We start from the raw sequence: 115,343 nt of genomic DNA, 5'->3' as shown, positions 1-115,343 counted from the left end.
TCTACGTTGGCGACATCCCGTTTTAGGCGATATATCCAATGAAACCCTGATACACATGGCCGAACAAAACGGCCTGATTTTCGAAGTGGGCAGTTTTGTTCTTCGCAATGCGATTGAAAAAGCCAAAGAGTGGTCTGAATATGTTGAAGACTTCAAAATGGCGGTCAATGTTTCTGCAGTACAACTCAAAAATGCGGATTTTGCAGAGCAAGTGATTCACCTATTAGAAACCTATCACCTCGAGCCCCACTTCTTAGAGCTTGAAGTCACCGAAAGCGGCTTAATCGCCGATGAAGTCGTGGCCAAGAACACGTTGGAATCTTTACATGATATGGGCGTTACATTGTCACTGGATGACTTCGGAACTGGCTACGCCTCTTTCAGTTACCTAAAGAAATTCCCATTCGACACGATTAAGATTGATAAGAGTTTTATTGATCAAATGCTCAACTCAGACGGAGACTCGGAAATTGTTCGTTCGATTGTCCAAATCGCGAAAAAACTCGACCTTAAAGTTGCGATTGAAGGCATTGAATCGGAAATTCAAGAGAAGTTTATTATCGATGAAGGCTGTGATGTTGGCCAAGGTTACCTCTATGGTAGACCGATGCCGAGCCAAGAATTCGAACACAGCTTAATCAATCAAAACTATTTAGGGACAACTCGTTACGCTTAAAGCGAAAAAGAGCAGTTAGTTTTGGATTTAGGCCTACTTTCTCTTTACTCTAAAGGTGGTGATTTTTATAATCGCCGCCTTTCTGTTTTTATCTTTCCCCTTATATAGGCATTCCTCGTTATGGATCAGTTGACTGCAAAGCTTAAAAAGCTCGAAAAACAAAACTACCGTGCATATCAACAAATTAAAGGTCAATACGACTTTGCTGATTTTGAATTACACATCGACCATATCCAAGGTGACCCATACGCGTCAGCTTCTCGTTTTCGCGCAACACGCGCGTGGTCGTTAACTGGGTTAGATTGGCTGAAAGAAAAGTCTTATGAATACCAAGTTGCTGCCCGTGATTTTATTGCGCGTAGCTTTTCTGAATTCGCTAAGCAAGAATCGACTGTTTCAATCGCTCTTACTGGTCAAACGGTTTTAGACAGCACATCGGTTGTGTTCACTGAGCACGGTATCGAGCTTCGTTTCCGTATCAACCTACCTGCTGATGGCCGCAGCATCCTTGCTAAGAAAGCAATTAACATCATCACTTTCTATCTACCGAAGTTTATTCGTCGTGCAACGCTTGAACGCGAACTGGACATCGATGCGATGATCAAACATTGTGAAACGATTGAAGACCAAGCAGCGCTTCGTGCTCAATTAGACGAGCACAACCTAGCTTCATTCGTTGCTAACGGAAGCGTGCTACCGCGTATCGCAGGTAACTGTGACCTTCCAATGAAAGATGCAGTGCCTTTTGCTGCGCCAGAATCATTGAGCGTAACATTAAACACACCAAACCAAGGTGATGTGACTGGCCTAGGTATTCCTAAAGGCATCACACTGATCGTTGGTGGTGGTTTCCATGGTAAATCGACGCTGTTGAACGCTATTGAACGCTCTATCTACAACCATATCCCTGGTGATGGTCGTGAAGGTATTGTGACTGCGATCGATACGATGAAGATTCGCGCGGAAGATGGCCGATGTGTGCACAGCTTGAACCTGTCAAACTACATCAACCATTTACCAATGAAGAAAGATACCTCTGATTTCAGTACTCAAGATGCTTCAGGTTCTACGTCACAAGCAGCTTGGTTACAAGAGTCGATTGAAGCCGGTGTGCAAACGCTCCTTATCGATGAAGATACGTCAGCGACCAACTTCATGATTCGTGACGAACGTATGCAGGCACTTGTGTCTAAAGGTGACGAGCCAATCACACCGCTTGTTGACCGTATCGGCCAGCTACGTGAAGAGATGGACATCTCAACCATCGTGGTTATGGGCGGTTCTGGTGATTACTTAGACGTAGCAAACACTGTGATTCAAATGCACGATTACCAAGCGGTAGACGTGACTGAAAAAGCAAAAGAAGTGATTGCTCAACACCCTACTCAACGTACGAACGAATGTGAAACGGCGTTAGAGATGTTTGTACCACGTTCATTGAACCGCGCATCACTGATGAACATCCTTATGGATGGCAAGTTCCGTGTTAGCGCAAAAGGTAAAGAATCATTGCGCTTTGGTAAAGAGTTCGCTGACCTTTCTGCATTAGAGCAACTTGAGTCAACATCAGAGGTCAATGCGATTGGCTGGGCTTGGTTCCAGTTTGCACAAACTCCAGGTTGGTCAAACAACCCAGCGAAAGAGTTCAACACTATTTTAGACAACGAATGGCACGCTAACATGCCGAAATATGGTGACCTAGCGAAACCAAGAACGTTGGATATCATGGCTGCGTTGAACCGTATGCGTAAATCTCAATTCAGACCTTCGAACTGAGATTTAATTAAACATCAGTAATTGCTATCTACGGCTCTCATTTTTGAGGGCCGTTTTTTCTTCATTTATCTAGTAGTCCCATTTGCTTAGTATCCACCATTTACCTTCTATCCCTTCTGAAGTGCTTATCTCATAAACCAATTCACAACTTGTTATCCAGAATCCTTCCAATTGGTACGTGATTAATTTTCACTCCTAGTCTGGCTCCAGCGTTACTTATCTTGGAAATACCAAGAATCATGACACAGCTTTTACAAAGCCATGGTGATATTCGGATAAAGTCCCGAGTCTACAAATGTAACTAAATGTAAAAGCCTGAGGTTTTGATGAACCACCAACGCGTCAAAATGCGTGACCATAAAAGCGAAGTTAACCTGTTTCGAAACCGAGTAATCGTCGCGTTTGCGGGGATTTTAGTCTTCACCCTCGTTCTGATTGGAAACCTTTACAGGCTCCAAGTACAAGATTTCAAAAGTTACCAAACTCGAGCTGACGGAAACCGAATTAAGGTTCTTCCCATCGCCCCTACGCGTGGTTTGATCTACGATCGCAATGGCGTGTTATTAGCCGAGAACCAACTCGTCTTCGATTTAACCATGATCCCAGAAAAGACTGATGATGTTGATGTCATGCTGAGCAAGCTCAACAAGTTCATCCCTCTCAATGATGAACAAATCGAGCGATTCAAACAGCGTTATCACAACACCCGTCGCTTCAAACCCGTCACGATATTAGAAGGTCTTAACGAAGAAGAGATCGCTAAGTTCTCTGTTCAGCAATATCAATTCCCCGGCTTATCGATCGATACTAGCCTTAAACGCTTCTACCCAAATGGTGAAATACTCACCCATGTTTTAGGATATGTGGCACACATCAACGACAGCGATTTAAGAAAGCTTGATGAGCAAGGTAAAGAATCCAATTACCAAGCAACAACCGTTATCGGCAAGCTAGGTGTAGAGCGATACTATGAAGATCTACTGCATGGCACCAAGGGGTATCAAGAAGTTGAAGTGAACAGTCGTGGACGCGTTGTTAGAACGATTCAGTATGTTCCTCCGGTCGCAGGTAAAGACATAGTCCTTAACATCGACATCGAGCTACAAAAGTACGTGTTCGACCAACTCGATAACCGAACTGGCAGTGCTGTGATTCTAGACCCGAAAGACAATAGCGTATTGGCAATGGCGTCGAGCCCGAGTTATGACCCAAACCTGTTCGTGGACGGCATTTCAAGCAAAAACTACCGAACACTGCTTAACGACCCTGCACACCCATTGGTGAATCGCACAACATTAGGTGTTTACCCACCTGCTTCGACCGTGAAACCTTTTATGGCCGTTGCCGGTTTGCAAGAGCATGTTATCTCGGAACACACCATTCGTGATGACCACGGTTCATGGCGTATCCCTGGCTCTAAACCTAACTCAAAAGCGTGGCGAGATTGGAAACGTTGGGGTCATGGCCCGGTTGATGTGACACAAGCAATTGAGGAGTCAGTGGATTCATTCTTCTACCAAACGGCCTTTGATTTGGGTATCGATCGTATTTCAACGTGGATGAATCGGTTCGGATTTGGTAAACCGACAGGTATCGACATCTATGAAGAAAGTACTGCAAACATGCCGACTCGCGATTGGAAGATGATGCGCTATCGTACGCCTTGGTATCAAGGTGATACTGTGCCGATTGGTATCGGGCAAGGTTATTGGACTTCTACTCCACTGCAACTCGCTAAAGCCACATCTGTGCTCGTGAATCACGGTAAGGTAATGCCTCCGCACATTCTAAGAGCGACGTTAGATCATGGTGAAAACTTTGATACGCAAACGCCAGTTGTGCCAAAACAGATGGCATCAATTGACGAAGTTCCCGACGAAATTTGGGACGTACCCATTAATGCAATGAGACTGGTAAACAATGGCAGTCGAGGCAGTGGTCGGAGAGCCTTTAAGGGCGCAGACTACGTCAGTGGTGGTAAATCTGGTACTGCACAAGTTTTCGACTTGGCAAAGGATCAGGTTTATAACTCGAAGAAGTTAGCCCGTCACCTACTCGACCACGCGCTTTATACTGCGTTTGCACCCTATGATAATCCTGAATACGTAGCGACAGTGGTTATCGAGCATGGTAACGGTGGTTCAAAAGTTGGCGCACCGTACATTCGTAAGGTACTCGATTACGCATTTGAGCATAAAAGTGGAGTGAGCAAAGACCACTCATAGTTCATTACTCATCACTTATTACTTATTAGTAGTAAACACAAAACCCCACTTATCGCATGTGGGGCTTTCTTCTGTCTTCTGGTTTTGGGGTCTTAGTAAATCAGTCGGCTAAGTTGAACTTTCTAACCGCGCAATACATTCCACGCTTCGCATAACGTTTGAAACTTAGCCGTGTTTCCTTCGTCCCTATCGGGATGCCAACGTAGCGCTAGGCGTCTCCATCGCTTTCGAATATCGTGTTGAGTCGCGTCCAGAGGTAACTCGAATAGATTGAGTGCACGGGTTCTGTCCATGTCCGTTTCACTGCCACCGACAAACTTCTTGTAGCGCGTCCAAAACTCGTTCAACAGCCGCTTTACTTCACCTTCATCAGCTTCATAGTTGAGCCAATTGATATAGTAATCACGCAGTGGGTCTTCAAGATCGATTGTATGGGTGCTGCCATGATAACGCCCGTTCATCAATTCAATGTCCATGGCTTGAACCTGAAGCCAGCTGTCTGGGTATAAGGTCTCTTGTAGCTGATAGAGCGCATTCATGATTAAGAAATTCTTCTTAAACAGTTCTTTCTCAGGCACGAGATCTAATACAGGAACCAAACCAAGTTCGTTGAGGTTCGCCGCCAAAGTATGCACTTTCCATCCACTCGGCTTTTGTTTAAGCACTTCCATGATCGGCCAAAGCAACGGGTTTTCCATATGTGTCTGAAACTGAAGGCTAATATTTTGATGACTCGATGATTCGGCGTTGTCTAACATGATTAATTGAGTCCATTGGCATATGCATTTGTGTATCTTCTTAATTGAAAGCGATCTGTTGCTGTTTGTCGAGTTTCAAACTAAATAAATTTCAATCAGTTATGCGCTTATAAAACAAAAAGGCCAGCATTATGCTGGCCTTTAGAGTATGAAATCTGACTAATTAGATAACGCCAAGCTCTCTTAGACGTTCCATTAGGTATTCATTTGCTGTGTACTTCTCAGACAGAACCACTTCTGGTTTCGGGTGCAGGAATAGAGGTAAAGAAATACGAGATTTCTCTTGGCGAGCACCAGATGGATTGATTACACGGTGAGTCGTTGATGGGAAGTAACCACCAGACGCTTCTTGCAGCATGTCACCAATGTTGATGATCATGTTACCGAAATCACATGGAACATCTAACCACTCGTCATTTTGTGCTTTAACCTGAAGGCCAGGTTCGTTTGCTGCAGGAAGAACAGTTAAAAGGTTGATGTCTTCGTGTGCAGCAGCACGGATTGCGCCCGGCTCTTCATCACCCTGCATTGGTGGGTAGTGAAGTACGCGAAGCAGAGTTTGCTCGCTGCCATTAATCATTTCAGAAAGTGCGATTGAGAACTTCTCTTGTACTTCTTGAGGCGCGTGCGCTTCAACCCAGCCTAATAGCTCTTGAGCAAAAGCATTAGCGCGTTGGTAGTAATCTAGAATCTGTTCTTTCAGCTGTTCAGGAATCTGACCCCAAGGGTATACATGAAAGTACTCTTTAATATCTTTTACAGTGTGGCCCTTTGCAACTTCCGACACTGAAGGTGGAAAATATCCATCTTGTGTTTCAACATTAAAGTGGAAGTTCTCTTTTTCTTCAGAAATGAAGAATTGGTACCAGTTTTCGTAAATTGACTCAACAAGCTCTTTCGGGATTGGGTGGTTTTTTAATACGCCAAATCCAGTTTCACGTAGAGAGCGAACAAATTGTTCAGCTGCGTCGTCAGCAAGATAATCGACAGTTTCCAGTTTCATGACTTTCTTTCTTGTTATGTAGTGATAAACGGATTTTATGGTTCGCCTTGTTGTAAATCAAACTTTTGTGAAACTCTCGCAACCGTTTGTCTAGATACTGGGCGATACCGCTGCTTTTCAACAAATTTGGTGATAAACCACAATTGAACGGTGTGCATTATTGTGTAACTCTACATGAAACTTATATAGGATTTGATGATGACAATTACGCCACTTGCTCAAAATAGACCTCTACTCTCACTAACTGCTGTCTATCTTGTTATCTTTCTTTTTTCAGCGTTTGCACCCTCATCGAGGGCGGTCTGGATTGCTGAGATCGTTCCTGCGCTCGGTATTCTTGTTGGGATATGGTGGCTCTCTACCAAGCTCACCTTTTCAAAGACGGCTTACGTTTTGATGTTTATCTGGTTGGTTCTGCATACGATCGGCGCTAAGTACACCTTCGCTGAAGTGCCCTTTGATTGGTTTAATAACCTGATTGGATCTGAACGTAATAACTTTGACCGTGTGGCGCACTTTTCGATTGGTCTTTACGCTTACCCGCTCGCTGAATATTTGATTCGTAAGAAATTGGCTCAACCAGTTTTGGCGTGTTTCTTTGCTCTGTTTGCCATCATGAGTGTTGCAGCAGGTTATGAGATTATTGAGTGGTGGTATGCGGAGATTGCAGGTGGCGATGAAGGTATCGCATTCTTGGGCTCACAAGGTGATATTTGGGATGCTCAGAAAGACATGCTTTGCGATACAACCGGAGCGATAGTCTCGTTGTTACTTCTCAAGCTTCAAGGGCGAGTTAGAGTTCATTAATACTCGCCTCTGATTGTTAGGCAATTCTTAACTTCAATAGCAGCTCGGAAATGCCACACACAACCTGTGCTGTGGCATATTTATTTCATCGTTACTTTACCGCCAACAAACTTGTAGGCTGGCATGCCTCGAACTAAGGTATCACGTGCGAACTCTATACCGCATTCAGGGCAAATGCAGGGCTCTGTCGTGAAATCTTCAACAATGCGTTCTTTAAAACACTTAACGAGAGCACCTTTGCCACCTTTCCGATATTTGAAAAGTTGTGTCTTGCATTTCGCACAGAAAATCTGAACCGTCTTGGTCGGTTGCTTCTTGTTTGGTTTAGCCATAGTAGTTAGGGCGTGTTGACCTTTCGTGGTTAAAGTTTGTTCGAGATAAAAGCGTTTTAATCGCGGCGAGGGAGAAGTAGCCTAGTCATTCTAAGCAAATCTCCCTCAACAAAGAGTAAAACGCTTTTTGCGGGGGCGCCCAGCTCGAACCCTTCGGGCAGCGTTTGCTGGTCATTTCTACTACGTTATCGACTTCTCATGTAGGCTAGCTACACATCGACGCCTCTGCCTTGTATAAATACCCAGCAACTCGCTGCAAAAATCAGCTCGAAAGATCAACACGCCCTAGTGATTGAACTCTTTATTTCTTAAGTTTAGGGGCGACAAGAACCAAGCTTATCCCCAGTAAAATGACAGTCGAAGAGATAACAAATTGCATGGTGACCGGCTCAGATAACAGTAGGACACCACCAAGTGTAGCGATAACCGGAACAGAGAGCTGTGCAATGGATGCAACCACTGTGTTTAGTTTCTTCACAACGTAATACCACAAGCTATAACCCACGCCAGAAGCCACGGCTCCCGATAATACTGCGTAGATCAAACCTTGCTCGGTTATGGATATTTGTGCCGTGACGCTCGGAATGAAAGCTAGAAGACTTAACAACGCAAGAATGACTAACGAACCAAAACCAAAATTGGCCGTCGTCGATTGAAGTGCGTTTGTCGATTTCTTGCCTGACAATGTATAAATACCCCACCCAACTCCAGCCAATACCATTAATATGATGGAGATTAGATCTGGCGAGTTTGTCGCGTCTGTCGGCATGAGCAAATAAGCAAGCCCCGCAACAGACAATAGACAGCCCCCCCATTCTAGCGACGACATTCTGTTGCCAGCGAATAGGTGCGCAGCAATCATGGTGAATTGAACAGCGACAAACAGTACCAGAGCTCCAAGCCCTGCACCTAATGTTAGGTAAGCAAACGAGAAGCCGAACATGTAAACCAATAGCGCCAATATCGCGGTTAAATCAAGCTCAGAGCGAATCTTGATATACATCGAAGCGTTGCTTGCACCTCTATCTTGTTTTCGTTTAGCGTTTGAAGATAAGGTAAATAAAATCAACAATGTAAGTGCACCCGATAAGATACGTACGACCGAAAAACTCAAAGGATCAATCGTTTGATCCATTAAAGCCCAACGACACAATACTGAATTGGCAGCAAATGCCACCAGAGTAATGAGTGTGATAATTACGGTTTGCATTGTGTTGTCCTAATCGAGTTATCTTTAGTTTCAATCAACTTCTGGTTTTACCCAAACTTGGCTAAAATCGAACCATCCGAGTGCATTACACTTAGCGTTTTGCAGCGTACCGCATTGGTCTTTGTTTACGCCTAGCCAGCAGTGGAACATTGGAATCAATTGGTTGCTTTGTACCAGTTGCTTACCAAGTTGTCTCGCTGGAAATTGCTCAAACTCGCCAGAACGCCAACGATCTATCATGTGACACCATTGATCGAAGTCCTCTGCCGGGCTCGATTCATCCAGAAAGCTGTAATCCATCAACCAACCAGCCAATGCATCGTCTCTGTTGTTGGCAATCCCCATTGGGTTGATCCAAATATCGACATCATCAGCGTGTGGTGGGTCGGTTTCGTAACCAAATAGCTCAACATCGACATTGTACTGCTTCAACACAGTGACAATCGCTTTGGCAAGGGTTGGAAACATCGGGTGCTGGCATTGATACGCCAATTTGATACTTGGTTTAACACTTGCTGGTGGACAAACCGGAACCTTTAACTTGATGTCATACCAACCGGGTTTGATTCCGTAGGCATGCAGCACACCCAAGTCGATAACGGTCTCTTTAGGAATATGCACAAACAAATCAGACGCATTTAACGTGTTCGATAGAAACTCAGCCCAAGCTGGATCTTGTGCGATACCCTTCTTTCTATTCAATAGTAAATATGTACAGCCCGGATCAAGTTCTACTTCATCATCACTATCACCACGGTCTGCCATTATCGGCTTAGAAAGGCTTGGGTAAACCATCGACGAATAGGCTTCATCAACCACCCAAACTTCCACACGATCGATCAACGGCCTAAAACCAAAGTATCCATTGAAAGCTGTTAACACGAGCTGTTTTTCGTCATTCTTTTCAATGCGATAAGGGCCTGTACCAATTGGGCGAATATCGTAATCTTCACCACGTAAAATCATCGGCAGAGTCACTTTTGCGACGGATTCAGTTAACGCGAGTGGGAAGTATTTATCTGGACGCGTTAAAAAAACATCGACCACACAATTTGCCGGTGAAGATACGTCTTTAATATGCGAGAACATGTTAAGCGGCTCGAGCAAAAGCAGCGTATCCACAACGTGGCTTGTTAACAATGGTTCACCATTATGGAAACGGACGCCCGGTCTTAAGAAAAATCGCCATTGATGGTCGTTTATCTTTTGCCATGAATGAGCGAGATCAGGCTGCAGTTGATCGTTCTCATCCAAGCGAGTTAACCCACTGAATACCTGACAAGCGATGTGTTGTTCAGAACGTCGCATCGATTTAGTTGGATTAAGCATGGAGAGCGGACGGTAGTAAGGTAAACGAATAACCTGTTCACCCTCTTGATACTGCACGCCCAAGTAGTTTTGAATAACTTGAGTAAGTTTGGCCGCATTTTGGTCAAGTACCGACAGGGCTTGACCAATTTTACCTTCTTCTAAGTAGCGGCGTGCTAGGTTCTCACTAACATCGCAACGATTCTGTTTAAAGATGAGTTGAGATAACTTGCCGCGACCCGCTGCAGGTAACCACTCTACCCAGCCTTCTTCTTCGAGCTTGTTCAGTACCATTCTGGCATTACGACGTGTACAACAGAGCACATCTGTTATGTCATCAAGCTGAACATCAGAATCTTTGCCATCGAAGTATTCAAACAGGGTTTCAAATTGAACGCGAAGTCTTGGGCTACTCATAAAGAGGAAAACTTATTCAAAGGATATTGAATTCAGTTTCCCTATTTTATGAGTCAAAATCAATCGAACTTAATACTATTTTACGAAGGGATTACGAATGTGGGGCGATTTAATGACTCTAATCGAGAGTTTAAAGCTGAAATAAACGCAGTGATAACCGCTAATTACATCACATCGCAGCCTATTTCATTGGCAATGTCACGAAGCTGTTGTTCGTTGTCTAATTTAATCGACCATTTGCACTCAGATCCATTTACAGAAATGACGTTTGCCCCTTTTCCGATCAGCTGAACTGCATCAACTTGAGCTTGTAATGTGACTCTATGCTCTCCATCCAAACGAACAACCAATTCGTGCGCGGTTGCTATGACTTTTCCACTTTTAAACGTTATGACCATGGATTTCTCTAACTAAAATAAACAGCGTGTAAATGAGGTGTGGCTAGGATGACTACTGCACTTCACCTTGATTAATGAACTAACGTTTGTGCTTCTTCACAGCAATGGTTAAACGGCTTGTGCAAACCAAGCGTTGACGCTCATCAGTGATGTTTATCTGCCATACTTGAGTAGATACACCTAGGTGAATAGGCTCAGCGGTGCCAATAACGTGCCCTTCACGCATTGAACGAACGTGGTTAGCGTTAATGTCTAGCCCTACGCAATAGTATCCATCGGGTACGCAGAAGTTTGCGGCGAGTGAGCCAAGAGTTTCTGCTAAAACCACGGATGCACCGCCGTGAAGCATGCCCAATGGTTGGTGCGTGAAATGACAAACTGGCATGGTTGCCACCAAGGAATTATCGTTAACCTCGGTGTAAACAATGTTGAGGTGCTCAATTAAGGTATTTTTTGAGGTCGCGTTGAAAGTGTCTAGGTCAACGGGCTTTTTCCAAATACTCATGTGGGTTCCTTAATTATTGATCTTGTTATCGCGTGCATAGCTTTTTCTATATTACTGGCTGTTAGTTATCTTACAGCCCTTAGTTATTACGCAAGTTGATGTTAACATGCATAAAAACCGAATACACAGAGGATATTGTATGACGTCATGGACGAAGTTTGCCTCGCTTCTCACTCTTGCAGGCCTAACCGCGTGTAGCGCTTCCCCAACAGGAAGAAACCAACTGCTGCTTTTTTCAGATCAAGACATGTCTCAGCTTGGGGCACAGTCTTTCGAACAAATGAAGAAAGAGCAACCCATCAGTAAAGATGCAAAAACCAACGCTTATGTTCAGTGCGTAGCGAACAGTATTACTCAACACATTCCTAAGCAAGGCTTTAGTGAATGGGAAGTTGTGGTTTTTGATAGCGACCAAGTGAATGCGTTCGCTCTACCAGGCGGAAAAATTGGCGTTTACACGGGTTTACTCAATGTCGCGGTAAACCAAGACCAACTGGCAACGGTTATCGGACATGAAGTAGCGCACGTTCTTGCTGACCACAGTAACGAACGCCTATCACAATCACAACTCGCCAATACAGGTTTATCGATCACTAGTGTTGCTCTAGGTTCATCAGAATACAAACAGTATCAAGGCATGACCATGGCCGCATTAGGCTTGGGTGTTCAATATGGTGTGATTCTGCCTTATGGTCGAACTCAAGAATCTGAAGCTGATATTGTAGGCCTAGAGTACATGGCTAAAGCTGGGTTTGATCCAAACCAGAGTGTTGATTTATGGAAGAATATGGCGAGAACATCAGGCGGCAGTCAATCACCAGAATTGCTTTCTACGCACCCTTCTCACAGTACCCGAATTAAAGATCTGCAAACCAAGATCACGATACTGCCTCAATCGAACGTTGCTAAACCAAATTGCAAAGTTTGATTTGACGAATGTACAAGTTAGAACCGCAGATATTAAAACGCCCTATCCAAATGGTTAGGGCGTTTTTCATTTTGTTTGTATTGGCTGACCCTGCGCTTTATGAACAAGTCACTCAGTTATAGATATGCGTTAAGTGCCTAGAATCTGTAACGGTAGGCTCAATAATTGGTCGCCAGTTGAAGCGAAGTACCAAATAACACCAATTAAACCCGTTACTAAGCCCACATACCAAAGGAAGGATACGATTTGGCCGTATCTGTCTAATGGCAACAAATGGCTATGGTGACGGCCTCTCCATTCGAACAGAATCTCGACACTACCCATGATCAATAAGAAACCAAACAGCGTTAAGTTCAATTGGTAACTCAACACGACACCGGCAACGGCTGCTGCGACACACAGTACAATACCCAATACGCTGTTCATCGAAAAGCTGATACTTTTCAACACGTGGCCACCATCGAGTGGCAAAATCGGCAGCAAATTGAATAGGTTCAGTAAAGCGTTAAACACGGCAAGACCAGCGAAGAACATCTCACCAGTTGCCCAGTACAAAACCGTAAATATCAACGACAGTATCAGACCAAACAGTGGTCCCATGATCGAGATAACCACATCTTGCCATCGAGTATTAATCTTTTCGTCTGAAAGCGCTAATCCGCCAAGGAATGGGATTAAGTAGATCCCTTTTGTCTTCATCCCAAAGTACTTCATCGCTCTGATATGGCCGTACTCATGGAACATAAGACAAGCAATCAGGGCCAGTGCGAACTGAATAGAAAACAGCCATGAATATGCCGCTAAACTGGCAGAAGCAAGCACAACTTTAATCAACTTGGCACTCTTCAGCGCTTTCATTCCGAGTGACACCAAACCAATCAAACTAAAACGTTTTTCAGGCTTAGGTGCGACAACCGGAGTTTGTTGTTCGATATCTTTGGTGCTGCGATTTCCTTCAGTAATGGTTTGCCCATTAACCGATGCTTTATACGTCATCTCAAAGGGTTGCCATTGAACTGAAGACTCAACGTGACACTGCAACGTTTCTTCACCAGAACGAAGCATAAATGTGTGTGTTCGCATATCACCATCTTCCGAAGTCGCATCCAGTTGAGACACTAACGTGTTGTCCCAAAACAACTGCTGCCACCCTGCCATTGATCCTTCTAAACGAAGCGGTTTACCAAGAAACTCTATCGCGAGTAATTCCAAACTAAAAATTCCAATTTAATGACTATCAAAATGAGTCAATATTATGCCGATTTAGCGAATGACGGTAAACAGAAACAAAGTTGTTACAAATTGAACTATTGAACACTATTTATACCGCAACGATGCATAAACACTCTGGTCACACCTCCAATCACAAATAAATCATTGATTATGTTTATATTATTGATGTTAAAGTGCCGCCCCTTTAAAACATAACCTCACAAAATAACAACTCTTTCTTTGACTTTATATAAAACATGAATTTAACATGCCATTTACATTAGAGCTTCAACACCAAAAATGCTCAGTGTGTTTTCAAACCATAATAACGAAATTCGATGCCCTAGGAGGGTCAAGGATGAAAACAATACAACGCTCTCTCGTTTCACTTTCAGTACTATTTGCATGTAACTCACTTGCGGCTGGTTTCCAAGTTGCTGAGCATTCTGCTTCAGGTCTTGGTCGTGCCTTTTCAGGTGAAGGTGCAGTAGCTGATAACGCGAGTGTACTAGCGAGAAACCCCGCCGCAATGACCCTATTTGATACAGCACAGTTTTCAGGCGCGGTTTCTATCGTTGATCCCGAGGTTGACGTTTATGACGTTGATGCTAAAGAGCATTCTAAAGATGTTGCTCCATTGCAAGTAGTGCCAGCCGCATATTACATCAGCCCAATTAACGAAAAATGGGCTTGGGGTATCGGTATGTTCACCAATTATGGTGTTGCCACAGATTACCCTAATGATATAGCAGCTGGAGATATGGCTGGTGATACGTCATTACTATCTGTCAATTTAAACCCAAATATCGCTTACCGAATCAATAACTCATTCAGTATCGGGGGCGGTCTTAATCTCGTGTATGCGGAAGCAGAGCTCACACGTCACAAAGGGGAGCTAAACAACTTTGTCGGCGGCAATGCATCTGACAACCTTATTGGTATGACAGGCGAAACTTTTGGCTACGGCTGGAACGTTGCAGCGATGTATGAGCTAAACGAAAACAACCGTTTCAGCATTGGTTACAGCTCTAAAGTCGACCTTGATTTTGATGACGGGGAGTTCACAAGTTATGACTCAGGTAGAGCAACTGCCCCAAAAGTAGATGGTCGCTTGCAAATTGAGCTACCTGCAATCATTGAGCTATCGGCGTTCCACAAACTTAATGAACAGTGGGCTATCCATTATGGCTGGCAACAAACGGACTGGAGCACTTTTAAAGAGCTAAAAGCGACAAGCCCAGATTGTAATGATAATGGCGTAGCTGGACAGTGTTTCTACAAACCAGAAAAGTATGACGACAATAATAGATATTCAGTAGGTGCAACTTATCAGCTAAACACTCAGTGGACATTGAGAGCTGGCTACGCATATGACGAGCAAGCTGGCGAAGCAACGCTGAGTATCCCGGACAGTGATCGTATGTGGTACAGCGCTGGTTTTACTTACGTTTGGAGTGAAAACATGACAGTAGATGCTGGTTTTGCTCTTGTAGTGAGTGACGACGGCGAATTCACGGAAACAAATGGCGCCCAACAAGAAAGAACCTTTGAAGCTGAAGGTACAGCCTACCTTTCTTCAGTTCAGCTTAACTACACATTTAACTAATTCGGGATTTACTATGAAACGTAACTTTAAGATTTCTCTATTGTGTTCCGCAATTCTGTTAACAGGTTGTGGTGACAACACTGAGAGTTCAGGAACAAGTAATCAACAACTTGAAGCTTACCTAGAAACATCTTTAGCAAGAGCAACAACACAAAAAATGTTATTGCAAGGTAGCAATGCGTCTGTACCTTTAAACAATAACCTGTTGTTTGACTCCACAGATGGTACTTTAGCTATTCCAACTGGTGGGGACGGTAGCATTTCGAATCCAAAAGCTGCACTCAATTATGCTGACGGCTTCTCGACAAGTATGCCTATTTATATCGAGTTTGAAGGTGATGGCTTCGGTGATGCCACTGGTATCGTTACTTCCGGTGTTACACTGCTAAAGCTTTCTAAAAAGTTAACCGATACATCTTCAGCTGCTCAAATACCAACACCTGTATCTACTTCGGATTACATAGTTTACAAAACGGGTTCAAACTTAGCTATCGCACCGAATACTCCGTTTGACGAAAAGTCTGAGTACTTACTTGTTATTACTGATGACGTGACAGATGTAAATGGAAACCCAGTAGGTACGTCCCAAAGCTATGCCGCACTAAAAACTGATACAAAAACGTACTCAACAGGTGATTTAGCCAGTGCTCAAACCCTGATCAAAGGCCAAGAAGCTATAGCTGCTGCCGTTGGGGTAGATGCTAAGAAAATCGTCTATTCAGCTTGGTTCACCACTACCTCAGTAGGTGATGTACTTGCCTCTACTGCGTCATTAATCGGTGGAATGGTAGATGCAGGCGCGCCACTTTCTACATACTGGAATGGTAGTGCTAATCCAAATAATGTTGATTTAACGAGCGCTTATAGTCTTGTTTTAGATTCATCATCAACGCAACTATTTGACGCAGCAATTGCAGCTGATGCCAATTTTATAAAATATCTCGGAGATAATGATGCTGCGGAAACTGCGGCTTTAATCGGTGGGATCAACCTCCTTTACTCAAATGGCGGTATCAGCACTTCATCAGTAAATGTGACTAAAGGTACAGTCCAACTCCCATATTTCCTTGAAACAGATCCGTCTAAATTTTCTACCACACCATTTGCATCAGCATTGGACAGTTTAGCGATCATAAAAAGTGCATTAACAGACAGCTCTACAAACTCCTTTGTGGGTGGGGAATTGGTTAAACTAGGTTTAGATCCAACCAATCTTAGTGCTGCTGATGTGACTACATTGATGGGGAAAACCCTTACCAAGGACGCAAGCGGCACTCCACTAGATAGTGAGCGCATTGTCACTCAGTATTCACCAATACCACAAATTAAATCACTCGAAGCTGTTGATGTGCTTTTGTTTACCCCTACGACTGACCCAATAACCGATGTTGTAATCTACCAACACGGTATTACCACTGTAAAAGAAAATGCATATGCCTTCGCTGCTAATTTAACAGCACAGGGTCTTGCAGTTATAGCCATTGATCACCCTATTCATGGCTCGCGCTCACTTGCTGGCGGTGCTATATCAACGAATGATAATGCTCTTTACTATCTGAATCTAAGTGCTTTACCTGTTGCCCGTGACAATATCCGCCAAAGTGCACTGGATGTAATTGGCCTTCGTATGGCCCTTGAAAAAGTGGGCAATGATTTTTCCGGCACACCATTGGCAGGAGTTGATGTAAAAGACGAAACCGTTAAGTTTATGGGGCATTCTTTAGGGGGGATTACCGGTTTTACTTCGGTAGCGACCGCCGAATTTGCTGGTACACATAAGTTTAGCTCTGCGGTATATGCTAATTCAGGTGGTCACATTGCTGAACTCTTGTTTGCATCAAAAACCTTTGGTCCTGAAATTAAACACAATCTCGCGAAAGAGCTGAATGAAACTTATAAAAATTCAGTTGCAACGGTGTGTGCAGCCAACAACATTAAAGATAGTGACTGTTATAGTGCTTTTGCACAAAGTAACCCAGCTAGTGCAGCAGCAATTGAAACTGAACTAGTTGCATTTAAAGTCGCCGCTCAAACCCTTATTGACACGGTCGATCCACATTCACTGTCCAATACTGAAGATTTGTCATCATTTAGCTCAAGCTATCCAACGTTGTTGATCCAGTCACAAAATGATGAAACTGTACCAAACAATGGTAATGATGATGACGATAAGCCATTATCTTACACAGCTTCATTTGTTGGTTCAGAAGGATTAGATGCAACTTTAGCGTTGGATGACTCTACACAAGCTAGCCCTTCAACTGGAAACCGCGTGTTTGTTCAGTATAACGAAACGGCTAAGCACTCTACGATTATTGGGCCAAAAGCAGACCTTTCTGATGCCGCTCATACTCTATCAATGAGAGCCCAAGTAACCGATTTCTTAAAGTCGGATAGCCTTGGTGCAGCAGCGCCGAGTGCACTATTAGAGTAACTAAAGCTTAAGTAGCTTCCAATTAAACCAAATGCCAGCCTAACCGCTGGCATTTTTGTATCTGTCGTTCGAACACGTCCCCTAGTTAACCGTTTGCATAAAACTTTAAAACACAAATGGTTGGTCTCAGCTAAAATTAATCAAGACAGAATACCGTACGACCTCTTTCTTTATTGTAAATAAAGTGGATAATAGCCCCGTAAATTTAATACCTAATAAATGTGAGTCCATTATGTCTTCTGAAGCTACTATGCTAGAACGCTGCCAATCTAAATGTGAACTATGTGGTTCTGATTCTTCTCTTACTGCATACGCAGTGCCGCCACACAGCCACGTAACAGTGGATCACGGCATCATGGTATGTGACAAATGTCTTGGTGAGATCGACGATCCTAAAGATATCAACCACTGGCGTTGTCTAACTGACAGCATGTGGAGTCAAGAAGCGCCAGTTCAAGTAACGGCATGGCGTCAACTTACTCGTCTGAACACAGAAAGCTGGGCTCAAGACGCGCTAGACATGATGTACCTTGAAGAAGAAACGTCAGTTTGGGCACAAATCGGTATGTCTGCTGATGACAAACCTCTTGATGTGAACGGCGTTGAACTTAAGAAAGGTGACGACGTAACAGTAATCAAAGACCTGCCAATCAAAGGTACTAACCAAGTGATTAAGCAAGGTACTGTTATCCGTGGTATCAGCGTTGGTGACGATCCTAAGCTTGTTTCTGGTAAAACAAACGGCGGTCAATCAATGTACGTAATCGCTGAGTTCTGCCGTAAGAAGTAATCTTACTTTAGCAAGTGATAAGAAATTAAAAAGGCGCTGACTAGCGCCTTTTTTCTTGGGAAAATTCAACGGATGAGTCGTTCTAGAAGCCGCTCCCCATATTAAAGTAGATAGCACGTTCTTCATGGCTTTGCGCATAATCCATACCAAGGTGTAAACCGTAACGTCTAGCGATTTGGTATCTAAAACCGACACCTCCTGCATTCACCTTGTTACTTTGATCTGCTCGCTCCGTTGCTTTTCCTGAACCATAGAAGCCTGATACTTTCCAACGATGACTAATACTGTAGGTCAGCTGCCCTTGGAGGGTTTCAATTTCATCCCCTTGATAGCGAAATGAGGAGACACCTCTTAACTCAACATATGGCTTAGCTGTTGGAGACACAAATCCATCACCTTGCTCATAATTTTGATAGTTACCCGCTAAACCAAGTGTCCACTTTTCTGACACTGGAATGTAACCTTCCGCCTCAACATTGAGATTTCTGTAATTTGAATCACTGCCAATTGCATCATCAAAGACCATGTAGTCTGCAGAAAATCGGTATCCTTTTGTTGGGTAAAACAAGTTGTTTCTTGTATCAAATTCAGCTTCAATACCTAAGCCCGATGTCACTGATTCAGTGCCTAGCGTAAGCTCCATTAACTTATCGACCAAACGATTATCAGCTTCGATCTTAGATTTAGCCAAAAGCTGTTTTACACCAATCATCCATGGCGTATCCCCAATTCTAAATTGTACCTTTTGTGAAAGCACTGCAATAGACGTTGTGGTACCAAACTTAAGGTCCAGCTCTTTCCCACCCAAAGAAAGTTGCTTATACAAATCAATATTCGCAACACCAAAACCGCCGCCACCAATATAACGAATTGAATCATTCATCCATGAACGTCTGTGGCCACCAAAAACAAACCAGGTTTCATTTTCAGTTCCCAAAGCACCAACAACACTCATCGCAGATGGAACAAGTTGCGCACCACCATCAATAGCCTTTAACGCTGCTTCTTTACGAATTCGTTTTTCTTCTTCGCTCTCGTGTAAAAACAATCCAGCAACACCACCACCGTAGCCCACCGCAGGCTCGGTAATTAGTATAGGTATAGGTAAAAACCCCGTTGCGTTTTCTGCAATGTGATGGCCCATATCAAACTGACCATCCACAGGGTCGTAAAAGGATGCCATAGAAGTTAAAGGGATTAATAAGGAGCTTGAGAATAGTGCAAGCACACCACAACGGTTCATATAAATTGCCTCAAAAAAAACCGAGGCGCGAGCCTCGGTTGAAAGTTTGCTTCCGTGCAATAAACATTGAAATTAAGAACTTTTACTGCCAAGAGAGTTCCTCGCCAGCACAAGTAGAATAGTTCTATTTATACGTTTTCCCTACTCTCATATAGAGGGTGCCATCCTACAACTGAAATTAATATGCAGATAATAGATATAAAAAAGACTCATACAAAATGAGCCTTTATCGAAAAGCTAACTATGTACTCTTTTTCGCTAATCTCTTTTTAACGCTTGAGTGGCGTGTTCTTTGATAATAGACAAGATCGATAACTTCACTTCACTTGTTTGTTTAGAATGATTGCACCAAAGAGCAAAGCCAAACTTAAAACCATGTTCCATTTCAGATGATTGTATAGCTTCAACGTCATAATGCGAAAATTCAGAATAAGCAAATGTTTTTGGTAGCAATGCCCACCCTAAACCAGCTTCAACCATTTTGATAACTAACGCTAATTGGTCGACTTCTTCATTGTCAGAACTCACGGTTATTTTTTCGGACATTCCTTCTTCAATGAAGGATTTTAAGACAAATTGCTTCGCATTTCTTAGCGCTAAAAGTACATCTTCTTTTGCCAAAGACGAAAACTCGCCATTTTTTTGAACGAAAGGGAAAAATTCTATATGGCCTAAAAAAGTGGCATCAAAACTGTGTATTCCACGACTTTCATGCACATTGACCAGTCCAAAATGATACTCGCCACTTTCAAGGCCTTGCTTAATGTCTTTTTTATTTCGGACTAGAAAATTTACTCGCATCATCGGAAAATCACGACGTAACTTCTTTCGAATATCCACAAGTATTTGGTGAGGTATTACACTTGAATAAGCAAAAGTAATACTTTCCAATCCGCCATAAGACAAGCTCAAAGCGACCTTGTCGAAAGTTCGTGCTTGTTCAATCGTTTGCTTAGCATAATGATAAAGGTGATGACCATCCTCTGTCGGCGTAACCGATCGCCCTACTCTTTCAAAAAGGTTTACTGCGAGTTGGTCTTCAAGGTTTGTAATCACCTGTCCGATTGTCGTTCTGTGCTTATTAAGCTTAACGGCAGCCTTGCTAAAAGACAGTTGGTCATAAACGGTAACGAACGCGAGAAGTTGTTCAATGCTAAAATTCATTTTGTTGTGCTTACTTTTAGATGTTATGTATTTAAATTATCACAGGTTGACGAAATATCTACTTTTTCAGAGTAATAGTATTGAAATGAATTCGTCTGGTTGAAACAAAAAAACCTACTTAAGTCAGTAGGTTTTTTCATTGACGTGTAACGAATAACTTAAATGTATTCGATAACTCGAGCTAGGTAGTTAAAGTCGCCTGAGTCACCATGGTAATTGCGGTAAACATCGACACTAAAATATTTAGGCTGATCTGCTTGAATGTGTTCAGCAATACGCTGCTCAATAGACTCTAGAGTTTCACCCGTTTGGGAATAAATGTATTTCTTGGTGCTCTTTTGAAGCTGGCGCTCTTTGGCTTCCTTGTGTGTGACGTAATTGTTTACCTCAACCCATTGACCAATGTAATCAATCGCCACGTAGTCTGAACCCTCTTCGACCATGATTAGCGCCGCTTCTTGCTGAACGTCGGCCAGTTGTAACATGTCGTTATCGACTTTTTGCTGATCCATTGAGGTCGCGTTTTGTGCCATTGCAACGCTAGACGTTGCCAAGATAAGTAGCGTTAATGCTGTTTTTTTCATTTTACAATATCCCTGATTAAGGTAATTCGGTTACCCAAGGTTTGCCCTGAGTTGCTTTGTGATAACCATATTCGTATATAGTTAATAGGTAATGTTCATCAAACATGTCCTTGGTTCGTTTGGCGTAACCAAAGTCGTGCTCGATGTAAGTGAATTGCATATCAATGTTGTTGATTTCACTGATGTATTTCATTCGATATAAGTCACCACGCGTTTGTGCAAGCGTTAGGCTTGATACGCTCTTTGTAACCAAATCGAGTCCCTTATCTCTCAGAGAATGATACGGTGCTTTCAACGCGCCATTTCGAATAACATCGAGCTGTGGTGGTGTTTTTAACCCAAGTGCATCTGAGATCTGTTGATAATCGAAGTTTGAGGGATTGAAGAATACTTGAGTCGCCAAACCACCATCGACGTGCAGTTCTTCAAAAACTTCGCCTTCATGTTCTACATCGATGAACTGCGGTGGGAACACACCAGGAATAGACGCACTTGCGGCCAACACCTTATATATGAGTTCAGACTTATCTGGCATGTCGCTATCTGCTATTGCACCTACATTCCAAATGACAAGCTCACCAGAATCAAAATGAGTGCTACCAATAAACAGACGTTTGCCGCTGCGATGTCGCGCTGCGATTTGCTCAATCATCGGTTCAGGGAACGCCTCAGCAATAAACTGGTACAAGTTTTCGCCATCGGTAAACGCATCTTTAAAGACGGTGTTCAAAAAATTCTTTTTACCGAGTACAGATTTATCGTTTATGTTCAACATCACGTCCTTCATCTTAGAGAACGCATCTCCCCCGATGAACACAAACGGTGCCATTAACGCGCCTGCGCTGATTCCTGTCACAATGGAGTAGTCTTTCAGCTGGCCTGACTCTTCAAGCCCTATCAAGATACCGGCACCAAAAGCTCCGTTAGCACCACCTCCCGACAAGGCCAAAATGTTCAATTGGTCATCTGACACAGTAATCGGCGTGGTTTGATCCGCTGGAGAGTATAAGAAGTCTGGCGACTCACTCGCCCAAATACGCAGTGGCTCTGCTACGGATGATGCATCCTCTACAGTGACTTCTTTGTAATTGTCTTTGTTTACGCGTACATCCAGTGTGTGAGTTGAACTACAAGCCACTACCAAGAGTGACAAAGCAACGGTAAGACCCGAAGAGATTAAACGGTTCATATTTAGGCTCATTTAGTGTTCTCTAAAGTGATTCAGAGGCTCTGTTTAATAAATAAGAAAGTTAAAAAACAGAAAGATTAGTAAATAGGGATAAAGTGAAGTCCATCTCTTTGTGGTCGTAATATAGCTAGTATCCGGCTCAACTCGTAATCTCGTTTGTAGGACGCTATCCATCGAATAGTCGCCCCTTACTTGACCTTAAGCACTGTTGGAGTTAATTGCTCTAACCTATTTTGACCACGTTGAAATCGTGGGTAGGCTCTACAAATTCATACTGAGCATTGATTGTTTGTAGCTCCCAAGTGCCATAGCTCTTAGTCAGCTCCAACACACCATAGACTGCGTTGTTTGCATGGCGGAATGCAGCCACCGGAGACATTCTTTTCATTAATCCCGCTGTAAATAAGCCTGAAATAAGGTCGCCAACACCAACTGGCTGTTTATCAAATTCGATATTCGGTCGTTGAGCTAAATAGCATGCCTTTTTCGTTGCGAGGATCATGCTGAACGCATCATCGGGTAATGAGTGCAGATGTTTCACTAGTACCATCTTTGGCCCAAGTTCCAGTGCCTTCTTACAGGCAGTAACCGCATCATAAAGCGAGTGGATCTTGGTATCGGTCAATTCGCTCAGCTCAAACTGGTTTGGCACGATGACATCGGCAATAGGCAGCAAGTGTTTGGCAATGGCAGTTTTAACGCCATCCTCAACGATACAACCTTTATCTGGATCACCCATTACAGGGTCACAAATATAGAGTGCACTGCGGTTCTTTTCTTTAACTAGATTAACCGACTCAGCAACCGCTTTACATTGGTCTGCGCTTCCCTGATAACCCGATAGGATCGCACCGCAGTCTTTCAGCGCGTTGATGTTGTCTAGGCCTCGAATCAAGTTTCGAATATCATCTGAGCCAAATGTTTGCCCAGTCCAACCTTGTTGATATTGAGTGTGATTAGAGAACTGAACAGTATGGATTGGCCACACATCGAGTCCCATTCTTTGGATTGGAAAAACCACAGAACTGTTGCCTGCATGCCCATAAACCACGTGAGATTGAATAGAAATAATACTTTTCATACGCCGCTCTTCTGATTTTGTCGGAATGAATTTCGCTTGGATTTGGCGACTAAATAAACACAACGATTGCATCCCATAGATAGCTACTTGAACACTGTGCTTATTTGGTCGGAATAGCCTCGACATCGCCGAGGCTTATTCTTAAGGATTTGAACATAGCAGGCCTAGAATCATGTATTCGATTCTAAGCCTAACTAGAGCTTATGCGCCTTGAAACTCAGCGTAGTGCTCGTCCAACACCTTACGAGTTGCACGGCCAATCAGTTCGTATTCATGGTGAGTCAGGTTAGCTAGCGATACACGAACAGAAGCGTGTACTACATCGAAGCCCTTGCCTGGAAGCAAGATAACGCCAGTTTCGTGTGCAAGTCGGAACAAGAAGTCTTTGCCCTTCTCGTTCGCTTTGAACCATTCAACGAATGCTGGTCCGTACAATTTGCCGCCCAAAGTGTCGAGCTCAAGCAATGTGTAGTAGTCCACACGATCTTTGTTTTCTTCAATTTCGATACCCATGTTTTTGTACAGAGTTTTGTAACGCTCGCGAATAATGCGTTTGCACGATTCTTTGTAGTTTTGCTCTGAATCCATTAGGCAGTTCAATGAGAACAGCGCCATTTGAACTTGTTGTGGTAGTGAAAGGCCAGCTGTGTGATTAAGTGCCACACTTCGGCTGTCTGCAACAATACGATCAATGAACTTAATACCACGCGGTTCTGGGTCTAGCGTTTTGTAACGATCATCCAGTTCCAGTTGACGTGATTCTGGTAGGCTGCGCATTGCATCATCGAACACGTTGTTGTGCTGAATCGCAATCGAGCCAAGGCGCCAGCCTGTTGCACCGAAGTACTTCGAGAACGAGTAAACACAAAGTGTGTTGTACGGTAGTTTTGCAAATAGAGAAACGAAGTCATCGGCAAATGTACCGTATACGTCATCAGTGATGATGAATAGGTCACTGCGTTGCTCATTCACAAAGTTTGTTAGGTTCTCTAAAGTCTCGTCAGAGAATTTCACTGATGCTGGATTAGCAGGGTTAACTACGCAAAGTAGTTTGATGTCTGTATCTGCCAGTTTCTCGATTTCAGACATTGGTAGCTGCCAAGTGGTCTCATCAAGACGTAGCTCAACGATCTCTAGCTCGTACTCAGAAAGCTCTGGGATTTCAAGGTAAGGCGTAAAGATTGGCGTAATTAGTGCCACCTTATCGCCTTTTTTCAATAAACCATTGTTGAACATCGTTTGGAATGTGTAGGTCATTGATGCCGTACCACCTTCCGTTGCGAACAAGTCGAAGTCTGTGGTCATTGGAACCGGGCCATACATCTCTTCTGCAATGTACTGCTTCACCACTTTCTCAATGTTAGTCAACATACGTGGTGGTACTGGGTAGTTACACGCTAAGTACGCGTTCACTAGTTCATTCAAGAACACTTGCTTTTCGATACCTAAACGATCTTTTGCGTAGCTTAGTGCGCGTTCGATGAACTGAACACCTTTGTCGTTTGAGTATTCTTTAGCAAACGTATCGAAACGCTCAACAATACCAACACCATCAGGGATACCGCCGAAATCACCCCCAAGGTACGCATAGTTACGTTCTGCTTCATTAACAGAGAACTCACCAAGACGAATAAACGCTTTACGTGGCAATGTTGCTAGGAAGTTTGGATTGCCACGACCTGCGTCTAGTAAAGCGCGATCTGGCACTGCTTGAGCAACTTCAATTAATTTGTCTTTTAATTCAAATGGGCTTAAATCAGCGAATTTTGAAAAGTCGATAGTAGTATTTTGTGTAGCCATGATATTTACCTAATAATTTAATATTAAACACTTTCAATTAGAATGAAGCGTTTTGCTTAAGCGTGATTATTCAGTCCCATCTAATGTCGTTATTGGTTAGGACTTTTAATAAATTGATATTTTTGGTTATTTTTAAATCTGTAATGAATTGGTATTTTGTAATTACATACCAGCATTAACGGTAATAATACCGACGATAATTGGTCCCCATAGCGTCAGTAACACGTTGGCTACGGCATAAGTTACAGTGAAAGAGAATACTGGCGTTGCATTACCTGTTTTTTCCATCAATGCTGCGAATGCTGGGTTTGCACTTCGACCACCAGTCACACAACCTAACGCTTCTACTGGGTTCTTGATCTTCAATACAAAGTACGAGAAGAAGAATGAAATAATCTGTGGAATGATGGTTACAGCAACGCCTAAGAACAACAATGACATACCGTGTTCTTTAATGGTGTCGACCGCTTGAGGACCTGCTTGCAACCCCACAATTCCTACGAAAGCTGCCAGGCCAAAGTCACGAATAAAGCTAACAGCTCCCGCTGGGAATTGTGCAATATGAGGGTTTCGGCTACGAATCCAACCAACGAATAAACCAGAGATCAAACAACCTGCACCAGAACCAATCGTTACGGGAATACCTGCAATCTTGAAGCTGATCAAACCAATGAGCAGACCAACAACCATACCCAAACCAAGAATAACAAAGTCAGTCATGGTTGCTGACCCCATGCGCTTACCGATGTGTTTTTCAACTCGGTTGATGTCTTGAGCGGTACCGGTTAATTGAATAACGTCGTTTTTCTCAACAATCAGCTCATCAGTAATGGCGACTGAAGCACCTTCTCGGATGTAATCTGTCACATACACGCCGCGGAGTGAGCGTTCGTTTGAGCTGTCTTTGATTTCTCTTAACGAACGACCTATCAGCTTACGGTTATCAGCGATAAGTTGACGGTTCTCTTCAATAACTTCATAGCTTTCCGGTAATGCTACTTCATTGCTTTGTGTTTTATTCTGTAGTTCATGAACCGCGTTTCTGCGGCCGGTAACCACAACAAGGTCGCCTGCTTTAAGCGCTGTGAACTTGTCTGCACTCAGCTCTTTACCGTCGCGCTCGATAAGTTCGATACACGCAGCAAGTGATGATTGGTTCAATTGCGCCAGTGTTTTTCCAACCAGCTTATCGTCGTGGGTTACTTTAAAAGCACGTGTCACTAAAGCAGTGACTGCGTTGAATTCGCCATCGGCTAAATCACGTTTGCCGTTTGAGTTTTTCTCTTCTAGTGCGATAGCTTCAGATCGGATATCCCACTTCATGAGCGTTGGGAATACCCAAGTCACCATTAAGATTGGCCCTAAAGATCCAAAGATATAAGTTACCGCGTAACCAACCGCTACGTTTGTTTGCATCAGGTGTTTGGCTTCTTCTGATACACCACCTAAACGTGCAATCGCATCGCCTGCAGTACCAATGATCGCAGATTGAGTTAAGCCACCAGCCGCTAGACCTGCAGCTGTACCTCTATCTAGGTCAAATAACCACGCAGCGGCAAGCACACACAATAAACCTGAAACCGTCATAACAACCGCGGAGAGCAGAATGTTAATGGTTCTGAAGTTAAGAGCTTTAAAGAATTGAGCACCGCCTTGATAACCCACAGCATAAATAAAGAGCGCAAAGAAAATACTTTTTACGCCGGGATCAATCTGAACACCAAATTGCCCAATAATTACGCCCATTAATAATGTTCCGGCTACCCCGCCTAAAACAAATCGGCCGATAGTAATTTTACCAACCATATAACCCAATGAGAGTGTAATAAATAGTGCGACAAATGGTGCCATGTCAAACAGATTAGAAATAATGTCCATGACAAATTTACTCTTGTTACTGAATATAAGGAGTAAATAATCTAACGAATAACTTAATAATGATATTTGTTGGATTATTCAATAATAAATAAAGCATCTCGTTGCTTCGAACCGAATATTAAGAACAAAAGGTTTTATTATGCAATCCCATTTGATGGATCAAATCATCACTTTGACTATTTGGATAAATATTGAAGTGTAATTTCCATCTAAAGTGCTTGTTTTTACTGGATTTAGTCTACGATAGTAAAAGTGGATTATTTTCGAAATAAATTTTGAAAAATGTTTATACACCGAGAAAACATAACCTATCAGCTCTCGTTCTACTGGCTTAGGGCACCAAAAAAGACGTGGTTAGCACAGTCACCTCATAAAGTCAGATTTTTTGATGGATCTGACCCTCCATAAACGATTATCACAATGAATCGAACCCCTCTATTATTGCACTCATCAAACGAACAGAGAAAAGAACCATGAATACAATGCCGCATGAACTCATGTGGGATGAAATCTACTTCCCACCGCTACTGTTAGTTATCGCATTGGCTTACGTATTAACCATCTTAACTGGGTCCATTGCTACAAGGTTAGGGCTACATAAATATGTTGCCTTTCCTGCAATCGCAGAGTTGAGCTTAATCGTAATTTTTACCGGCATTATTGGCCAATTTATTACCATATTTTGAGGCATTTACCTTGATCAAACGTTATCTCATTACACTGTTCTTAGTTGCTGCAGCTGGATCTGTGGTTTATAGCTACTACCAATCTTACTCAAGCAACCCGTGGACCCGAGACGGTCAAGTTAGTGCATACATTGTTTCAATTACACCACGCGTTACTGGGCAGGTAGTTGAAGTGCACATCGACGACAATTCACGAGTATCTAAAGGCGATCTTCTGTTTGAGATCGATCCAAGCATTTACAAAGCGACCTATAACAAAGCGCTAGCGTCACATAAGCAAGCGCTTGCCTTACTCGCTAAAGCGAAGAACGAAGAACAGCGTTCACGTAATTTGGAAAAAAGAACACCAGGTGCCGTACCAGTTTTGACTCTGAATAACTTACGTAATGCCGTTGAAACAAGCGCTGCAAATGTAGAGCTAGCAAAAGCCAATGTTGAAGAAGCAAAATTGAACCTTGGATACACCAAGATTTATGCGCCTACCAACGGCTACATTACTAACTTAAACCTTCGTGTTGGCTCTCAAGTAGTAGCAAACTCTCCGGTTGTCGCCTTAATTGATGAAGACAGCTTTTGGGTTGAAGGTTATTTTAAAGAAACTGACCTTGTTGGTGTTGATATAAAAGATAAAGCATATGTGACACTGATGATGCATAACGATGTTCAACTTGAAGGACACATTAAAAGCATTGGTTTTGGTATAGCTAAACAAGATGGCAGCACAGGTACCGATCTATTGCCTAACGTGAACCCTAACTTCCAATGGATACGCCTTGCACAACGTATTCCAATTAAAGTGAAATTAGACAAGATTCCTCAAGACGTACAACTGCGTGTTGGTATGACAGCCTCTGTTAAAATTATTAAATAATCAGGTGTTTCTATGTTCAATCCATTAACCAAAGAAGCGATTAAAGTTGCACTTTCCATTGTTATCGCAATCTGTCTAGCTTTATGGTTCCAGTGGGAAAAACCCTACTGGGCAGCGATTGCCGTCGCAGTAATGGCATTGAACGAAAGCTTCGCCGATTCAATACACAAAGGGCACAACAGGTTAATAGGAACCGTGTTAGGGACCGGTTATGCCTTTTTCCTTATCGCCATGTTTTCTCAAGACCGTTTCTTGTTCCTAACCTTTTTCACCCTTTTCCTCGGAACATGTATCTTCATGTCGAGCGACGAAAAGTACGGTTATATTTTTACTATTGGATTTGCAGTGTGCTCAATTGTCGCCTGCATGGGTGGATTTGATAGCCAAAATACTTTTCACTTCGCAGTGCTGCGCCTTCAGGAAACGATACTGGGCGTCACAACTTTCTCGGTTGTTTATCGAATAGTATGGCCCGTGAGTACTGAGCAGAACTTTTTGCAGCGTTTTGAAACCAGTAAAAACGTACTGTTAGATGCTATGCAAAACATAGATGACATCGACATCAGCGCTTTAGAAAGTAACACCGCTAATATTGATAAGATGTATCAAATTTTTAATCTACCACTTACAGGTAGCTATCATTTAAAAGAAAACATTAAAGCTTGGCGTCAGCGCGTTGACGAAATGACACATATCCAAGATACATTACTCAAACAAAGTAATAGTGAAACCGACTTGGATATTCAATGGTCTGTTCTTATCAACAATTTAATTGGCTTTAATGTGTTAACCCCAGAGCAATCACTTGTTGAGGGTGAACTCAATGCAATAGGCGATCATAAAGAAGTGTCTTGGCACCATGCTCATCGCACGTTTGTTGAACATTTAAATGAAGATGGACGCAAGGTGCTGCAAGGCGTGTCGATGTTTATCACATCTCTGTTGATTTGGATTTATCTTCCAGTGCCTGGCGGGTTTATATTCCCAATGCTTGCCGGTGTATTTTCTTCTCTGATACCGACAATGCCATCAAGTATCATCAAAGATGCCTTTTTCGGCGTGCTCGGTACAGGCTCAGTGATCCTACTGCAATACGTCTTCGTGATGCCTATGATGACAGAGTTGTGGGAGCTTGGCCTATTCTACTTCCTTAATATTATGGTGATATGGAGAGTGTTCGCCACACCTAAGCTCATGATACATCGAATTTTGGGTATCAACTTGTTGGTTGTGCTTACATCTGGCGCACTCAACCTGACTCCAGTTTATAGAATAGAAACGCCACTGTTGATGTTGGTTAATATTTTGATCCTTTTAATGATTGCCAAATTATTTACTGATTTGTTCAGAATAAAAATCTCTACTTAAGCTCCATTTTATAAAGTCCCTGTCAAACTTTCACTTGGCAGGGATTTTTTAATATTAATCAATGTCTTATATAAAATTAGACATGCGAGGATAGCATCCATCAAACGCGATTAACGACATTTCCTACCTCACCTTAGAATACTCTCATTGACTGACGCAATGCATTTCCAAATGCGACATTCACATTGAAAATCCTTATGGATGCATTAATAACAAACTGAACATGAAGTTCAGTACAACATAGACTGTTTGAGTCTCGAAGGTTTGAGACTAATCAGATTGGAAACCGTCATGAGTTTTTTTGAAATAAGCATAAATACCTGTAAGAACCATACTCTTTCTGTATTAGCGAGTGCCCTATTACTTACAACACCCAATTTTGTTTCAGCCGCAGAAGAAACGAACACTTACAGCGAAGTCATGGAAAAAGGGCGAGCACTGTTTGACAAATATGGCATAAGCCATGACTTACCAAAGCTAGCAATAAGCTCGCTGGTTCAGGGCGAACACTTGGTCGAACACGCGCATCGTACTCTTCAAATTGGCGAAGAAGTTCGAGATTCAAGCGTTTACATGGTTAAAAACACTGACAGTAAAGGCAATATCGATCTGCGTATTAAATACAACCCAGAAGAGCTAGACGAACATGAGGATATTATTGATGAAATCGAATCCTACACACGTACAGAGTATCGTTTACGCAACTACGCTGAAAGCTATGACTCTTCATCGGTACGAGCAAAAAAAATAGACGAAAACAAAGTCATTATTACCTTTGACTACTCTAAATATGGCTTACCACAAGATATCGCCTACTTCCGTTTTTTGAGTGTCGACATCGAATTAGTCGATGGTCATCCAAAGCGTATGTTGATCACTAATAAAAAGCCATTTACACATTCTAAATACAAAATAGACACCTACAACCAAGAAATTGAATTCACATCGCTCGACTCAGGAAAACTTGTTATCTCACGAAAAGCAACGGAAGTCATTGGCAGTACCAAAAATAAGCCACTGATAATGAAGACTATAATTGAGCCTGTTGCGATCTATGAAGACGACAACGGTGTGCAAGTCTTGAATGAAGAAATGCTCAAAGAAGTATCTGACCCAAGAATGAGAGAAGCCAGCGTTAAGCTGGATCGTGTTTTCCCTTTAATGGGTGACATGGTGCGCCGACAAGGTATTGATTTGCCGCTACCTTTTGGTATTTCTGTTGCTTACCGTAATCAAGATATGGATGTTCCCATGACTGATTACGTGATTAGTGGTGTTCGTTTGAACGACCTATTTGACCCTGATGATAGTGTTGCAACAGTAAAGGCAGAAAGCCTTTCGATACGCGGTGACGTTAATATCCTGCCGTTCTGGAATGTATTCGGATACGTAGGCAAGGTAAACGTTGATGCGAATGTGGATGCGGCTTATACCGGCGCCGCAGGAGAATACCTACAAGACAAACTCAATGACAAATTGCCTGGATTAGGTAACGCACTTTGTGAAGGTGTCTCTGCCTTATGTAACAGTGGCCGTTTGAATGTACCACTTCATCTTGAATATGACTTACGCGGTGCGGGAACCACATTATCAGTTGGTTACAAAGAGTTCTTTGCCTCAGTGACGGGTACCTATTCACAAACACGTCTGAAAGGATTGGACGATTGGGGTGATGGCATCGTCACTATTCAACCAATGTTGGGTTATCAATTAGTTGACTATCGCGCTCAGTTTTTCGTTGGTGCTGAATACCAAGGCTTAAATTCCCGTATGCAAGGCACTGTAAAAACTGATGACATCGAATTTGATTATGACGTTGGTGTCGACATCGATCAATGGGCATTCCTAACAGGGGTTAACAAACAGATCGGCAAGCATTACAACATGACCGTGTTGTACAACAAAGGTGAAACTCGTTCGGCTGTAACGCTGAATCTTGGTTATCGCTTCTAGCCCTACATCATGCATTGAGTGGTCACGGCCACTCTTGTAGGGTAGCGTCCTACTTATGCGATTCCATCAATCAATTAAATGTATTTAATATACATCCCATAACAAAATTACATATATCCAAGCACGACAACGGTCGACGATAGCGCACGGAATTGCTGGTTTGGTAACAACAAAAAACTGTGGACATAATAATGAAACTCAACAAACGATCAATTCTTGCTGTGACCATCTCAATGCTACTAGCGGCTTGTGGCAGTGATAGTGAGCCTACCGTTCCATTTCCAGACAAACCTGAACCGTTAGTTCCGGCACCCGCTGAACCGCTTCTTGCTCCAATCGGCGATGTTATGATTAACGCGACCAAAGAAGAACTGGTTGTTACTTCAAATACCGAAGACGACAAACTGGTTTCTATTGAAGCTTTTAAGGGTATTCGCTTTGCGGAAGCTGAACGTTTTGACCACAGTGAAACTGTTGACTTAATTGATCAGATGAATTCAGACGGCATTGTTGATGCGACATCGTTTGGTTATGCTTGTCCTCAATTGAAAACCGTGTCACAGGCACAATCTGAAGACTGTTTGAATCTGAACATTTGGCGTCCAGTAGGCGTAGATGCTGATGCAGATCTACCGGTTTATGTATTCATCCACGGTGGTGATTTTGAATATGGTTCGGGTTCTGAAGCACTTGTGCAAGGTGATACCGTGGTTGCTCAAGCAAGCAACGATGGTAAGCCTTTCATCTATGTAAGCTTGAACTATCGTCTTGGTCAGTTAGGTACTCAATGGGTTAAAGGCGCGAACGAAGATGGCAACTATGGCCTAGGTGACCAAAAGCGCGCCTTAGAGTGGGTACACAATAATATTGCCGATTTCGGTGGTAATGCTCAAAACGTAACCGTTATGGGGCAAGGTTCTGGTGCTATGTCTATTGGTTTCTTGCAGCAAGATGACGATATCGCAGGTCAATATTTCCAACGTGCCATCATGCAAAGCAACCCGTATGGTTTTGAATACCCTAGTTATGAAGTAGCTAAAGATCGTAGCAAAAAATTTACAGTTCAAACCCCTATCGACGAGATCATGGCGTCGCAAGAAACAGCTTTGAATGGTATTGAACAGCTAAAAAATTGGTTGTTAGGTTCTTTGCAAATCCCAATTCTGAGCCCAACCGCAGATGAGACTCCAATGTCAAACCTGATGCCTTTTGCTCCGTACATATTGTGTGAAAAAACGAGTCTCCTTGGCAGCTGTAGCGAATCAGCAGAATCACCAATGCAAGCAGGCTTCTCAGTACCTACTGTCCTAGGTGAAAATGCACATGAAGCGAACAGCTTTGGCATGCTATTTACCACTACGTTCTTAATTCCGACGGTCGTCGAATTATTAACAAATGATGAACCTGAACTGCTTACTAATGATGATCCAGCAAAGCTAGCTCTAGCTATGATTAATTGGTTAGAAGATGAAAACAACATCGTTCTTCTGCAGCAAAAATTATCTGAGCAAGCAAATGATGAAGTTTCAGCAGAGCTTGTATTGCCAAGCAGTGCTTACAGCGCAGTAACGAGTTTATTTTATGGTGCTAAGCTAGAAGGCGATCTACTTGAAATGACTGGATGCATTGATACCAACGATATTATGGGTACCGTAGGTTGCTTGGTCGACATTGTTGATATCACTAGCCACCAGCAAACCCAAGATATTCTGGCTCTAACGGATTTCTACCCTAACTCAGAATCTGGCATAGGTGGTGCTCTTGATAACATGAAGCAATTTAAAACTTTGCTAAATGACACCTTGTTCAATGGTCCAGCTCGTTATATGGCAGCAAACAGCGAAGAAGAAGCTACGCTATACCACTTTGAGCACAAACCAAGCTTCAACATGTGGAACTTTAAAACAGGTCTAAATGAAGAAACGGGCGAATACGACCAACTGTCAATCATTGATCTATTCAAAACGATCGGTTGCATCAGCGGTGCATGTAACGGTTCAGAACTGCCATTTATGTTCAACAAAGCTGTACGTTTTGATGGTAGTGAGGTTCACCCGACAAGCAAAGAGAAGGCAATGATGAACGAAATGTCACGCCTATGGTTTAGCGAAGAATTATTCACTAACTACCAGTACGGCGATACAGCCGATAATGTGCTTGTAATTGATGGTGCAGGGTTCAGCGACAACAATACTACTTTCGACTGGGACTATGTCACAAACCCAGGTGTTGATCCCAAGCTTCGTGAAGGTCGCTTAACCGGTCTAGCAGAGCAAGGTCTTATGCCTTGGGACTGGTACCTAAACTAAACATATTTAACAACCCTCTTACTGTAACGGCCAGCTCGCTGGCCGTTTTTATATCTAAATTTTACGCTCAAACGCAGGTTAGTTATGACACTTAGCAAACTAAAAACAGCATGCACAATGATGTTAATTGCTTTGGTCACAGGATGTGCCCAACCTTACCCCAATGTTGAAACAGACTTCGAAGCAAACTGGCAAAGCACAGAATACCAAGCTGAGGTGTACCTAATTCCGACGGCTCCCGAAGCCTTTGCACGTCGTATTGAACTGGTGCGCCAAGCCGAGCACTCGATTGATATGACTTACTTCTCTTGGGAAAATGACACGCTTGGTTTGATGCTTCTAAACGAGCTAAAGCAAGCGGCGGATCGTGATATACACATCCGACTTACCTTAGATGACCTGCTAGTGTTCAATGATAAATGGCTAGCAGAATTGGACTCGCACCCTAATATTGAGATTCGACTGTTCAATCCGTTTGATTCGCGTAAAACGGGCTGGTTAGGCAGAGCATTTAACTTCTCAACGAACCAAAAACGGTTAGATAATCGATTGCACGAAAAATATTTCAACGTAGATCACCAATCAATGATTCTCGGCGGACGCAACATCGGTGATGATTACTTTGGTTATAGTGAGAATGCGAACTTCTTTGATATGGATGTTCTATTTAAAGGCGATATCATTACTTCTTTCGACCACAACTATCAAATGCTGTGGGATAGTGAACATGTTGCACCTATCCAAGAGCACATTAAAATCAAAGATAATGAGCAATACAAAACATTTACCAAAGCTTTAAACAAAGGTGAGAAAAATAAAACTCTGATCCTTTCTGAAATAGAAAGACAGATCAAAAATTTAAATCAACCAGATTTCATTATTGCATCTGTAACACCAGTATTTGATTCGTTAGAAAAGCTTAAAGACAACAAGCCCTACTTTCGTCAACGAACAGAACACTTAATGACACAAAAAGTACCGTCGCCTTCAAAAGCGGTGATTTCGACGCCCTATGTCGTTCCAAGCGATGATCAGTTTGTGTTTATCGATGCGTTAATACAGCAGCAAGCCGAAGTAACTTTAATTACGAACTCTTCAGCTTCTAATGATTCGGGTTTTATTCCTGCCTATTACGAGCAACACCGTGAGACTTTGCTCGACAAAGACGTGAATATTTTGGAGTACAAAGACCAAGCGATCAATGACGACCACTACTTTCATGTCGACACCTACTATCACAACAAAACCGTCATTTTAGACGACCGTGTGACTTATATCGGCTCATCTAACTTTGATCCAAGATCAGATTTTCTGAACATCGAGTTTGGTGTGTTGATTGACAGTGAGGAGTTTGCGAAGCAAGTGGCACACTACTTAACGCGTCAGAAAGAGGATTTATTCTGGGCTGTGTCGCGAGAACAATCGGGTGAGACGACTTGGGCTTCAGGAGAACAAATCCATACTAAGAACCCGAACTATAAATCATTGAACAAAATACCGGACTGGCTATTTCGTAAAATGGATGCAGAGTTTGAACTCTAGGTAGCAATAACAACGTTAAACTTTCAAGAATAAATGGTTCAAAGCTACAGTTACTGTGAGTCCAACAATCCATTTTCAGGCTATTCAAAACACTTTTGCCTATTCGAAATACAAAGAAGCCGCGATTTTACGCGGCTTCTTTGTTTCTTGCACAACTACACAGTAATACCAATCGTAATAAATAACGGATCACCCTAGCTTGTTAAAAACTTCGATAACTTCGTTAGAGTTTTTGATTATAGAATAACTACTTATCGAACAATTAAAACTGAGTACCTAATGAGAAGTGAATACGAAACTCATCGCCTTGAGGTGCATCCAACCCGTAAGCAAAATCGAGTTTCACAGGCACAAATTGTGAGTTCCAAATCAAGCTAAGGCCTGTACCACGCTTCCAGTCTACTTTGTCATCAAACGCATCACCTACATCGAGAAATGCGCCCATCCAAATTGAGCGGTAAACCTGGTGTTGGTACTCAAGCCCTGCTGTTAGCATGTAGCGTGCACCTGTTAATTCACCGTTGTCATCTTTTGGAGAAATCGATTCATAACCATAGCCACGTAAGTTCCCATCACCACCAGCAAAATAACGCAGTGACGATGGCACATCCGACAACGATTTAGCTATGTTAATGCCGACGTTTGAACGGAAATGCAGCTTCTGACTTTCACTAATGTCCCACGAAAGCACACTGTTTCCTTCCAACCGCAACAGTCTTGAATCAGAGAACAGACTAGGGTCAGAATACTCAACAGAATAGATGTGTCGATGATTGAGTTCTAATTGATCATTTTTACGATCAACCTGAGAAAAACTGATGCCAGGTAACAGTAATTGTGATTGGTCTTCCTCAGACGCCTGACGGTACTGTTCGTGCAAGTATTTGACGTAAATGGTACTTTGCCAATCGCTGTCTAACTGCCAATAACGTTCAAACTTAAGATCGTTTGAAAAGCTATTGGTGTCTCGATGATCAATTCGTTTCGATTCAAACTGAATACCAAAGTAATCGGTCGTGACTTTCTCTGTTGGGATTTTGTACCCTAGTTGCAATGATTGCTCTTGTTCAGACAAATACGTCTGTGTTTCAAAGCTGTGCCCTCGTCGGTTATACCAAGGCTTTGACCAATTTAAAGACGCTCTTAAACCGAGATCGGTAGAGTAACCACCACCCACCTGCACAATGTTGCGAGAGCTTGGCTCTGCAATGATTTCGACTGGCACTTCAAGATTGTCATCAAGATGATTAAAGTCACCGTGCACCACAACACTGCGAAACCACTGAGTTTCAAACAAATCAGACTGCAGCTCACCCAACTTGATCGTGTCAAAGTCGTCCCCTTGTTTGAATGTGGGAATTTTCTCGATACGAGTAGCTTCAACACCATCATCAGGAATGCTGATAGCGCCAAACTTATAGCGTGGGCCACTTGAAAAATGCAGGTGAATATTGGCGATGTTTTCGCTAGGAATCACTTCGATCTTAGACTCGACAAACCTTCCATCGAAATAGCCTTTACGCTTTGCCAAAGAGAAGATCGCCCGTTTAGTTTGGTCGTATTCTTGGTGAGATAATGGAGAGCCTGAATCTAACTTACTTTGCGTGAGTATTTTGATGAACTCTTCGTCTTTACTCGCTTCACCTGTGACTTTTACAACCGATTCTGCAATGTACATGACAAGGCCAGAATCGACGTTTAAGGTGAGGTTATCGCTGTCATCAAGTTCAATATCTATCTGAGGGTGATAGTAGCCATAAGGGTTGAGCGCGTCTTGAACCCGTTTCAATATCTTAGTATGCGATAGCTGTGCAGCTGGGACATCAACCAAAGGTTCTAAGTATAACTCTACATTTTCAGTGAGAGCTTTGTTCAGCCCTTTAACCTTGAAGTCTGCACCTATCGCAGCGGGATGAGTAACCATGAAGAGTGAAGCTGCCAATATTACTTGTTTAATCGAGGTCTCCATGCCGTTACCCAGTTACTTAGAACCCGAATAGGTTATGAGCAAAGCGTGAAATCACTGAATCTCTTATGAAGGACGCAACCCTACGAACAAACTTGACTTATTTTGAGCACCAACACAACCGTACTCTAGCTACTTGTTCTACTCATATTGCAGACACAAAAAAGACGCAATCAAGCGCCTTTAAAAACTATCATTTTTACTGATTCAATATCAGTTGTTTCTCAACCACACATCTTGATTAGTTTGTGCTTTTTTCTTTTTCTTCTTTTTACCTGTGCCAGCCGGTGGCGCAACGGGTTTCAATGCTGCAACGAGTTCAGCGGTTGCTTCTTCATCCACTTCAAAGCCTTCAATTTGCTCACGCTCAAGTCGAATTTTGTTCTTCTTCTCGATGATTTTGAAGTGATGGTAGTCTTCATGATCGATCAGAGATAACGCTAGACCAACCTCTCCTGCACGACCACTTCGGCCAATACGGTGCATGTAGTCTGATGGGCTACGCGGTAAATCAAAGTTGATAACAACTGGAAGCTTTTCGATATCCAGACCACGTGCTGCGATGTCTGTCGCGATCAGAACATCGATCTCGCCAGATTTGAAATCTTCAAGGATACGAGTACGTGAACCCTGCCCTTTATCGCCGTGGAAGACTTCTGCGATGATACCGCGTTTGTAAAGCTTGTCTGCTAGGTGTTCACAGCTGTTCTTTGCATTCACGAAGATCAGTGCTTGGCGCCATTCGTGTTGCTGAATCAGGTGAGCTAACAATGCAGTCTTACGGCCTTTTTCTACTTCAAATACACGCTGAACCAGTGTACTCGCATTAGCACTTTGAAGTTGAACCTCAATTGGATCATTCAGTAGTTCGTGAGTCAGCGTTTTAACTTGCTCGGGGAAAGTCGCAGAGAACAACAAAGTTTGTTTTTTGCTTGGCAGAAGTTTCAAGATCGCGTCTAGTTCTTCTGTAAAACCAAGGCTTAACATTCGGTCAGCTTCATCAAGCACTAATGTTTTTACTTTATCTAGCTTGATAGCGTTGCTTGAGATCAGGTCAAGTAAACGACCCGGCGTTGCCACCAAGATGTCTGTGCCGCCACGTAGTGCTTGCATCTGGGTGTTTACCGACACACCACCGAATACACAAACGGTTTTGATAGCACCGTTGAAATGCACTGCGTAAGACTTAACGCTATCCGCCACTTGCTTAGCAAGTTCACGAGTAGGAACCAATATAAGGCCAGAAACAAAGTTCCCTTTGCCTGAACGACGGTCCAGAGGTGCATCTTCATGGATCTGTTGTAAAAGAGGAAGTGCAAATGCAGCGGTTTTACCTGACCCCGTATTTGCGCCTGCAATTAGATCGCGTCCTGCTAACACACTTGGAATAACTTGCGCTTGGATAGGCGTTGGCTGTTGGTATTCAAGCTCAGATAAACGAGCCATCAAAGGAGAGATTAAGCCAAGATCAGAGAAGTTGGTCGGTGTCGTGGTGTTAGTCATTAATTGCAGGAACTCAAAGCTAAAATAATAGCGCGCTATATTAACGTATTTCAGCATTATTACGTAACTAATTTACCCCCTTTCCCAAAGGTTTAAGCGAATAAGCTCGAACAAAGCAGTCCAAGATATCAAGTAATCGATTTTAAATGAGTTGTAAACACGGTATCAGCTTCACGTTTATGTCGCTTGCCTCTTTTGAGAACCAATTTTATAAACGTTCACTCAAATTCAGGTCCCCTTCTTTCAGATACAAAAACGCCAGCTAAGAAGCTGGCGTTTTTAAAATTCTGTCTTTCTTTTATTCTATGCGTTTACGCTTAGATTAACGGTTGATACCGATATCGCGTTGCATGTGAACAGATAGGTCGCTCGCGTAGTAACTGCGTGGAGAGTTGTCTACGAAAAGAATATCGAAAATGTGTGCAATCAATCCTTTGAAGTTAACCGAGTAGGTCTTCTTATCCATAGAGTTAGGAACAGCGATAGTATTCATTTGTACTGCTTGAGCCATGATTGCCTCTCTATAAATTTGTTTGTGTTTCGTTCTGATGACAAGAATAATAGGTGATCTTTTGCTGGTTAAAAAATGACTAAAATTGGATGTTCAGATTAGTTTTTCTAATAAAACAAACCATTAACAACGCGTCGAAATACATATGCATTAGTAGTGATTTAAAATTCAACATAATGCTTAAATCATGCATTTAGTACAAATACCCCTCAAACAAAAGTGGCAGATGTCACAGAAATTTTACATAAATAAATTTCCTGCTTCATCGACCACCTATCTCCTATCGAGTTTTCGATAAGTTATATTTGTTTTAATTTACTTGTTCAATGTCTGGCTTCTTTGCATAAATCGACGCTATAACCGCAATCGTCATCGTTGAAATCAGCACCGCTAAAGACCAGTAAGTTGGGATAGCCCATTCACTGTCAACCAATAGCATTTTCACACCGATGAAGACCATGATGAATGCCAGTGCCGGCTTCAAGTAGATGAACTTATCCATCATACCTTGTAGTACAAAGTACAACGAACGCAGGCCAAGTAAGGCAAACACGTTAGCAGCAAGTACCAAGAACGGTTCTTGTGTTACCGCGAAGATTGCAGGGATAGAGTCCAGTGCAAACATCACGTCCATGACTGCGATGGCACCAATCACCAACATCATTGGTGTTAGTACCCATTTGGTACCCTGCTTAATCATTAATGCTGGGCCATGGAAGTCTTCTGTTACCGGCATGATTTTGCGAAGTAGCTTTTCAGGCAGTGTATTCACACTCTCTTCTTCGCCCTTGTCTAACGCCAGTTTAATACCAGTACCAATCAAGAACGCTGCAAACACATAAAGTACCCAGTGGTATTCAGCCAATAGCTGCGCACCTAGTGCGATCATAATTGCACGAAGCACCAATGCACCAATAACGCCCCAAAGAAGCGCACGAGGTCGTAGATGCTCAGGAACTTGGTATTGAGCGAAGATCATCGCGAATACAAACAGGTTGTCTACGCTCAGTGACTTCTCTAGCAAGTAACCAGTAATGAATGACACTGTTGCTTTTTGCGCTGTGTAGTCGCTATTGGGCGCGTAAATGTCCCAAAATAGGTAAATAGAACCAGCAAACAGAAACGCAAGTACAAACCAGAAAACACTCCAGATTGCCGCTTTCTTGATAGTGACGTTGCCACCACGAGTCTGATAGATATCAATAGAGACAAGAATCACCGTCAGCAGGAAAAAGCCCGCATAAGTCGTCATGATCGGCGATGAAAAAAAGGATTCACTATTTGTAGATAATAGAGATTGAGTTGAGTTCATTATTCCTCCGGGCGGAAGAACTGTACAAAGACCTCCCGCAAACAAAGCATATCAAGCTCCATTACGGATCTTGACTGTGATTGCGTTGGTCTCGTTGAAGTGAAATATGGGATTTCACCTTTACATACCGGATAGACACTTGGCCTAACGAGATGACGATATGTAAACTTGCGCTAACTACTCCCCAAACGCGTGGATAATAATCCTCTGATTGTGTTTCGTCTATAAAAATTTGCACGGAAAAAACAAAAAAAAAGGAGCTATCTGCTACTTTTTACTTCTTTCACATACGCTTGATATAGCGCAGAACAATTACAAACCAGCAGTGGGTACCAAATACACTAACGCTGACCAAACAGACACCCAACCAACAACGGCAGCCGCGTCTAACCAATCTTTCCTATCCATGCTTTGCCTCCACAGGAAGTTACCCGGGAAATAAAGCATAAACAGTGCCAATTTTATAAATCACTCGAAGTTATGATACCAAGCGAAAATATTGGACGCTGTTACCTAAAACACTCCATGCAATTCAGTGGTTCATTGTGTTGAAGTGATTCAGGGTGATCTTGTAAAAACGCTATGAAACAGTCTGCCATTGAGTCGGTTGTGACGATGCCATCTCCGATCATATCCAAGACTGCGTTATAACCTTCTTTCCCTTTCATGGTGTAGGCCGACGACGCGCCGCGGTAAACACGTTCACGCGAAACTGCCTGCCAACCGGCCTCTTCAGAGTGGATTTCAAGGTGATGAATTCTGTGCCCTAGAGGTGCTTCTTTGTGGTAACAGAACCTTAGGTTATGTGTATAAGGGAAACTACCCGACCCTGTACCAACCACACCATTATCCAATGCGTTATTGATAGCACCTTCCAACATGCCTGCGATCGTCTCACCTCTGACTTCATACGTACCAATAGGTACGGCAAACGGTAGTAGTTTTCCGGCAATATCGGCAACCGAAACATCACCACTATTCAGTGAGTTTCTAACACCACCAGAGTTGTGGATAGCAAAGTCTACCTGATGGCCTTTCTGGTTCATCAAGTAATGGAATGATTGAGCCACCAAGGGTGCAAGTTGGCTTGGCCCTTGTTCATCAGGGATACGAACATGGCGAAGTTTGCTCTCAGCATGAGCGATGACTTGTTGCTGAAGCTTACGAACTCTAGGCTGATACTTGTCAGTCAAAATACTTTGTAATTCAGGATCTTTCTTACACACTGCGATGTTCTGGTGATTGTTCAAAAACTCACACGCCATATCATGCGCATCGTCTTGTCCTACTTCACTCAGTTTCGCATCTATAAAGAGTCGACGACCTAATAACAATTCGTTCTTACCGTTAAAGTGCGTCACTTTACCTTGAGCATCGAACTCGATTTCACAGTGCCCTAGACTCATTGCGTGAAAACCGGCTTGCACCACATAGGTGTCGCCAATTTTGACGCCGTATTCATCGTCTTTCACTAAGCCGATATCCGAGAAGTCACCTTGCAAACGGTGACTGTGGCCACCAACAATCACACCAATGCCTTTGACATTCGCAGCTAGCTCTAAATCAGCTTCATAACCAAGGTGACTAAGCAGTACTATCTTGTTGATACAGCTCTGGTGAATTTGTTCTATCGTAGCTTTCGCCGTTTCTAATGCGTTTTCAAACGGTGTATCAATATCTGGATTGGCAATACCTGCCATCTTGTCGATGCTTAAGCCGAAGATGGCAACTTTCTCGCCATCAAACTCTTTCGTTATAAAAGAAGCACTGCGTGTTTCAGTCAGGTAAGGCTTAACAATCTTGTTGTCCGCTAAGGTATGAGTTTTATTGATATCCTCATTCGATAGATTCCAGTTACCGGCCAACAGTGGGAATTTGATTCTTTTCGCGAAGATCGCCACGGGCTCATTACCCATGTCTAGCTCATGATTACCAAGCGTCATGGCATCAATACTAAGGGCATTCAACAGATCGGCGTTGGCTTTTCCCTTGAACAGAGAAAAGTACAAAGTGCCCTGGAAGCAGTCACCAGCATGCAGGAACAGGGTTCCAACCTTCTGACGCTGGGCATCTTGTTCTATTTGTTTGAAGCGTGTTGAAATTCGAGCAAAGCCACCAGCACTGACATAAGGTTCAATGATGTGGTTGTTCATTTTAAGTGATAGCTGTAACGAGGTTGGTTCAAAGTATGAGTGGGTGTCGTTGATGTGTGCCAACACTATTTTTGTCGGCTTATTCTTTTTAGTCATATTTTCTTCTCTCTCTGTCCCTTCATACTAGGTCGAGAATCATGACAGAATCGTGAATTTTATGAAACTGCGCTGCAAAAAAATACTCGAGATAGATCAAAAATCTCATTTTGCGCCGTATAAATAATCAATGGGTTTTGTGACCGATGAGCATACCGAATTGGTGATTTTCGATTATGATTAAAGATATCTGTTAGCTTTCAAACAATTAGCAGAGCCTTCCGTTAGGAGTAAGCCTATGCAACTAGAAAGAATCGAGATTTCTGGCTTTCGAGGTATCAAGCGCATGTCACTCGCGTTTGACGAGCTAACCACGCTTATTGGTGAAAATACTTGGGGTAAGTCTTCATTATTGGATGCCCTTTCCGTCGTTCTTCCTTCAGACGGTGTGCCATATCACTTTGAAATGACCGATTTTCATGTCGATTACTCTGTCTCACACCCACAGTCTCAACATCTTCAAATTGTTCTCGCATTAAAGGCTAACGACAAGAGCGAACTTAATGCTGGTCGTTATCGTAAACTCAAACCGATTTGGGTTCAGGACGAGTTCGGTGTTTATCGCATCTATTACCGAATCAGTGCCACACTAGAACAGTACGAAACCACCACACACTACGCATTCTTAGGTTTGGACGGCAATCCGCTCAAGCTTCACCATTCTGAAAAGCTCGCACAAGAATTAATGACGTTGCACCCCGTGATTCGTTTGCGAGATGCAAGGCACTTCGATCGTCCTTTCAACAGTAAAACAATCAATCAGAATGCCGCTGTTAATGGTGGTTCTAATGGAAACGCTAACGTCACCTCTTATGGGAATGGTACTCATGGCAGCGCTGCTAGCTCTAGCGGAAATGGAAACGGTAACGGCAATGGAAATGGTCGTCAGGCAAGAGTAGAAAAACGCATTGATAATACCTGTCGTCGCTTAATGGCAATCCCAGGACACGTAAACAAAGGCGAGATGCGCAGTAGCCTTGATTCAATGCAAAGCCTGATAGAACACTACTTTTCTTTTAAGAGTCACTCTCGTCGTAATCCTAGAAAACAGCGCGATGGCTTACTCTATTCTGCAGGTGCTAATGATCAGAGCATTCACCAGCTTGTCGAAGAGACAAATAATAAACAAACTCGCTTATTATTCATGGGGTTACTGAACGCTTATCTACAGGCTAAAGGGCCAAATGACTTAAGACAATGTGCGCGCCCTCTTTTAATCCTCGAAGATCCCGAAGGTCGATTGCACCCAACCCACTTGGCAAGGGCTTGGAGTTTGATGCAAAAATTACCAATGCAAAAAATCCTTACCACTAACAGTGGTGACCTACTCGCAGCTGTGCCTTTGCAATCGATTCGGCGATTGGTGCGTCAATCAGACAAAACCATTGCCAATCAACTCAACATGAACCACTTCAGTAAAGATGAACTGAGACGAATTGGTTTCCATATTCGCTTCCACCGTTCAGGGGCACTGTTTGCGCGTTGTTGGCTATTAGTAGAAGGCGAAACAGAAGTTTGGCTGTTTAATGAGTTAGCCAACCAATGTGGCTACAACCTTGCTGCAGAAGGTGTGCAGATTATCGAATTTGCTCAATCAGGCCTCAAAGCATTGATTAAGGTCGCGCAAGAGTTTGGCATCGATTGGCATGTGGTGACTGACGGCGACGCGGCAGGTAAAAAATACGCCGCAACCGTGCTATCAAAGCTTGGTAATGACCAAGAACGTCATCGCTTAACTGAGTTGCCTGACAAAGACATCGAGCATTACTTATACATGAACGGATTCGAGAACTTTTTCCGTGACATGGTTAAGATCCCTTACGACCACCCTATTCCTCCGAAGAAAGTCGTCGCTAAAGTATTGAAGAAACACGCTAAGCCTGACCTTGCACTGGCCATCGTCTCGCACTGTGAAAACCAAGGGCAAGAATGCATTCCATTGTTACTAAGGTGGACGCTAAAACGTGTTATCACCATGGCAAACGGGAACACTTAAGCCTTTAGCTTTTCTGATAGACGTATAAGTTCTTCTACAGATAAGATCATCGTATTTTTAGAGTAACCAAAACCAAAAAAGGCACACCTCAAATGGTGTGCCTGTATAAATCGATATACAAATTAATTGGGGGTTATCTTGCAAGAGTTAACAGTGACTAAACTATCCTTTGCTCAACGTATTTATTACGCCTTTGCTTGTTTAGCGTGTTGTTCAACAACTTCCGAAGATTGGGTCGATTTATCGTGAAGCCATAGCCCCGTTGCTTTCATTAAGTATCCAAATACACCACCAAGCAGTAAAGATGGTACTACAAGTTGCCAATCGCCACCTGCCGCAAACGTTGCACAGCAACCAATGAAGGTTCCTGGGATATAACCTAGCCACGCTTGTTTTGCTTGAATACACATAAAGAAAGCGACAATAGCTGTAATCACATAGCCTAAAATCTCTAACCCTGCGAAGGTTGAGCTTTCGATAATCACCATTGCCCAGAATACGCCTGTCATGTTGGTTAGTAAGCTACCTGCCAATCCTTTTACGCCGCCTGTTGGCGAAGCAAAGTAACTGGTGCAACCTAAGAAACCTGCCCATGACAATAAGCCGAAAGAGATAGCTATCCATCCCCAAAGACCTGACAAAATACCTGTTGTTAATGAAATCGCGACTAATGTACTCATACTATTTCTAAAGCCTAATTGCGCAATTCATCGCAACCGGATTTAGCCTCACTTAAAATCAAGTAAGCATATTATGGCAAGAACGCCTTCGTTTAGGCGATCTCGATCACATTAATAATGTACGCGAATGTGTATTTATCACCAGATAGAGACCGGAATCGCTTATTCAACACAAATAGTTATTAGCATTTTATCAAATCTACCTTACAGAACCGACGGTTTTCCTTTCATCATGCGCTTGCCTTCTCGCTTAATACACTCAGCAAGTGGGTTTTCTGCCATATCAGCACGCCAGATAAACGAAAGCGTACGTTCCATTTCAAGCTCAGGAACATTCAAGGTAACGAGTTGGCCTGATTCAACAAACTGCTCGACATCGAGATAAGGTAGACACGTTAAATATGGGCCGTTTGCAACCAAACTTCTTAGAACAGGAACGTGTTCATACTCACGCCAAACATCAAGATCACCAATTAAATGATGAATAGAGCTATCAAAAACTTTGCGAGTACCCGAACCGTGTTCGCGTAATACCCACTTCGCTTGCTCTAACTGCGCCAAACTGACACGTTCACGCTTCGCAAACGGGTGATGAGCAGATGCAACCACGGTTAAATGATCAGTACACCACACTTCTTGGTGAACTCGGCTGTCGTCACAACGACCTTCGATAACACCCAAGTCATATTTGTAATCTAGTACGCCATCGATAACGGCGTCGGTACTTTGTACACCGAGCGAAATTCGCATCTCTGGAAAGTCGTTATCAATAATACTGATGAGGTCTGGAACCAAGTGTTCTGCGGGTGTTTGGCTCGCACCTAATTTAAGCTCTCCGCTCAATAAATGCTGCTCATAGAAACCCATTTCAATTTGCTGTGCGTCTTGCAGTAAACGCTTCGCTTTTGGCCTTAGCCACATGCCCCAATGAGTAAGGGCCATTTGCTTGCCCTGCCTTTCAAACAAAGGCCTGCCGAGCATTTTTTCCAACTGTGCAAGAGACATACTTGTCGCTGATTGAGTCAACGCCAACTTATCCGCTGCAATACTAACACTCCCAGAATCTGCCACTGCATCAAATACCGCGAGTTGCTTTAATGAATAACGCAAAATTCATCCTTAATGCTTTTAATTATTTGTGTCCTGATGCTCGTTTTTTATCAAGCCGATGAGCAATCGATTTCATTCTACTCGTAACCCAAGCTATATCAATAAATTTGATGTGGTTTTTAAAAATTATCAATTTTACCTCTACCTCGCTACCCCCTAATCTGGAATGGCAGGACACAACGAGCCCTGCAAAACATTACTGATTAACCATTACAGATTAACCAAGTCATTAACACTAGGAATTACACATGACGGATTGTTCAAGGGGGGGATATGGCAACCAGCACTTCTGAAAATCATCAACTGTTCTCGCCAACAGAAATGATGGCGGAAGCAGAGAAGTTTGCATTAAGCAAAGCAAATAAAACCAGCAGCATGACATTGAGTTTGGCAATCATGGCTGGTGCATTCATCGGGCTTGCTTTTTTATTCTACATCACGGTAACCACTGGTAGCGCTGATGCTGGATGGGGATTGAGTCGTTTAGCCGGCGGTCTTGCATTCAGTATGGGTTTAATCCTGATTGTGATTTGCGGTGGCGAGCTGTTTACCAGCTCAGTGTTATCAAGCATCTCATGGGCTAACAAGCAGATTACCTTCACTAAGATGCTGTCTATTTGGGGCAAGGTCTATGTCGGTAACTTTATCGGTGCCATGTTCCTTTTGGCTCTAGTAAGCGCAGCTGGCTTGTATCAATTGGATGGTGGGCAATGGGGCTTAAATGCTCTGAATATTGCTCAACACAAGCTACACCACAGCCCTGTTCAAGCTTTTGCTTTGGGTGTGCTTTGTAACTTATTGGTGTGTTTAGCCATTTGGTTAACGTTCAGCTCTGCTAATGCAATGACCAAAGCCATGATGACTGTTTTACCCGTGGCAATGTTCGTTAGCTCAGGCTTTGAACACTGTGTGGCGAATATGTTCATGGTTCCACTAGGCATCACGATTCAAGCATTCGCACCAGAAAGTTTTTGGATGCAAATTGGCGCAACACCAGCCCAGTACGCAGACCTAAACATCATGAAATTTGTCACCGCAAACTTGGTGCCAGTAACAATCGGCAACATCGTAGGTGGTTCGGTATTGGTCGGCTTAGCCAATTGGAGCATCTACCGCCGCCCACAACTTAAAGCAGCAAAAATTACTGCAATTACACAAACAACAGAAATTACGTCAGTTAAGGAAATCACTATGAACACAGCAACGACTATCAAGCAAATCATGAACACTCAACCAATTACACTAAGCGTAGAAATGCCTACATCAGTGGCAATTGATTCACTTTTAGACGCTCAACTTGTTAGCGCTCCGGTTTGCGATGTTGAAGGCCGTCTTGTTGGTATCTTCTCTGTTCACGACGTAATGGTTGACCTTTGGTGCCAAGATTACATCCCAACTAAAGGCCAAAAAGTTGTAGACCTAATGAGCCGTGACGTTGTGGCAATCGATGCAAACGACAAGCTAGTTGATGTTGCTGAGTTCCTATGTATCGACAAAGAGCAACTGTACCCTACTACTAGCATGGGCTTCGCAACTCGCCTGACTTCTCTTTCTCTAGAAGAGCGTGCAAAAGCGATGAAAGTGAGCCAGCCACATATGCTCCCAGTATTGGAAAACGGTGTGATGGTGGGTGTTCTTACTCGTACTGAGGTGATGCAAGCACTTCGCCCTATCTACGGTGACCGTCTAAACGTAGTACCAAAAGCGGAACTAGAAACGGCTTAACTGGCTAAGGGTTTAACTTGCAGTGGTTTAATCTACAGTGCCTGAATCTAAAGTGGATTAACTTGCAACGGTTTAACTAGGAAGCGTGTAGCTAACGACTGTTTTACTAGGAAGTGGTTAGCTAACTAGGACAAGGTTGAACAATTAGGGATTAGTTGTTCACCTCGAAAATCAGTCATGGCAACGTTGACTGGCTAAAAGTAAATGGTGGCTTAAAGCGCAACTAAAGGTTTGACACAAAACAGATCTAAACGCGTTACCATTTACCATAATAAAAAGGCGCAAAGTGAATACTTTGCGCCTTTCTCTTTTTCTAACTGTTGCTTTTGCTTTCTAGGTATCAGGTATCGATTCAACTTTTGCTGTTACATAAAAGATTGATACCAGCTAGCGACCATCAATAGCTAGATTACTTCTTTACACCTTCAACGTGTAGTTCCATGTCTACGTAGCTTGAAGCGCCCATTACTGGAATGTTGAAGTCAGCAAGTTCTAGACGAGTTGTACCAACGAAACCAGCACGCTCACCGCCCCATGGGTCTTGACCAGCGCCGATGAATTCAGCTTCGATAACGATAGGCTTAGTAACGCCGTGAAGTTTAAGGTCACCCATTACTTCAAGTTTGCCGTCGCCTTTATCAACCACTTTTGTGCTGTTGAATGTTGCGTCTGAGAATTTGCCTGCATCAATGAAGTCAGAGCTACGGATGTGCTTATCACGTTCTGCGTGGTTTGAATCAAGGCTAGTTGTATCAATAGTTACGTTTACTTTTGACGCTTCAACGTTGCTTTCATCAAATGAGAAATCACCTGAAAATGTGTTAAAACGGCCTTGGATAAAGCTGTAACCTAGGTGGCTAACTTTAAAGTTAACTGAAGCATGCGCACCTTTTGTATCAATCACGTAATCAGCGGCGTTCGCAGCGAAAGGCATTGCCATAGCAAATGCTAATCCTGTAGCGATAATTGACTTTTTCATTTTGAAGCTCCTATCATTTTTCGTAGCGTATCGTCTTTGTCGATAACGTGGTGTTTTATCGCCGCTAAGGCGTGCACTGATGCCATAATGATCAGTACCCATGCAGCATAGTAGTGAACCGTACCTGCGAGATCAGATTGGTTTGCAAACAGTTCGCCCATACTTGGTACAGTGAACCAATTGAATACCTCTATCCCGCGGCCATCTGATGTCGAAATCAAATAACCTGAAATAAATAAAACCGCTAAGTTGATGTACATGAAGCCGTGAGCGATCTTCGCTGCTGCAACTTCATAGCTTTTACCTTCCACCTTAGGTGACGCGGTAACTAGCTTCCAAACCAAGCGGATAACGGTAACGGCGGCCAAAAGAATGCCTACCGAACGGTGATAGTCTGGCGCTGTTTTGTACCACTCGCTGTAGTATGAAAGATCAACCATCCACAGGCCTACACCAAATAAGCCAAATACTGCGAGAGCTGAAATCCAATGCATCGCTCTTGCTAAAGGGTTGTAATTTCTAACGTTGTTGTCCATGCATCTCTTCCGAATGTTAACGAGTAGTGTAGTTTCGAAAAGCGTACCCTACACCAAGTTTGTGTAACATATTATTTACCAAGCTTTACATTGGTAACATCATTTCAAATTAAACGAGTTATTCAAATTATCTGAACAAGTTTGGGCTAAACGTTAGATTTCAACGATTTGTTCGATCTCGTATAGCTCGTCTGAGATATCTAACATTTTACGTTCCATCACTTTTTGGGCGTCTTCTATCCCTTTGTTGTAGTAAACCGCCCCAAACTATTTACTTATGAAGTCGACCAAGAATTCCGTGTCGAACTGGCCAAGCTCCACATCGAGTTCATCTTGCAGGTATTTTTGAAGAGTATGGGTAAGCTCAGACTTTTGCTTCGAATCTAGTTGAATGGTCATGAATGTTTCCAAGTAAAGAGTAAATAAATCCATCGTGAACAGCTGACTAAACTATAATCTAGCTAACTCACTTGTAACTTTGCTGCTAAAGATAGTCTTTCTAACTGATTAGAATTCCTCATAATTTAGAATACAGACCAGCGAAGTGCCAGTGCTATCCATAAAATCGCTCCGCAATCGCTAATTTTGATAGAGGGATCAAGAACTCGCACTTTGGCGATAGGTAATGACACATTAATTACCGTACTATTGCCCATCAATAAGATAGTAACTGTGTATAAGGGACTTCATTGTTATTAGATCTCGTGATTAAAAGCGTCAATCAGTTTCAAGACGATTGTCTAAAACTCTGTGAGCGTCATTATCCTACGGTACACAACCAAGGGATCAGTGAACATCACATCGGTAAAGCCTTTGCCCGACGAATGGAACACACCTTCGTAAGCTTTAATCATGCAAGTAACATCAGTCCACTTGAAATGCTCTCCTCTCGAGAAACGCCCCGCCACTTCCGTATCTCTTCTGAAATCGGCACAGTTTGGATGATTAGCCACCATATGGTGAGCGCGGGAAAAACGTGTCGTAAAAAGTTGATGTTAGACATTCATAACTGGCAGCAAGAGTACGGATTCGCCATTCAACCCAATGACGTTTTGATCATTGTTTCTGACCATTGGATAAGCCGAAGTAAAAACAGTGGTGAGTTGTTGCACTGGTGGATGGGAGAACTCCCAGACGAGATAACTGAATACAGCCAACAAGGCATCACGTTAAGAGAGAGTGATTCTCAATTCGCTGCTGATTTAAATAATAACTTTAGAATCAGTCCGTGCTTTATTAAATTTGGTCACCCACTAAAACGGTCAGGGAATCAACAATTGGTTCGTAAATACCTGCAACTTTATGCCGTACTTCAATGGTAGGGATAATACGGGTCAACTTTTTCATTCAATATTGAAAGCAAATTGTTAGACCTTCATCCCAATGTTTTATAAAAGACGCTAAATCATTGCTCATTAATTATTCGAACGTTCTAATCGAATTATTAATAACTGTTCTTCCGATGCTATCGATTTTGAGAGATAGATATCACTTCTATGTAACCAGTTAAGTATCTTTATTTTCTAACTTTGACATTCACCCATAATCTAAGCCTTTAACCCTACTTTTCGCTGGTGTATCGCTGGTCTAGCTTTATATTGGTTGGGATTGATATGTGAGGCGTTACTCAGCCATTAAATTCACAGCAACTATCAAACCTAGTGAATGATAAGTTAAATTAATGGTTAATATCATTTATCATGCTGATTTTTCGTTAATTATATTTATTTAAATATTGACCCTGCAAATGAATTTTTATCAATTGACAATTTACTAACACCTGTCAATATTGTGACAGCCATGACGTCTATTTTCGTCATTGAATAAACACCTTTATTAGCGACTATGATTTTATCAGACAGAAGTGAATTTATTAGCTGTATATCTGTGGATGCCGATATGCAGTTTATTGCAAAGTATCAAGACCTAACACTGCGAAGTGTCTATCAACCTATATTTGACGACTCAATGATTCAGATAGGCGTAGAGGCTTTGGTGCGTATATCGAATAGCAAAGGGGATATTGTTCGTCCTGATCACTTCTTCCATTCCGATGACACCTCATGCACAGATAAGATCAATGTAGAGAGACTCAGTCGCGCTATCCACATTCGTAACTTCGCACAGTCAACTATCCGTCATTTGCACCTATTCTTGAACGTTCTTCCAAACGTTGGGGAGTTATTTGCGGCAGAAAAAGTCAGTGACAGCCTTCTGGCAAAACGTCTTCATGAGCTGAACCTTTCATGTGAGCAGATCGTGATGGAATTGGTAGAATTGAATGCCGAAAGTGAAGAGCGCTTGAAAGACGCTGCCCTCTCTCTTGCGGAGAATGGTTTTCAAATCGCGGTCGATGATTTCGGAACGCAAGCATCAACAGAACAACGCGTTCGCCATATCAATCCTCATATCATAAAGATAGACCGCTCAGTGATGTTAGATTTTGAGCAAGGTCACACACGAGCAATGGAATTAGTTCTAGAGCTTGCGAAGCAAATCGGCGCTAAGACTGTCATCGAAGGCATAGAAACAGAGCATCAACTCGCAGCAATGCAAAGCTTGGGCTTCGACATGTACCAAGGCTACCATCTAGCGATGCCTAAACCGATTGAATTGGATATCCGTTTAGCAATCTAAAACCGCCCTTACTCTTCTTAAAGCCGCTAGCCACAGGTTAAGCGGCTGTCACTTAACACATTCCTTTGTTAACGAAGTTCTTTGTTCGTGTAGCGGTCTTCACATCGCTTTATGTACACGGATGTTTGCTTGAACCAACGCTGTACTAAATCACTCGCATAAAAAAGCCCAGTCAAAATTGACTGGGCTGGCTTAAAAGAATCTGTTTTATATCAATCCCTAATAACCCGCAGTGGACGGTTTGATTCTATATAAGATAGCGAACATCACAGGTACTACTATTAGTGTTAGTACTGTAGCAAAGCCTAAGCCTGCCATGATGGTAATCGCCATCGAGCCGAAAAATGCATCGAATACCAAGGGAATCATACCCAAGATAGTCGTTAGTGCTGCCATAGATACCGGTCGTACACGACTAATCGCGCTGTCGACAACCGCTAAATATGGGTCTTTACCTGTCGCAAGCTCACTGTTGATCTGGTCAAGCAGTACGATACCGTTCTTCAGAATCATGCCGCTTAGACTCAATAAGCCAAGGAACGCCGTAAAGCTGAATGGCATATTGGTACCTAACAGACCAATTGAAACACCAATGATAGACAGTGGAACCGTAAACCAGATCACAAGGGGCTTACGAACCGAGTTAAACAGAAGCATAGTGATGATAAACATCAACAAGTAGCCCATTGGCAATGAACCAAACAGAGACTCTTGTGCATCTTTAGAGCTTTCATACTCACCGCCCCAGCTTATGCTGTAGCCTTCTGGCAAATCTAATGCTTCAACCTTTGGTTTCACACGAGCAAACAAACTTGCTGGTGTTTCATCACCCAGTACATCATGGTCAGCCAATACCGTTAGCGTGCGTTTTCTATCGCGACGCTGAATCAGTGGTTCAGACCATTGAAGCTCTACACCATCAATCACTTGTTCGACTGGAATGTAGGTTTGTAGTGACGGGCTCCAAATCTTCACATTGTTTAGCGATTCGAAATCAAAACGCTCTTCTTCCGGCAAACGTGCCACGATAGGTAACATATGAGTACCATCACGCAGTAGACCGATATTGTAACCACCAAACGCCATCTGTAACGTCTCAGACAAATCCGTCTTTGAAATGCCTAGGCGACGAGCCTTAGATTCGTTGAACAGCGGTACCAGCTCTTTAGTACGTTCACGCCAATCGTGACGAACGTTTCGAGAACCCGGGTCAGCTAACAAGATGTCTTCCACTTGTACCGCGATATTACGAAGTGTTTGTGGATCAGCGCCGCTTATACGCGCTTCGATTTTAGATGCTGGTGATGGACCAAACTCAATTAGCTTGAATTGGAACGTCGGTTGTTCGAATTCATTCGCTAAGTCTCTATCGAGTGCCTCTAACGCCTGAAACATAGTGTCACGGTCAGTCGTTCTTACTTGTAACTGAGCGTACGCTTCGTAGCTTTTCTCTGGTTGGTATGTCAGAGCGAAACGTTGCATGCCCTGCCCAACCGTTGTCGTAACAAACTCTACGTTGTCTTGTTGGCGAATGTAGCTTTCAACTTTTTCTGTTTGCTTGATGGTTTCACGAACATCGGTACCTTCTGGCATCCACATGTCGACGTAAAACATTGGCGTGTTTGATGGTGGGAAGAACTGTTGCTTCACCATACCGAAACCAACAATTGATGCAGCCAGCAGAGCAACCATGCTCACTACGGTTAACCATCGGAAGCGCAGTGCAAATTTCAGAGACGCACCGAATAAAACGAACAGAATACCTTTGTATGGGTCTTCGTTCTCATCGACTTTGTCTTCTTCTTTAAGCAACATCTCAGCAAGGAATGGCGTTAGTGTTAGCGCCGTTACCCAACTCAAGAACAACGAGAAACACAGTACCCAGAACAATGAACCCATGAACTCGCCCGTTGCATCTTTCGATAATCCGATAGGTGCAAAAGCGGTAATCGCAATAATGGTCGCGCCCAATAGTGGCCATTGTGTTTGTGTCACGATGTCTTTTGCAGCTTGAAGCTTGGTCTTACCTTTCTTCAAGCCAACCAAAATACCTTCAACGACAACAATCGCGTTATCCACCAGCATACCGAGTGCGATGATCAAGGCACCCAGCGAGATACGGTGCAGTTCGACATCGTTGTAGTCCATAAGAATGAACGTACCAAATACGGTCAGTAGCAGTACTAAACCAATGATCAAACCACTACGTAAGCCCATTGCAAAAAGCAGTACGATGATAACGATAGCTACGGCTTCTACTAGGCTGATTAGGAAGTCAGCCACTGATTTATCTACTTCTTGCGCTTGGTTGTAGAAGTAGTTCAGCTCTACACCGGCAGGTTTAATGCTTTCTAATCGGTCTAGCTCTGCATCTAGCGCATTACCAATCTCAACGACGTTTACGCCTGAAGAGAACGCAATACCTAAGTTGATTGCTGGTTGGCCGTTGTAAGTTAATACATTACCCGGTTTTTCTTGGATACCACGAGTGACCTCAGCGACATCTTTCAAGCGAATCAGGTTACCCGTATCACGACCATGAATGATCAGGTTTTCTAGCTCTTCAACTGTGCTCAGCGTGCCGTTAGGTTTGATCGTTAAGCTTTGGCCATTCAACATCACCTCGCCTGCCGATACCACACTGTTTTGTTGCGCTAACAGTGACGTTACCGTCGACATATCTAGGTTCAATGCGGCTAAACGTTCCAGTGACATCTCAACAAACAGTTGTTCTTGTTGATCCCCTGCAATACTTACTTTACCGACACCGTCGACCAGTTCGATTTCACGCGTGAGGTAATCTGCGTACTGTTTCAGCTCAACATAATCGTAACCGTCACCGGTCAACATGATCATCACACCGAATACATCACCAAAGTCATCAATGATCTGAACGGAGTTCACACCACTTGGCAGTGTTGGCTGTAGATCATTGATCTTTCGGCGCATTTCATCCCAGATTTGTGGTAGCTCGTCCGGACCGTAGTCCATCTTCATGCTGACCATAATTTGAGACATACCATTCGATGAGGTCGATGTGATCTTATCAATGTAAGGGAGCTGTCTTATCTCTTTTTCAAGCGGGTAAGTCAGTTCTTCTTCAACTTCCATAGACGTAGCGCCAGGGTAAGTTGAAATAATCATTGCATCTTTAATGGTAAAAGCTGGGTCTTCTAAACGGGATAGATTACCAAAAGACGTCACACCGCCAATGGCCAAAATGACTAGAAACAGCCAGCTGATTACTTTGTTCTTTATTGAATATTCTGCGATGTTCATTCTGCTTTTCCTGACAATTGGATTCCGTCACGGAGTTTTCTTAGATTCGAATTTACGAGTAGCTCACCTTGCTCAACACCATGAGCGATAAGTGCGCCTTGGCCGCTGATCTTGTCGACTTCCACTTCGTTTTTGAATGCTTGGCCGTCTTCCATTTTCCACACGTAAAATTGGTTCGCTTCAGCGCCGGCTTGTAGTGTCGTCATTGGTAACTGGTAGCCTTGAACATCACTTAGGCCTGCTTTCGCCATGTCGACATTGACCGTAACGCTCGTACCCGGCAGAATTTCACTTTCAGGTTGTTGCATCTGCATCCAAAACTCGTATGTACGTGATTGAGGGTGCAGTTCACTGGTGTGCTCTAGGTACGTCAGAGGATATTCTCCAGAGTGACCACCAAAGGTCGCCTCAGGACGGTAGCTACTTGAACGCATGTCAGGGCTGATCGACGCTAAGATCGAATCGGATACTTGGATTCGTACGTAAACCTTATCGTTCTGATACAAACTAAGAAGCGTTTCACCCGGTGTCGTGTTTTCAAAACGCTGCTTATCAACGGTTGAAACCGTGCCTGAAAATGGTGCTAGCAGCTCTGTGTAACTCAGCTTGCGTTGTGCCGCAGCCAAATTAGCCGATGCCAGCTTGTAGTTAGCGGTTAGTTGGTCGTGTTCAGATTGCGATAACATCTTGCTGCCAAACATCTCAGTACCGCGAGACAGTTGCTTGCTCGCCAATTCAAACTGAGATTGAGCATCCGTTAAGTCTTGTTTGTATGTTGCGTTGTCTAGGGTCGCCAGTAGCTGGCCTTTTTCGACCTTGTCACCCGCCTCAACCAATACTTGCTGAACTTCACCGGCTAGCTTAAATGCCAACGGTGTCAGTTCTGCAGGCATCACCTGTCCGTTAAAACTTCTGAATTGATCAGTAAGTGGTGCGCCAACTTCAAAAGTTGAAACCAAAAGTGAAGGCTGCTCACGGTGGTCTGTTTCGTTATTACAAGCTTGAAGTAATAATGCAGATGCAACCACAACTGATAATTTGGAAAGGTTCATTAAATACCGCCCTCACGTAACCAAGCTTTTACTTGCTGTCCATCTGATAACACATCTACACCTGCTTCTACGATTAGGTCGCCAGAAGACAGGCCGTCAATCACCTTGCCTTGTTCATCAAGGGTAACTTGTACTTTAGAAATCAATTGCGACTCTGGGTTGTAGCGCCACAGTTCACCATGATCTGCCTCTTTGCTTAACCAAGCAGAATCAACAATACCGATGCCGTAGTCCGATCTGTTTTTCTGAACTTCTACTTGCGCTGTCATGCCAGAAAGCAGATTGATGTCTTCAGGCTTTTCGATAGACACAACCGCTTGATAGCTGTTGGTGTCTTCGTCTGGTTGCGTTGAGATCTCTTTGAAGCGCGTTGGGATACGAATGCCGCGGTGGCTATCCATCACAACCCACATGTTTGAGCTTGTTAGGTCTTGAATTGAACGATCTTCAAGCTTTGATACCGGAATAGAGAAAGTCACATCCATTTCGCTGTGATTCAAAATGTTAAGTACCGGCTGCTTTTCTGCGAACAATTGATATTGCTTACCAAACACCATCGATACCACGCCATCGAATGGAGCAACTAATGTGGTGTAACCAAGGTTTGTTTTTGCTTGGTCCAACTCAACTTCAGCGGCAGTAAAGGTGTTTACGGCTTGGTCGTAGTAATCCGTGCTCACAAGCTTCTTCGAGTACAACTCAGACGCTTGCTTGTATTGGCTGTTCGCCAGATCAAATTTTGCTTGTGCTGCATCAACGGCAATACGGTAATCCGTCGAATCTAACACGGCGAGTACCTGTCCTTTCTTCACTTCTTGTCCCATGCGAACAGATAAAGTTTCAATATCTCCACCCACATTGAAAGAAAGCGCAGCACGGTCGGTCGCATCCACTTTTGCGATAAAACTATCAAGCTCAATATCTGTCTGTTGAGGGATCTCAAACAGCTTTACTGGCTTAACAACTTGAACGGTTTCTTCTGACTGAACCTTATTACATCCGGTCAAAGAACCTGCGAGTAATAGTGCTGTAATAACAACTCCCATGCGCTTACTCGATATGGCATTGATAGACAAATTGGACTGCATGAAGTCTCTCCATTTAATTATTATGATTTATTACACAGGTGGGCAGTATATTCAAAATTCTAGATTCCACAAGCTTTACTTTCCACCTGTGCAGTATTTTTTATTTCAGTAAAAACAGTGTAGAATGTGGTAATCAGGTAATTGTGTGAAATGAAGATGACCGAAAAGAAACAAGGTAGAAGAAGTGCAAAAGACGCCGAAGAGACGCGGTTTTTGATCATGAGTGTTGCCGCAGACATGTTTTGTGACTTTGGTTACGACCGTGTATCACTGCGAAACATCAGTGAAAAGGCAGGTGTATCACATAGCCTTATCCGCCACCACTTTGGTAGCAAAGAAAAGATTTGGCATGCGATAAGTGATTGTTTGCACGATTATTTTCAGTCTTACATCAGTAAGATTATGGAAGAGTTACCAAAAAACATTGCACCAAACGTTTCTATCTATTTATTTAGTATGCGTCTGTTCACCAACATGATTCACTCACGTAGGCCAATGCAGCTGATTTCGGATTCTGTTCGTCAAGAAGATAACTTGGTTGATTATTTCATCGACAACGTTGGTGATGTTGAGAAAGAGATTAAAGGCCTTGCCGCAGAGTACAATGCAGCCAACCCAGACAAAATGATCAACATTTACGAAGTTAAATGGCAAATGATCATGTATGCAAACGGCGCAGTATGCCTCACTCCCTTCATGGAAAGCACTTGGAATGAAGGCGATATGGTCACCTCACCCGAAGATGCCCTACTTAAGCATTGGCAGCTTTTCAACACGCAGATGGTCAGCAAGTTCAATATTAATGAAGAGTGGGTACTTAATCCGATTAGCCTAGAAGAACTGATTTACGATGTACCTTGTGTGTGGAAGTGTAATCAAGAACATCATTAATCCAATGCTTTGTTTGCCCTTCCCGTAAATTAATTTACTTGATATAAAAAAGCGCAGTTACAGAATCAACTGTAACGGCGCTTTTTAGTATCTTATGTATTGTAGATCTTTAATCTGCCCGATTAACGACGAGCTTTACCACGGTTTTGGTGAATCTTAAGCTTGGCTTTCATCTTACGTTTTTCTGACGAACGACTCTTGCTACGACCACTGCGATCAGGTGCAAGGTCTTTTTCAAGGCTAGGTTCAAAGCCCTCTAACCACTCTTGAGGCAGGCGCGTATCCAGTAGTCGTTCAATGTCACCCAATAGGTAAGCTTCGTCTTGGCTCATCAATGAAATAGCAAGACCGCTGTTACCAGCACGACCAGTGCGACCAATACGGTGAACGTAGTCTTCTGCTTTAAATGGCATATCGTAGTTCACAACTTGTTCCAGCTGCTGAATATCAATACCACGCGCTGCAACGTCTGTTGCAATCAACGCTCGCACCTTACCTGATTTGAAATCATCCAGTGCTTTTTGGCGCGCACCTTGGCTCTTATCACCATTGATTGAAGCCGCTTTGATGCCGTCTAATTTAAGCTCTTTTACTAGCGCATCGGTACCTTGCTTAGTTTTAGTGAATACCAACACTTGTTGCCAGTTCTTTGAACCAATCAAGTAAGCCAACAGTTCACTCTTACGCGATTTATCAACCGGATAAACCATCTGAGTCACAGTGTCAGCCGTGCTGTTTTTCGGCGTCACTTGAATTTCACTTGGCGACTTCATCATGCGGTACGCAATCGCTTTGATTTTGGTATCGAACGTTGCCGAGAAGAACAAGGTTTGGCGAACTTCATTCATACGCGAAAGAATGCGTTTGATGTCTGGCATGAAGCCCATGTCCAACATGCGGTCAGCTTCGTCCAATACCAACACTTCTGTTTGGCTTAACATGATGTTCTTAGTGAACATGTGGTCAATCAAACGGCCAGGTGTCGCGACTAAGATATCTGCACCACCACGTAATTTGTCGGTTTGAACCTTCATGCTCACACCGCCGTACGCTACAACCACTTTAATGTCAGTGCCCTTCGCGTAGCTAGTGAGGTTGTCGAACACCTGCTGTGCCAGTTCACGTGTTGGTACTAATACCAATGCACGAACTAACTTAGGGTTTGGAATCACGTTGTCTTTCGTTTCGATTAACCTTTGGATAATCGGTAAACCGAACGCAGCCGTTTTACCCGTACCCGTTTGAGCACCAGCCAGTACGTCTTTGCCTTCTAATACCAATGGAATCGCTTGTTCTTGAACACTGGTTGGAGCCGTAAAGTTAAGCTCTGATAGCGTAGCAAGAAGGTGCTCAGACAATCCTAGTTGGTTAAAAGATTTAGTAGATTCAGACATAGTATGATGCTCAAAGATTAAATAGGCGCGGATTGTAGCAAACCTGCATTACGCTGTTTACCTTTCCTTTTGATTTTTCTTCAATTGAAGTGCATTAAATTGGTTTGCTTCTTCTAAAACACTCGGATACAGCTCATTAAAGTGACACTGCAACGTATCATAGTGACGTTCGAGGTCGTTATAACAAGATTTAAGCATCCCAAGCTTTGGCCGTCTTAAGGCCATTCGTTGCAATACCATTTCTATGGATGACATCTCTTGATAACTCTCTAACCACCTCTGCTCAGCCATTTTCTGGTGAACAGAAATGAAGTGCTCAGGCCAATGTGGCTCTTGGTGTTCAAAGATCTGCTGATGGCTGTCGGAGCAAAAATGCTCAAGTGATTGTGTCGAGAACTGAGCCCAATGATTAGCTAAGCAGTGGTCCCAAAATACATCGAGTGCAATAGGCGCAAAGCGTTTTGTTTGATCTGAAAAGAGAGATTTTGCAGAGCGAGACACATCATGACGGTCAGTATAGCTATCGACAAATCGATGAAGTCTAATACCATCAGAAAGTGAGTCCGAATAGAATTTATTTGGGTCGCCTTTAACGAAGTCACCTAACAGGTTACCTGCTAAGTTGCTGTTACAGTGCTGAGCGATGTGAAGGTGTGCGAGAAAGTTCATTGAACCTCATTAAAGTATCGAGAACTTAGTAACATGGTAAACGTACTCGTTTATCTTCGCGAACTTTAATGAGGATAGTTTTGGTATGACGTGTGAGCGAATGAGATTTGCTCAGTCTAAGAATTGTCTAATTTGAGAACATTGAACTCTAAAATCTTAACTACGGAAAACCTAGTTAGAAGATTTGAACAGTTCTTCTGCTAATTGTTTAACTGTCTGCTCATAGTCAGACAAATCAATGCCAATTTCCATAGCATCTAACAACTCAAGACTTTCGTCATTATAAGATTGGTCACTCATTGTGCCCCCTCTATTCCTTGGTGTGGACATGATGTCCTGTTAACTAGTGCACCATCTTGGACTTATATTATGTCACTTTGATGAACGCACTCTACTCTACCCATTCCATATTTATAGCTTGACGCTACTCGCGATCATTAACGCTTGTTTACGCTAAAGGGGTATACGCGAACGACATATGTACTGCCACCTTACACCAAGTACAACAAATTACTCTACAAATTTTGAAGCAGATCATGGTCAAACGTTTGCTTCACCCTTTTCAACACCTAACCCTTAAATTCATGTAAATTAATATTTACAGTGGATACTTTAAATTACATTAGATGTTGCATTTGGAATTAAACTCAATCAGAATACTTCAAAATCGAGATATTCTTTGGGTTTATGCTCTTAAGCTAGAAGAATTACAATGAAAACACACTCTAACGTAAAGAATTATATACAATGAATAAATCAAAGGTTTTTGGTAGTACTTTGATCATTGCAGGCACAACGATTGGTGCTGGCATGCTCGCTCTTCCACTTGCTTCTGCAGGTATTGGCTTTTCAACTTCACTTTTCTTAATGCTTGGTTTGTGGGCTTTAATGGCGTTCACTGCACTATTAATGGTCGAGCTTCACCAATTCGCAGAATCTGATGCAACCCTACACACTTTAGCTCACACAATTTTAGGGACGAAAGGAAAATGGATTGCGAGCTTCGCAGTCATGTTTCTGTTTTACGCATTATGCGCTGCCTACATTGCTGGTGGTGGTGCTCAGTTTAACCAACGTATTTCCGATATCGCGGGCATTGAACTCAATGGCCAAATCACGACCCTTCTGTTTACCCTGTTGGTTGCAGGCGTTGTGACGATTGGTACACACAGTGTCGATAAAGTTAACCGTGTTTTATTTGGCTTAAAGCTGATTGCTATGGTTCTAGTACTGAGCTTCCTAGCGCCTAACATCACTTCTCAATACTTGCTGAGCATGCCTTTACAACAAGGTCTGATTGTTGCGGCTATCCCGGTTGTGTTCACCTCTTTTGGTTTCCACGGCAGCATCCCATCGATCGTTCGTTACCTAGATGGCGACGTTCGCTCTCTACGCAAAGTAATGATTGTTGGTTCTGCGCTACCTCTGGTTATCTACGTATTCTGGCAGAGCGTTACTTTGGGCGTAGTAAGCCAAGAACAACTGCTGTCAGACACAAGTTTGGGTGCACTTTTAGTTTCGCTTTCGCAAACCGTTCATCAATCAAATCTCAGCGTGATTGTTGGTGTGTTCGCTGACCTTGCACTTCTTACCTCATTTATTGGCGTGAGCTTAGGTCTATTCGAATTTATGGGTGACTCGCTCAGCAAAAAACTAGGCAGTGCAAAGCGCGTTAAAACCGCTGTTATCACCTTCTTACCGCCATTGGGCTTCGCCCTGTTTTACCCACAAGGTTTCATCATGGCGCTGGGCTATGCTGCGATTGCACTTTCAGTTCTAGCGATTCTTCTACCTACCGTAATGGTTTACAAAGTTCGCTACACAGATTTCTCAGTAAAATCTCACTGTACAGAAGCGACTTACCAAGTCTTGGGTGGGAGCAAAGCGCTATTTTTAGCGGGTAGTGTTGGCGTATTTATCATTGCGATTCAAATCCTTATTTCAGTAGGGTTACTGCCTTCTTTAGGCTAATAAACCTATACAGAACTAATTTACTTGATATAGATCTCATAATTGATATGTCACTATCATTAATTTTCACAATTAGTCGATTAATGTCACATTTTTATTGAGGTCGGTTATTTAGAGTCCACGGTAAAGGATTTACCGTGGAGTTTTTATGAAAGAAGTACAATTTCGAACGATAGACAAACTGTTTATTAAAATGTCTATCAACGATAAGTTTTGGGTCATTTTCTTAATCTTTTTCGCCGCTGTAGCGAGCCTAGCTGGACTCAACTACGTCAACAAAATGGAACAAATTGACGCAAGTGCAAAACAGCAAGTTGAGTATCAACTCAAAGGTATTTTATCAGCGTCAGATTCCCCTGCCTCTGTTCGTTCTGTTAGCCAGCAAACCCTTCCTCAAGAAACCATCATTTCGAACAATGGCGCGGTTACCGCAACGGCTATTGGGCAAGATGGTAATTACTACTCTCTTAGCGTCTCAAATAATGATACACAAAACCAAAAGCAGCAAGCACTGTACACTTTATTACTCAGTCTTTTATGGTGTGTGCCTTTTGGTCTTTTCTGCTATTGGGTAGCGACCTTCTTAGGTGGCGCTCTTTGGGTACTTTACTCAACGACTCAAAAGATTGGTGATGGTGATTTAACTTCACGCCTTGGTTTTCACCCTGGCCGTGATGAATTTGGTACGATTGGTTGTGCTCTTGACCGTTCGATGGACACGCTTAGTGAACTAGTAAACAACGTAAACCTCAATGCCACGACTTTAAGTGAAACGTCAGCCTCTTTCGAAACAGAAATGAAGCGCAGCGAAACACAAATCATGAGCCAGAACGCATCTCTAGACTCTGTGGCTACTGCTATGGACCAGATGACGGCATCTGCCAATGAAGTGTCTAATATCTCTGCTCGTTCAACAGAACAAACAGAGCAAGATGCACAGCAGATCAACCACAGCCACGCGAAGGTCCAGCAAGCTATTTCAGAGATCACGACCCTGTCTTCTTTGATTGAGCAAACTTCTTCTTCAGTGACCAGCTTGAATGTGAACACTAGCCAGATTAACGAAGTGATCACCACAATCAACGCTATCTCAGAGCAAACAAACTTACTCGCACTGAACGCAGCGATTGAAGCGGCTCGTGCTGGTGAACAAGGTCGTGGTTTCGCAGTCGTTGCAGATGAAGTTCGAACGCTTGCGAGCCGAACTCAATCCGCTACGGTAGAAATCCAAGCAATGATTGAACGCTTACAACAAGAGAGCCAAAACATTGCGAAGATCACCGAACAAACAGTCGATCAAGCGCAAACCAGCAGCCAGTTGATTTCAAACATTGGCGACGACGTAAACTCTATCGCTGATTCAGCTCAAGCGCTAATGGATATGAGTATTCAAATCGCTACATCGGCCGATGAGCAAAGTAACGTAGCAAACACCATTGCAGCAGAGCTGAACGATATTCGTAGTCAATCTGATGTGATTAAAGAAGTCGCTCAAAACTCGTCAAATGGCGTATCTAAGCTAACGGAAGCGTCAGTGTCACTATCACAAACTTTGTCTAGATACCGCACTTAAACTCAGTCATAACGTTTCGAAGCCAAGGTCAAAGTGGCTTACAGTTAACGTGAATTGAAACCAAACTAATAAGGACTCGCATGAGTCCTTTTTTATTGGATGGGGTTAGTAACATTACAAAAATCATGGTCACTAAAGATGAGATTATCATTACCATGAAGCAAGTCGCAAAGGAGAGATTAAGAAGTGTCAAAACTGTCTAATAATCGAGCTTAGGAGTAATCTACTTATACGGGTCGTATTTTCGCTTACCCTCTTGCTGCAGGTGGACACATAATGAATAAAACAAAAGCACCAAACACCGACGACATCACATGCCCTTTATGCCAACACGACGAATATCTGCTTTCAGAAAGTGGAGAGAAGTTTACTTGTGCATCTTGCGGTTTCCACACCAAACAATTTAGTAAAGTAGTCAGCCTTCAATTAGGCACTAACCCACCAAAGCTGCAGAGTTCGGTATACCATCACTTGAGCAGTGCTTGCCATTAATCCAAACAGAAATTTCTTCCAAACTGTAGATATCCTGAGCCGCTAGCTCTGCTGAGTCGGCTTCTGGATCTACAAGTGATTCATCAATGCTTGGACGTAATCTGAATGATTGAATGCCTGCTCGAACGCCCGCTTCGATTCCCTTCAAAGTATCATCCACATAGATGCATTCATTGGGTAAAAAGCCCATGTTCATTGCTGTGTACATAATTAGGTCTGGCTCTGGCTTCCAGCTGTTTGCATCAAACGCCGAAAACACTTTGCCTTTGAAATCGTCGAGCATACCGGTCATCGCTAATGAGGATTCAACTCGAGATTTGGGTGCATTAGAAGCAATACAAAACTCGATGTCTTCACCCTTAAGGAATTCAATCAGCTCTATCGCGCCATCCATAGGTTTCAAGTGGCGTTGGAACAAGGCTTCGAGTTCAGCGCGATATAGTGGCTCAAGTGTATCAATCGAAATAGACAGGCCTAAGCGCTCTTGAGTATCTATTAAGATGTCAGCCAACTTACCACCTTGAAAATGTGCATAGCAGTCATTCAGGTTTAACTGAGATCCAAAGCCAGCAAATACATTCACCAAGGCTTGGCAACACAGTTTCTCGCTATCGATAAGTGTCCCGTCACAATCGAAAATTACACATTTAGTCTGTTCTAACCGCATAGCTCTCACTCCCATTGAATCCTAGCTTTATCCTATAGGGTTATCTTCAGGGTCGGCATGATTGAGCTAACACTTTACCGAAAGCTGGTTATTTTTCTTCGCAAAATATGCAGCTGATCACCTTGTGGATCAAGATAAGTAATAGCTCTCACTAAAAACTGAGGTATCAAGCACCACCAAATACTAATGGGTTTGGGTGTTGTTAGCTAACATAACTTTCCACTAGTGCTATCGAAATTAAGGTAAGAATTTGTTGCTTGAGGTCGCTATTTTCATCATTCATCAAATAACGGATGGTCATAAGTTCTGAATGGAATCACCAAATTTGCGTGGTTATGCTTTTAGCCAACAACGCCCTTGCTTTACATAAATTGTTAGGGCATGTTTATCTTTCGACCTGAGGGTTGAAGCGTATTGTTGTTTTTCAACAAGGCAGAGGTTTTGATGTGTAGCTTGTAAACATGAGAAGTCGATAACGTAATAGAAATGACCAGCAAACCATCTTGAAGGGCGCCAGCACTTTGTGCGACAATTCCAGATATTTGCTGTTACACAATGATATTTGAACTACTAATATTCTGAATTCGAAGGAATAAACTTGAAAGGCGCAACCTTTACCATCCGCTCCATAGTGCTATTAGTGAGTAATTTATTTGTTCCGATAGTTTATGCAGGTACTTTTGAAGTGGAAGTCGGTGCCTTCTTCTCTAAAACAAGCACTGATATTGAAGTGTATGACCCTTTTCATCACGAATATGTTGACCTGAACTTCGAATCAGAACTCAATCTGCCTCATGATGATGTACTACCTTATCTGGATCTAGAATATCGCTTCAACGAAAAACACCAGATCTACCTTGACTGGCGCCGATTACACCGCAATGGATATCAAGATTATGTCGCTGATCCTTTTCAGTTAAAAATTGATGACAATATCTATACCATTGGAGGTGAAGTCGACCTATTAACCACCCTAAATATCGACATCATGCGTCTAGGCTACGGTTATCGTTTCTTTCATTCTGAACATTTGGACGTCCACTTTCTCACAGGCCTTCATATCACGCGATTAGAGTTCGGTATGAACGGAAAAATAGAGGTGGAAGCTCAGAAAGACGCGACATCGGATACGACTCTCTTTTCGGAAGGCTTTGCTAGTGGTGTTACTGCTCCATTACCAAATTTAGGTTTTCTCGTGGAGCATAACGTGTACAAGGATGTCGTAATCAAAAGCCACGTTCATGCCTTTTACTTACAGTATGATGAAATATCCGGCTGGATGTATGAGGTAGAAATGGCCGCTCGCTACTATGTCAATAACAACTTCAGTGTCAGCGCATCATTTAACTACTATGATCTCGGTGTCGGCTATGAAGCTGAACACACAAAACTAAAAATCGACTATCGTTTCTTTGGTCCGATGTTGAAAATGGCCTATCGTTTTTAAACCAATATTCTAAAAAATTTGGAATATTGGTGGGTTAATAGATTGCTTCCAGCTCGAGAGTATAACATTTAAGCGTAGATTGATTGCGCGATCGACAAGTAGCTACAATTAACCTCAAAAAACGCATGCAGATTAACGCTTTCTCAAAGGCTTTTTAACTTTCCAACCATACTTTATGGCTAGAAACTTGATCTTGAGACCAAAATTCGTGTAACTGTTTAGCAAACCCTATAGAGTCTTGGTCATGCTGGTTTACTACATCGGAGAGCAGCAGTGAATCTTCAGTCGCTGTAACAATCGCACTCGCCACTACATTACCGTTCTTGGTACCTACATATAATTCATGCTCATCCGACAGCATTATTTGGCTTAAAAACTCCAAAATATGTGCTCTTTCGGTTTCATCTTGATAAACGCTGGCTTGATTAATCGAAAATAGAACCGTCAGTTTATGAAAGTCGACTTTATGTAATTCGTCTAGTTGGGTAGGTGTTTGATCTTGCGGGAGAAGTTGATACGTTTTCTGGGGAAGTTTGCTTTTATAGATGTCTCGACCGAGAAGGCTCTCTTTTGCGGGATACGCAATGTCGAGTTGGCTGAATAGCCATTGGTTTTTCTTGCGTGCATTTTCAGGTATTTCGTTATTCATTCTATTAGTACCTACGTTTAGTATCCCCAAATATCACAGTTATTTGGAAGACATATGGTCGACTGAGGTGCCGAGCTACAAGCAGAAAGCATACAGAGCATGACCAAGGCCAACAAGTACTTTAAATGCTTCATATTTTTCATTCTTCAACAACATCCTTTAAGAACTCGGTGAAAAGCTCTACACTCGTATTCAAGTTTTCAATATCCTTATAGTAAACAGAACTATATAAATAAAAAGGACTTCTTATGAAAAAAGCCTTAATAGCAGTTGGTATCATGACATCGTTGGCTGGCTGCTCAGACAACGAGGTTGGCGACGTATCTCTTGGATTCTTCACACTGAAGGATATCAAGATGTCCTCATTAGATGATGATAAGATCGCGGGTGTGACTTGTCATATCGCATCCATCGAAGCAAACCTTAGCCTTTCTGATCCAAGTGATAGCTCTATCTCTTGTCGTCAAACCGGTGAAATTACACCTGAAATGATTGCTCAAATAGACAAGAGTAAGTCAGGCGAAGTGGTATTCAAGCAATCAAAAAGTATCTTTTTCAAAACAATGAAGGTTCGCCGTATCTACGATGCAGAGAATCAATCATTGCTCTACTTGTCTTACACCACCAAAGAAACGGAAGGCAGTTTCAAACATAGCCTTTCAACCGTTCCGCTTTGGGGTACAGAGGCTTACGTAGATCCAGCAACACTCGTTACATCTGAATAGCCTTAAGCGCAAGTAAGCCGAATCACCTGTACAGACATTGTGCAGGCGATTCAAAATGTAATAAAAATGAAAGAACCAGAAACAAAATGTGATATCATGCGGCAAAATTTTTTCACTGTATTTTTCATATGAAGTTTCCTGGACAGCGTAAATCTAAGCACTACTTTCCAACTCACGCACGTGATCCGTTGGTCAACCAAATTCAACAAACACCTAAGCTTCACCGCGCAACGATTGTCGGTGTGGGTCAAACTATTGTTGATATCGAAGCCCGTGTTGACAGCGCGTTCTTAGAAAAATACGAGCTAAGTAAAGGTCACTCGCTTGTATTGGAAGAAAGTAAAGCAGATGCGTTGTATGAAGAGCTAGTTGAGCGCGGTTTGATCACGCATCAATACCCCGGCGACACTATCGGTAATACACTGCACAACTATTCCGTACTTGCAGACAGCAAATCTGTACTGCTTGGCGTTATGTCTAAGAAAATTGAAGTAGGCTCGTTCGGTTACCGTTACCTTTGCCGCACTTCTTCTCGTATGAACTTAAACCACCTACAAACTGTTGATGGTCCAATTGGTCGTTGTTATACACTGATTACCGAAGATGGCGAGCGTACGTTTGCAATCAACGAAGGCCACATGAACCAACTTCTTCCTGAAAGCATTCCTGAAAAGATTTTCGAGAAAGCATCTGCGCTCGTTGTGTCTTCATACCTAATGCGTGGCAAGCCTGAAGATCCAATGCCAAAAGCAGTACAAAAAGCGATTGAATACGCGAAAGCGCACAATGTGCCTGTTGTACTAACGCTTGGTACAAAATACGTGATCGAAGGTAACGCCGAATGGTGGCAAGAATACCTAAAAGAAAACGTAACCATCGTTGCGATGAACGAAGACGAAGGCGAAGCACTAACGGGTGAGAAAGATCCACTACTAGCGGCGAACAAAGCGCTTGAGTGGGTTGATCTAGTACTATGTACTGCAGGTCCAATTGGCCTTTACATGGCAGGTTACACAGACGAACTCGCGAAGCGTGAAACTACGCTACCACTATTGCCTGGTAACATCCCAGAATTCAACAAGTATGAGTTCAGCCGTGCAATGCGCAAGCAAGACTGCCAAAACCCAGTGAAAGTGTACTCTCACATTGGCCCTTACCTAGGTGGTCCACTTGAGATTAAGAACACCAACGGTGCTGGCGATGGCGCGCTATCGGCTTTGCTACACGACATGGCAGCGAACAGCTACCACCACGTGAACGTACCAAACTCTGAGAAGCACGAACACGCTTGCCTAACGTACTCGTCACTGTCTCAAATTTGTAAGTACGCCAACCGCGTAAGCTACGAAGTACTGACTCAGCACTCTCCTCGCCTTTCTCGTGCGCTGCCAGAACGCGAAGATAGCTTAGAAGAAACATACTGGGATCGTTAATCTTTCTAGACGACGTCTAAATAGAATTACTAATCCTTCAAGGGCTGCTATATGCAGCTCTTTTTGTATCAAACGCCAATGCAATTCCAATCGAAGGTAATCGAATCAAATATTTTGCTCGTTTAAGATTTGATCTCGCGCAATGACTCTTTAGATCTGTTATCTTCCAGCACATAATTCGTGTGGTTTGCCTTTACTTGGCAAATTTATGCAGTAGTATCGCCACGCAAACGTTTACGTACCACCTTTCGGTTCTGATATAAGGATCAAATATGCTGTCTGATATTAATATTTGTCGCTCAACTCCCCTTAAAAACATCAGTGCGGTTGCCAAACAAGCAGGCCTGCAACACGACGAACACCAGCCATTAGGCGAATTCAAATCTAAAGTGTCTCTAACGTCACTTGAACGCCTTGCTAACCAACCAGATGGTAAATTGATCGTAGTGACTGCGATTACACCCACACCACTTGGTGAAGGCAAAACAGTGACCACCATCGGGCTCGCACAAGGTCTTGCAAAAATTAACCGATCGGCGATGGCATGTATTCGTCAGCCTTCAATGGGCCCTGTGTTTGGTGTTAAAGGTGGCGCAGCTGGCGGTGGCTACTCTCAAGTCGCTCCTATGGATCAATTGAACCTGCACCTGACTGGTGACATTCATGCCGTAACAGCCGCTCATAACCTTGCTTCTGCTGCGATTGATGCACGTTTGTATCATGAACAGCGCGAAGGCTTAAAAGCGTTTGAAGCGCGCTCTGGCCTAAAAGCCTTGGATATTGACCCAAGCAGAATCGTTTGGCGACGTGTACTCGACCACAATGACCGCGCACTGCGTATGATCACTGTAGGTAAAAACGAAGCGAATAAAACAATTAATGGTTTTGAGCGCGAAGACGGGTTTGATATCTCGGCCGCATCAGAGCTAATGGCCATTCTTGCACTGGCTGACGACCTACAAGACTTACGCAAACGGATTGGCCGTGTTGTGCTTGCTTACAATCATCAAGGCTTGCCACTGACCGCAGATGACTTCAACGTTGCTGGCGCTATGACTGTAACAATGAAGGACTCTATTGAACCAACCTTAATGCAAACCCTTGAAGGTGTACCTACACTTATCCACGCAGGGCCATTTGCGAACATTGCACACGGTAACTCTTCAATTATTGCCGACAAGATTGCCTTAAAATTGAGTGATTTTGTGGTGACCGAAGGTGGTTTCGGCTCAGACATGGGGTTCGAGAAAGCGTGTAACATCAAGGTTAAGGCATCCAACAAGAAGCCTGACTGTGCCGTTGTTGTTGCAACGCTACGTGGATTAAAAGCGAACTCAGGTTTATACGATTTAAGGCCGGGCACTCCACTACCAGATTCTATCTTTAGTGATGACCGAGATGCACTCGTTGCAGGTTTTGAGAACCTAAAATGGCACATCAACAACGTTAAGCAGTACCAAGTGCCAACCGTCGTTGCCATCAACCGATTCCCACAAGATTCAGACCTAGAGCTAGACGCATTAAAACAGATGATCGCCGATTTCGATTCAAGCGTGAGCGTTGAAGTCAGTGAAGCGTTTGGTCAAGGTGGTGAAGGCGCGACTAAGTTAGCGAATGCAGTAGTAAAAGCTTGCCATGTTGAAAGTGAATTTAAGCCGTTGTATCAGTCAGAGCAAAGCATAGAAGAGAAACTGATGGCAGTCGCTGAAGTGGGTTATGGCGCAGCCAGTATCTCGCTATCGCCCCTAGCAAAAAAACAACTCGCTGAATTCAAGCAGCATGGTTACTCGAACCTATCCGTGTGTTTAGCCAAAACGCCGTTATCTATCTCAACAGAAGCGCATGTAAAAGGAGCACCAACACAGTTTAACGTTCCAGTTAGAGAGTTAAAACTGTGTGCAGGTGCGGGCTTTATTTACGCTTTATGCGGCAATGTAATGACCATGCCTGGTTTACCTGATAAACCCGCGTTTATGTCATTAGACATCGATGATAAAGGGAATATCATCGGGTTAAGTTAGTTATTACAACGCGTTGGCGAAAATAATTCAGCTTATGCCAGATAACCTGTTCGCGTGACACGCTGATTGATGCTCGCGAACAGACATCTAATGAGTGGTTAAGCTCTATTATTGATTGCTCAACATGCAAGTTGATTTGCAAAAAGTTGCACTAAAACCATAGTAATATGCAACCCTTGCTCTAACTTCTGGGTCAAGATCACATTAAAAAACCCATAAAATATATAGTATTGCGCTGATTCTTTGAGGACAGTGATGAATACGAGTATAAAGAAACTAGTCAGCCAATTTCTGTGCACCATTTTTGCCCTAGGATTAGTCCCTGCTCTCTATATCAACTCTGAATTTGACAGAGTTGAAGCTCAGCACACACTAAATATCAAACAGTCGAGCCAAAACCAAATCGAATACAGCTTTCACGAGCTCTCTGTGATCGTTGAGCAAATCTCAAACTCAGTTCCTGCTATTGCAGATTCGCAAACCTTACTCCGCGCAGTCAACGATCCGTCAACCATTCATAAAGAAACACTGCAAGATCTCTGGGTTATGTTGGTGCGTGGTCAAAAATACTATTCTCAGCTGCGCTACTTAGATCTAGAAGGTAACGAAGTATTCCGTGTTAACTACAAGGACGGACAAGCAATCGTGGTTCCCGACAACGAACTGCAGGACAAATCCTCTCGTGATTATTACAAGGCGCTACAAGAATTAAAGATTGGTGAGGTGAGCTCTCGCGGCATTGACTTAGAAGTTGAAAATGGAGAGATCGTTCGCCCTTTAATTCCAGCGCTTCGCATTATGACGCCAGTCGCTGAAAACAACCGCATCATTGGTTACTTCATCGCAAACCTAAACATGCTTGAGATCTATAAGCGCCTTCATTATCAAATTGGCGCATCGTCTGCTGTTCCGATTATTCTCAACAAAACCGGACATATCATTATGGGACCGGAGCCTACTGAGTCTTTCGGGCATGTGATTGAGTCACGTTCAGAACAAACTTACGCAAAGTTATACCCAGAGCTTTGGACATCGATTCAAAACAACACATCCTCTAGCTATTTTGATGGCGAGAACTGGTATTTCCATTCCGATATCAGCCCCAAGATAAAACAGTTCGAAGGCCCTATCTACATGGTTCTTCATGTTGAAAACCAACAATTTAATAGCCAATACCAGCGTGAAAACCACTCGATCTTTGTACAGATAGTGACCCTAACGATTTTAATCTCGCTGATTTCGGCAGGCTTTGTACTATGGAATCAAAACCACAAGAAGAACAGCATTGAGAGTCAGTTAGCAACAGCGGCAATGAACGGCATGTCTGCCCTTGTTATCACTGACAGAAACAACCGCATCATCAAGGTAAACCAAGAATTTACCCGCGTAAGTGGTTACAGCTTGGAAGATGTAAAAGGTCGGCAGCCTTCTATGTTTGCCTCTGGTCGCTACAATCAAGAGTTCTACATTAAAATGTGGAGCATTATTACTAAGACCGGAGTATGGGAAGGCGAAGTCGTCAACCGACGCAAAGACGGCTCATTGATTACGGAAATACTCCGAATCCAAACCATTAAAGACTCAAAAGGTGTAATTCAATTTTATGTCGCATCATTTGTGGATATCAGCAAACACAAAGAACTTGAGAATAAGCTGAGAAACCTTAGTGAAAAAGACGCATTAGCTGGCTGTTGGAACCGACGTAAGTTCGACCTTGAACTGCGCGACGAGTGTTCTCGTGTAAACCGTTACCCTACCCGTGAACAATCTTGTTTGGCTATTTTAGATATCGACCACTTCAAACGCATTAACGATAGATTTGGTCATGACTATGGCGATCGAGTGATTCAGACCGTTGCGCAAGTATTGCAACGTGAGTGTCGTGAAACTGACTTCGTTGCGCGTATTGGCGGTGAAGAGTTTGGGGTTATTCTGCCCCACACCACAACAGAAGAAGCTGACTATGTACTTAATAGACTACGAATTGCGGTTAGCCTTGAGCTAGACAGTGTTGTTACCGTCAGTGCCGGTATCACCAACCTAACGAGCGATCCGGCTCTCAACTATAAATGTGCCGACTTGGCGCTATATGAAGCGAAAGCCGCGGGCCGTGATAGCGTATGTTTGTTCTTAGACACAGAGATGAGTGAAATCGCCTAGCTCCAAAGCGTCAGCTAGGCAACCTTCTTGGTTCAATAACTATCAGTTTGGCGCAGGGTGAAACTCTAACTTATTCCCTTCAACCACTAGAATGCAATCCATCTGAGCAGCGTGAGCAGCTTGTTTACCAAGGTCCGTATCTTCGAACACGACACACTGCTTGGGTTGTAATCCCATACCGAAACACGCGTCTAAGAAAGTGTCAGGATTAGGCTTGTGATTCTTCACATCGGTCGCCGTCACTAAGATATCAAGCTTGTTTAGAATGTCCGTTTTATCTAATAGTTGTTCTGCGCTTTTACGCTGGCTCCCCGTCCCGACTGCGATCTTCTTATTACCGAGATGTTCTAACAACAGAGAATACGTACAAGGGATAACGTCACCTTTGTCTTCAATGCCAGCAAACGATGCCATCTTGAACGTGGAAACCGCTTGTGGGTCGAGCGACAAACCGTACTTGTTGTTCACTTCACCCGCTATCTTATAACTCGGCATACCGCCTAAACTGTGCAACCAAGACGCTTCAAAATGAAAACCAAATTCTTCTGCTGTTTGCTGCCATGCTTTCACATGAGCAGGCATTGTATCGATCAACGTACCGTCCATATCAAAGATTAATCCTTCATACGCCGTTAAATCTATTTTCATCACTACTACCACTCTTTAAGAAAGTTACTGATACCATAACCAATATTCAGTATCATGACCCCATATTACTGTTCAAAATGGAAGTTTATGTTACAAATATCTAACTCTGTTTCGATTCAAGACTGGGAACTTCAGTTAACCGCGATCAGAGCACAAGGAGCTGGCGGGCAAAACGTCAATAAAGTATCGAGCGCGATACATTTACGTTTTGATATCAAGCACTCCACCCTACCTGATTTCTATAAAGAAAAGCTCCTCGCACACAAAGATAGCCGCATCACCAAAGACGGTGTGATTATCATTAAGGCGCAACAATATAGAACTCAGGAACAAAACCGAGACGATGCTTTAGTGCGCTTGAAAGAATTGATCTTGGAAGCGACAAAGGTTCAAAAAGTAAGAAGAGCTACAAAGCCAACACGTGGCTCTCAGAAAAGACGTTTAGAAAGTAAAAAACAAAGAAGTACTACCAAACAGCTACGTGGAAGAGTGAACTGATGGCTTCATGCGCTCAGTAACCACATTACTGTAGAAAGACCTGTCAATTTGACTAACGAATAGATCCATTACGCTGTTTATTTGAAAGTAAGTTTACTGCTTCTTTTTGACCGACAAAATCAGTTTGATCAACAACATTCGCTCTTCGCTGGTCAGTAAGCGACTGACCGCTGCAACGTCTTCCGCTGTTGCTTGTGATGCACCCACAATATCAAGAACCACATCCAAATCCGTCACCTTTAAGGTTCTGGTGATTGAACGATACTGAGACATCTTAATGTCCGCTTCTCCACGCTCGATACGCTGATAAGTCTTTAAGCTCATTCCTGCACTTGAGGCTAGTTTTTCTTGCGACAAATTAGCTTGCTTTCTGCGCTCAATCAGCGCCATGACTATGGGCTCTTGTGACATTAGCTTTTCCTCATTAGACAGTTATGACCTAATTTCAGCAAGAAGCAGACCATATTGACTCGCAGCGGTTTACATACGCCATCAAAGGCATATTATCCAATTATTAAAAAACGTTACGTATCATAAACTTTCACGCTTTGATCGGTCGTGAGCGTAAAGGCTAGAAAACTTGAAGACTCAAGTGTTGGGAAATAATAGAAATTGCATATTGCGAATAAGAAAGACGTCAAATTGGAAATTGCGAATCGCTATACATTGGCATTTCCTTGCATAAAGCACGCTTTAGAATCAGAGAATACCCGCAGTCAAATCATCGCGGTACAGCATAGGCTACTCACCTACAAAGAAGTGTTGCTGCACGGGAACATGTTGGAAGGTAAGGAATTAAAACAGGCTTTTTCTGCATTGAACGAAAATGAAAAAGGTGTAGCGCAAGGTGGGATTAAAAGCATCAATGCTGCGATAACAGAGATGGATGAGATTATAGAAAGATACAGCCGTAAAGCGGTTATCGAGCTGAGTAACTAGTTCGACAAGCAACTAGCCAACTGTAAACCTGTAAACCTACAAACCTACAAACCTCCAAAAGTACAAAGTCGACGCTATCGTTAGATAAAGCGTCGACTTCTTCAAAGCATTGAATATCTAACGTTTAACTGCTTTTCTAACGCCAGCAATCAACATCAGCATACCTAACAAACCAAACGAAACACTACCGCCACTGCTACCAGAACCAGTTGACACACTTGTACCAGCAACAGCAACTCGTTTTGCCTCTGTCGCGGTAAACTGGACAGTTTCCGTGCTATCAATTACCCCGTTAGTTACATCAGTAATCCAATCTTTATAATCATATATCTCTGTAAATACAGATGTTACTCCGATGTCGTCCCCACAAACTCTAGGCCCAAAACTAGTTATACCAACCTGCTCGTAAGTCGCGTCATTTTCCCAAAACACCGGACCACCAGAATCGCCTTGGCATGTACCACCGTATAAGCCACTATTCGGTCCCTTACCGTTGAAACAAATTTGTTTATCAGTGACTAACGGACCGAAAACAGCTTTACAATTAGGAGTATCAACATATGTCAGGTCAACTTGTTGTAGCAATGTCGTACCATCAACATCAGTCTCGATGTCACCATGGCCAACTGCAACGAAACCATTCGCAGCATTAAGGTATGTATCAAATTGAGGGATAATAGTTTCAGCTGAAGATTGAAGGTTAAGAGAAGCTTCTAACTTTAAAATTGCAATATCATTTCTTAATAGTTGATCGGTACTATCTGAATAATCCGTTCGATAAAAAACGTCAGATACTCGTACTTTCTGGATGCTACCGTTAGGGAATAGAGAAGTATCTTCCAATTGGGGAACGACTACCGTGAAAAGTTGAACATCCTGATCATCATAGATGCAGTGTGCAGCGGTCAGTACATGATAGTTATCTAAAATTGTCGCACCACAGTATGGGCCTGTTGAATAGACACCATCATAGTCAATTCTATCAATGAACAAACTCGCCATTGAAGGAAACTCAGCGACTGTCGCGTCATTACCATTCACAATATAAGGTGTTACACCCACATCAGGAGTACTTTCGACCGTGTTTTCCGTCGCCATAACACTTGATGTATAAATCAATGGGGCTAAAAGCCCTAAAACGGCTTTACGAACCGGACTCATTGTATGGTTTACGTTCATAGTTAACTCCTTGTAACCCCTACTACTTATTTACAAAAATGATGTATCGCCACCATAACACGTCACAACCGTGATTATAGTAAGTATTTGTAACGATATCGCCACATATCTCATTTTATAAACCAATTTCAAAGTAACAGTTCTTGATGATCGCTTACCGAATCAACACGCGCCAATAAACAAAAAAGCCTACTGTTGATTCCCTCGATAGAGAGAGGCCAACAATAGGCTTTCGTTATACTTGGTGTTTTCTCTTAAAAGAGATTAGCCACGGTAGTAACGTTGAGGTACGAATGGCATTTTTTCTACTGTCATTGGTAGTTTCTTACCACGAACTTCAGCGAATACTTCAGTGCCGATAGCCGCAAGATCAGTACGAACGTAAGCCATTGATACAGGCTTGCCAGCGTTAGGACCCGCTGTACCACTTGTTACAACGCCAATCTTGTTGTCTTCAGCGTCGAACAGCTCAGCACCTTCACGTACAGGAGCTTTAGTTTGACCCACTAGGCCAACACGCTTACGTTGAACGTCTTTAGTCGCGATTTGCTCAAGGATGATATCAGCACCTGGGAATCCGCCAGCACGCTCACCGTCAGTACGACGCACTTTTTGAATGCCCCATAGAAGGCTTGCTTCTACTGGAGTCGTTGTTGTATCTAAGTCGTGACCATATAGACATAGACCACACTCAAGACGAAGTGAATCACGTGCGCCAAGGCCAATCCATTCTACTTCAGCTTCTGCAGTTAGCTTACGCGCTAGCGCTTCAGCGTGATCGTTAGGAACTGAGATTTCGTAACCATCTTCCCCCGTGTAACCACTGCGGCTCACGATGCATTCAACACCGTCGATATCCACTTTTTGAACGTCCATGAACAGCATGTCTGCAACGCTTGGTTGGAAACGAGCTAGAACTTCAGATGCTTTAGGGCCTTGAAGTGCGAGTAGAGCGCGGTCATCAATCACTTCCATTTCTACGTCTGCAGGGAGGTGTGCCGTTAGGTGATCGATATCTTGTGTCTTACAAGCTGCGTTCACAACAACAAATAGGTGATCGCCAAGGTTAGCCACCATCAGGTCATCCATGATGCCGCCCTGCTCGTTAGTAAAGAACGCGTAGCGCTGCTTACCAGAAGGAAGGTCGATAATATCTACAGGAACCAAAGATTCTAGGACAGCAGCTGCATTTGCACCATGTAGACGAAGTTGCCCCATGTGAGAAACATCAAAAAGACCGGCAGCATCACGAGTGTGTAAGTGCTCTTTCTTTACACCTAGTGGGTACTGAACTGGCATGTCGTAGCCAGCGAAAGGAACCATCTTTGCGCCTTCTTCAACGTGAAGTGCGTGCAGTGGTGTTTTTAGTAGGTCTTGATTAGCGTGTTCTTGAGTCATTTTATTCTCCATGAAGCGTTGCAGGCTTTCCAAATCGAATCTGCCGCTTATATCTCTATTTAGAGTCGCCTCTAACACTAGGTCTCAGCATTAGAAACAGTAGATAGTAAAAAGTGATGTCTTTTATATAGGCTTATATAGTTAGCGTTATAAAAATAGATAGCTGTACAAAAGCTCTACAACTCACTTTCTAAGAATTCACTTCAGTAAACTTCAATCAACATGAGTAAACCGTGTTCACTATAGTAAACAAGCCTGAGTCAGTTTTACACCCTTAACAAGATTAAAACAGCTCAAAATGTGACATTTAACAATTTAAAAACAATTATTCGATACATACAAAAACGCGATATTGATGATTTTCACATCAATATCGCGTCATTTGGCAAACGTTAGAAACAAAAGCAAACGTTTGCATTCACTATAAGAAATTCTAATTTTGTTAACTTATTTTGCAGTCACCCACAAAATCAGCGCATCTTCTGAACTAGTAGAAATCAACATGTGGCCCATATTGGCATCGTAATACATGCTATCGCCTTCACTCATAGGCACAGGTTCGTAGAATTCTGAGTAGAACATCACATCACCGGAGATAATCATTAAGAACTCTTCACCATCGTGACGAACCCAATCATTATATTCTTCAAAAGTACGCGCTCTTACGCGGCTTTTGAATGGCATCATCTTCTTATTAGAAAGCTCAGTCGCAAGCAGTTCATGCTCATAAGTCGGTGTTGGGTGAGGTTTACCTTGGCCTGCTTTAGTTAAGTCACGACGTCCTGTTGCGACTTTTTTTCTTGGTGGTTCAAAGAGTTGCGGCATATCAATTTGCAAACCCATCGCTAATTTTTGCATAGCTTGAAAGGTTGGCGAGATTTGCTCATTCTCGATTTTGCTGAGCGTAGAGCGCGCTAAGCCAGTTCTTTGGCTTGCTTCTTCTAGCGTGATCCCAAGCTTGCCGCGGATATCTTTAATGCGCTGGCCTAGCCTAAGTGGCTCTATATTCTGGTCTAACGTTTCTTTCGCCAACGTTAAAGATGGGTACTCATCATAAATGTCTTCTGACATAGGTCCCTCATTATTTTCTTACTTCCTGTCTATTCATTTCATTGTTGCATGAAGCGCTTTGTTGATTAAAGAGCACACACAGAAATAAAGCGTGCTCCCTGTAGCAAAACGAGAAAAGTTGTTTCCTATTGGAAATTTTTGTTGAAAATTGATTTTATCGGAGCTATGTTATCGACTTGTTAGATGAAGAGATGCTACTTCAGCTTGTCGCAAATGATAGTTTTAACATTTGTAAGAGCTGTTTTTACCCGAACTTTTGGGAACCAATTCGTGCTGCATTGACCCTACAACGATCGCTTAGACGCTGTAAGAGTATATTTAAAACGCAATTAACGTTTATCTGTACCTATATAGCGCAAACGATACCGATGCAGAAATCAACGTAAGACCTAATGGACTATAAAAACAATCACCATTAGCTTAATGAAAGGTCTCGACAATGAACGCTTACCAAAACCATAGCTTAGACAGTTTTTTCTCTACGAACCTATCTGCGACTGACGACGCAGTATTTGCTGGAATCCAAGCAGAGAACGCTCGTCAAAACGAACAAATCGAACTTATTGCTTCCGAGAACATCGTTTCTAAAGCAGTAATGCAAGCTCAAGGCACCTGCCTAACCAACAAATACGCTGAAGGCTACCCAGGCCGTCGTTACTACGGTGGTTGTGAGCACGTAGATACAGTAGAAGCTATCGCAATCGAACGCGCTAAGCAGCTGTTCAAATGTGAATACGTAAACGTACAGCCTCACTCTGGCGCTCAAGCAAACGGTGCAGTTAAACTTGCCCTACTTCAACCTGGCGATACTATCCTAGGTATGTCTCTTGACGCTGGTGGTCACCTTACACACGGTGCACGTCCTGCAATGTCTGGTAAATGGTTTAACGCAGTGCAATACGGCGTTGACCGCGACACTCTTGAAATCGATTACGAAGCGGTTCGCGCTTTAGCGATCGAAAGCCAACCTAAAATGATTATTGCTGGTGGTAGTGCTATCCCACGCGTTATTGATTTCGCTAAGTTCCGTGAAATCGCTGACGAAGTTGGCGCAATCCTAATGGTTGATATGGCACACATCGCGGGTCTTATCGCGACAGGTGCTCACCCTAGCCCACTACCACACGCACACGTTGTTACTACAACAACGCACAAAACACTTCGTGGCCCACGCGGCGGTATGATTCTGACTAACCACGAAGACATCAACAAAAAGATCAACTCTGCAGTGTTCCCTGGCCTACAAGGCGGCCCATTAATGCACGTTATCGCGGCTAAAGCAGTGGCGTTTGGCGAAGCACTTGGCCCAGAATTTAATACTTATATTGATTCAGTGATCGACAACGCAAAAGTTCTTGCTGAAGTGTTGCAAACTCGCGGTTGTGACATTGTGACTGGCGGAACAGACACGCACCTAATGCTGGTTGACCTTCGTCCTAAGGGCTTGAAAGGTAACGTAACTGAAGAAGCGTTAGAGCGTGCAGGGATCACATGTAACAAAAATGGTATACCATTCGATTCAGAGAAGCCTATGATTACTTCTGGCATTCGTTTAGGTACGCCAGCTGGAACCAGTCGTGGTTTTGGCACTGAAGAATTCAAACTTATCGGTGAATGGATCGGCGATGTACTTGATGGCTTAGTTGAAAGCCCTGAAGGCAACGCTGAAGTTGAGCAACGTGTTCGCAAGCAAGTTAAAGAGCTTTGCAAGCGCTTCCCTCTTTACCGTTAGACCGTTTTTAAGATTTAAATTAAAACCTCATAAATTTTTGGAGAATAAGCAATGGACAATACACTAAAGTTTGCAGACAGCCACGAGTGGGTAAAAGACAACGGTGACGGTACTGTAACTATCGGTATTTCTGAGCACGCTCAAGAGATGCTAGGTGACGTTGTGTTTGTTGACCTGCCTGACACTGATGACGAAATTGAAGCTGGCGAAAGCTTCTCTCTAGTTGAGTCAGTGAAAGCTGCTTCTGATATCTACGCACCAATCTCTGGTGAAATCGTAGAAATCAACGAAGAATTAGAAGATAGCCCAGAGCTAATCAACGAAGAACCTTATGAAGGTGGCTGGATTGTTAAAGTGAAGATGTCTGATGCGTCTGAACTAGACAACCTTAAAGATGCGGAAGAATACCTAAGCTCTATCGAAGAAGACTAATAGGTAACCTCATTACGATAAAGCTGCTCTTTTGAGCAGCTTAATTTTAGGGGCTAGCTCACGGCTCCAGAGAGAAAGTAGAACATATCATGACTGAATTACTTCAAAGCCAATTACTGAAAGACCTGGGTACTCAAAACGAGTTTGTTGCTCGTCATAACGGCCCAAATAAAGCAGACCAGCAAAAAATGCTCGAAGCGATCAACGCGACTAGCCTAGACGCACTGATCGACGAAACGGTTCCTGCACAAATCCGCCTTGAAAAACCAATGACACTTGCTGCGCCACTGAGCGAAATGGACATGCTGACCTCTCTTAAAGAGATCGCTAACCTAAACCAAGTGAAACGTACTTTCATTGGCCAAGGCTACTACAACACATTCACTCCAAACGTTATTCTACGTAACGTTTTAGAGAACCCAGGCTGGTACACAGCTTACACACCATACCAACCAGAGATTTCTCAAGGTCGTCTTGAAGCTCTACTAAATTACCAACAAATGGTAATGGACCTAACGGGTATGGAAATCGCAAACGCATCACTTCTTGATGAAGCGACAGCGGCTGGCGAAGCAATGACATTGTGTAAGCGTGCTGGTAAAAGCAAGAGCAAAGTATTCTTCGTTGCTGACGATGTTCACCCTCAAACACTAGAAGTTGTTAAAACTCGTGCTGAGTACATCGGTTTTGAAGTAATGGTTGGCGCTCTTGAAACACTTCCAGAGCAAGACGTATTTGGTGCGTTAGTTCAATACCCTGGTACAACAGGTGAAGTTCGCGATCTAACAGACATCATTGCGAAGGCTCAAGCAAACAAAACTCTAGTAACCGTTGCTACTGACCTACTCGCTTCTGCTCTACTTAAGCCAGCTGGCGAAATGGGCGCAGACGTAGTAATCGGTTCAGCTCAACGCTTTGGTGTTCCTATGGGTTACGGCGGTCCACACGCTGCATTCATGGGTACTCGTGAAAAGCATAAACGTACAATGCCAGGTCGTGTAATCGGTGTTTCAATCGATACTCACGGTAACCAAGCGCTACGTATGGCAATGCAGACTCGTGAGCAACACATCCGCCGCGAAAAAGCGACATCGAACATCTGTACAGCTCAAGCACTTCTAGCAAACATGGCGTCTTTCTATGCGGTTTACCACGGTGCAGAAGGCCTACGTACTATTGCTCGTCGTACACACCACATGACAGCTATCCTAGCCGCTGGCCTGACTAAAGCAGGTTACGAGCTAACGAATAACAGCTTCTTCGATACCATCACAATCAACTCAGAAGATAAGACAGATGCACTGTACGCGAAAGCGCAAGCAGCAGACATCAACTTACGTCTACTTCCTGGTAAGATCGGTATCAGCTTAGACGAAACAACTACTGTAGATGATGTGAATGCCCTATTCGCTATCTTCGACGTGAAAGAAGACATTCAAGCACTTTCTTCTGACATTGCATCAAACGAGTTTGCCGCAATTCCAGAAAACTGCCGTCGTGAATCAGAGTTCCTAACTCACCCAGTATTCAACACGCACCACAGCGAAACGCAAATGATGCGTTACCTAAAACAGCTTGAGAACAAAGATTTCTCACTAACGCACGGCATGATCCCACTGGGCAGCTGTACGATGAAGCTGAACGCTGCTGCTGAGATGATCCCAGTAACATGGCCTGAGTTTGGTTCAATTCACCCATTCGCACCTCTAGAGCAAGCGGCTGGTTACACAGCACTAGCGAAAGATCTTAAAGAGAAGCTATGCGAAATCACTGGTTATGACGATTTCTCACTACAGCCTAACTCTGGTGCATCTGGCGAATACGCAGGTCTAATCGCGATTCAACGTTACCACGCAAGCCGCGGTGAAGCTCACCGTAACGTTTGTCTGATTCCAAGCTCTGCGCACGGTACTAACCCTGCAACAGCATCAATGGTTTCAATGAAGGTAGTGGTTGTTAAGTGTGATGAAGATGGCAACATCGACATGGCAGACCTAGCAGCGAAAATCGAGAAGCACAAAGAAAACCTATCAAGCATCATGATCACTTACCCTTCTACGCACGGCGTATACGAAGAGCAAGTGAAAGAAGTGTGTGAACAAGTACACGCAGCGGGCGGTCAGGTTTACCTAGACGGCGCGAATATGAACGCTCAAGTAGGTCTAACTTCACCTGGCTTCATCGGTTCAGACGTATCTCACTTGAACCTACACAAAACATTCTGTATCCCACACGGTGGTGGCGGTCCGGGTATGGGCCCTATCGGTGTTAAATCACATCTAGCACCTTTCCTACCAGGTCACATCGAAAACGGTGTACAAGGTTCTGACTACGCGGTATCAGCTGCAGATCTAGGTAGTGCTTCAATCCTACCTATCTCTTGGGCTTACATCGCTATGATGGGCGAACCAGGTCTAACAGACGCAACGAAAGTAGCGATTCTGAACGCCAACTACGTGATGGAAAAACTACGTCCTCACTACCCTGTTCTTTACCGTGGCACTAACGGCCGCGTAGCGCACGAATGTATTATCGATATTCGTCCACTTAAAGAAGACACAGGCATCAGCGAAGAAGATATTGCTAAGCGTCTAATGGACTTCGGTTTCCACGCACCTACTATGTCTTTCCCAGTCGCTGGCACACTAATGGTAGAGCCAACTGAATCAGAAGATTTAGAAGAGCTAGACCGTTTCTGTGAAGCGATGATCGCAATCCGTCACGAAATGGCAGCAGTGAAAGCGGGTGAATGGCCACTAGACAACAACCCTCTAGTAAACGCACCGCACACACAAGTTGACCTTTCAGGCGCAGAATGGGATCGCCCTTACTCTCGCGAGCTGGCTTGCTTCCCATCGAAAGCAACGAAGAACTCGAAGTACTGGCCAACAGTTAACCGTGTAGACAACGTATACGGCGACCGTAACCTAATCTGTTCTTGCCCAAGCATCGATAACTACGAAGACTAATTCGTAGCGGCGCTAAGCAGCGAAACATAACAAAAGGCGAACCAAATGGTTCGCCTTTTTGTTTTCTGAAATTCGACGTAAACAAATGCATTGACCTTACCGTAAGGGAAAGGTTTAAGGTGAAATGAATCCAATGATGAATGAGGAAACGATGATGGGATGTTGTAATAAAGCGCCAAAAGGTGGAGCCCCTCTTGGCTTGCTTCTAAAAGTAACGCTTGGGATTGGGTTATTTGTATTTCTGCTGGCTCTTTGGCAGTAGAAGACTTGTACAGCGTTAGGTTTCAAACTAAACAGTGATGGTATGGACAAGATAGATAGCGCCAAATTGGTATTGGCGCCATAGTCTCTAGTTAGATGCCTGTTCTCTGAACCTGATTTAGTAGTGGTAACGACACGAAATTATCGTTATAGCCTGATCATCGACTGCATAAACAAGCCTATTAGTATCATCAATACGACGAGACCAAAAACCAGATAAGTTCTCTTTTAATGGCTCTGGTTTACCGATGCCCTCAAATGGAGAGCGCTTAACATCATTGATGAGTTTATTGATGCGCTTGAGTGTTTTCTTTTCTTGAGTTTGCCAATACAGGTAGTCATTCCAAGCGTCATCAGTCCACGACAATAAACGTTGACTACTCATCAATTAACTCTCGTGCTGTTGTTTTACCAGCACGGTACTGTGCTATCGAACGGTTTAGGTGTTCAGCATTTTGAGGAGAGCGTAGTAAATGAACTGTCTCCATAAGGCTATTGTAGTAGTCTAAAGACATAACCACTGCATCCTCAGAATCACGGCGTGTAATAACTGTTGTATCAGCATCATTAACTACACCGTCTAAAACAGCTTTGAGACCATTTCTAGCTTCAGTAAAAGATACGATTTTCATAACAACCTCCACATGTTCAATTTACTGTACAAGTATAGTCTTCACCACCCTACTTGTACAGTAAGTTGAACATGAGATATAAATAAGGCAACTAACGAATGACATGGTTCCCCCCTCCCGAGGATATGCCACACTTATGTGGTACTAAAATGCATCGGAGGCACCATGTCTGATTATTCTTATTCCTGCGGTATCGACCTAGCTAAAAACCACTACAGTCTTCATGCCGTAGACCAAAATGGTAAGGTCCTACTTCATAAGTCAGTAACTCGCTCTAAACCACTGACTACAACAGCAAATACGCCACGCGTTGCAAACCAATCTTGAATGATTTGTTAGCCGCTCATTCCCAACGATTATTGCTTACTCAACAGGAACTTGCGTAAATCTCTCTCAGCACGCATAACAAACAGAATAAACACCTTGTCGCCGTCTTGCTTATAGAAAACACGACATGGATTAACGACAACTTCACGATAACTTAAATGTTCTAGTTCGGGTGGGATACGACCTGACTCTGGGCTAGTTTGTAGTCGTTCGACTTTAGAGAAGATCGTTTGTACTAACTGCTTTGCAGCAACGATATTTTCAAGTGCGATGTATTCTGCGATATCGTTGAGGTCAGATAACGCTGGCTCAGTCCAGATTATTTCAGCCATTTTGACATTTTGTCCTTGGCTTCATCATGACTTACCGCTTTACCGTCAACTAGTGCGCGTTCACCTCGTGCTATACCCTCAAGAATAGCTAAACGATTTTGCATAAATTCGTAGTCATCAACGTCAACTAGATACGCAGATGGCTTACCATGCTCAGTAATTAGCACCGGTTCTTTGGTGTCGTGGAGATCGGCGAGGATTTTAGTTGCTTGACGTTTAAGTGATGTAACTAGTTCTACTTTCATGAGAGCTGCTCCAAAGGAAGACTAAAGTGATACTATTCTATCACTTTGAACATAGCAAGCTCCATGACGGCTAGACACGTTAAGCAGTAAGCAACGCCACCACCCTACCTAAAACCTTGCCACCTTAAACACTAAAGCTGACCCAAACTGAAATTGCCAAGCGTTGAGAATCCGTCTTAAATGCTTTGTTAGGTCATTTCAGACAGATACTTCTCAGTCAAAATGCAATTAAGTACCCAGCCCAAAGTTAGTCGAATTAGTATTTTAAGGTCACTCAAGTCCTTATCCCCCCACTTACGAACATAATGAGTCTCATCATTACCCAACCATGTTGCTCGTTTTGCACACTCTTTTATGTTTGTATCTGATACATACTGTCCGATAACTTTCGCTAATTGTAAGGACTTGATGTTATCAGCGGAATCGTTGTGTTTATAAATACAGTAATCCTTAATTAGGAATTCAAGTGCCTTTCTATATGCAACTCCAGCAATTTCATGCAAACCATATTGCTCTGCAGCACTAGCTTGATTGAAAATGTCACAAAAACTAGGGGACACTTGCTTAATTTCATCTTGAAACTGCTCATTTTTAACAGTAACGGGCGATGAATTTTTATACTTAAAAACACCGACTCTACTTGTTCCTTGCATCGCAGTCCGAATATATGAGCTGATAAATAACCTGCTGCACTCATTCCGTGTACAGCGATATACAAGCTCTAATTTCGTCCCAGATTTATCAGGGTTTCCACTCAAGCTGGAAGTAATATTTGTTGGTTTTATTGAATAGTGACAATGCGGGCACATATCTGCGTGCGCATTAATTTCAAACCAATGTGTCTCATTAACAACTACTCTAGGATTCATTTTTACCTCTATGACCTAACGAATGACATGGATTCCCCCTACCGAGGATCTGCCACACTTATGTGGTACTTAAATGCATCGGAGGCACCATGTCTGATTATTCTTATTTCTGCGGTATCGACCTAGCTAAAAACCACTTTAGTCTTCATGCCGTAGACCAAAATGGTAAAGTCATACTTCATAAGTCGGTAACTCGCTCTAAACTACTGACTACAATAGCAAATATGCCACTCATGCGTATAGGCGTTGAAGCGTGTGGTGGTGCACATTATTGGGCAAGAACACTCAATAAGTTCGGTCACGACGCCCGTATTATGGCCGTTAAATACGTAATCCCTTATCGAACTAAGGGAAAGAACGACCTTAATGATGCTGTTGCCATATGCGAAGCTGTTCAGCGTCCATCAACTCGCTTTGTACCCGTAAAATCCCCCGAGCAACAAGCCATCCTATCGGTACATAGAATGAGAGAGCATTGGGTTCGTGAACGCACGGCGCTTATGAATCGCATGCGTGCCCTGCTTTCTGAATTCGGATTAATAATTCCTGTTGGTCGCTCTTCATTGCTGAAACACGTTCCCTTAATGCTCGAAGATGCAGAAAATGAACTGCCACACCTCGCAAGAACAGTTATTGCCGATGCTTATCACCACCTTGATGAATTGAATCAACGTATCGCCGATACCGAGCAAGTCTTTGACTCTTTTGCTAAGGTCAGCACTAATGTTCAACGAGTGATGAAGGTTCGAGGCATTGGTCCTCAAACCGCTACTGCGATACTCGCTTCGATAGACAATGGCTCTCAATTTGATAAAAGCCGTGATTTCTCTGCTTGGCTGGGACTCGTACCAAAGCAATATTCCACAGGAGGAAAACCTCGCTTAGGCCGAATAACCAAACACGGTGATAAATACTTACGAACACTATTAGTTCATGGCGCAAGGACCGTGATTGCCAATCTTGGCGACAAGCAAGATAAGTTAAGTCAGTGGTGTCGAGGCGTTCTAGAACGAAGAGGTATGAACCGAGCAATAGTGGCACTGGCCGCGAAGAACGCAAGAATTATATGGTCACTTTTACACAATCAAACAGAATATGAAAACTATGCTGCTTAAGTAAAAACCGAAGCAGCATAAAGAGTTAAACCCACCGGGTCATTGCAGACGCTAATGATGGAGATAGGTTAAGACCACTTGCGGAGAGCCTGTTAATGCGGCGGACACACTAGATGTCATCTAACGAATAAGGCACCGCAGTCGCGTAAAGTCATCAGGGCCACGACGTATGCGAATCGTCGATAAGTAGGCCGAATGTAGAGCGGCAGTCCAAAACTCATCAACATAAGTTTGGCGGATGTTTGACAACCGGGGGAATCCATGTAGCCTTGTTAAGCAGCAGCTAACTGCCACTGCACCTAAACAAAGCTACTGTAATCACTAAACCCAAATCAAACCAAAATCGCCAAACGTTAGCTGTCTGCTTGAACAATTTGTTATGTGATGGTGACTAGGATTTGAATATTCTATATTTTAGTCTCGCTTCGTAATCCTTTATTTCCATTTCATCCAAAGTGGCATTGTATAAATCGTCCCATTCGATAAGACGGTCATTATATTGCTTATCTGACTCGCTATCGTGCCGCACAGGCTTACTAGCTTTATTTGCTTTGTTTACGTAACCGAAGGCCAAAGTTGAAGTTGCAGATGTATATTTCATTGATTTGTTCTAACTGATTACCTAAGCAAGATCTTACCATTAATCCCAACTGGTAGCGAATATCACATAACGCTTAAGTATTTATCCGTTGTCGTAGCACAATGGATAAATACCTGTTGGACTTGGCCGCTTCTATCTATGGAATTTGCTTTTTAGGACTGACTTACGTTCCACTATTATCATTAAGACCAGTACATCGTCAGCCGTCCATTTTCCATTTCTAGCCGCCAATTTAGCTACAGCGACTATACCCGTTGCATAATCTTTTTAAAAGCGAACAATACCCCTCTCTCGCCATAACACAACGATAATTTTATTCATTATAATCAGACAACTAGGTCAGTCGGTGCTCTGAAACGACTATCCTAGGTCTAATATTGATGCACACGAGTACCATGCTGTTGCTATGGCAGTTCGGACAACACGGTTTCTCTTTCATCACTTCCGACTTCTCTGCGGGTCGCTCTCGTAAGCTATGCCTAATTTCCGCGATCGCTTTTACCCGTACCGCGTTAGCTAAAAAGCCATAATAGCGTATTCGCATTAGTCCTTTAGGCAACACATGTAAAAGTAAGCGTCGAAGTAACTCGCCCGCATTACAACACATTCTTTGAGTCCCGTTGGTTCGATAATCTTTGTAACTCATCGTGATACGGCCATCCACGTTATAACTTAATTGATTTGGATTTAACCCGATACGATTGCAATACCGAGATAGATAACCCACTACTGCTGTGGGCTCGTGCAGTACAGGTTTACTGTACACAACCCATCTCTTATTAGCGGCTTCCTCTAATAAGTTACTGTGTGTCGCTATCAACTGGCTTACTCGACATAACATCTCTTTCTTAAAGCGAACGGATAAGGCTTTAACCGGAAGCAGATAGCTCGATTTTCTTGTCGGTTGCCATTGCCGATCTTTTGTAAGCACCCCACTCGGTAACAGGCAATGAATATGCGTATGTTGACTCAGATTTCTTCCCCAAGTGTGAAGAACCATTAATGCTCCAAGTTGACCGACAAGGTGATGCCGCTCATTAGTAAACGCGCATAATGTTGCCCACACGGAATGAAACAAGCATTGATAAACAACCTTAGGATGCGCTTTAACCAGAGCATTGAATTCGTGAGGTAAGGTAAAAACCATATGATGATAGGCCACGGGTAAAATATCTTGGCTTCGCTTTATTAACCATTGCTGCCTCATCTGCTCTTGGCAACTGGGGCAATGACGGTCTCGACAAGAGCAGTACCAACGCGTTTCATGACCGCATTGTTGACAACGCCAGTCGTAACTACCCATACGCTCTGTTCGGCAGTCTCTTAAATGGTTAAGCACTTGCCACTGCCTCGGTGTGACTTTGCTTTTATCAAGCTCTTCTAAGCCTTGGGTTAATACGGCTTGGTAAGGAGATAATGCGTTCATTTGCTCTCCTCCCATAGTTGAGCAACTAAGTCGAACTTACTTCCGTCCGAGCTTTCGTTGTGATGACCTATCCAATGGGTGTACCTCAATGTCGTTTTGATATTCGAATGCCCAAGGTAACGCTGCAGAACATTCAAAGGCATGCCCGATTCAAGTTGATGAGTTGCATAAGCGTGTCTCAGGGCGTGTATTCCCCCTAATTTTCTAACGTTAGCCTCAACTTTTGCAGCTTTGAAGCACTTCTGCAAAGAGCTAATACCCAATGGCTTTTCGGGCTCTAGGCTGGGAAACAGCACTACGGTGGGGTGATAATGACGCCAGTAATTTCGAAGATGATTCAGCTGGCTATCACCCACTGGAACAAAGCGATCTTTTTTACCTTTACCACAATGAATGTGCAGTCGTTTCGCCGTACCATCGATGTCTTTCACGTACAGGCCGACGACCTCACTGACACGTAAGCCACACCCGTAACACATTTCAAGTGCGGTCTGATATTTAAGGCTTCGACAATGACTTATGATACTTCTTACTTCCTCGCGATTCAGCAGCTCCGGTATTTTACTGGCGCGTTTAATCGGGGGAACCAGTCGCTCTTCAAATGCTCGATTCAAAACAGCACGATAAAAAAACAAGATGGCATTCAACGCTTGAGCACAAGTACTACTACTTAAGCTCCGCTCTGTGGTAAGCGTCCGTAAATACGCACTAATCTGTTGATCGGTGAGTAAATCAGGGGACAGATCGTAAGTAGTAGATAGATCTTTAACCCAACGTAAATAGCTTGCATGGGTTTTCGGAGAAAAATGGCGAACCGCCATTTCATCGATAAGTTGTTGTCTTAATGGGGTCATGATGCATTCCTTAATCTATGGATACATCATAAGTTTGGTCTATAGAATAAGTGAGAGGAAAGTCCTCCGCGAAGCGGCTTAGTTCAACGCCCTGTTAAGGTGTGAGCAACGCAGTACCTATGCCGCCGCATACCACCTTAAACACTAAAAGCAACGCATAGTAAAAACGCCACGCGTTGCGAATCACTCTTAAACAGTTTGTTAGCCAGGCATTATGGGACTTTGAACGCTATAGCTCCTAACTGGTCCATACTCTTAGCTGGAATTTGCGTAAGTTTGTTTGGAAACAGTCTGCCCATACCACTTTGCTTATCAGCTAACAAATAAACTGCGATATATGCATTTTCTTTGGAGCGTGACGGTACCTTTGGCATTGTGAAATCACCATTTGAATTTAAGAGTGCGTAAGTTTTATTTAGCCCAAAATAGCTATACTCATACTCGCCTGTTTCTTTATTCATAAGGTACAGAGCGACGGTATAGTCATTTGGATCCGCAGTCTCGTCAAATTTAATATTACCTTTCAAGAAAAGAATTTCCCCTTTCTTTTCAAACTTCAAAGAATTCAATTGTGCGTTGACTAAACTTGGCTTAGGTGGAAGCAGATAACGACTACCTGAAACATTACCAAATAGGTTTGTCAAATTAGGGAAGAAATTTATTGTCAACGTAACAAAAAGTAATGTGCCTGCTAACGACAAAATGCCACTCAGGTAGCGTTTATTTTTGATACGGTGAATAGACTGCTTTATTAGCCCAGTAAAACCGAAAGCGAACAATGAAATGAATAAAAAGTAGAAGAATACGGCCCATAAAAAGTCTGAAAGTTCAAACCCCTTTCCGGTCAACTCACCCAGCAAAGGTCCGGCAACTAACGTACCGACCGAAACACCGAGTATCGTTGCAAAATCTGAAATGATAGAAATAACTTTAAGAGGTGTAGCTTTTTTGAGTTCTTCGATAGTCTGAGTAAGCATTGATAGTAGAAGCTAATGTCTGATAACGCTAATAATACCATAGACAAATTTGTTCCGTGGACTTTGTATGGCTAACAGCTATATTAGACAGAAAAATTCTGCATTTAAATATAGAATTTTTCTATCTAGTATGATTCACATAAAAATCATTGGGTTATGTACATAGAAACAGTATCTAAACCCTGCAAATCTGGCATTCCTCCAGAGCGAATTAGCCCCTATAAACCCAATGCTTGACCCTATACGGTAAGGTGTTTATATTGTCGCCCGCCCAACGGGGCACATCCTAAAATGCACACCGGCCATCCTGCCATCATTCGTGTATTTATATTGGTGTTGTGAACTTCCATGCTAACGAAACTTCGTCCTTTTACTCGTGAATCGGGTGCGCTTATGCATCTTTCGGTTCCAATCATTTTGACTCAAATAGCTACCCAAGCGATGGGATTTGTCGATACGACTATGGCTGGCCAAGTAAGCCCTGCCGATCTCGCCGCTATTGCACTTGGCACCAGCCTTTGGATTCCTGTATTGCTGCTACTGCGTGGCGTGATTATGGCGTTAACGCCTGTTGTCTCTTACCACCGAGGCGCACGCGACTTTCAAAGTATCTCGGTTGAGTTCTTCCAGATGGTTTGGTTGGCATTGATTGCTAGCGTATTACTCATCGCTTATTTGGTGAGTGCGAAACCGATCTTAGAATGGATTGGTGTAGCCGCTGAGATTATTCCTATTGGCAGCGATTATGCGTTTGCCCTAGCCTTTGGTGTGCCGGGTATCGCCCTGTTCTACACTTTGAATGGCTTCTGTGAAGGTATGAACAACACCAAAGTACCGATGATCATTTCTGTGGTTGGTTTGTTGGTGAATATTCCGGTCAACTACGTGCTTATTTACGGTAAATTCGGCTTCCCCGAAATGGGCGCTGTGGGTTGTGGTTGGGCAACAAGCTTGGTGTATTGGCTAATGTCGGGGATGTTCTATTCCTACATTAAAGGCCATCACCACTACAAAACAATCATCAGCTTTGCAGACGCTAAGCCAAAAGCAAAAGAGATGCTTCACCTTCTAAGATTAGGATTACCTATCGGGATGAACATCGCGGTATGTGGCAGCATCTTTGCGGTAATCGCATTGATGATTGGTCGTATTGGTGCAGAGAACGTGGCAGCCGCACAAATTGCACTTAATATCTCGAGCCTGACTTACGTGATTCCTATGAGTATCTCATTTGGCATTACGATTCGCGTTGGACATGCATTAGGCGAGAAAGACGAACTTGGCGCTATTGAGCGTAGTAAAGTCGGTATCTTGGTTGCAGCTTTGATTTCATTGCTTTCAGTAGCGATGTTCCTGCTGTTCCCTGAGTGGATCATTAGGCTTTACACCACCGACCCTACAATAAGCGCGACAGCAGCAGTATTGTTGACCTTTACCGCTATGTACCAATTCAGCGATGCATTGCAAACGTCTGCTAACGGCGCACTGCGTGGCTATAAAGACACTAAGATCCCGATGATCTTAGCTATCGCTTCATACTGGGGCTTAGCACTACCACTGGGCATGGTATTAGGTTTAACAGACCACATTGTGCCTGCAATGGGTGAAGAAGGCTTTTGGATTGGTATTCTGACAGGGTTGAGTGTGTCAGCGGCTCTGATGTTACTACGCTTACGTTACGTGATTAATAAGCGTGACTTGCCACCAGCAGATGCTGCGTTAGCAAACTAAAATAGACGAATAAGCTAGTACAAAAAAGCGCGTTACTACCAATCGGTAATAACGCGCTTTTTATTCGAAGTCTAAAAATCAGTTAAAGGGTTCGGTTTAACAATTGTTGTTCACAATACGAACTGTACACTCACATCCTTCAGCAGGACACTGGCTGCCATTTGTTCGGCCAAAAGAGTCATAAAGAACAAAACAACCTTGGCGCGCCTCTAGCTCCGCATCCGTTATGTTCGTGCTATCTAATTCAGCTTGGGTAAAGTCGTAGTCATAGCCGATCACAGTGTGTCGATTACCAAAATCAGAAGTTAGGCTGTCATCATCTGATAAGGTAAGGAAATCGAGCATTTTTAATGGATTATCACCAGACTCTCCTTGACTTTCAGGGCATAGCGTTCCCCAATCGACTTCAACGCTACCAATACCAAAATCGATTACGTAGTTGCTCTGATCACCTGGGTTTGTTGCATCCGGATTAAGCCCAGCGATAATGGCCTTTGAGGTTACCTGAGTGATTACCCCTTCCATCGCGCCAGCAACACCTTCAAGTACTGCTTCTCTCGCTGACTCTTGAATATTAAGAAACCTCGGAGCTGCCGTAACGGCTAAAACACCGAGTATCACGATGACAACGATTAATTCCATTAACGTAAAGCCGTTTTTCTTCATAACACCCACATCAGCTGATAACTAAAAGATTCAATAACCCAATGAATTATCACTAACTATACATCTTGAATAGCACACTTAAAACTCAACTTAATTTTCTATAACCCATCTAAATTTAGTCAATTTTATAACTTTAAATCTCTCATACTTACTGGAAGCATTGTCACATAAGGCGTGAATGAGTTTTCTATCAGTAATACTGTAGGAAGAACTTGAGTTAGACACTGATTAAGTTTGATCCATTTCTTTGAGCCCACGCATGATTCAATGATCGACTGAAACGACTTCTTGTTCCTAACTATTCAACTTCCAACAAAGATGTGACCCATTTTTGTAGCGGATCATCGTTGTATCTAGGGTGCCATGCGGCTATCACATCGAAACTCTCTGGTGATTGTTCCATTGGGATTGTCACCAAATTCAAGCCTTCTATCGCTCTTGATGGTAAGAAGGCAATTGAGTCAGTGGTATTTAGATACATGGGTACGATGGAGAAACACGGAGCAGACACCACAACATTGCGCTTTACAAGAACGTGGGACACTTTGATGCGGTTGTTAACACCGTCGGCCTTTGCGAATACAACACTTTTGCAGATATGACAGAAGAACAATGGATGACCACGGTAATGAGCAAAATGATGGGACAGATTAATCTTGTTCGTATCGGCCAAAAGTACATAGCTGATGGTGGTTCGTTTACACTGATTAGCGGTATTTTGAATGTTAAGCCAATCCCTTTCGCGATTGCAGATGCGACCACCAGCGGCGCGATTGATACTTTTGTAAAATGTGTCGCGTATGAGATGCCAAGAAACACACGCATCAATGTCATCAACCCGACCGTGCTCGCTGAAGCGTGGGATGTTTACGGTGAAATGATGCCAGGTTTTGAGCCCGTACCAAGCAAGTTAGTCGGCAAAGCATTCGAGCGCTCAGTCGATGGCTTCCTTACTGGTGAAGTGATTTTTGTAGACGCTTAGATTTACTAACAAAGCGTAAATCCATACGAAAAAGGCGACCCCATCGGTTCGCCTTCTTGTTTAAAGAATCGTGTTTATCGATTTATCGCCAAATATGAGCCAGCCGCAATCATTATTCCACCTGCACTTTGGTTTAATCTTTTATGAGCGCGTGGCGTTTTAAGTAAACTTGCCATTCTGCCCGCACCCATTGCAATGAGCATTAAACCAGACATCAGAGCAACAGCCGCTAAAACAGAAACCAATATGATATCTTGTGACTGCAAAACCGTCAGGTCAATGAACGTCGGTAAGAATGAAATATAGAACAAAATCACTTTCGGATTTGATGCTGAGATCAAAAAGCCTTGCGCGAAACTGGCGAGTTCTGATTTCTGACTTTGTTTTGCTGCGAGCTCCGCCGAACCTTGCACTTCAGGTAGGCTCTTAAACATCTTGTAGCCCAAGTAAATCAGATAAGCGGCACCAACGTAGCGAATCACCTCAAAGGCCAATGACCAGTTCTCAGCAATCGTCGCTAGACCAAAACAGGCGAGCGCAAGATAAATCAGATCACTGCATATCATTCCCACAGAAAGCGAGATGCACTTTCGCCATCCATCGACCATACCACGAGCCAAAATCGCAAATACACCGGGCCCCGGAGTAATGCCAAATATAAACATGGCAATAAAGAATGTAACTGCGCCTTCTAATGACATTGGCTTGTCCTTACTTATAACCCAACATGATTGGTCACGAACGTATCATGGAGTTTTAACTAGAGTAAAGAGATCATTGGGGATGATAGTATTGTCAGGGACACCTCTTACATAGGCTTCAGTGTTGCCCAGTTAGGAACGGCGATTGTTTTACTGATTGCTAGGTGACGTATGTAAATCACGGAGGCAATAGAAACGATCGCACTTACATCTGTGTACTGTGGCAACAACGCCAGAGTTGTGGCATGTAATGTACACCCTAACGCCACAGGAATAGCATAAAGCTCCTTTGATAACAGTAAGGTTGGACGTTGAATCAATACGTCCCTAATAACGCCTCCCCCCACGGCGGTAATAATACCCAACATGATTGGACCGAGTGGTAGCCCGAAACCTAAGCTCCATGCTTTTTCGGTCCCTTGAATCGCAAACATGGCGATAGCAATAGCATCGACGTAAAGGTTAATCGTATGAAACCATCGCTTCTTCAAAAACGAAACACAGATAAAACCCATTAAACTACTCACAACCGCGATCCAAACATAATATAGTTCCTCTGACCAAAACACGGTCACACCGAGCAATACATCACGTGTGCTACCTCCCCCTACTGCCGTAATTACACCCAATACCGCCACCGTGAAAATATCCGTCTTTTTTTCACTCGCGGCCAATACCGCAGACAAAGCGAAAGCCGCCGTACCAAGAACAGAGATCGTATTTATGAGTTCCGCGGTTGTTAGGAACATTTGATTACCCTTTAGATGCTAATTTGGCGATAAAAAAGCAGACATGAAATCAAAATTCGCACATCTGCTTTTATGACAGTTTGTTTCGGTAGATTTATTTAGTAACGCTATTACGAACCGCTTTGCCCGGGTAAACATTGGGCAGCACTTTAGAGTCTTCTACGACGACTGTACCGTTAACCACAACATACGGGATACCTGTTGATGGCAAACCTGGTTCTTTAAGTGTCGAGTTATCCGTTACCGTTTCTGGATCAAACATCGTTATATCAGCGTCAGCGCCCACTTGAATACGACCCTTTTTACTCATTTGATTGATACCATTGTCTTGAAGAAATTTAGCCGGCATGTAAGACATTTTAGAAACCGCAGCCATTAATGGCATTAGGTTGTCTTCACGAACCATTTTCAATACTCGTGCTTGAGTACCTGCGGCTCTTGGGTGTCCTTGTAGACCTTCATAAGACGTATTCCAGCTGTAAGCCATCATTCCGTTCTCTTTCATCAGTGGAAAAGCATCACTACCGACGATTGTTGACTCATGAGCGAGCGCGTTTTTAAGATCTTGATCCGTTGCACCGTAGAACATAACACTCGCTTGAGGGTCCTCTTTTAGCAATTGCTCATATCGCTCTTTGGTTAGGGGCTTCATTGTTTCTGTTTCAATAATGTCTGAGTAGTCTCGTGCCATATTACGCTGGTAGTTTGTTGGCTCTAGGTAGTCTGCCGCTGCAATGGTTGCGCCGTAGTTATATGGGTAGATCTCTGCCGCGACGTTCATGCCTTTTACTTTTGCATCGTCTAGCATCTTAAGTGCAACCGGTGTTTCATTGAGCGTTTGCTGATGTAAGTGTTGAACTAACAAGCCACCACCATAAATGCCCACTCCAGATAGCATCTCTTCAATACCAATTAAGCCCGATGTTGGTGGAAGTTGGCTTGAGAATCGACCGTGTAAAAAGGTTGGAACACCGTATTCACCCGCAAGTCTTTGCCACTCTTTAGTTTCGATAGTCGTTGCAGCTTTAGACATGTAACCAACTGGAACACCGATGCCTAAACCGCCATCTTTTAACTCTTTGTCGACCATTTTAGAAATCACTTCAATCTGCTGCCTTGATGCAACCTCAGTCAGTGCATCAGAGCTAATCTGCGATGCTTTTGTTTCTTGGCTATCAAAAATATCGTTGATCATTGTGCCCGTGCGAGTGTGGTAATCATCATTAAAAACTTTGGTTCGAATGCCAGCAGATGAAACGCTTGCACCAAAGTTCGTTTGTGAACGACCTTCTAGCCTTTGATACCAATCACTCACAGGATAAGCACCAACTTCTAGCGCCAATGGAGTGGTTACACCACTACGCAGATGCAGCTTTTGCATCACAGGAATCGCTACAACGTGTGAGTGAGTATCAATAAAGCCAGGTGCAACAACCAGACCTTCAGCATCAATCATTTTATCGCCTTCAATAGCATCACCAGTGATAGCAACGATCTTTCCATCTTCAACGGCTACATTAGTAACTTGGTCATACCCTGTTTCAGGATCCATAACTCGACCATTCATAATCACTAAATCGTAAGCGAAGACACTTGGTGACATTGCCACTAACATTGCTAGGGTCGTACGTTTGATTTGAGTAGCTTTGATTTGCTTGTTCATGATGTTGACTCCAAAGGTAAGTAAATTAAGTCAGCGTTGTCCGCCTCTTTGACTCACATTATTGATGAGCTTTGTCAGTCTAATAAATCACTTAAGACGGACTAAACTCATCCAAACTTCATCAAGCACAATTAACTCTTTGATATAATTAAGAACCCACACCTCAATGCGGCTTACCTCGGTGGCAGTATTTTTTAATTATTTAACTTTCTTATGGTAGGCAGGAAGGCTTGCGATCCATCTACTTAATTGAACACGCCAACAACTAAAAAGGCAGCGTTGTTAACGCTGCCTTTCCGGTTATACATTAAAAGTTAGAAATAGAATTTGTAGTTAGCCCAAACAACCGTATCGTCTATATCAATCGAACGAATTTCGGACTGCATATAACCTGTGGTGTTATCGACTCTCAGTTGACCCCATCGAGTTTTATCATTAGAGAAAGGCGTTGCGATCATTAATGTTGATTTAAGCATCGACGTTTCAATATCACCGTTTAAATAATTGTACTCCGGCCATGCCCCGATATAAGTACCATCTTCACCCAATTGATACATCATATAGAAAGCAGCTGACCCGCCGAACGCTTCTTTGTTATCGGCGTGAAACGACAACATTGATGCATCAGAATATTCACCCGCTAATACGCCTAAGCGTGGGAATAGCTGCAGCCCTTTAACCCCGGTATCAATCGCAGCGACTCCGCCCAAAGATGCAGAAGTAAACATTGAGTTATCAATAACGTCGACCGATAAAGCCGCTCTTGGAACAATTTTGTTCTCTGTTGAAAAAACATGAAAATATTGGACTCGACTGTCAGAATACTTACCCTCTTTAGTCATTGTTCCTTCGACGGTAAGCATGCCTGTTTGCCCATTATCAAAATGAAAATCTCCAGATATTGAGCCCTTTACAGCGCCTTGGTTACTCATACCAAAGTACGCAGAGGTACTCGTTTCCGTTAAGTCTGACGGGTTAGGTTCAGCGTCTTCTGCGAATAAATGCGCTGCGAACAAAGGCGTTGTCGCTACAATTGAAAGAATAGATAAAGAAAGTTTATTTCGGTTAATCATTATATATACCAGTGTAAGTTAAGTTATCACTCTCCTATGAATAAGCGAGCCGTTGGCTCTCGTTTCCGTACACCGACATTATTGAATGGAACTGATCTATCTAAAAGTCCACTAGGACGGATGAAACACATCCAAATAAAAGATACGACGAAGTGTTGAATCCTACGCATTACGCACATCATAGTTGGACATATGAATTACCTAACCCTGCAAATATCTGATAGGTTTATGTAATGCCCTAATGATTGAGTACAGCCTATGAATTTTAGTATTGAACAGTTACTCTCCTTTGTGACCGTTTACGAAGAACGTTCATTCAGCAAAGCAGCAGCCCGATTAAACAAGCACCGCACAACCACAGGCCAAGTTATCAATAACCTTGAAGATGTGTTAGCTGTTGAGTTATTCGAGCGCATAGGCCGTACGGTGGAGCCTACTGAAGACGGCAAACTTCTTTACCACTATGCTAAGTCCGCGATTGAGCAATCTCGCATCTTCGATAACATTGCGTTAAGCCTTTCTTACGGTGGGCTAGAAAGCATCAATTTTGCCTACCCTAGTATGACCCCACATCGCCTACTCTCTTCGATACGAGCTCAACTCGACCAAGACTTTCCGAATATGAAGGTCAACTTTCTAGTCAGGTCAAAGAGTCAGATTGAACAAGGGCTGGCAAGTGGCGATATTCACTTTGGCTTAGTGATGATCGACAAAGGCAAAGGAATGTACAGTAAAGACTCGACCTTTATTGGCCATATCGAGTTTTTGCCGTTCGTCAAAAAAGGAGGCAAACTCTCCCAGCTTTCACCGACAGAAGCATTAACCGCTTTGCGCAGCACACGTCAGTTTATTTTGAGTGCATTTAAAGATGAAGGGCTCAAAGACAAGCTCTTGGTATCGGCGATCCATGAAGAAGTTGATCAGCTTGCCTTAGTTATAAAGCTGGTTCAGGACGAGCTCGGTTGGGCATGGTTACCTAAGGTGTTGTCAGAGTCACCCTATGTAACTGAAAGTTTGGAAGCATTGGAGTTAGACCAATTGAAAATGGGAATGAAATTCTCGTTCGCGCTTTGGAACCCACATTCTAAGCAGATTATGGAAATCAAAAAGTCGATCATGGCAGCAACAGATGCCTACGTTGAGCGCTTTATTTCATTGCAAAACCCATCTAATTAAACGTACGAGTTTAGATTTCCATCAGCTCAAGTTTTAGAGACTAACCAAAAAAGGTGACCCGCAAAGGTCACCTTTTTTAAATTCGCAATCATATAGGCGCTTAGAATTAGCTTGTATTCATCTACATTTGAATCAATATCTGAGCACTCATAGGTTAATTGTTGTTAAACAAAGACTTTACATCAATATGAGCCCAGTTGGTATCACTGCCAAGCGCAGGCAATTTCACCCACATTTGCAGCTCATTTAAGTCAGCGACGACTTGGTAGTTGGTTAAGTCGACATCTTGGTTGGTTGGCTTAGTCACACCGCCATTTTCTTTGAAACTACCATCTTCGTTATACAATGGTAAATCAAAGATGTTACGCATTGCTTCAGCGTCAATGTGACCGCACAGGTCTTGATGGCGTGCGTTTAAGTTATCAAAACGTTTAAGTGAAAAGCTTTGAGTTTCACGAATACCTAAACCCCAATCTGGGTTTAAGAACGTGTTGACCGTCGCGAACGAGCTAGCATCTTTATCGCTGATACGCTTTCTGTTTTCTTGGATTGTATTCTCGTAAGCGCAAGCTTGGCCGCTTTTATCCGCTAACATCCAGATCGATGCAATATCGGTACGTGACGCTTGAAAGCGTGAACTAAGAGCTTCGATCGAATCAGACTCCACCATGTAATCGACAACTGAATTTAGGAAAGATGGCTTCTCTAGCGATACGATATTACCGCCCATTGATGTACCGTCATGCAGATCGGTATACACCCCCTTGTCGTTAAAGCCAGTAACCATCCACTGCCAACCTGGCCAGCTCACATTCACTAATCCGTTTGAACCGTCTGTTGGATTATAAACAGTGGTATAGATTGGAAAGTCTAGGAACACATCACTCCAGTCCATATTACGACCAATAACCGAATGACCATCAACCGTACTTTCGCCCCAAGTTGCTAACGAAGAACAACCAGAGAACGAGTGTAACTTTCCAAGGTAAATCGCCATTGGACCGCTTTGGTCTAGCACGATGACTTTTTCCAGAGGCCAGCCCAGACCATCAGCGACACCTTGGAAGTATTGCTTACGACGTAAAGAAAGTGCTGCGAAAACGCGAGTGCCAAACAATTCAAACGCTTCTTTTTGACTGATTAATCCTTTATCAAACTCAGGCTGAACAATAACGTCGTACATCGCTTGCATGTGCTCTTTTGACAGGTTTCCGTACTGCTTGCCCATTTCATACCAGCTGCCGTTAAGCTGAAGAACGTAAAGCATTTCCTCACCAGTCTCAAACATTGTGCCGTTTTCGAATTGAGCTTTAGTAGTAAGTGTTGAAGTGTTCATAATGACCTCTATTTATCTAAGTAAGTTGGTTTGTTTCTTTGCGATGGGGTCATTGTATGGACGATTTTGAAATACCAACAATTCGATATGACGGACGAAACTCATCCAAATGTGAAGTGTACGAACATATGAGATCAGAGATCATCGATCAGAGAGCGCAGTCACATCGGTCGTTGAGTTGGAACCGCAGAAGAAAGAAAGAGAGAGAAACAGATTGAGAGAATAGATAGAGCTAGAGGTTTACCAAATTTATAATTAAGCACGTCGCCAACAAAAGATTTGGTCAAACAAAAAGGCGAACCTAGTGGCTCGCCTCTGCAAAATAATGAGTACCAATCAAGGTAACAAGATTAGTTCGCCATTGGTGACAACAACTCAGGGTTAACCACCAAGTTTCTCACACCGTGAGCGTGGTCTTCATTAAAGTCATTGCCTTCACACCAGTTCCCCACTGTCGCGATGTTTACTTTCGCTACTTGTGGACGAACGCTCCATGTGACTTGGAAAGGTGAACCTTGCTCGTTATAACCTGGACCCGTTGTTGAACCCGCGTATTGAATCGCTGAGCCAGTATCTTGTGGAATGTTGGTTGCTTGGTGCAAACCATTCACTTTTGAGTGCTTAGCCAATGCTTCGAAGTCGAGTGCTTTGTCGTCATTCACTAACACATAAACTTGGGTCTCAACACGCAGTTGCGGATTGGTAATCGCATCGTTGAAACAAGCACCAAGCGTTTCACCTGGTTCTACTTGTGCCGTTGAGTACACGTAATGCACTTCTATGGTGTCGCCCGAATGCAAAGAGCCATGTTCGCTTGGACAAACCTCACCCTCAAATGGTTTAAGCTCTGCATCACTCAACTTACCCGTGTATTTAAAGCCACTTTGGAAGCCCTTACCATCGCCGTTACCAGCGTATTGGGTAAACTCGCCACCTTTGTGTTCTGCGTTCTTATGGAAGTGGATATTACATAGGTTCATGGCTGTTGAATCTGGCGCATCCGAAAACAATCGAGCGTTTGTTCCTTCGGCTGAGCCTAAATCGCGTGGCGCTTGTGGGCCAAAACCTTTTCCTTGCGTGTTGTCAGACAGGTTCGCTCTTTGTTCGGTGATGACACTGTCTGCTACAGACTCATGGCTCGCGTAAGAAGCGTTTGCGTGAGCCGCCAACATAACCATCGCGACGCTTAAAAATGCACTCTTATTCTTCATATCTCTTCCCTAGAATATTGATAACTAAACCTAAATAACGGATTTCACGCCAGACATACTACTATGCTCTCGAGTGAATATCAGACACTGTCTTTGTAAGATTAGATTTCGTTGCTTACTTTGGGAGGAGTATTAAAACACTCGATGCATATAACAAGTCGAACAGCGTAAATACGGCGTGCCCATTCCAGAACAAACAAATACCTGCTTTATTGACTGTCTCCTGACGCAAGCTAATGGGCTTATTGGCTATGAGTTAAAATATAACGATGGATAAGCATCTGAAATAAAAAGGCGAACCATATGGCTCGCCTTCTCTAATGATTGGATGTACTCAGTGAGAGCTATTCGATTAACCGTGGCCTGTTGCAAATATTCCAAAGGTCAGAACGTTCAAGGTGTCTGTTACTCCCTCGAGTGATTTGATGACTTTCTTAGTCGGCTCGTTGTTGAGCAATAGGTAACTTCCCAGCCCTTTTTCATTGTCGGTCTCGACTTCATCTTGTTTCGCTGTTACTTGAGATGAGTGTGCTTCAGACTCTTCGACCGCTTCTGAAACAGTTTCTGCTTCTGCTTTAACGTTGGCACTAGTATCTTGAACTAAGGTCTCATCACTAGAGTCCGAAACACCATTTAGGTTCGTATCCTTCTCGACACTTTTCGACAGAGCGTCTTCGTTGCTCAACGCCTTCTCATCGATCTGCTCGTTACTCGTTGTAGAACAAGCCGTTAAGAAAAACAGACTTACGATGAATGTGATTAGGTTTCGCACCATGGGAATAAGGCTCGAATTAATAAAACATTGTTCGATTGTAATTTATTTATCTCTCTACATCCACCACCAAGTTGCTTAAGAGCGCGGTTTATTGTTTCGAAAGATAAAGCTGAAATGATGTTTAAAGCTAGGTCCTAATAGTTAGAAACCTCAATCAGATTACCATCAGGATCTCGAACATAAACAGAGACAATTTTACCCGTCGCACCTGTTCGCGGCACAGGCCCTTCTTCTATCTCTATTTCGTTCGCTTTGATATGTTCGATTACCTCAGCCATGGGTGTATTGGTAATAAAACAAAGGTCAGCACTTCCCGCTTGCACGCGCTTTGCTTTTGGTTCGAACTCATTACCTAACTGGTGAAGGTTTATCTTTTGATTACCAAATGATAACGCCACGCGACCTTCTCCGAATTGGATAGACTTCATACCCAAGACGCGCTGATAGAAATCTACCGTTATCTCTATATCTTTAACGGTTAGTACCAAGTGATCTAAATGACTGATTTCCAAATTAATCATCCTTGTGTCGTCGTGACTGAATATTGCGCGCTGAATGCCGAATTAGCCTTAGCCTTAGCCTTAGCCTTAGCCTTAGCCACATACTCCAATGTTGGACGTGTTAACACAAGACAGGCAAGCAGCCCTACTTCTCACTTTAGTGATTAAAGAGAGCGCCGATTACGCTCCCTTGTTACTTAAATCAGAAGACTTACAAGATGTTCAGGCCAAATACTTCTTTAACATCAAACAACACGGTTTCTGTTCTTTCTCTCGATAGCTGCGTGCCTTGGCGCAAGATATCGATGAGTTGCGCTTTGTCATCCAACAGTTCGGCTCTATGCGCTCTTATCGGGCGAATCATCTCTTGTAGACACTCCTCCAATACCTTTTTAGTTTGGCCATCGCCTAACCCGCCTCTGCGATAGTGATCTTTTAGTTCATTGACGTAGTGAGCGTCAGTATGGAAAGCATCAAGATAGGTAAACACGATATTCCCTTCTACTTGGCCAGGATCTTCGATTCGCAGATGATTTGGGTCGGTATACATGGATTTCACTGCGGTACGAATCTCTTTCTCGGTCGCGCCAAGGTTAATAGCGTGGCCCATTGATTTAGACATCTTACTTTTGCCATCGGTACTCGGAAGACGAGAGGCATTGCTCAGCAAGGGTTTACACTCATTTAAGATTGGCTTGCCTGCGAGCGAGTTAACTTTTCTCACGATCTCATTGGTCTGTTCTAGCATTGGCAACTGGTCGTCACCCACTGGAATCAAGGTGGCGTTGAACGCCGTTATATCAGCCGCTTGTGAAATCGGATAAGTCAGAAAACCAGCTGGAATTGAGCGACCAAACTCCTTGTTTTGAATCTCACTTTTAACGGTTGGATTGCGTTCCAAACGAGCAATAGAAACAAGGTTGCTGTAGAACATGGTGAGTTCAGCCAGTGCTGGTAACTGTGATTGAAGACAAATCGTGGTTTTTGTTGGGTCGATCCCGACCGCTAGATAATCAGCCACCACATTAAGAATGTTAGACGAAACCTTGGCAGGATTATGAGCGTTGTCGGTAAGCCCTTGCATGTCGGCAACCAATATCGTTTGGTCGTGAATATGCTGTAACGAAGTACGCTGCTGAAGTGAACCAACATAGTGACCTAGATGTAACGGACCGGTAGCTCGGTCGCCAGTCAGAATGATTTCCGGTTTGTTCGTGTTTTGAGGTGTTTTCATGGGGTATCTCCAAGTAATAAAAGCTACTGGAGATAAAAAGAGACGACATTCTTGGTGACATTCTTAACTACCTTCCAGCAGCTAAAGAATGTGAGTATTCCGTGCTGCTCTAGATAGAGCACCACCAGAAGAAAATTGAAGTTGAAGCAGAAGTAAATTTCATTATTAAAACCTACCAACAATATAGGTTAACGACAACCCTTTTATTGGTAGGTAATAAAACTAACGTACCGAAACCTTGAGTGAAGGTTGGCAGCAACTAAGCAAACTTAGGAAAGAGGTAACGATCTGCGCAAGTTATTGTTCCATTAAAGCGGGTAAAACAGCCACTAGCACCCGCTTTATATTCAATTTATAACGAATACTTCGCTAAATACGCTGCCATTTCTTGCTCTGGAACCATACCTCCACCTGTCGCCCAAACAAGATGAGTCGCGTTAGTTAAGGTAGATTTAGTTATGCCTAACCTCTCCAGATATTCTCGGTTGTGTTCAACATGCACTGCGCCGGGCATACCAGCCAGTGCCGAAGGCTCTAACTGAATACCTTCGGCTTGATTCAATTCACTTAACAGTTGATACATACGCTCGTCGGTTAACGTGTAATAACCATCCAATAAGCGTTCCATCGCTCGCCCAACAAAACCGGAAGCACGACCAACGGCTAGGCCATCTGCTGCTGTTAGGTTATCAATACCCAGATCTTGCACTGCAATTTCGTCATGTAAACCGGTGTGGACACCGAGCAGCATACAAGGCGAATGGGTCGGCTCAGCAAAAATGCAGTGCACATCATCACCAAAGGCCATCTTTAAGCCAAATGCCACGCCACCGGGGCCACCACCAACACCACATGGCAAGTAAACGAACAACGGGTGCTCTTTGTCTACGACGATCTGTTGTTGTTCGAATTGTTGTTTAAGTCTTTCTCCCGCCACAGAATAACCAAGAAACAAGGTTTGAGAGTTCTCATCATCAATGAAGAAACAACGGGGATCTTGCTCTGCTTCTTTACGACCTTGCTCTACCGCTACACCGTAATCTTGTTCGTACTCAACGACATTGACGCCATGCTCGCGCAGTTTGTTCTTCTTCCACGCTCTCGCATCAGCAGACATGTGAACCGATACCGTAAAGCAAAGCTTGGCACTCATAATACCGATGGACATGCCAAGGTTGCCTGTCGACCCTACGGCAATGCTGTACTGTTGGAAAAACTCACGAAACTCAGGCTCTAGTAGCTTGCTGTAATCATCGCTCTCACTCAGTAATCCAGCTTCAAACGCTAACTTCTCGGCGTGGGTTAACACTTCATAAATACCGCCACGCGCTTTGATTGACCCTGAAATCGGTAAGTGACTGTCTTTTTTCATCATCAAGCGCCCTTTGATAGACTGCTGATAATGCGCTTCCAATACTGATTTCATCGCTGGGATATCAATAAGCTCAGACTCAATAATGCCATTGGTGATTTGAGTTTCAGGGAAAGCCTTTGCCAGATAAGGGGCAAACCTTTGTAATCGCAGGCTTGCATCGTGAATGTCTTTATCGCCCAAACCCACATAAGGCAAACCCTGCTCTAGCGTTGTGATATTTGGGTTAAACCAAGTCACTTCGTCGAGAGCCATTAATCGTTGAAGCAATGGGAAGTCTGAGATTAGCTTGTCGACATTCAATACAGTCATGGGTGACCTTCTCTGGTAACGCGCGTACTGCGCAGGTTCAATCATTAGTAGCCCTATTTAAACGGTATTTGTGTAATCATTCAATGATCTGTAGGCTAGCCTGTCTTCTCATAAGCAAACAGTAGAACAACCTATGAGCGCCTCACTTCGTAACAGCATTTTCGTCATGTTAGGGATTCTATTCCTATCACTTAACCTTCGTGGGCCGTTTACGAGCTTGGCTCCGGTGCTTTCTCAGGTTATGGAAGGGCTCAGCCTTAATTCTTCTGCTGCTGGATTCTTAACGGCTTTACCACTGTTAACCTTCGCCCTGTTCTCGCCGCTCGTTACCAAAATATCTCAGCGAATTGGGCTTGAACCTAGCTTATTGTTGGCTTTGGTCTTGATTACCACAGGTATCACGCTACGTTCTTTTGGAGCAATTCCGACTTTATACATCGGCACCGTGATGATCGGGCTTGGTATCGCAATAGGTAATGTGTTGCTTCCTGTTGTGGTCAAAATCAGCTTCCCGACACGCATCGCGACGGTGACCTCTTTGTATATTTTTACGATGGGTATCGGTTCGACGTTAGGCTCTAGTTTGATGGTGCCATTTTCAGAACTGACCTTGTTCACATTGACAGGTTGGCAGTTAGCGCTATTAATGAACCTCGTATTTCCGATATTGGTATTAATTATTTGGCTCCCTAAAATCACCAAGCGTTCTTCTTCTAAAAGCACTAAGCAGAACGAAGAAAATCCGGTGCCGATGAAAAAGATGATTAAGAGTGGTGTCGCGTGGCAAGTAACGTTGGCACTTGGGCTTAACTCATTCACTTTTTACTCTTTGGCGGGTTGGTTACCACAGATTTTGAACGATCTTGGCTACAGCGAGATCGATGCGGGTTATATTTACGGATTCCTACAGTTTTCAACCATGGTTCCAGGGCTACTGTTACTGCCGTTCTTAGGTAAGAGCAATAACCAACGCTGGCTGATTACCTTGTGTACTTCGAGTGTGTGTATTGGATTGATTGGCCTGCTGTACTTGCCTGATTTTGCAATATTTTGGGTAGGACTCTTTGGTTTAGCCAACTGTTCTACGTTTATTATCGCGCTTTCTTTTGTGGGCTTGCGTACATCAAGCAGTAGCCAAGCGGCTTCGTTGTCTGGTATGGCTCAAGGCATTGGTTATGCCCTAGCGGCGACTGGCCCGACTTTGGTGGGTAAACTCCATTCACAAACCGGCTCTTGGAGCGTTCCGATTCTATTGATTGCTGGCGCTGCCTTCGCATGTACGATTTTTGCCGCACTCGCAGCAAGAGATACAAAGGTCAGCGTTTAATCAGTAGAAGAATTATTAAACAATAGAAGTATGGTTAAGGCGTTGCGACTCTATCACTCGCAACTGTCTTAATGTATTCACTCGGCGATAAACCAAACTTACCTTTAAAGCGTTGGCTAAAACGCCCTTCAGATTGATAACCACAAGACTGAGCCAACATCACTACATTCTGTTGGCCATTCTGCATCAGATACAGTGCGTGGCTTAAGCGCACTTCCGCTAGCACCTCACGATATTGCATGCCTTCAAGCTTGAGCTTACGAATCAACGTGGTACGACTCATCGCAAAGCGTTCTGCTACCGACTCTAACGGGTGTTTCTCGTCTGGAGAATGGGAAAGATAGTGGCTGAGCTTTTGGCTAAACGAAACGTTTGAGCTAATAAACAGTCGATGTAATACGCCCTTCTCCGCCAGTTGCTGATACAAGCCTTGCAACCAAAATTGCTGGGTTGCTGCACTCATGCTTTGACGATCAAATGTAAACAACGCGTTCAACGAATCTTGCAAACTCCGGTCAGCTTCTATGGTCGGTAATTCCAACTCATCGGCTCGCTGTTCACTTAAATCGAGCATCGCTTGAGTTGGCTGAAATTGAAAACTGAACACACGCGAAAGGAAACGTCCTTTGTGAGGCATGTTCTCAAAACTCAATGATGCCGATGCTTCACACAACAACAGCTCTGAGTGCGTAAGTTCGGCTGCTGACTCTTTCCAAAACAGGCGCTTACTGCCTGTAATTATCTGAATGATACTAGGGGATAGAATCCTCACATTGCGCAGCTTCTGTAATTGCTCGGCGCGAAAGACTGTCACTTGATATTGATGATTCATCCCATCCCCTTGTTTGGTTGTATTTCTTGTAGTTATATTTCTTGTAGCAACAATAGCTTATTGCTTTATTAACCAACTAACGAGTGTAAGTCGCTGTCAGTCTCGCTTTATCTAACGCCATGCTGTTGAGCGTAAAACCGATCACAGCAGACGGCGTATTTTCGTCTAAATTAAGCTTATCGGTTGGTAATGCCCAAACGGTGAATTGATAACGGTGCATACCATCTTTTTCTGGAGGACAAGCGCCACCAAAACCAACTGTTCCGTAATCAATACGACCTTCTTTACCGCCTAGCTTTGAAATATCAGCCGCACGTGGAAGTTCATTTACACTTGCTGGGATATCAAACGCCACCCAGTGCCAGAAACCGCTTTCGGTTGGTGCATCCGGGTCGTAAGCTGTAATTGCAAAGCTTTTAGTGCCTGTTGGCGCGTTTTTCCACATCAACTGAGGTGATAAGTTATCGCCGTCACAGCCCCAGCTAGAGTATTCAAACGTCTTCGCCATAGGGTGACCTTCTTGAATATCATTGCTCGTGAGTTCAAATGCCTGAACTGAACCTGCAGCCAAGATACTTATTGCCAATACTGATTTGATGATTGTTTTCATGGTGATTCCTCTTATTAGGTTTGAACCCAGTATATTCGGTTCCACCTTCCCAAAAATAACAGTAAGTACACAATAATCAAATTTAAACCAAATAAATGATACTTTCTGTATTTTAGTCTTCTTCTATCAAAGCATGTTCAATTCAGGCTTATGATTTATTTCATGACTCAGCTTCACAATTTTATATTGAAAGGACACTTGTTGACATTCAGGTTACAAATCTCAGCCAAAACTCTTTAGACTCGCCCTAATGACTTTTAACGAGAATGACTGGATGCGCAGGCTGACATTAGCCCTTTGTTTGACCCTTTGGCTCCCAACGCTAGCCAATGCCCAAAGTTTGCAAGACAAGTGGCAAACCCTGTATCAACTCAGTTGGCAGTCGTCTCCTATCTCTGTCTCTCAACAAGAATTAGCTCAGTATCCAAAAGTTCTTCTTAAGGAAAGCACCCGCTACCCGGATTTCAAAAGATTCAGTTGGGAAGAGATCGCTGCGCTAGCAACAATTCAAGATAGCTGCAGAGCGATTGAAAACACCAACCCTGCTTTGAACGATGCCATCGAATTCGAACTGGCTTTGTGTCAGCAACAAGCGTTGGATTCAATCTGGTTTGCGGCACACTCAAAACGACACCCTGCTGGTGGCAGTTTTGCTGATCGTTATGTAGCGTATTACCCAGAGAACAGTGAGCAAATTCATCCCTTTCTGAGCATCAGCAATCCCCTGCACCCTTTATCTACTAAGCTAGAAGCCTTAACGACAGAAGGGAAAGAGGCGCTACTTAATGGATACCGCGCTTGGCAACAAGGTGATGTGCTTTGGTTAAGTGGCGAGCAAGGCTGGAAAGCGATTCCATCTGAAGTTTGGCAGCCTATCGCCGAGCAACAAGAAGTGACCTTGTCGGGTGAAAACTGTTCTTTTCGTTACAGTAACCTGTGCCTGAGCGAGTCGAGCAACGACAGACTTGTCATGAAACTTGTGACTCTCGCACTACTCTTCACGCTACTTTGCGTATTAACTCGTGCCATATATCTACGTAGGAAAGAGCGCAAAGAGAAACAGTTCGTATTGCAACTTCTCACTCATGAACTTCGCACACCAATCACGAGCCTTGGCTTAACCGTCGAAATGTTCAGAAACCGCTACGATGATTTCCCCGATGACACTCAAGGAGCTGTTTGGCGCTTATTCTCCGACTATCAAAGGCTTTCTCAGCTCACTCAAAACAGCAAAGTTTACCTAAGTTCCGATCAGCCAGAGCCCCTGCTAAAGCAAAAAGCATCATTGGAAGAATGGCTAGACCATGTCTGCGACAAGCACAATATTGAGTATCAATGTGAAGCAAGCGAAGTCGAACTTAATCTACCGTATTACTGGCTGACCATTTGCCTTGATAATTTGATCAAGAATGCCAAGCAACACGGTCAAGGTAAGGTTTTAGTTAAGGTCACACTTGCCGATAAGCTGACGATAGAAGTGCAAGATGAGGGGCACTTCCCTTCCTTAGTTCAACGACTGATGTCCCGAGTAACACCGACTGAAGCACACAAACAAGATAACATGGGCATTGGCCTAACGATTGTCGAACACTTGATGAAACAAGCCAATGGCCGTCTCATCATTTTCCGTAACCCAACCCGATGTATTTTGGAAGTCGCTTATGAACACCCTATTGCTGATTGAAGACGACCAACTGCTTGGGCAAGGCCTCGTCAGCTTCTTTGAGTCCAATGGTTACCACTGCATTTGGGCACAAGATGCAAAGAGTGCCAGCAAGCAGTGGTTGCGTGCCGACCTTGTGGTACTTGATCGACAACTCGAAGACGGCGACAGCTTACAACACCTTCCAAATTGGTTACTGCTCAAAGCTTTGCCTGTGATTGTGTTAACCGCGAAAGTGGAAGTTCAACAACGTGTCGAAGGCTTGATGGCAGGCGCTAAAGATTACGTGACTAAACCATTTTCAAATGAAGAGTTGCTTGCTCGGGTGATCACTCAGCTACGCCCATTAGGTGTTAGCCACTTGAACTACGCCAATATCCAGATCAACTTGTCGGAACGAATCGCTTATCTGAATGACAACCCTGTTGCACTCAAACCTAAAGAGTTTCAGCTATTGGTTTTGTTTGTTCAGAACCAAGGGCGTGTGTTTCACCGAGGTGAGTTACTCAATAAAATTTGGGGTTACCAAGCCTTCCCAAGCACCAGAACCGTGGACAATCACATACTGCGCTTGCGTCAGAAGCTGCCCACACTTCACCTAGAAACACACCGAGGCGTTGGCTATCGGTTGGCAGGAGAATCACAATGAAACTAAGCTCGCTAATAGCACTGTTCTGCGCATTGCCCTTTGCGTGTAATGCGGCTTGGTTTTCTGATACGCCATTGCAACACACCTATCAATCGCTGCTTGATGACCAACCACAAGTCGCGTGGCAGGAGCTACAAATCGCGCTGAATCAGAAGACACTTGATAGCCAACTTTGGTTGCCCGTTAAACAAGAAATACTGAGTCGAACTCAATGTGGAACGACTCTTGAACAAAGCTCTGCACCCAACAATCACATCCAACTCAGCTTTATTAAACACCACGGCCTTTCGTCACAAGGCTATCAGATTAAAGTGTCAGCGGAGCAGTTGAATAAAGCGGCAGAAGATCAAACACAGCGCATCTCTTTGGTTTCACCAGAGGGTAAAGTGGTTATCGATGGGCAGCTCAATTCTGATGTCGAATATCAAGAGATTGAAACCAGTGAAATGTTTATCAAGCCGGAATCTGGTGTTTATCAGTTAACCATAGGATCGAACAACTACCCTATTATTGTTGCGCTAGATGACAGTAAGCGATGGTTAACACTCGAAAACAAACTCAACGACCCTCACATTGTGGTAACGCAACCCAATGTAATCGACAGCTGCCCTAACACCAATGTGAGCTGGCAATGGTTTGATGAAAACTACGACATGTTAGGTTTCAAGGTGCCAATCAAGTCACTTGAAGCAACCGTTCCAACAGAAAGCCCTTCGGGTGCTGCAGCCAAACACTTAAGTGCTTCGGTGGAAATGTTTGAATATCAAGGCTCGATTGAAATCCAATATGTACAGCGTGTCGCGGTACCTTTCTAAGCTAATACCTTTCTGAGTTAAGCTCACTATAAAATGGAATTAAACCCCTAAGGGAAAGAATAGAGACATATAGGTGACAAAGTACTAGGGCGTGTTGATCTTTGCTGTACATTTCGTGTTCAACAATACATCGGTAGCCACATTAACATGAATGCCAGCGATAACATGCTGGCATAATTCCTTTCTAGCTTGTCATATCTACTTGAAATAGCTCGATAATGCTTAATTCTCCCAAAGGCATTTTCGACCAAGTGACGATACTTGTATAGACACCAATCCATACTGYCTTTGTCTATATCTTGTCCATAATTGCGTTTGGCAATTACCGTTTCTCCGCCACACTCCTTAACAAAAGTACGGAAAGGTTCGCTGTCATATCCTTTATCACAAACGATGGTATTAACTTCATCGAGTTGCTCAACTAAGCTTTCGGCATGCACTATATCGTGGCGTTGTCCCTCTGATAAATCAAAGCAAATCGGCAGGCCACCACTATCCACGGCTAAGTGAATTTTGGTTGAGTTGCCCCCGCGACTTTTTCCTATTTGCTCTGAGCTTTCAGTCGCTGCACCTGTACTATGCTGATGCGCTCTAACTATAGAGCCATCAAGAAATACCCATTCAAAATCAGCCATACTAGATAAGCTTTTGAAAAGACTATCTAAAATCCCTTTCTTTGACCAAAGATTAAAT

98 protein-coding genes and 4 pseudogenes (1 of these 102 running past the window's edge) are annotated in these 115,343 nt (G+C 43.3%); 41 read left to right on the top strand and 61 right to left on the bottom strand.

Annotation, left to right across the window (positions count from 1 at the left end; translation table 11 throughout):
- The 3 genes from L1D22_RS09895 to mrdA all read left to right on the top strand — a co-directional run.
- Window positions 1–676, top strand: partial view of an EAL domain-containing protein gene (locus tag L1D22_RS09895; RefSeq protein WP_239829632.1) — the 3' end only. 1,232 nt of this gene lie to the left of the window's left edge; the window shows 676 of its 1,908 coding nt (coding positions 1,233–1,908); the start codon falls outside the window, past its left edge; the stop codon is at window positions 674–676.
- A 120-nt stretch (window positions 677–796) separates the two neighbouring features.
- Complete coding sequence (locus tag L1D22_RS09890) at window positions 797–2,452, top strand: ABC-ATPase domain-containing protein (RefSeq protein ID WP_239829631.1); 1,656 nt, start codon at window positions 797–799, stop codon at window positions 2,450–2,452.
- 326 nt (window positions 2,453–2,778) lie between these two features.
- A complete protein-coding gene (gene mrdA / locus L1D22_RS09885) occupies window positions 2,779–4,677 on the top strand; it encodes a penicillin-binding protein 2 (RefSeq protein WP_239829630.1) in 1,899 nt (632 codons plus the stop codon).
- 122 nt (window positions 4,678–4,799) lie between these two features.
- Here the strand turns inward: mrdA and L1D22_RS09880 are convergent, their stop codons facing one another.
- Together L1D22_RS09880 and L1D22_RS09875 are read right to left on the bottom strand one after the other, a co-directional pair.
- Window positions 4,800–5,435 (bottom strand): DNA-J related domain-containing protein, encoded by a 636-nt coding sequence (locus tag L1D22_RS09880; RefSeq protein WP_239829629.1) that lies wholly within the window; start codon window positions 5,433–5,435, stop codon window positions 4,800–4,802.
- A 163-nt stretch (window positions 5,436–5,598) separates the two neighbouring features.
- Entirely contained in the window at window positions 5,599–6,438 is an 840-nt protein-coding gene (locus L1D22_RS09875) for a 2OG-Fe(II) oxygenase family protein (protein ID WP_017632612.1), read from the bottom strand.
- A gap of 198 nt (window positions 6,439–6,636) precedes the next feature.
- Between L1D22_RS09875 and L1D22_RS09870 the strand changes: the two genes are divergently transcribed.
- Window positions 6,637–7,245 carry a DUF2238 domain-containing protein gene (locus L1D22_RS09870; protein WP_239829713.1) on the top strand — a complete coding sequence of 203 codons (609 nt, stop codon included), beginning with the start codon at window positions 6,637–6,639 and terminating at the stop codon, window positions 7,243–7,245.
- An 80-nt stretch (window positions 7,246–7,325) separates the two neighbouring features.
- On the opposite strand, the gene L1D22_RS09865 is transcribed toward L1D22_RS09870, so the two are convergent.
- The 5 genes from L1D22_RS09865 to L1D22_RS09845 all read right to left on the bottom strand — a co-directional run bounded on the left by L1D22_RS09865 (window position 7,326) and on the right by L1D22_RS09845 (window position 11,415).
- On the bottom strand, window positions 7,326–7,577 hold the full coding sequence (locus L1D22_RS09865; protein WP_239829628.1) for a hypothetical protein: 252 nt from the start codon (window positions 7,575–7,577) through the stop codon (window positions 7,326–7,328).
- Window positions 7,578–7,878: 301 nt separating this feature from the next.
- Window positions 7,879–8,787: a DMT family transporter gene (locus tag L1D22_RS09860; protein WP_239829627.1), complete on the bottom strand. Its 909-nt coding sequence runs from the start codon at window positions 8,785–8,787 to the stop codon at window positions 7,879–7,881.
- Between the two features lie 30 nt (window positions 8,788–8,817).
- A complete protein-coding gene (locus L1D22_RS09855; protein WP_239829626.1) occupies window positions 8,818–10,512 on the bottom strand; it encodes an SgrR family transcriptional regulator in 1,695 nt (564 codons plus the stop codon).
- Window positions 10,513–10,676: 164 nt separating this feature from the next.
- On the bottom strand, window positions 10,677–10,910 hold the full coding sequence (locus L1D22_RS09850) for a DUF3389 domain-containing protein (RefSeq protein WP_239829625.1): 234 nt from the start codon (window positions 10,908–10,910) through the stop codon (window positions 10,677–10,679).
- A gap of 79 nt (window positions 10,911–10,989) precedes the next feature.
- Window positions 10,990–11,415: a hotdog fold thioesterase gene (locus L1D22_RS09845; protein WP_017074330.1), complete on the bottom strand. Its 426-nt coding sequence runs from the start codon at window positions 11,413–11,415 to the stop codon at window positions 10,990–10,992.
- A 139-nt stretch (window positions 11,416–11,554) separates the two neighbouring features.
- Between L1D22_RS09845 and L1D22_RS09840 the strand changes: the two genes are divergently transcribed.
- Window positions 11,555–12,343 carry a M48 family metallopeptidase gene (locus tag L1D22_RS09840; protein WP_239829624.1) on the top strand — a complete coding sequence of 263 codons (789 nt, stop codon included), beginning with the start codon at window positions 11,555–11,557 and terminating at the stop codon, window positions 12,341–12,343.
- 129 nt (window positions 12,344–12,472) lie between these two features.
- Here the strand turns inward: L1D22_RS09840 and L1D22_RS09835 are convergent, their stop codons facing one another.
- Entirely contained in the window at window positions 12,473–13,555 is a 1,083-nt protein-coding gene (locus L1D22_RS09835) for a site-2 protease family protein (RefSeq protein ID WP_239829623.1), read from the bottom strand.
- Between the two features lie 358 nt (window positions 13,556–13,913).
- Here L1D22_RS09835 and L1D22_RS09830 point away from each other — a divergent pair, with 358 nt between their 5' ends.
- The 3 genes from L1D22_RS09830 (at window position 13,914) to L1D22_RS09820 (ending at window position 18,385) form a co-directional block, all read left to right on the top strand.
- Window positions 13,914–15,161 (top strand): porin, encoded by a 1,248-nt coding sequence (locus tag L1D22_RS09830; protein WP_239829622.1) that lies wholly within the window; start codon window positions 13,914–13,916, stop codon window positions 15,159–15,161.
- Between the two features lie 13 nt (window positions 15,162–15,174).
- Window positions 15,175–17,595, top strand: a complete 2,421-nt coding sequence (locus L1D22_RS09825) for a VolA/Pla-1 family phospholipase (protein WP_239829621.1) — start codon at window positions 15,175–15,177, stop codon at window positions 17,593–17,595.
- A gap of 232 nt (window positions 17,596–17,827) precedes the next feature.
- Window positions 17,828–18,385, top strand: a complete 558-nt coding sequence (locus tag L1D22_RS09820) for a PhnA domain-containing protein (RefSeq protein WP_017060062.1) — start codon at window positions 17,828–17,830, stop codon at window positions 18,383–18,385.
- A gap of 82 nt (window positions 18,386–18,467) precedes the next feature.
- Here L1D22_RS09820 and L1D22_RS09815 read toward each other — a convergent pair whose 3' ends face one another.
- The 7 genes from L1D22_RS09815 to aspT all read right to left on the bottom strand — a co-directional run bounded on the left by L1D22_RS09815 (window position 18,468) and on the right by aspT (window position 27,324).
- Window positions 18,468–19,628, bottom strand: a complete 1,161-nt coding sequence (locus L1D22_RS09815; protein ID WP_239829712.1) for a BamA/TamA family outer membrane protein — start codon at window positions 19,626–19,628, stop codon at window positions 18,468–18,470.
- A gap of 258 nt (window positions 19,629–19,886) precedes the next feature.
- Window positions 19,887–20,792 carry a LysR family transcriptional regulator gene (locus L1D22_RS09810; RefSeq protein ID WP_239829620.1) on the bottom strand — a complete coding sequence of 302 codons (906 nt, stop codon included), beginning with the start codon at window positions 20,790–20,792 and terminating at the stop codon, window positions 19,887–19,889.
- A gap of 158 nt (window positions 20,793–20,950) precedes the next feature.
- Complete coding sequence (locus tag L1D22_RS09805) at window positions 20,951–21,376, bottom strand: hypothetical protein (protein WP_239829619.1); 426 nt, start codon at window positions 21,374–21,376, stop codon at window positions 20,951–20,953.
- A 16-nt stretch (window positions 21,377–21,392) separates the two neighbouring features.
- Window positions 21,393–22,565, bottom strand: a complete 1,173-nt coding sequence (locus L1D22_RS09800) for a patatin-like phospholipase family protein (RefSeq protein WP_239829618.1) — start codon at window positions 22,563–22,565, stop codon at window positions 21,393–21,395.
- A 223-nt stretch (window positions 22,566–22,788) separates the two neighbouring features.
- Window positions 22,789–23,646 carry a pyridoxal kinase PdxY gene (gene pdxY, locus L1D22_RS09795; RefSeq protein ID WP_239829617.1) on the bottom strand — a complete coding sequence of 286 codons (858 nt, stop codon included), beginning with the start codon at window positions 23,644–23,646 and terminating at the stop codon, window positions 22,789–22,791.
- Window positions 23,647–23,847: 201 nt separating this feature from the next.
- Window positions 23,848–25,446 carry a bifunctional aspartate transaminase/aspartate 4-decarboxylase gene (locus tag L1D22_RS09790; protein WP_239829616.1) on the bottom strand — a complete coding sequence of 533 codons (1,599 nt, stop codon included), beginning with the start codon at window positions 25,444–25,446 and terminating at the stop codon, window positions 23,848–23,850.
- 162 nt (window positions 25,447–25,608) lie between these two features.
- The gene (aspT, locus tag L1D22_RS09785) at window positions 25,609–27,324 is read right to left on the bottom strand and encodes an aspartate-alanine antiporter (RefSeq protein WP_239829615.1); all 1,716 of its coding nucleotides are present in this window, start codon (window positions 27,322–27,324) and stop codon (window positions 25,609–25,611) included.
- Between the two features lie 473 nt (window positions 27,325–27,797).
- On the opposite strand from aspT, the gene L1D22_RS09780 reads away from it, so the two are divergent.
- The 6 genes from L1D22_RS09780 (at window position 27,798) to L1D22_RS09755 (ending at window position 36,053) form a co-directional block, all read left to right on the top strand.
- Window positions 27,798–28,010 carry a DUF1656 domain-containing protein gene (locus tag L1D22_RS09780; protein ID WP_239829614.1) on the top strand — a complete coding sequence of 71 codons (213 nt, stop codon included), beginning with the start codon at window positions 27,798–27,800 and terminating at the stop codon, window positions 28,008–28,010.
- A 10-nt stretch (window positions 28,011–28,020) separates the two neighbouring features.
- Entirely contained in the window at window positions 28,021–28,881 is an 861-nt protein-coding gene (locus L1D22_RS09775) for an HlyD family secretion protein (protein WP_239829613.1), read from the top strand.
- 12 nt (window positions 28,882–28,893) lie between these two features.
- Window positions 28,894–30,249: an FUSC family protein gene (locus L1D22_RS09770; RefSeq protein WP_239829612.1), complete on the top strand. Its 1,356-nt coding sequence runs from the start codon at window positions 28,894–28,896 to the stop codon at window positions 30,247–30,249.
- Window positions 30,250–30,540: 291 nt separating this feature from the next.
- Complete coding sequence (locus L1D22_RS09765; protein WP_239829611.1) at window positions 30,541–32,202, top strand: hypothetical protein; 1,662 nt, start codon at window positions 30,541–30,543, stop codon at window positions 32,200–32,202.
- Window positions 32,203–32,393: 191 nt separating this feature from the next.
- Window positions 32,394–34,511 carry a carboxylesterase family protein gene (locus L1D22_RS09760; RefSeq protein WP_239829610.1) on the top strand — a complete coding sequence of 706 codons (2,118 nt, stop codon included), beginning with the start codon at window positions 32,394–32,396 and terminating at the stop codon, window positions 34,509–34,511.
- An 84-nt stretch (window positions 34,512–34,595) separates the two neighbouring features.
- A complete protein-coding gene (locus L1D22_RS09755; protein ID WP_239829609.1) occupies window positions 34,596–36,053 on the top strand; it encodes a phospholipase D family protein in 1,458 nt (485 codons plus the stop codon).
- Between the two features lie 262 nt (window positions 36,054–36,315).
- Here the strand turns inward: L1D22_RS09755 and L1D22_RS09750 are convergent, their stop codons facing one another.
- The 5 genes from L1D22_RS09750 to L1D22_RS09730 form a co-directional block, all read right to left on the bottom strand.
- Window positions 36,316–38,034 (bottom strand): autotransporter assembly complex family protein, encoded by a 1,719-nt coding sequence (locus L1D22_RS09750; RefSeq protein WP_239829711.1) that lies wholly within the window; start codon window positions 38,032–38,034, stop codon window positions 36,316–36,318.
- Between the two features lie 198 nt (window positions 38,035–38,232).
- Complete coding sequence (locus L1D22_RS09745) at window positions 38,233–39,522, bottom strand: DEAD/DEAH box helicase (RefSeq protein ID WP_239829608.1); 1,290 nt, start codon at window positions 39,520–39,522, stop codon at window positions 38,233–38,235.
- Window positions 39,523–39,844: 322 nt separating this feature from the next.
- Window positions 39,845–40,033 (bottom strand): hypothetical protein, encoded by a 189-nt coding sequence (locus tag L1D22_RS09740; protein WP_239829607.1) that lies wholly within the window; start codon window positions 40,031–40,033, stop codon window positions 39,845–39,847.
- Window positions 40,034–40,343: 310 nt separating this feature from the next.
- On the bottom strand, window positions 40,344–41,345 hold the full coding sequence (locus L1D22_RS09735; protein WP_048662004.1) for a TerC/Alx family metal homeostasis membrane protein: 1,002 nt from the start codon (window positions 41,343–41,345) through the stop codon (window positions 40,344–40,346).
- A 509-nt stretch (window positions 41,346–41,854) separates the two neighbouring features.
- Window positions 41,855–43,594: a bifunctional UDP-sugar hydrolase/5'-nucleotidase gene (locus L1D22_RS09730; protein WP_239829606.1), complete on the bottom strand. Its 1,740-nt coding sequence runs from the start codon at window positions 43,592–43,594 to the stop codon at window positions 41,855–41,857.
- 238 nt (window positions 43,595–43,832) lie between these two features.
- Between L1D22_RS09730 and L1D22_RS09725 the strand changes: the two genes are divergently transcribed.
- Entirely contained in the window at window positions 43,833–45,590 is a 1,758-nt protein-coding gene (locus tag L1D22_RS09725) for an ATP-dependent endonuclease (RefSeq protein WP_239829605.1), read from the top strand.
- 185 nt (window positions 45,591–45,775) lie between these two features.
- Here L1D22_RS09725 and L1D22_RS09720 read toward each other — a convergent pair whose 3' ends face one another.
- Entirely contained in the window at window positions 45,776–46,270 is a 495-nt protein-coding gene (locus L1D22_RS09720; protein ID WP_239829604.1) for a DUF1097 domain-containing protein, read from the bottom strand.
- A 204-nt stretch (window positions 46,271–46,474) separates the two neighbouring features.
- Window positions 46,475–47,380, bottom strand: coding sequence for a LysR substrate-binding domain-containing protein (locus L1D22_RS09715; protein ID WP_017631156.1), 906 nt, complete (start codon window positions 47,378–47,380; stop codon window positions 46,475–46,477).
- Window positions 47,381–47,653: 273 nt separating this feature from the next.
- Between L1D22_RS09715 and focA the strand changes: the two genes are divergently transcribed.
- Window positions 47,654–49,105 carry a formate transporter FocA gene (gene focA, locus L1D22_RS09710; RefSeq protein ID WP_017631157.1) on the top strand — a complete coding sequence of 484 codons (1,452 nt, stop codon included), beginning with the start codon at window positions 47,654–47,656 and terminating at the stop codon, window positions 49,103–49,105.
- Between the two features lie 409 nt (window positions 49,106–49,514).
- On the opposite strand, the gene L1D22_RS09705 is transcribed toward focA, so the two are convergent.
- The 3 genes and pseudogenes from L1D22_RS09705 to L1D22_RS09695 form a co-directional block, all read right to left on the bottom strand.
- Complete coding sequence (locus L1D22_RS09705) at window positions 49,515–50,084, bottom strand: YceI family protein (protein WP_060466803.1); 570 nt, start codon at window positions 50,082–50,084, stop codon at window positions 49,515–49,517.
- Window positions 50,081–50,620, bottom strand: coding sequence for a cytochrome b (locus L1D22_RS09700; protein ID WP_017067366.1), 540 nt, complete (start codon window positions 50,618–50,620; stop codon window positions 50,081–50,083). The genes L1D22_RS09705 and L1D22_RS09700 overlap by 4 nt, the downstream gene beginning before the upstream one ends.
- A 153-nt stretch (window positions 50,621–50,773) precedes the next feature.
- A pseudogene (locus L1D22_RS09695) lies at window positions 50,774–51,019 on the bottom strand (DUF2164 domain-containing protein).
- Window positions 51,020–51,309: 290 nt separating this feature from the next.
- Here L1D22_RS09695 and L1D22_RS09690 point away from each other — a divergent pair.
- Together L1D22_RS09690 and L1D22_RS09685 are read left to right on the top strand one after the other, a co-directional pair.
- Window positions 51,310–51,942 (top strand): hypothetical protein, encoded by a 633-nt coding sequence (locus tag L1D22_RS09690; protein ID WP_017631160.1) that lies wholly within the window; start codon window positions 51,310–51,312, stop codon window positions 51,940–51,942.
- 577 nt (window positions 51,943–52,519) lie between these two features.
- Window positions 52,520–53,257, top strand: a complete 738-nt coding sequence (locus L1D22_RS09685; RefSeq protein ID WP_239829603.1) for an EAL domain-containing protein — start codon at window positions 52,520–52,522, stop codon at window positions 53,255–53,257.
- 219 nt (window positions 53,258–53,476) lie between these two features.
- Here L1D22_RS09685 and L1D22_RS09680 read toward each other — a convergent pair whose 3' ends face one another.
- The 3 genes from L1D22_RS09680 to L1D22_RS09670 are packed head-to-tail and all read right to left on the bottom strand — an operon-like array spanning window position 53,477 to window position 58,634.
- A complete protein-coding gene (locus L1D22_RS09680) occupies window positions 53,477–56,536 on the bottom strand; it encodes an efflux RND transporter permease subunit (RefSeq protein ID WP_239829602.1) in 3,060 nt (1,019 codons plus the stop codon).
- Complete coding sequence (locus tag L1D22_RS09675; RefSeq protein ID WP_239829601.1) at window positions 56,533–57,588, bottom strand: efflux RND transporter periplasmic adaptor subunit; 1,056 nt, start codon at window positions 57,586–57,588, stop codon at window positions 56,533–56,535. The genes L1D22_RS09680 and L1D22_RS09675 overlap by 4 nt, the downstream gene beginning before the upstream one ends.
- The gene (locus L1D22_RS09670) at window positions 57,588–58,634 is read right to left on the bottom strand and encodes an efflux RND transporter periplasmic adaptor subunit (protein WP_239829710.1); all 1,047 of its coding nucleotides are present in this window, start codon (window positions 58,632–58,634) and stop codon (window positions 57,588–57,590) included. Before L1D22_RS09670 ends, L1D22_RS09675 begins: the two co-directional genes overlap by 1 nt.
- 192 nt (window positions 58,635–58,826) lie before the next feature.
- On the opposite strand from L1D22_RS09670, the gene L1D22_RS09665 reads away from it, so the two are divergent.
- A complete protein-coding gene (locus L1D22_RS09665) occupies window positions 58,827–59,567 on the top strand; it encodes a TetR/AcrR family transcriptional regulator (protein WP_239829600.1) in 741 nt (246 codons plus the stop codon).
- Between the two features lie 122 nt (window positions 59,568–59,689).
- On the opposite strand, the gene L1D22_RS09660 is transcribed toward L1D22_RS09665, so the two are convergent.
- From L1D22_RS09660 to L1D22_RS22305, 3 genes are all read right to left on the bottom strand, one after another.
- Window positions 59,690–60,961 carry a DEAD/DEAH box helicase gene (locus L1D22_RS09660; protein WP_086713919.1) on the bottom strand — a complete coding sequence of 424 codons (1,272 nt, stop codon included), beginning with the start codon at window positions 60,959–60,961 and terminating at the stop codon, window positions 59,690–59,692.
- 57 nt (window positions 60,962–61,018) lie between these two features.
- Complete coding sequence (locus L1D22_RS09655) at window positions 61,019–61,630, bottom strand: ACP phosphodiesterase (protein ID WP_239829599.1); 612 nt, start codon at window positions 61,628–61,630, stop codon at window positions 61,019–61,021.
- A gap of 171 nt (window positions 61,631–61,801) precedes the next feature.
- Window positions 61,802–61,930 carry a hypothetical protein gene (locus L1D22_RS22305; protein WP_017059831.1) on the bottom strand — a complete coding sequence of 43 codons (129 nt, stop codon included), beginning with the start codon at window positions 61,928–61,930 and terminating at the stop codon, window positions 61,802–61,804.
- 447 nt (window positions 61,931–62,377) lie between these two features.
- Here L1D22_RS22305 and L1D22_RS09650 point away from each other — a divergent pair, with 447 nt between their 5' ends.
- Window positions 62,378–63,601 (top strand): aromatic amino acid transport family protein, encoded by a 1,224-nt coding sequence (locus tag L1D22_RS09650; RefSeq protein ID WP_239829598.1) that lies wholly within the window; start codon window positions 62,378–62,380, stop codon window positions 63,599–63,601.
- A 148-nt stretch (window positions 63,602–63,749) separates the two neighbouring features.
- Window positions 63,750–65,174, top strand: coding sequence for a methyl-accepting chemotaxis protein (locus L1D22_RS09645; protein ID WP_239829597.1), 1,425 nt, complete (start codon window positions 63,750–63,752; stop codon window positions 65,172–65,174).
- A 433-nt stretch (window positions 65,175–65,607) separates the two neighbouring features.
- Here L1D22_RS09645 and L1D22_RS09640 read toward each other — a convergent pair whose 3' ends face one another.
- Complete coding sequence (locus L1D22_RS09640; protein ID WP_239829596.1) at window positions 65,608–66,333, bottom strand: HAD-IA family hydrolase; 726 nt, start codon at window positions 66,331–66,333, stop codon at window positions 65,608–65,610.
- A gap of 598 nt (window positions 66,334–66,931) precedes the next feature.
- Here L1D22_RS09640 and L1D22_RS09635 point away from each other — a divergent pair.
- Window positions 66,932–67,780, top strand: a complete 849-nt coding sequence (locus tag L1D22_RS09635) for a hypothetical protein (RefSeq protein ID WP_239829595.1) — start codon at window positions 66,932–66,934, stop codon at window positions 67,778–67,780.
- A 154-nt stretch (window positions 67,781–67,934) separates the two neighbouring features.
- Here L1D22_RS09635 and L1D22_RS09630 read toward each other — a convergent pair whose 3' ends face one another.
- Window positions 67,935–68,429, bottom strand: a complete 495-nt coding sequence (locus tag L1D22_RS09630; protein WP_239829594.1) for a hypothetical protein — start codon at window positions 68,427–68,429, stop codon at window positions 67,935–67,937.
- A 248-nt stretch (window positions 68,430–68,677) separates the two neighbouring features.
- On the opposite strand from L1D22_RS09630, the gene L1D22_RS09625 reads away from it, so the two are divergent.
- From L1D22_RS09625 to L1D22_RS09610, 4 genes are all read left to right on the top strand, one after another.
- Entirely contained in the window at window positions 68,678–69,154 is a 477-nt protein-coding gene (locus L1D22_RS09625) for a CreA family protein (RefSeq protein WP_239829593.1), read from the top strand.
- A 128-nt stretch (window positions 69,155–69,282) separates the two neighbouring features.
- Window positions 69,283–70,587 (top strand): inosine/guanosine kinase, encoded by a 1,305-nt coding sequence (locus tag L1D22_RS09620; RefSeq protein ID WP_017630393.1) that lies wholly within the window; start codon window positions 69,283–69,285, stop codon window positions 70,585–70,587.
- 272 nt (window positions 70,588–70,859) lie between these two features.
- Window positions 70,860–72,608 (top strand): formate--tetrahydrofolate ligase, encoded by a 1,749-nt coding sequence (locus L1D22_RS09615; protein ID WP_239829592.1) that lies wholly within the window; start codon window positions 70,860–70,862, stop codon window positions 72,606–72,608.
- A gap of 255 nt (window positions 72,609–72,863) precedes the next feature.
- Window positions 72,864–74,768, top strand: a complete 1,905-nt coding sequence (locus L1D22_RS09610; protein ID WP_239829591.1) for a diguanylate cyclase — start codon at window positions 72,864–72,866, stop codon at window positions 74,766–74,768.
- A gap of 42 nt (window positions 74,769–74,810) precedes the next feature.
- Here the strand turns inward: L1D22_RS09610 and L1D22_RS09605 are convergent, their stop codons facing one another.
- A complete protein-coding gene (locus tag L1D22_RS09605; protein ID WP_239829709.1) occupies window positions 74,811–75,416 on the bottom strand; it encodes a beta-phosphoglucomutase family hydrolase in 606 nt (201 codons plus the stop codon).
- Between the two features lie 87 nt (window positions 75,417–75,503).
- Between L1D22_RS09605 and arfB the strand changes: the two genes are divergently transcribed.
- Window positions 75,504–75,914, top strand: a complete 411-nt coding sequence (gene arfB / locus L1D22_RS09600) for an alternative ribosome rescue aminoacyl-tRNA hydrolase ArfB (protein ID WP_017630397.1) — start codon at window positions 75,504–75,506, stop codon at window positions 75,912–75,914.
- 93 nt (window positions 75,915–76,007) lie between these two features.
- Here the strand turns inward: arfB and L1D22_RS09595 are convergent, their stop codons facing one another.
- Window positions 76,008–76,325, bottom strand: a complete 318-nt coding sequence (locus L1D22_RS09595; RefSeq protein WP_239829590.1) for a helix-turn-helix transcriptional regulator — start codon at window positions 76,323–76,325, stop codon at window positions 76,008–76,010.
- A 201-nt stretch (window positions 76,326–76,526) separates the two neighbouring features.
- Here L1D22_RS09595 and L1D22_RS09590 point away from each other — a divergent pair, with 201 nt between their 5' ends.
- The gene (locus tag L1D22_RS09590) at window positions 76,527–76,853 is read left to right on the top strand and encodes a hypothetical protein (protein ID WP_239829589.1); all 327 of its coding nucleotides are present in this window, start codon (window positions 76,527–76,529) and stop codon (window positions 76,851–76,853) included.
- Between the two features lie 117 nt (window positions 76,854–76,970).
- Here L1D22_RS09590 and L1D22_RS09585 read toward each other — a convergent pair whose 3' ends face one another.
- The 3 genes from L1D22_RS09585 to L1D22_RS09575 all read right to left on the bottom strand — a co-directional run bounded on the left by L1D22_RS09585 (window position 76,971) and on the right by L1D22_RS09575 (window position 80,501).
- Entirely contained in the window at window positions 76,971–78,032 is a 1,062-nt protein-coding gene (locus tag L1D22_RS09585) for a trypsin-like serine protease (protein ID WP_239829588.1), read from the bottom strand.
- A gap of 264 nt (window positions 78,033–78,296) precedes the next feature.
- Window positions 78,297–79,430 carry a glycine cleavage system aminomethyltransferase GcvT gene (gcvT, locus tag L1D22_RS09580; RefSeq protein ID WP_048660228.1) on the bottom strand — a complete coding sequence of 378 codons (1,134 nt, stop codon included), beginning with the start codon at window positions 79,428–79,430 and terminating at the stop codon, window positions 78,297–78,299.
- Between the two features lie 447 nt (window positions 79,431–79,877).
- The gene (locus L1D22_RS09575; RefSeq protein WP_239829587.1) at window positions 79,878–80,501 is read right to left on the bottom strand and encodes an XRE family transcriptional regulator; all 624 of its coding nucleotides are present in this window, start codon (window positions 80,499–80,501) and stop codon (window positions 79,878–79,880) included.
- A 439-nt stretch (window positions 80,502–80,940) separates the two neighbouring features.
- Here L1D22_RS09575 and L1D22_RS09570 point away from each other — a divergent pair, with 439 nt between their 5' ends.
- From L1D22_RS09570 to L1D22_RS09555, 4 genes are all read left to right on the top strand, one after another.
- Window positions 80,941–82,233 carry a serine hydroxymethyltransferase gene (locus L1D22_RS09570; protein ID WP_239829586.1) on the top strand — a complete coding sequence of 431 codons (1,293 nt, stop codon included), beginning with the start codon at window positions 80,941–80,943 and terminating at the stop codon, window positions 82,231–82,233.
- Window positions 82,234–82,284: 51 nt separating this feature from the next.
- Complete coding sequence (gene gcvH / locus L1D22_RS09565; protein WP_017072176.1) at window positions 82,285–82,665, top strand: glycine cleavage system protein GcvH; 381 nt, start codon at window positions 82,285–82,287, stop codon at window positions 82,663–82,665.
- An 89-nt stretch (window positions 82,666–82,754) separates the two neighbouring features.
- A complete protein-coding gene (gene gcvP / locus L1D22_RS09560) occupies window positions 82,755–85,634 on the top strand; it encodes an aminomethyl-transferring glycine dehydrogenase (protein WP_239829585.1) in 2,880 nt (959 codons plus the stop codon).
- A gap of 124 nt (window positions 85,635–85,758) precedes the next feature.
- Complete coding sequence (locus L1D22_RS09555; protein WP_158009006.1) at window positions 85,759–85,896, top strand: hypothetical protein; 138 nt, start codon at window positions 85,759–85,761, stop codon at window positions 85,894–85,896.
- A 117-nt stretch (window positions 85,897–86,013) separates the two neighbouring features.
- Here L1D22_RS09555 and L1D22_RS09550 read toward each other — a convergent pair whose 3' ends face one another.
- Both L1D22_RS09550 and L1D22_RS09545 read right to left on the bottom strand, forming a co-directional pair.
- Window positions 86,014–86,280, bottom strand: a complete 267-nt coding sequence (locus tag L1D22_RS09550) for a Txe/YoeB family addiction module toxin (protein ID WP_239829584.1) — start codon at window positions 86,278–86,280, stop codon at window positions 86,014–86,016.
- Window positions 86,273–86,527, bottom strand: coding sequence for a type II toxin-antitoxin system prevent-host-death family antitoxin (locus L1D22_RS09545; protein WP_212595929.1), 255 nt, complete (start codon window positions 86,525–86,527; stop codon window positions 86,273–86,275). The genes L1D22_RS09550 and L1D22_RS09545 overlap by 8 nt, the downstream gene beginning before the upstream one ends.
- A 165-nt stretch (window positions 86,528–86,692) precedes the next feature.
- Between L1D22_RS09545 and L1D22_RS09540 the strand changes: the two are divergent.
- A pseudogene (locus tag L1D22_RS09540) lies at window positions 86,693–86,833 on the top strand (IS110 family transposase); the annotation flags it as partial.
- Window positions 86,834–86,883: 50 nt separating this feature from the next.
- On the opposite strand, the gene L1D22_RS09535 reads toward L1D22_RS09540, so the two are convergent.
- From L1D22_RS09535 to L1D22_RS09525, 3 genes are all read right to left on the bottom strand, one after another.
- A complete protein-coding gene (locus tag L1D22_RS09535; RefSeq protein ID WP_239829583.1) occupies window positions 86,884–87,186 on the bottom strand; it encodes a type II toxin-antitoxin system RelE/ParE family toxin in 303 nt (100 codons plus the stop codon).
- Window positions 87,174–87,431 carry a type II toxin-antitoxin system Phd/YefM family antitoxin gene (locus L1D22_RS09530; protein ID WP_239829582.1) on the bottom strand — a complete coding sequence of 86 codons (258 nt, stop codon included), beginning with the start codon at window positions 87,429–87,431 and terminating at the stop codon, window positions 87,174–87,176. Before L1D22_RS09530 ends, L1D22_RS09535 begins: the two co-directional genes overlap by 13 nt.
- A gap of 188 nt (window positions 87,432–87,619) precedes the next feature.
- Window positions 87,620–88,300 (bottom strand): hypothetical protein, encoded by a 681-nt coding sequence (locus tag L1D22_RS09525; protein ID WP_239829581.1) that lies wholly within the window; start codon window positions 88,298–88,300, stop codon window positions 87,620–87,622.
- Between the two features lie 89 nt (window positions 88,301–88,389).
- Here L1D22_RS09525 and L1D22_RS09520 point away from each other — a divergent pair, with 89 nt between their 5' ends.
- Window positions 88,390–89,415, top strand: a complete 1,026-nt coding sequence (locus L1D22_RS09520) for an IS110 family transposase (protein WP_239829580.1) — start codon at window positions 88,390–88,392, stop codon at window positions 89,413–89,415.
- Between the two features lie 935 nt (window positions 89,416–90,350).
- On the opposite strand, the gene L1D22_RS09515 is transcribed toward L1D22_RS09520, so the two are convergent.
- The 3 genes from L1D22_RS09515 to L1D22_RS09500 all read right to left on the bottom strand — a co-directional run bounded on the left by L1D22_RS09515 (window position 90,351) and on the right by L1D22_RS09500 (window position 93,273).
- Window positions 90,351–91,442, bottom strand: a complete 1,092-nt coding sequence (locus L1D22_RS09515; RefSeq protein WP_239829579.1) for a transposase — start codon at window positions 91,440–91,442, stop codon at window positions 90,351–90,353.
- A complete protein-coding gene (locus tag L1D22_RS09510; RefSeq protein WP_239829578.1) occupies window positions 91,439–92,296 on the bottom strand; it encodes a tyrosine-type recombinase/integrase in 858 nt (285 codons plus the stop codon). The genes L1D22_RS09515 and L1D22_RS09510 overlap by 4 nt, the downstream gene beginning before the upstream one ends.
- A gap of 212 nt (window positions 92,297–92,508) precedes the next feature.
- Complete coding sequence (locus L1D22_RS09500; RefSeq protein ID WP_057622067.1) at window positions 92,509–93,273, bottom strand: hypothetical protein; 765 nt, start codon at window positions 93,271–93,273, stop codon at window positions 92,509–92,511.
- A 348-nt stretch (window positions 93,274–93,621) separates the two neighbouring features.
- Here L1D22_RS09500 and L1D22_RS09495 point away from each other — a divergent pair, with 348 nt between their 5' ends.
- Complete coding sequence (locus tag L1D22_RS09495) at window positions 93,622–95,004, top strand: MATE family efflux transporter (protein WP_239829576.1); 1,383 nt, start codon at window positions 93,622–93,624, stop codon at window positions 95,002–95,004.
- A gap of 96 nt (window positions 95,005–95,100) precedes the next feature.
- Here the strand turns inward: L1D22_RS09495 and L1D22_RS09490 are convergent, their stop codons facing one another.
- Window positions 95,101–95,670 (bottom strand): type II secretion system protein, encoded by a 570-nt coding sequence (locus L1D22_RS09490; RefSeq protein ID WP_275665034.1) that lies wholly within the window; start codon window positions 95,668–95,670, stop codon window positions 95,101–95,103.
- Window positions 95,671–95,968: 298 nt separating this feature from the next.
- A pseudogene (locus L1D22_RS09485) lies at window positions 95,969–96,199 on the bottom strand (LysR family transcriptional regulator); the annotation flags it as partial.
- Between L1D22_RS09485 and L1D22_RS09480 the strand changes: the two are divergent.
- A pseudogene (locus L1D22_RS09480) lies at window positions 96,191–96,652 on the top strand (short chain dehydrogenase); the annotation flags it as partial. The pseudogenes L1D22_RS09485 and L1D22_RS09480 sit on opposite strands and share 9 nt — an antisense overlap.
- A gap of 74 nt (window positions 96,653–96,726) precedes the next feature.
- On the opposite strand, the gene L1D22_RS09475 reads toward L1D22_RS09480, so the two are convergent.
- From L1D22_RS09475 to L1D22_RS09460, 4 genes are all read right to left on the bottom strand, one after another.
- The gene (locus L1D22_RS09475) at window positions 96,727–97,353 is read right to left on the bottom strand and encodes a LysE family translocator (RefSeq protein ID WP_239829575.1); all 627 of its coding nucleotides are present in this window, start codon (window positions 97,351–97,353) and stop codon (window positions 96,727–96,729) included.
- Between the two features lie 107 nt (window positions 97,354–97,460).
- Window positions 97,461–98,102, bottom strand: coding sequence for a trimeric intracellular cation channel family protein (locus tag L1D22_RS09470; RefSeq protein WP_239829574.1), 642 nt, complete (start codon window positions 98,100–98,102; stop codon window positions 97,461–97,463).
- Between the two features lie 94 nt (window positions 98,103–98,196).
- The gene (locus L1D22_RS09465) at window positions 98,197–99,765 is read right to left on the bottom strand and encodes an amidohydrolase family protein (protein ID WP_239829573.1); all 1,569 of its coding nucleotides are present in this window, start codon (window positions 99,763–99,765) and stop codon (window positions 98,197–98,199) included.
- Window positions 99,766–100,079: 314 nt separating this feature from the next.
- Window positions 100,080–100,838, bottom strand: coding sequence for a hypothetical protein (locus tag L1D22_RS09460; protein ID WP_239829572.1), 759 nt, complete (start codon window positions 100,836–100,838; stop codon window positions 100,080–100,082).
- Between the two features lie 258 nt (window positions 100,839–101,096).
- On the opposite strand from L1D22_RS09460, the gene L1D22_RS09455 reads away from it, so the two are divergent.
- Window positions 101,097–102,014, top strand: coding sequence for a LysR family transcriptional regulator (locus tag L1D22_RS09455; RefSeq protein ID WP_239829571.1), 918 nt, complete (start codon window positions 101,097–101,099; stop codon window positions 102,012–102,014).
- Window positions 102,015–102,168: 154 nt separating this feature from the next.
- On the opposite strand, the gene L1D22_RS09450 is transcribed toward L1D22_RS09455, so the two are convergent.
- From L1D22_RS09450 to L1D22_RS09425, 6 genes are all read right to left on the bottom strand, one after another.
- The gene (locus L1D22_RS09450) at window positions 102,169–103,350 is read right to left on the bottom strand and encodes a C45 family peptidase (protein ID WP_239829570.1); all 1,182 of its coding nucleotides are present in this window, start codon (window positions 103,348–103,350) and stop codon (window positions 102,169–102,171) included.
- A gap of 350 nt (window positions 103,351–103,700) precedes the next feature.
- Window positions 103,701–104,561, bottom strand: coding sequence for a delta-class carbonic anhydrase (locus tag L1D22_RS09445; protein ID WP_239829569.1), 861 nt, complete (start codon window positions 104,559–104,561; stop codon window positions 103,701–103,703).
- A gap of 352 nt (window positions 104,562–104,913) precedes the next feature.
- A complete protein-coding gene (locus L1D22_RS09440) occupies window positions 104,914–105,336 on the bottom strand; it encodes a hypothetical protein (RefSeq protein ID WP_239829568.1) in 423 nt (140 codons plus the stop codon).
- A gap of 134 nt (window positions 105,337–105,470) precedes the next feature.
- Window positions 105,471–105,848, bottom strand: coding sequence for a VOC family protein (locus L1D22_RS09435; protein ID WP_239829567.1), 378 nt, complete (start codon window positions 105,846–105,848; stop codon window positions 105,471–105,473).
- Between the two features lie 199 nt (window positions 105,849–106,047).
- Window positions 106,048–107,070 carry a tryptophan--tRNA ligase gene (trpS, locus tag L1D22_RS09430; RefSeq protein ID WP_239829566.1) on the bottom strand — a complete coding sequence of 341 codons (1,023 nt, stop codon included), beginning with the start codon at window positions 107,068–107,070 and terminating at the stop codon, window positions 106,048–106,050.
- A 352-nt stretch (window positions 107,071–107,422) separates the two neighbouring features.
- A complete protein-coding gene (locus tag L1D22_RS09425; RefSeq protein WP_239829565.1) occupies window positions 107,423–108,754 on the bottom strand; it encodes a D-serine ammonia-lyase in 1,332 nt (443 codons plus the stop codon).
- A 133-nt stretch (window positions 108,755–108,887) separates the two neighbouring features.
- Between L1D22_RS09425 and L1D22_RS09420 the strand changes: the two genes are divergently transcribed.
- Complete coding sequence (locus L1D22_RS09420; RefSeq protein WP_239829564.1) at window positions 108,888–110,081, top strand: MFS transporter; 1,194 nt, start codon at window positions 108,888–108,890, stop codon at window positions 110,079–110,081.
- 34 nt (window positions 110,082–110,115) lie between these two features.
- On the opposite strand, the gene L1D22_RS09415 is transcribed toward L1D22_RS09420, so the two are convergent.
- The gene (locus L1D22_RS09415) at window positions 110,116–110,913 is read right to left on the bottom strand and encodes a helix-turn-helix transcriptional regulator (RefSeq protein WP_239829563.1); all 798 of its coding nucleotides are present in this window, start codon (window positions 110,911–110,913) and stop codon (window positions 110,116–110,118) included.
- 76 nt (window positions 110,914–110,989) lie between these two features.
- The gene (locus tag L1D22_RS09410; RefSeq protein WP_239829562.1) at window positions 110,990–111,523 is read right to left on the bottom strand and encodes a YbhB/YbcL family Raf kinase inhibitor-like protein; all 534 of its coding nucleotides are present in this window, start codon (window positions 111,521–111,523) and stop codon (window positions 110,990–110,992) included.
- A 274-nt stretch (window positions 111,524–111,797) separates the two neighbouring features.
- On the opposite strand from L1D22_RS09410, the gene L1D22_RS09405 reads away from it, so the two are divergent.
- Genes L1D22_RS09405 through L1D22_RS09395 form a run of 3 tightly spaced genes read left to right on the top strand, consistent with a single transcriptional unit; the run spans window position 111,798 to window position 114,650 of the window.
- Window positions 111,798–113,207 (top strand): DUF3404 domain-containing protein, encoded by a 1,410-nt coding sequence (locus tag L1D22_RS09405; protein WP_239829707.1) that lies wholly within the window; start codon window positions 111,798–111,800, stop codon window positions 113,205–113,207.
- The gene (locus L1D22_RS09400) at window positions 113,185–113,835 is read left to right on the top strand and encodes a response regulator transcription factor (RefSeq protein WP_239829561.1); all 651 of its coding nucleotides are present in this window, start codon (window positions 113,185–113,187) and stop codon (window positions 113,833–113,835) included. The genes L1D22_RS09405 and L1D22_RS09400 overlap by 23 nt, the downstream gene beginning before the upstream one ends.
- A complete protein-coding gene (locus L1D22_RS09395; protein WP_239829560.1) occupies window positions 113,832–114,650 on the top strand; it encodes a DUF2861 family protein in 819 nt (272 codons plus the stop codon). Before L1D22_RS09400 ends, L1D22_RS09395 begins: the two co-directional genes overlap by 4 nt.
- Window positions 114,651–114,769: 119 nt before the next feature.
- Here the strand turns inward: L1D22_RS09395 and L1D22_RS09390 are convergent.
- Window positions 114,770–115,343, bottom strand: a 574-nt coding sequence (locus tag L1D22_RS09390) for an IS5 family transposase (protein ID WP_239829559.1), incomplete at its 5' end; no start/stop codon positions are given.

This window comes from Vibrio sp. Isolate34 (assembly GCF_022397915.1).
GTDB lineage: Bacteria > Pseudomonadota > Gammaproteobacteria > Enterobacterales > Vibrionaceae > Vibrio.
The sequence above is the reverse complement of the archived record's forward strand: the minus strand, read 5'-3'. Positions and strand labels throughout refer to the sequence as shown.

Coding starts and splice junctions, on each gene's coding strand:
- L1D22_RS09890 (WP_239829631.1), top strand. CDS start 797: ATGGATCAGTTGACTGCAAAGCTTAAAAAGCTCGAAAAACAAAACTAC.
- mrdA (WP_239829630.1), top strand. CDS start 2,779: ATGAACCACCAACGCGTCAAAATGCGTGACCATAAAAGCGAAGTTAAC.
- L1D22_RS09880 (WP_239829629.1), bottom strand. CDS start 5,435: ATGTTAGACAACGCCGAATCATCGAGTCATCAAAATATTAGCCTTCAG.
- L1D22_RS09875 (WP_017632612.1), bottom strand. CDS start 6,438: ATGAAACTGGAAACTGTCGATTATCTTGCTGACGACGCAGCTGAACAA.
- L1D22_RS09870 (WP_239829713.1), top strand. CDS start 6,637: ATGACAATTACGCCACTTGCTCAAAATAGACCTCTACTCTCACTAACT.
- L1D22_RS09865 (WP_239829628.1), bottom strand. CDS start 7,577: ATGGCTAAACCAAACAAGAAGCAACCGACCAAGACGGTTCAGATTTTC.
- L1D22_RS09860 (WP_239829627.1), bottom strand. CDS start 8,787: ATGCAAACCGTAATTATCACACTCATTACTCTGGTGGCATTTGCTGCC.
- L1D22_RS09855 (WP_239829626.1), bottom strand. CDS start 10,512: ATGAGTAGCCCAAGACTTCGCGTTCAATTTGAAACCCTGTTTGAATAC.
- L1D22_RS09850 (WP_239829625.1), bottom strand. CDS start 10,910: ATGGTCATAACGTTTAAAAGTGGAAAAGTCATAGCAACCGCGCACGAA.
- L1D22_RS09845 (WP_017074330.1), bottom strand. CDS start 11,415: ATGAGTATTTGGAAAAAGCCCGTTGACCTAGACACTTTCAACGCGACC.
- L1D22_RS09840 (WP_239829624.1), top strand. CDS start 11,555: ATGACGTCATGGACGAAGTTTGCCTCGCTTCTCACTCTTGCAGGCCTA.
- L1D22_RS09830 (WP_239829622.1), top strand. CDS start 13,914: ATGAAAACAATACAACGCTCTCTCGTTTCACTTTCAGTACTATTTGCA.
- L1D22_RS09825 (WP_239829621.1), top strand. CDS start 15,175: ATGAAACGTAACTTTAAGATTTCTCTATTGTGTTCCGCAATTCTGTTA.
- L1D22_RS09820 (WP_017060062.1), top strand. CDS start 17,828: ATGTCTTCTGAAGCTACTATGCTAGAACGCTGCCAATCTAAATGTGAA.
- L1D22_RS09815 (WP_239829712.1), bottom strand. CDS start 19,628: ATGAACCGTTGTGGTGTGCTTGCACTATTCTCAAGCTCCTTATTAATC.
- L1D22_RS09810 (WP_239829620.1), bottom strand. CDS start 20,792: ATGAATTTTAGCATTGAACAACTTCTCGCGTTCGTTACCGTTTATGAC.
- L1D22_RS09805 (WP_239829619.1), bottom strand. CDS start 21,376: ATGAAAAAAACAGCATTAACGCTACTTATCTTGGCAACGTCTAGCGTT.
- L1D22_RS09800 (WP_239829618.1), bottom strand. CDS start 22,565: ATGAACCGTTTAATCTCTTCGGGTCTTACCGTTGCTTTGTCACTCTTG.
- pdxY (WP_239829617.1), bottom strand. CDS start 23,646: ATGAAAAGTATTATTTCTATTCAATCTCACGTGGTTTATGGGCATGCA.
- L1D22_RS09790 (WP_239829616.1), bottom strand. CDS start 25,446: ATGGCTACACAAAATACTACTATCGACTTTTCAAAATTCGCTGATTTA.
- aspT (WP_239829615.1), bottom strand. CDS start 27,324: ATGGACATTATTTCTAATCTGTTTGACATGGCACCATTTGTCGCACTA.
- L1D22_RS09780 (WP_239829614.1), top strand. CDS start 27,798: ATGAATACAATGCCGCATGAACTCATGTGGGATGAAATCTACTTCCCA.
- L1D22_RS09770 (WP_239829612.1), top strand. CDS start 28,894: ATGTTCAATCCATTAACCAAAGAAGCGATTAAAGTTGCACTTTCCATT.
- L1D22_RS09765 (WP_239829611.1), top strand. CDS start 30,541: ATGAGTTTTTTTGAAATAAGCATAAATACCTGTAAGAACCATACTCTT.
- L1D22_RS09760 (WP_239829610.1), top strand. CDS start 32,394: ATGAAACTCAACAAACGATCAATTCTTGCTGTGACCATCTCAATGCTA.
- L1D22_RS09755 (WP_239829609.1), top strand. CDS start 34,596: ATGACACTTAGCAAACTAAAAACAGCATGCACAATGATGTTAATTGCT.
- L1D22_RS09745 (WP_239829608.1), bottom strand. CDS start 39,522: ATGACTAACACCACGACACCGACCAACTTCTCTGATCTTGGCTTAATC.
- L1D22_RS09740 (WP_239829607.1), bottom strand. CDS start 40,033: ATGGCTCAAGCAGTACAAATGAATACTATCGCTGTTCCTAACTCTATG.
- L1D22_RS09735 (WP_048662004.1), bottom strand. CDS start 41,345: ATGAACTCAACTCAATCTCTATTATCTACAAATAGTGAATCCTTTTTT.
- L1D22_RS09730 (WP_239829606.1), bottom strand. CDS start 43,594: ATGACTAAAAAGAATAAGCCGACAAAAATAGTGTTGGCACACATCAAC.
- L1D22_RS09725 (WP_239829605.1), top strand. CDS start 43,833: ATGCAACTAGAAAGAATCGAGATTTCTGGCTTTCGAGGTATCAAGCGC.
- L1D22_RS09720 (WP_239829604.1), bottom strand. CDS start 46,270: ATGAGTACATTAGTCGCGATTTCATTAACAACAGGTATTTTGTCAGGT.
- focA (WP_017631157.1), top strand. CDS start 47,654: ATGGCAACCAGCACTTCTGAAAATCATCAACTGTTCTCGCCAACAGAA.
- L1D22_RS09705 (WP_060466803.1), bottom strand. CDS start 50,084: ATGAAAAAGTCAATTATCGCTACAGGATTAGCATTTGCTATGGCAATG.
- L1D22_RS09700 (WP_017067366.1), bottom strand. CDS start 50,620: ATGGACAACAACGTTAGAAATTACAACCCTTTAGCAAGAGCGATGCAT.
- L1D22_RS09685 (WP_239829603.1), top strand. CDS start 52,520: ATGCAGTTTATTGCAAAGTATCAAGACCTAACACTGCGAAGTGTCTAT.
- L1D22_RS09680 (WP_239829602.1), bottom strand. CDS start 56,536: ATGAACATCGCAGAATATTCAATAAAGAACAAAGTAATCAGCTGGCTG.
- L1D22_RS09675 (WP_239829601.1), bottom strand. CDS start 57,588: ATGAACCTTTCCAAATTATCAGTTGTGGTTGCATCTGCATTATTACTT.
- L1D22_RS09670 (WP_239829710.1), bottom strand. CDS start 58,634: ATGGGAGTTGTTATTACAGCACTATTACTCGCAGGTTCTTTGACCGGA.
- L1D22_RS09665 (WP_239829600.1), top strand. CDS start 58,827: ATGAAGATGACCGAAAAGAAACAAGGTAGAAGAAGTGCAAAAGACGCC.
- L1D22_RS09660 (WP_086713919.1), bottom strand. CDS start 60,961: ATGTCTGAATCTACTAAATCTTTTAACCAACTAGGATTGTCTGAGCAC.
- L1D22_RS09655 (WP_239829599.1), bottom strand. CDS start 61,630: ATGAACTTTCTCGCACACCTTCACATCGCTCAGCACTGTAACAGCAAC.
- L1D22_RS22305 (WP_017059831.1), bottom strand. CDS start 61,930: ATGAGTGACCAATCTTATAATGACGAAAGTCTTGAGTTGTTAGATGCT.
- L1D22_RS09650 (WP_239829598.1), top strand. CDS start 62,378: ATGAATAAATCAAAGGTTTTTGGTAGTACTTTGATCATTGCAGGCACA.
- L1D22_RS09645 (WP_239829597.1), top strand. CDS start 63,750: ATGAAAGAAGTACAATTTCGAACGATAGACAAACTGTTTATTAAAATG.
- L1D22_RS09640 (WP_239829596.1), bottom strand. CDS start 66,333: ATGCGGTTAGAACAGACTAAATGTGTAATTTTCGATTGTGACGGGACA.
- L1D22_RS09630 (WP_239829594.1), bottom strand. CDS start 68,429: ATGAATAACGAAATACCTGAAAATGCACGCAAGAAAAACCAATGGCTA.
- L1D22_RS09625 (WP_239829593.1), top strand. CDS start 68,678: ATGAAAAAAGCCTTAATAGCAGTTGGTATCATGACATCGTTGGCTGGC.
- L1D22_RS09620 (WP_017630393.1), top strand. CDS start 69,283: ATGAAGTTTCCTGGACAGCGTAAATCTAAGCACTACTTTCCAACTCAC.
- L1D22_RS09615 (WP_239829592.1), top strand. CDS start 70,860: ATGCTGTCTGATATTAATATTTGTCGCTCAACTCCCCTTAAAAACATC.
- L1D22_RS09610 (WP_239829591.1), top strand. CDS start 72,864: ATGAATACGAGTATAAAGAAACTAGTCAGCCAATTTCTGTGCACCATT.
- L1D22_RS09605 (WP_239829709.1), bottom strand. CDS start 75,416: ATGAAAATAGATTTAACGGCGTATGAAGGATTAATCTTTGATATGGAC.
- arfB (WP_017630397.1), top strand. CDS start 75,504: ATGTTACAAATATCTAACTCTGTTTCGATTCAAGACTGGGAACTTCAG.
- L1D22_RS09595 (WP_239829590.1), bottom strand. CDS start 76,325: ATGTCACAAGAGCCCATAGTCATGGCGCTGATTGAGCGCAGAAAGCAA.
- L1D22_RS09585 (WP_239829588.1), bottom strand. CDS start 78,032: ATGAACGTAAACCATACAATGAGTCCGGTTCGTAAAGCCGTTTTAGGG.
- gcvT (WP_048660228.1), bottom strand. CDS start 79,430: ATGACTCAAGAACACGCTAATCAAGACCTACTAAAAACACCACTGCAC.
- L1D22_RS09575 (WP_239829587.1), bottom strand. CDS start 80,501: ATGTCAGAAGACATTTATGATGAGTACCCATCTTTAACGTTGGCGAAA.
- L1D22_RS09570 (WP_239829586.1), top strand. CDS start 80,941: ATGAACGCTTACCAAAACCATAGCTTAGACAGTTTTTTCTCTACGAAC.
- gcvH (WP_017072176.1), top strand. CDS start 82,285: ATGGACAATACACTAAAGTTTGCAGACAGCCACGAGTGGGTAAAAGAC.
- gcvP (WP_239829585.1), top strand. CDS start 82,755: ATGACTGAATTACTTCAAAGCCAATTACTGAAAGACCTGGGTACTCAA.
- L1D22_RS09555 (WP_158009006.1), top strand. CDS start 85,759: ATGAATCCAATGATGAATGAGGAAACGATGATGGGATGTTGTAATAAA.
- L1D22_RS09550 (WP_239829584.1), bottom strand. CDS start 86,280: ATGAGTAGTCAACGTTTATTGTCGTGGACTGATGACGCTTGGAATGAC.
- L1D22_RS09545 (WP_212595929.1), bottom strand. CDS start 86,527: ATGAAAATCGTATCTTTTACTGAAGCTAGAAATGGTCTCAAAGCTGTT.
- L1D22_RS09535 (WP_239829583.1), bottom strand. CDS start 87,186: ATGGCTGAAATAATCTGGACTGAGCCAGCGTTATCTGACCTCAACGAT.
- L1D22_RS09530 (WP_239829582.1), bottom strand. CDS start 87,431: ATGAAAGTAGAACTAGTTACATCACTTAAACGTCAAGCAACTAAAATC.
- L1D22_RS09525 (WP_239829581.1), bottom strand. CDS start 88,300: ATGAATCCTAGAGTAGTTGTTAATGAGACACATTGGTTTGAAATTAAT.
- L1D22_RS09520 (WP_239829580.1), top strand. CDS start 88,390: ATGTCTGATTATTCTTATTTCTGCGGTATCGACCTAGCTAAAAACCAC.
- L1D22_RS09515 (WP_239829579.1), bottom strand. CDS start 91,442: ATGAACGCATTATCTCCTTACCAAGCCGTATTAACCCAAGGCTTAGAA.
- L1D22_RS09510 (WP_239829578.1), bottom strand. CDS start 92,296: ATGACCCCATTAAGACAACAACTTATCGATGAAATGGCGGTTCGCCAT.
- L1D22_RS09500 (WP_057622067.1), bottom strand. CDS start 93,273: ATGCTTACTCAGACTATCGAAGAACTCAAAAAAGCTACACCTCTTAAA.
- L1D22_RS09495 (WP_239829576.1), top strand. CDS start 93,622: ATGCTAACGAAACTTCGTCCTTTTACTCGTGAATCGGGTGCGCTTATG.
- L1D22_RS09490 (WP_275665034.1), bottom strand. CDS start 95,670: ATGAAGAAAAACGGCTTTACGTTAATGGAATTAATCGTTGTCATCGTG.
- L1D22_RS09475 (WP_239829575.1), bottom strand. CDS start 97,353: ATGTCATTAGAAGGCGCAGTTACATTCTTTATTGCCATGTTTATATTT.
- L1D22_RS09470 (WP_239829574.1), bottom strand. CDS start 98,102: ATGTTCCTAACAACCGCGGAACTCATAAATACGATCTCTGTTCTTGGT.
- L1D22_RS09465 (WP_239829573.1), bottom strand. CDS start 99,765: ATGAACAAGCAAATCAAAGCTACTCAAATCAAACGTACGACCCTAGCA.
- L1D22_RS09460 (WP_239829572.1), bottom strand. CDS start 100,838: ATGATTAACCGAAATAAACTTTCTTTATCTATTCTTTCAATTGTAGCG.
- L1D22_RS09455 (WP_239829571.1), top strand. CDS start 101,097: ATGAATTTTAGTATTGAACAGTTACTCTCCTTTGTGACCGTTTACGAA.
- L1D22_RS09450 (WP_239829570.1), bottom strand. CDS start 103,350: ATGAACACTTCAACACTTACTACTAAAGCTCAATTCGAAAACGGCACA.
- L1D22_RS09445 (WP_239829569.1), bottom strand. CDS start 104,561: ATGAAGAATAAGAGTGCATTTTTAAGCGTCGCGATGGTTATGTTGGCG.
- L1D22_RS09440 (WP_239829568.1), bottom strand. CDS start 105,336: ATGGTGCGAAACCTAATCACATTCATCGTAAGTCTGTTTTTCTTAACG.
- trpS (WP_239829566.1), bottom strand. CDS start 107,070: ATGAAAACACCTCAAAACACGAACAAACCGGAAATCATTCTGACTGGC.
- L1D22_RS09425 (WP_239829565.1), bottom strand. CDS start 108,754: ATGACTGTATTGAATGTCGACAAGCTAATCTCAGACTTCCCATTGCTT.
- L1D22_RS09420 (WP_239829564.1), top strand. CDS start 108,888: ATGAGCGCCTCACTTCGTAACAGCATTTTCGTCATGTTAGGGATTCTA.
- L1D22_RS09415 (WP_239829563.1), bottom strand. CDS start 110,913: ATGAATCATCAATATCAAGTGACAGTCTTTCGCGCCGAGCAATTACAG.
- L1D22_RS09410 (WP_239829562.1), bottom strand. CDS start 111,523: ATGAAAACAATCATCAAATCAGTATTGGCAATAAGTATCTTGGCTGCA.
- L1D22_RS09405 (WP_239829707.1), top strand. CDS start 111,798: ATGCGCAGGCTGACATTAGCCCTTTGTTTGACCCTTTGGCTCCCAACG.
- L1D22_RS09400 (WP_239829561.1), top strand. CDS start 113,185: ATGAACACCCTATTGCTGATTGAAGACGACCAACTGCTTGGGCAAGGC.
- L1D22_RS09395 (WP_239829560.1), top strand. CDS start 113,832: ATGAAACTAAGCTCGCTAATAGCACTGTTCTGCGCATTGCCCTTTGCG.